This is a genomic window from Bartonella massiliensis (assembly GCF_902150025.1).
GTDB classification, from domain to species: Bacteria; Pseudomonadota; Alphaproteobacteria; order Rhizobiales; family Rhizobiaceae; genus Bartonella; species Bartonella massiliensis.
This window is the reverse complement of record NZ_CABFVS010000002.1, coordinates 115,343-199,198: the sequence shown is the minus strand read 5'-3', so window position 1 is coordinate 199,198 and position 83,856 is coordinate 115,343. Positions and strand designations below refer to the sequence as shown.

Annotated in this window: 67 protein-coding genes, 1 other RNA gene and 1 pseudogene (1 of these 69 running past the window's edge); 29 read left to right on the top strand and 40 right to left on the bottom strand. The window is 37.9% G+C overall.

The window, feature by feature from the left end:
• From FNZ60_RS01225 to guaB, 3 genes are all read left to right on the top strand, one after another.
• The coding region (locus FNZ60_RS01225; protein WP_142415941.1) for a sigma-54-dependent transcriptional regulator at positions 1 to 1,094 on the top strand (1,094 nt) is incomplete at its 5' end.
• Positions 1,095 to 1,370: 276 nt separating this feature from the next.
• A complete protein-coding gene (locus tag FNZ60_RS01220) occupies positions 1,371 to 2,942 on the top strand; it encodes a phospholipase D family protein (protein ID WP_142415940.1) in 1,572 nt (523 codons plus the stop codon).
• A 163-nt stretch (positions 2,943 to 3,105) separates the two neighbouring features.
• Positions 3,106 to 4,605, top strand: a complete 1,500-nt coding sequence (gene guaB / locus FNZ60_RS01215) for an IMP dehydrogenase (protein WP_142415939.1) — start codon at positions 3,106 to 3,108, stop codon at positions 4,603 to 4,605.
• 175 nt (positions 4,606 to 4,780) lie between these two features.
• Here guaB and FNZ60_RS09570 read toward each other — a convergent pair whose 3' ends face one another.
• The gene (locus FNZ60_RS09570) at positions 4,781 to 4,927 is read right to left on the bottom strand and encodes a hypothetical protein (RefSeq protein WP_185913392.1); all 147 of its coding nucleotides are present in this window, start codon (positions 4,925 to 4,927) and stop codon (positions 4,781 to 4,783) included.
• A gap of 531 nt (positions 4,928 to 5,458) precedes the next feature.
• Between FNZ60_RS09570 and FNZ60_RS01210 the strand changes: the two genes are divergently transcribed.
• From FNZ60_RS01210 to FNZ60_RS01180, 7 genes are all read left to right on the top strand, one after another.
• Positions 5,459 to 6,745 carry an RsmB/NOP family class I SAM-dependent RNA methyltransferase gene (locus FNZ60_RS01210; RefSeq protein ID WP_142415938.1) on the top strand — a complete coding sequence of 429 codons (1,287 nt, stop codon included), beginning with the start codon at positions 5,459 to 5,461 and terminating at the stop codon, positions 6,743 to 6,745.
• A gap of 134 nt (positions 6,746 to 6,879) precedes the next feature.
• Positions 6,880 to 8,436: a glutamine-hydrolyzing GMP synthase gene (gene guaA, locus FNZ60_RS01205; protein ID WP_142415937.1), complete on the top strand. Its 1,557-nt coding sequence runs from the start codon at positions 6,880 to 6,882 to the stop codon at positions 8,434 to 8,436.
• A gap of 200 nt (positions 8,437 to 8,636) precedes the next feature.
• Entirely contained in the window at positions 8,637 to 9,359 is a 723-nt protein-coding gene (locus FNZ60_RS01200; protein WP_142415936.1) for a glycerophosphodiester phosphodiesterase, read from the top strand.
• Positions 9,360 to 10,444: 1,085 nt separating this feature from the next.
• Positions 10,445 to 11,779, top strand: coding sequence for a sn-glycerol-3-phosphate ABC transporter substrate-binding protein UgpB (gene ugpB / locus FNZ60_RS01195; RefSeq protein ID WP_142415935.1), 1,335 nt, complete (start codon positions 10,445 to 10,447; stop codon positions 11,777 to 11,779).
• A gap of 94 nt (positions 11,780 to 11,873) precedes the next feature.
• Positions 11,874 to 12,758 (top strand): sn-glycerol-3-phosphate ABC transporter permease UgpA, encoded by an 885-nt coding sequence (gene ugpA, locus FNZ60_RS01190; RefSeq protein WP_142415934.1) that lies wholly within the window; start codon positions 11,874 to 11,876, stop codon positions 12,756 to 12,758.
• A 10-nt stretch (positions 12,759 to 12,768) separates the two neighbouring features.
• Complete coding sequence (gene ugpE, locus FNZ60_RS01185) at positions 12,769 to 13,620, top strand: sn-glycerol-3-phosphate ABC transporter permease UgpE (protein WP_142415933.1); 852 nt, start codon at positions 12,769 to 12,771, stop codon at positions 13,618 to 13,620.
• A 2-nt stretch (positions 13,621 to 13,622) separates the two neighbouring features.
• Positions 13,623 to 14,669 carry a sn-glycerol-3-phosphate import ATP-binding protein UgpC gene (locus tag FNZ60_RS01180; RefSeq protein ID WP_142415932.1) on the top strand — a complete coding sequence of 349 codons (1,047 nt, stop codon included), beginning with the start codon at positions 13,623 to 13,625 and terminating at the stop codon, positions 14,667 to 14,669.
• Between the two features lie 1,362 nt (positions 14,670 to 16,031).
• Here the strand turns inward: FNZ60_RS01180 and FNZ60_RS01175 are convergent.
• Genes FNZ60_RS01175 through FNZ60_RS01165 form a run of 3 tightly spaced genes read right to left on the bottom strand, consistent with a single transcriptional unit; the run spans position 16,032 to position 18,589 of the window.
• Positions 16,032 to 16,949 (bottom strand): metal ABC transporter solute-binding protein, Zn/Mn family, encoded by a 918-nt coding sequence (locus FNZ60_RS01175; protein WP_142415931.1) that lies wholly within the window; start codon positions 16,947 to 16,949, stop codon positions 16,032 to 16,034.
• Positions 16,950 to 16,958: 9 nt separating this feature from the next.
• A complete protein-coding gene (locus FNZ60_RS01170) occupies positions 16,959 to 17,831 on the bottom strand; it encodes a metal ABC transporter permease (RefSeq protein ID WP_142415930.1) in 873 nt (290 codons plus the stop codon).
• Between the two features lie 5 nt (positions 17,832 to 17,836).
• The gene (locus FNZ60_RS01165; protein WP_142415929.1) at positions 17,837 to 18,589 is read right to left on the bottom strand and encodes an ABC transporter ATP-binding protein; all 753 of its coding nucleotides are present in this window, start codon (positions 18,587 to 18,589) and stop codon (positions 17,837 to 17,839) included.
• 692 nt (positions 18,590 to 19,281) lie between these two features.
• On the opposite strand from FNZ60_RS01165, the gene nrdH reads away from it, so the two are divergent.
• Genes nrdH through nrdF form a run of 4 tightly spaced genes read left to right on the top strand, consistent with a single transcriptional unit; the run spans position 19,282 to position 23,022 of the window.
• Positions 19,282 to 19,506, top strand: coding sequence for a glutaredoxin-like protein NrdH (gene nrdH / locus FNZ60_RS01160; protein ID WP_142415928.1), 225 nt, complete (start codon positions 19,282 to 19,284; stop codon positions 19,504 to 19,506).
• Positions 19,506 to 19,904: a class Ib ribonucleoside-diphosphate reductase assembly flavoprotein NrdI gene (gene nrdI / locus FNZ60_RS01155; RefSeq protein WP_142415927.1), complete on the top strand. Its 399-nt coding sequence runs from the start codon at positions 19,506 to 19,508 to the stop codon at positions 19,902 to 19,904. Before nrdH ends, nrdI begins: the two co-directional genes overlap by 1 nt.
• Complete coding sequence (nrdE, locus tag FNZ60_RS01150; protein ID WP_142415926.1) at positions 19,886 to 22,036, top strand: class 1b ribonucleoside-diphosphate reductase subunit alpha; 2,151 nt, start codon at positions 19,886 to 19,888, stop codon at positions 22,034 to 22,036. The genes nrdI and nrdE overlap by 19 nt, the downstream gene beginning before the upstream one ends.
• A gap of 11 nt (positions 22,037 to 22,047) precedes the next feature.
• Positions 22,048 to 23,022 carry a class 1b ribonucleoside-diphosphate reductase subunit beta gene (gene nrdF, locus FNZ60_RS01145; protein WP_142415925.1) on the top strand — a complete coding sequence of 325 codons (975 nt, stop codon included), beginning with the start codon at positions 22,048 to 22,050 and terminating at the stop codon, positions 23,020 to 23,022.
• On the opposite strand, the gene prmC is transcribed toward nrdF, so the two are convergent.
• From prmC to secA, 4 genes are all read right to left on the bottom strand, one after another.
• The gene (gene prmC, locus FNZ60_RS01140) at positions 23,019 to 23,885 is read right to left on the bottom strand and encodes a peptide chain release factor N(5)-glutamine methyltransferase (protein ID WP_142415924.1); all 867 of its coding nucleotides are present in this window, start codon (positions 23,883 to 23,885) and stop codon (positions 23,019 to 23,021) included. The genes nrdF and prmC overlap by 4 nt on opposite strands.
• Positions 23,882 to 24,958: a peptide chain release factor 1 gene (gene prfA, locus FNZ60_RS01135; protein WP_142415923.1), complete on the bottom strand. Its 1,077-nt coding sequence runs from the start codon at positions 24,956 to 24,958 to the stop codon at positions 23,882 to 23,884. Before prfA ends, prmC begins: the two co-directional genes overlap by 4 nt.
• Positions 24,959 to 25,172: 214 nt before the next feature.
• Positions 25,173 to 25,670: a Fur family transcriptional regulator gene (locus FNZ60_RS01130; protein ID WP_142415922.1), complete on the bottom strand. Its 498-nt coding sequence runs from the start codon at positions 25,668 to 25,670 to the stop codon at positions 25,173 to 25,175.
• Entirely contained in the window at positions 25,609 to 28,326 is a 2,718-nt protein-coding gene (gene secA / locus FNZ60_RS01125) for a preprotein translocase subunit SecA (protein ID WP_142415921.1), read from the bottom strand. Before secA ends, FNZ60_RS01130 begins: the two co-directional genes overlap by 62 nt.
• A 422-nt stretch (positions 28,327 to 28,748) precedes the next feature.
• On the opposite strand from secA, the gene FNZ60_RS01120 reads away from it, so the two are divergent.
• The 3 genes from FNZ60_RS01120 (at position 28,749) to mutT (ending at position 31,602) form a co-directional block, all read left to right on the top strand.
• On the top strand, positions 28,749 to 29,702 hold the full coding sequence (locus FNZ60_RS01120) for a peptidylprolyl isomerase (RefSeq protein WP_142415920.1): 954 nt from the start codon (positions 28,749 to 28,751) through the stop codon (positions 29,700 to 29,702).
• Between the two features lie 133 nt (positions 29,703 to 29,835).
• Complete coding sequence (gene argJ, locus FNZ60_RS01115) at positions 29,836 to 31,068, top strand: bifunctional glutamate N-acetyltransferase/amino-acid acetyltransferase ArgJ (protein ID WP_142415919.1); 1,233 nt, start codon at positions 29,836 to 29,838, stop codon at positions 31,066 to 31,068.
• 120 nt (positions 31,069 to 31,188) lie between these two features.
• The gene (gene mutT / locus FNZ60_RS01110; RefSeq protein WP_142415918.1) at positions 31,189 to 31,602 is read left to right on the top strand and encodes an 8-oxo-dGTP diphosphatase MutT; all 414 of its coding nucleotides are present in this window, start codon (positions 31,189 to 31,191) and stop codon (positions 31,600 to 31,602) included.
• A gap of 1,397 nt (positions 31,603 to 32,999) precedes the next feature.
• Here the strand turns inward: mutT and FNZ60_RS01105 are convergent.
• The 4 genes from FNZ60_RS01105 to FNZ60_RS01090 form a co-directional block, all read right to left on the bottom strand.
• Positions 33,000 to 33,866 carry a C40 family peptidase gene (locus tag FNZ60_RS01105; RefSeq protein WP_142415917.1) on the bottom strand — a complete coding sequence of 289 codons (867 nt, stop codon included), beginning with the start codon at positions 33,864 to 33,866 and terminating at the stop codon, positions 33,000 to 33,002.
• Positions 33,867 to 34,009: 143 nt separating this feature from the next.
• Complete coding sequence (locus tag FNZ60_RS01100; protein ID WP_142415916.1) at positions 34,010 to 35,383, bottom strand: leucyl aminopeptidase family protein; 1,374 nt, start codon at positions 35,381 to 35,383, stop codon at positions 34,010 to 34,012.
• Positions 35,384 to 35,396: 13 nt separating this feature from the next.
• Complete coding sequence (gene coaA, locus FNZ60_RS01095) at positions 35,397 to 36,341, bottom strand: type I pantothenate kinase (RefSeq protein ID WP_246054689.1); 945 nt, start codon at positions 36,339 to 36,341, stop codon at positions 35,397 to 35,399.
• Positions 36,342 to 36,517: 176 nt separating this feature from the next.
• Positions 36,518 to 37,507, bottom strand: a complete 990-nt coding sequence (locus FNZ60_RS01090; protein ID WP_142415944.1) for an asparaginase — start codon at positions 37,505 to 37,507, stop codon at positions 36,518 to 36,520.
• A gap of 220 nt (positions 37,508 to 37,727) precedes the next feature.
• Here FNZ60_RS01090 and hslV point away from each other — a divergent pair, with 220 nt between their 5' ends.
• Positions 37,728 to 38,309 carry an ATP-dependent protease subunit HslV gene (hslV, locus tag FNZ60_RS01085; protein ID WP_142415914.1) on the top strand — a complete coding sequence of 194 codons (582 nt, stop codon included), beginning with the start codon at positions 37,728 to 37,730 and terminating at the stop codon, positions 38,307 to 38,309.
• Complete coding sequence (hslU, locus tag FNZ60_RS01080) at positions 38,310 to 39,620, top strand: ATP-dependent protease ATPase subunit HslU (protein ID WP_142415913.1); 1,311 nt, start codon at positions 38,310 to 38,312, stop codon at positions 39,618 to 39,620.
• Positions 39,621 to 39,628: 8 nt separating this feature from the next.
• Here the strand turns inward: hslU and FNZ60_RS01075 are convergent, their stop codons facing one another.
• The 3 genes from FNZ60_RS01075 to rpsO all read right to left on the bottom strand — a co-directional run bounded on the left by FNZ60_RS01075 (position 39,629) and on the right by rpsO (position 43,401).
• Positions 39,629 to 40,624: a class I SAM-dependent methyltransferase gene (locus tag FNZ60_RS01075; protein WP_142415912.1), complete on the bottom strand. Its 996-nt coding sequence runs from the start codon at positions 40,622 to 40,624 to the stop codon at positions 39,629 to 39,631.
• Between the two features lie 73 nt (positions 40,625 to 40,697).
• Positions 40,698 to 42,893 carry a polyribonucleotide nucleotidyltransferase gene (gene pnp / locus FNZ60_RS01070; protein ID WP_142415911.1) on the bottom strand — a complete coding sequence of 732 codons (2,196 nt, stop codon included), beginning with the start codon at positions 42,891 to 42,893 and terminating at the stop codon, positions 40,698 to 40,700.
• A 238-nt stretch (positions 42,894 to 43,131) separates the two neighbouring features.
• Complete coding sequence (rpsO, locus tag FNZ60_RS01065) at positions 43,132 to 43,401, bottom strand: 30S ribosomal protein S15 (RefSeq protein WP_142415910.1); 270 nt, start codon at positions 43,399 to 43,401, stop codon at positions 43,132 to 43,134.
• Between the two features lie 313 nt (positions 43,402 to 43,714).
• Between rpsO and FNZ60_RS01060 the strand changes: the two genes are divergently transcribed.
• Positions 43,715 to 45,343, top strand: coding sequence for an MFS transporter (locus tag FNZ60_RS01060; protein WP_142415909.1), 1,629 nt, complete (start codon positions 43,715 to 43,717; stop codon positions 45,341 to 45,343).
• Positions 45,344 to 46,830: 1,487 nt separating this feature from the next.
• On the opposite strand, the gene truB is transcribed toward FNZ60_RS01060, so the two are convergent.
• From truB to FNZ60_RS00940, 24 genes and pseudogenes are all read right to left on the bottom strand, one after another.
• Positions 46,831 to 47,793, bottom strand: a complete 963-nt coding sequence (gene truB, locus FNZ60_RS01055; RefSeq protein WP_142415908.1) for a tRNA pseudouridine(55) synthase TruB — start codon at positions 47,791 to 47,793, stop codon at positions 46,831 to 46,833.
• A gap of 4 nt (positions 47,794 to 47,797) precedes the next feature.
• Entirely contained in the window at positions 47,798 to 48,202 is a 405-nt protein-coding gene (gene rbfA, locus FNZ60_RS01050; protein ID WP_142415907.1) for a 30S ribosome-binding factor RbfA, read from the bottom strand.
• Between the two features lie 124 nt (positions 48,203 to 48,326).
• Positions 48,327 to 50,855, bottom strand: coding sequence for a translation initiation factor IF-2 (gene infB, locus FNZ60_RS01045; protein ID WP_142415906.1), 2,529 nt, complete (start codon positions 50,853 to 50,855; stop codon positions 48,327 to 48,329).
• Positions 50,852 to 51,487, bottom strand: a complete 636-nt coding sequence (locus tag FNZ60_RS01040; protein ID WP_142415905.1) for an RNA-binding protein — start codon at positions 51,485 to 51,487, stop codon at positions 50,852 to 50,854. Before FNZ60_RS01040 ends, infB begins: the two co-directional genes overlap by 4 nt.
• On the bottom strand, positions 51,488 to 53,119 hold the full coding sequence (nusA, locus tag FNZ60_RS01035) for a transcription termination factor NusA (protein WP_142415904.1): 1,632 nt from the start codon (positions 53,117 to 53,119) through the stop codon (positions 51,488 to 51,490). It abuts the gene before it with no gap.
• Positions 53,119 to 53,816 (bottom strand): annotated as a pseudogene (gene rimP / locus FNZ60_RS01030) (ribosome maturation factor RimP). Before rimP ends, nusA begins: the two are co-directional and overlap by 1 nt.
• Before the next feature lie 127 nt (positions 53,817 to 53,943).
• The gene (locus FNZ60_RS01025) at positions 53,944 to 54,645 is read right to left on the bottom strand and encodes a tRNA (guanine(46)-N(7))-methyltransferase TrmB (RefSeq protein ID WP_142415903.1); all 702 of its coding nucleotides are present in this window, start codon (positions 54,643 to 54,645) and stop codon (positions 53,944 to 53,946) included.
• On the bottom strand, positions 54,642 to 55,910 hold the full coding sequence (gene metK / locus FNZ60_RS01020; RefSeq protein WP_142415902.1) for a methionine adenosyltransferase: 1,269 nt from the start codon (positions 55,908 to 55,910) through the stop codon (positions 54,642 to 54,644). The genes FNZ60_RS01025 and metK overlap by 4 nt, the downstream gene beginning before the upstream one ends.
• 131 nt (positions 55,911 to 56,041) lie before the next feature.
• On the bottom strand, positions 56,042 to 56,455 hold the full coding sequence (locus FNZ60_RS01015; RefSeq protein WP_005774131.1) for a helix-turn-helix domain-containing protein: 414 nt from the start codon (positions 56,453 to 56,455) through the stop codon (positions 56,042 to 56,044).
• Between the two features lie 149 nt (positions 56,456 to 56,604).
• Positions 56,605 to 58,239 carry an apolipoprotein N-acyltransferase gene (gene lnt, locus FNZ60_RS01010; RefSeq protein WP_142415901.1) on the bottom strand — a complete coding sequence of 545 codons (1,635 nt, stop codon included), beginning with the start codon at positions 58,237 to 58,239 and terminating at the stop codon, positions 56,605 to 56,607.
• Positions 58,202 to 59,227 carry a hemolysin family protein gene (locus tag FNZ60_RS01005; protein WP_142415900.1) on the bottom strand — a complete coding sequence of 342 codons (1,026 nt, stop codon included), beginning with the start codon at positions 59,225 to 59,227 and terminating at the stop codon, positions 58,202 to 58,204. Before FNZ60_RS01005 ends, lnt begins: the two co-directional genes overlap by 38 nt.
• Before the next feature lie 85 nt (positions 59,228 to 59,312).
• Positions 59,313 to 59,804 (bottom strand): rRNA maturation RNase YbeY, encoded by a 492-nt coding sequence (gene ybeY, locus FNZ60_RS01000; RefSeq protein WP_142415899.1) that lies wholly within the window; start codon positions 59,802 to 59,804, stop codon positions 59,313 to 59,315.
• On the bottom strand, positions 59,801 to 60,904 hold the full coding sequence (locus tag FNZ60_RS00995; protein ID WP_425456821.1) for a PhoH family protein: 1,104 nt from the start codon (positions 60,902 to 60,904) through the stop codon (positions 59,801 to 59,803). Before FNZ60_RS00995 ends, ybeY begins: the two co-directional genes overlap by 4 nt.
• A gap of 162 nt (positions 60,905 to 61,066) precedes the next feature.
• On the bottom strand, positions 61,067 to 62,443 hold the full coding sequence (gene miaB / locus FNZ60_RS00990) for a tRNA (N6-isopentenyl adenosine(37)-C2)-methylthiotransferase MiaB (RefSeq protein ID WP_142415897.1): 1,377 nt from the start codon (positions 62,441 to 62,443) through the stop codon (positions 61,067 to 61,069).
• 31 nt (positions 62,444 to 62,474) lie between these two features.
• Complete coding sequence (rimI, locus tag FNZ60_RS00985) at positions 62,475 to 62,966, bottom strand: ribosomal protein S18-alanine N-acetyltransferase (RefSeq protein WP_142415896.1); 492 nt, start codon at positions 62,964 to 62,966, stop codon at positions 62,475 to 62,477.
• Positions 62,948 to 63,652, bottom strand: a complete 705-nt coding sequence (tsaB, locus tag FNZ60_RS00980; RefSeq protein ID WP_142415895.1) for a tRNA (adenosine(37)-N6)-threonylcarbamoyltransferase complex dimerization subunit type 1 TsaB — start codon at positions 63,650 to 63,652, stop codon at positions 62,948 to 62,950. The genes rimI and tsaB overlap by 19 nt, the downstream gene beginning before the upstream one ends.
• Before the next feature lie 614 nt (positions 63,653 to 64,266).
• The gene (locus FNZ60_RS00975; protein WP_142415894.1) at positions 64,267 to 65,295 is read right to left on the bottom strand and encodes a YeiH family protein; all 1,029 of its coding nucleotides are present in this window, start codon (positions 65,293 to 65,295) and stop codon (positions 64,267 to 64,269) included.
• A gap of 39 nt (positions 65,296 to 65,334) precedes the next feature.
• Positions 65,335 to 65,940, bottom strand: coding sequence for a recombination mediator RecR (gene recR, locus FNZ60_RS00970; RefSeq protein WP_142415893.1), 606 nt, complete (start codon positions 65,938 to 65,940; stop codon positions 65,335 to 65,337).
• Positions 65,941 to 65,971: 31 nt separating this feature from the next.
• Positions 65,972 to 66,295, bottom strand: coding sequence for a YbaB/EbfC family nucleoid-associated protein (locus FNZ60_RS00965; protein ID WP_142415892.1), 324 nt, complete (start codon positions 66,293 to 66,295; stop codon positions 65,972 to 65,974).
• 14 nt (positions 66,296 to 66,309) lie between these two features.
• Complete coding sequence (locus FNZ60_RS00960) at positions 66,310 to 68,223, bottom strand: DNA polymerase III subunit gamma/tau (RefSeq protein ID WP_142415891.1); 1,914 nt, start codon at positions 68,221 to 68,223, stop codon at positions 66,310 to 66,312.
• A 228-nt stretch (positions 68,224 to 68,451) separates the two neighbouring features.
• An RNA gene (gene ffs, locus FNZ60_RS00955) (signal recognition particle sRNA small type) lies at positions 68,452 to 68,549 on the bottom strand.
• 1,515 nt (positions 68,550 to 70,064) lie between these two features.
• On the bottom strand, positions 70,065 to 70,472 hold the full coding sequence (locus FNZ60_RS00950) for a hypothetical protein (protein ID WP_142415890.1): 408 nt from the start codon (positions 70,470 to 70,472) through the stop codon (positions 70,065 to 70,067).
• 572 nt (positions 70,473 to 71,044) lie between these two features.
• Positions 71,045 to 71,908 (bottom strand): prephenate dehydratase, encoded by an 864-nt coding sequence (locus FNZ60_RS00945; RefSeq protein ID WP_142415889.1) that lies wholly within the window; start codon positions 71,906 to 71,908, stop codon positions 71,045 to 71,047.
• A complete protein-coding gene (locus FNZ60_RS00940; RefSeq protein WP_142415888.1) occupies positions 71,905 to 72,636 on the bottom strand; it encodes a 3-deoxy-manno-octulosonate cytidylyltransferase in 732 nt (243 codons plus the stop codon). Before FNZ60_RS00940 ends, FNZ60_RS00945 begins: the two co-directional genes overlap by 4 nt.
• Positions 72,637 to 72,740: 104 nt before the next feature.
• Between FNZ60_RS00940 and FNZ60_RS00935 the strand changes: the two genes are divergently transcribed.
• Positions 72,741 to 73,304, top strand: a complete 564-nt coding sequence (locus FNZ60_RS00935) for a c-type cytochrome (RefSeq protein ID WP_142415887.1) — start codon at positions 72,741 to 72,743, stop codon at positions 73,302 to 73,304.
• 315 nt (positions 73,305 to 73,619) lie between these two features.
• Here FNZ60_RS00935 and FNZ60_RS00930 read toward each other — a convergent pair whose 3' ends face one another.
• Complete coding sequence (locus FNZ60_RS00930; RefSeq protein ID WP_142415886.1) at positions 73,620 to 74,396, bottom strand: molybdopterin-synthase adenylyltransferase MoeB; 777 nt, start codon at positions 74,394 to 74,396, stop codon at positions 73,620 to 73,622.
• A gap of 88 nt (positions 74,397 to 74,484) precedes the next feature.
• Here FNZ60_RS00930 and gshB point away from each other — a divergent pair, with 88 nt between their 5' ends.
• From gshB to FNZ60_RS00890, 8 genes are all read left to right on the top strand, one after another.
• Entirely contained in the window at positions 74,485 to 75,423 is a 939-nt protein-coding gene (gshB, locus tag FNZ60_RS00925) for a glutathione synthase (protein WP_142415885.1), read from the top strand.
• Between the two features lie 145 nt (positions 75,424 to 75,568).
• On the top strand, positions 75,569 to 76,615 hold the full coding sequence (locus FNZ60_RS00920; RefSeq protein WP_142415884.1) for a PstS family phosphate ABC transporter substrate-binding protein: 1,047 nt from the start codon (positions 75,569 to 75,571) through the stop codon (positions 76,613 to 76,615).
• A 77-nt stretch (positions 76,616 to 76,692) separates the two neighbouring features.
• Positions 76,693 to 78,153, top strand: a complete 1,461-nt coding sequence (gene pstC, locus FNZ60_RS00915; protein WP_142415883.1) for a phosphate ABC transporter permease subunit PstC — start codon at positions 76,693 to 76,695, stop codon at positions 78,151 to 78,153.
• Positions 78,150 to 79,439 carry a phosphate ABC transporter permease PstA gene (pstA, locus tag FNZ60_RS00910; protein WP_142415882.1) on the top strand — a complete coding sequence of 430 codons (1,290 nt, stop codon included), beginning with the start codon at positions 78,150 to 78,152 and terminating at the stop codon, positions 79,437 to 79,439. Before pstC ends, pstA begins: the two co-directional genes overlap by 4 nt.
• A gap of 51 nt (positions 79,440 to 79,490) precedes the next feature.
• On the top strand, positions 79,491 to 80,249 hold the full coding sequence (gene pstB / locus FNZ60_RS00905; protein ID WP_142415881.1) for a phosphate ABC transporter ATP-binding protein PstB: 759 nt from the start codon (positions 79,491 to 79,493) through the stop codon (positions 80,247 to 80,249).
• A gap of 21 nt (positions 80,250 to 80,270) precedes the next feature.
• Entirely contained in the window at positions 80,271 to 80,993 is a 723-nt protein-coding gene (gene phoU, locus FNZ60_RS00900; RefSeq protein WP_142415880.1) for a phosphate signaling complex protein PhoU, read from the top strand.
• Between the two features lie 604 nt (positions 80,994 to 81,597).
• Positions 81,598 to 82,434 (top strand): cell wall hydrolase, encoded by an 837-nt coding sequence (locus tag FNZ60_RS00895; RefSeq protein WP_142415879.1) that lies wholly within the window; start codon positions 81,598 to 81,600, stop codon positions 82,432 to 82,434.
• 177 nt (positions 82,435 to 82,611) lie between these two features.
• Positions 82,612 to 83,856: the 5' portion of an aminopeptidase gene (locus tag FNZ60_RS00890; protein WP_142415878.1), read on the top strand. Its footprint extends 3 nt past the window's final position; 1,245 of the gene's 1,248 nt are visible here — the first part of the coding sequence; it begins with the start codon at positions 82,612 to 82,614; its stop codon lies off the right edge, out of view.

Genomic DNA, 83,856 nt, shown 5'->3' with positions numbered 1-83,856 from the left:
CTATTGATTATTGGATTCATCCAGTAACATTATTACGCGTAAGAGTTACTTTGGATATTCTTGCTCTTATCTCTGCTTTGGAGCATGAGGTTCGAGATATTCGACGACAGAAAGAGAATCATTTAAAATTTTCTGACCTTTGTATAAAAAGTAGAGCGATGCAGATTGTTTTAGAACAATCAAGAATAGCAGCAACGACTTCACAGAATCTTTTGATAGAAGGCGAAGTTGGAACAGGCCGTGAGACATTAGCTCGGATTATTCATCATGAGGGGTTATTTTCAAAGGGCACTTTCATTCGCTTTCAATGCTCAGCGATTGTTGATCAAGAAAAAGAAAATCAGCATTGGTTTCAAGAATTCCTTCCATTGGTTTCTTCGCTTGAAAAAGGGACACTTTGCCTTTGTGATATTGATCGACTTGAACCCATACAGCAAAAACGGTTTGCTCATTACCTTAAAGAAAGACAAAACAATACAAAAGAAGAGCTTTTTCCTTTCCAGATTATTGCTATTTCAACATCGCGTTTAAAGGACTTAGTTAAAGAGAACTGTTTTTCGCATAGTTTGTTTGAACAATTTTCCCATTCGTCTATTAGTGTTCCTGCTTTACGAGAGTTAAGGGATGATTTTCCAGAGATTACCCAGCGTTTGATTAATCGCATTATCACAGAAACAGGACGATCACATGTCCATGGTTTAGCAGGATCAGCTCTTTCTTTACTTATGCAATATGATTGGCCTGGCAATAGAAATGAACTTGAAAATTTTTTATTTCGTGCGATTTTGCTCAGTGAAGGACCGTTATTAACTGTTCGAGATTTTCCGCAATTAATGGGAAATTCATTAATGAGTGTTCCAAATATCATTGAGGGTAATATGCAAGAAGATGATGAACAAGCCTCGATACAGTTTTTGAATACTGATGGGCATGTGCGTACTTTTGCAGAGATGGAACATGATATTATCGAAAAAGCGGTTAAACATTATAAGGGACATATGAGTGAGATTGCGCGCCGGCTTCATATTGGTCGCTCGACACTTTATAGAAAAATGGAAGAATTAAGAGCTATAAGAAATCAAGAACGACAGTAAAATTCATAAAAACTCTCTATTTGATAACAAGCATGAATTTCAAAAAAGTAGCGGGTATAGACTTTATTTTAATTTACATCCGTTAAATAAAAGGCCAATGTTTGTTTAAGGCTTTTTAATCTTTCTGCTAATTTTTTTGCATTATCAATATTAAATTTATACTCTCTTAAGCAAGAAGTAGCATTTTATCTGCTACACGGTTAAGATAAAATGATTGAGTATTGTGGTTTGTATCACTGGTGATACGATAGCGTAAAAATAGAAAGTTTATCCTCTTTGACTCTTTTACAGTTTGTTATTGGCTTTATCCTCTTTTTTTTTATTGCATCTGTGTTGGCAATCTACACCTATGGGCGTTTTGTGAAAAATGCTAAAGGGCAATGTTCTTATGCATTGCCTATTAAGAAAGATGAAACGAGGTTTGATCGTATTGTCGGTCAATTAGCTGAAGAAGAAAATGGATTGGGGGTTGATAAAGATGCTCTTTCCCTTATCATCAGCAATTTAGATGCGTTTTGTGTTCGTGCAATAGGTGCGGCAGAGGCTGGGCGTAGCCTTGATCTGATGTATTATATTTGGGACGATGATTTAACGGGGCGTCTCTTATTAAGTGAAATCGTTGAGGCTGCTGATCGGGGCGTTCGGGTACGGCTTCTTTTGGATGATATTAACGCTCAGGCACGTGATCCAGCTTATATTGCGCTCGATAAACACCCTCATATTGAGGTGAGAATGTTTAATCCAGGGCGATCACGTAAAGGCGGTTTGCGCCGTGGTTTAGAAATTATATTACGGGCAATTACTGTAACACGTAGAATGCATAATAAAGCTTTTATTGTTGATGGTAGGATCGCTTTTGTAGGAGGACGTAATCTTGCAGATTCTTATTTTGATGCTGGTGAAGAATCTCATTTTAGAGATTTAGATTTGATGTTAATCGGTCCCTCTGTGAAAAAGGTGGAAAGTATTTTTGATGATTTTTGGAATAGTGCTGTTGTTTTACCCATTCATACTTTGGTTGTTCCTAAAAGCGCAAGCGATCTTAGCTATTGGAAAGATAAATTACGAAAATTTCGGGATTCTAAGGTTGCAAAAGTTTATTTGGATTATATCAAAGAGCACATTAACTTTGATTGTTTTATCCAAACAGGAAAGCGTTTATTCTTAGCTGATAACGTTGTTGTTCTTTCTGATCCTCCAGAAAAAGCATTGCGTAAAAAGGCGAGCAATTGGCTTATGAAGGTTCTCTCGAAGGTCATTGGCAATGCCCAAAAAACGGTTCAGATTACATCTCCTTATTTTGTTCCGGGTAAAGTTGGTACGCAGAATTTTAGCAATTTGGTTTCAAAAGGTGTTGATGTCAAAATTTTGACGAACTCTTTGGCCGCAACCGATGTAGCATTGGTGCATGGTGGGTATGTCCCGTATCGTAAGGCACTGTTGAAAAGTGGTGTTAAGCTTTATGAATTAAAAGCGGAAGGCAACACCCATGGGTTACGATTGTTTCGATCGAGTAAGGCAAGTTTACATGCTAAAGCTTTTTTAGTTGATCGTAAAACAGCTTTTATTGGATCTTTCAATTTTGATCCCAGATCAGCAGCGCTCAATACAGAGATGGGCATTCTTTTTGAATGTGCCCCCATTACAGCAAGACTAGATTTGTTATTTTCTGAAGAAACAACCAAAGAAATGAGTTATCATCTGCGTCTTGGTGATAATAATCGTATTTATTGGGATTTTATTGAAAATGAAAAAAAATATAGCATTGATTATGAGCCAGAAAGTAATTTTTGGCGTCGCGCATTTGCAAAAATAATAAGTTGGTTACCCATTGAATCACAATTATAAATTTTTATAAACCACATTTCATAAAAAATATTTATTTTTCTTTTCATTTTGTTTGTAGCATGGCATAATTTTTTGCCAATCTATCTTGTATGAGAACCGCAGTTGTATTTTAAAGCTCCTTGCGGTGTTTTATTATAATATTTTATTATAAAGGAATTTTGCTATGGCAAAGATTGTTGAAACGGCGACAGGTGCATTGGCGCTAACTTTTGATGACGTACTTTTACAGCCCGGTCATTCTCTTGTTATGCCTAGCCAAGTGGATCTTAGGACGCGCATTGCGGCTGATATTCAGCTCAATTTGCCATTACTTTCTGCTGCTATGGATACGGTAACAGAATCGCGTTTGGCAATTGCTATGGCTCAAGCGGGTGGTCTTGGGGTTATTCACCGTAATATGTCTCCTGCAGAGCAGGCAGAAGAAGTTCGGCAGGTAAAAAAGTTTGAATCTGGTATGGTTGTTAATCCAGTTACAATTGGACCAGATGCAACACTTGAAGAAGCAAAAGCTTTGATGCGCTCTCATGGTATTTCAGGTATTCCGGTTGTTGAAAATAGCGTTAAAGGTGAGTCTGCAGGACGACTTGTTGGAATTTTGACCAATAGAGATGTTCGTTTTGCATCGGATCCAAAACAAAAAATTTATGAATTAATGACGCATGAAAATTTGATCACGGTGCGTGAAAATGTCCAACTCAATGAAGCAAAATATCTTTTACATCATCATCGTATTGAAAAATTATTGGTTGTTGATGAACAAAATCGTTGTGTCGGCCTGATAACAGTTAAAGATATTGAAAAAGCAAAATTAAATCCAAATGCGGCTAAAGATTCTCAAGGGCGCTTGCGTGCCGCAGCGGCAAGTAGTGTTGGAAATGATGGAATTGAACGTGCTGAGCGCCTTATTGACGCAGGTGTTGATGTATTGGTCATTGATACAGCGCATGGACATTCTCAGCGTGTGCTAGAAACTGTTGAACGGATAAAAAAAATGGCTTCCTCTTCAGCTGTCATTGCTGGGAATGTCGCGACAGCTCAAGCAACACAAGCATTGATTGACAGTGGTGCAGATGCGGTAAAAGTTGGTATTGGTCCTGGCTCTATTTGTACAACGCGTATTGTTGCTGGTGTCGGTGTTCCTCAACTTGCAGCTATTATGAATGCGGCAGAAGTTGCTGAAAAAGCAGGTATTCCCATCATTGCAGATGGTGGGATAAAAGCATCGGGTGATTTTGCTAAAGCTTTAGCTGGTGGGGCTTGTGCAGCAATGATCGGTTCTCTTTTAGCGGGTACAGAAGAAAGCCCTGGTGAAGTTTATCTTTATCAAGGTCGGTCTTTTAAAGCTTATCGCGGTATGGGATCTGTTGGTGCTATGGCACGAGGGTCAGCAGATCGCTATTTTCAAGATGATGTTCGTGATGAATTGAAGTTGGTTCCGGAAGGTGTAGAGGGGCAGGTGGCTTATAAAGGTCCTATAGCATCAGTTCTCCATCAGCTTGCTGGTGGACTGCGTGCGTCTATGGGGTATGTTGGGGCAAAAGATCTCGTAGAGTTTCGTGAAAAAGCAACATTTGTGCGTATTACCAATGCGGGACTCCATGAAAGCCATACGCATGATGTTTCGATCACACGGGAGAGTCCAAACTATCGGGGACCCGTTTGAAGGAATAAGAGCCAAGCAACATATCGCATAGATGTAAAATCTTCCGACAACAAAGAAGGGAAACGGCGCTTTTTTCTGTTTGTGATTTGGTATAATAAGCCAGAAAAGAATTAGAGGCTAAAGCTCTAATTCTTTCGGTTAAGACTTATATGAAGTCAATTATATAAAATTAGAATTAACTTTTTGTTGTCTTGCGTTCCGTCTTTGACGTACGTTGGCGATTGTTTGTTTGATCACTTTGGATGGATTTCTTTCCATTGTTTGAGGGCATTGTATTATGACGGCTTTTAGATGAAGTTGTTTTTCCATTGTTATAAGTCATTATTTTCTCCTTTTAAATTGTCTGGCAGTTGCCAGTACCATAAAAACGGTCATGCCAAATAGTGGTTCCAAGCATTTTCTAAAAAGTTAATTTTTTATTGAAAGAACGATGAACCCCTTTCATCTTGTTAGAAGATTTTTTTATTTTCTTGAGAGAGATAACATTTAAAAGATGAAAGATATTTGACTTTTCTTGTTGTTTAGATAAGTCGAGAAAATTTCATTTTACGCAATGGTAATAAAGAGTTTTATTTTTTAAGGCATGGTGGAAAGAAGTTCTTTATGGATGGCTAAAATATCTTTTAGCGTAAAAGAATTCTAAGTCTTTTAGAAGAATAAAAAGTCAAAGAGTAGGAGATGAAAGAAAAAATCTGGATACACTCAATTGGATCTTATAAACTTATAAAAAAGTATGCTCAGATCATTTTAAAAGTGAATGTAAATTTTTGATGGCTTAGGTTTCATTGGCAAGAAGAAGATAATACTATTTTCTAAATAGTTTAGAATTTTATGATATTAATGGGAGAAATGAATGCGATTAGGTGGGCGTTTGCAAGCAGCAATAGATGTTCTCAAAGAGATAGAAATAAGGCATCGCCCTGTCGGAGAAGTTTTAAAGGATTGGGGGCTTTCTCATCGTTTTGCTGGAGCAGGTGATCGTGCAGCGATTGGTACAATCGTTTATGATGTTTTAAGACGACGATATTCTTTACAATGGCGTATGGAAAGTGATGATATTCGGGATATTGTTTTTGCTGCCTTATTAGATACTGGACAAATGACGCTAGAGCAAATTGACAGTGCGTTAGAAGGAGACCGGTTTGCTCCACAATTATTAGAGAATAAACAGCGCAAATCGTGGCAAAGGCGGCAATTAACGGATGCACCAGACTATATTCGTGGTGATATTCCTCAATGGTGTCAAGTGCATCTTTATCCTTTATTTGGTGATAATTGGGTTGTGGAAGCGGCTGCGTTAGCAACACGTCCTCCTTTAGACTTACGGGTAAATAGCCTAAAGGCAACACCAGAAAAGGTGCTAAAAGAGTTAGCAAAAACCAAACTTCAATCTTTTGCGTGGTTTCGGCAAGCTTTAAGAATTGCTCCGATTGAAAAATTTGATCGCCATCCCAATGTTCAAGTGGAACCAGCTTTTCAAAAAGGGCACTTTGAAATACAGGATTTAGGATCTCAAATTGTTGCTCATCTTGTGGATGCACAAGAAAGCATGCAAGTATTAGATTATTGCGCAGGTGCTGGTGGCAAAACATTAGCTTTAGCTTCCGATATGAACAATCGTGGGCAAATTTATGCTTATGATTTTGATAAAGCACGCCTAGCGCCTATTTTTGATCGTCTTCGACGCGCTGGTGTCCGTAATGTACAAACACGCGCACAAAAAGAAGAATTAAAGCCATTAACAGGTCAGATGGATAGAGTTTTATTAGATGCACCTTGTAGTGGGACAGGAACATGGCGTCGTCGTCCAGATGCGAAATGGCGTTTAACATTAGAGCAGGTAAAACAACGTCAAAGAGAACAGAGAGCTATTTTGAATGAGGCGATAGATTATCTTAAGCCAAATGGACGCTTAGTCTATATTACTTGTTCTCTTTTTGCAGATGAAAATGAGGAACAAATTTCCCATTTCCTTCAACAACATTCTCATTTTTATCCAATCGATATGCAGACACTTTGGCAGAAATATTTTAGTTCTTCGCCTGTGCAACCCGTTTTTTCTAATTATGGACTGACTTTATCGCCTGCAACAACACAAACAGATGGTTTCTTTTTATCTGTGTTGCAAAAAAAACATTGATCCATATTTTTGCATTTTTTATTATAAATTTTGCGAGAATAATCTTTTTCTTAAGAAAACAGGCTTGTGAAAAGAGAAAGATTGAATCATAACTTCTCATGAAGTTCTCTTTTTCAATTGTTGATTGGTTTTCTATGAGCATATCACATCCAGACACTGTTCTTATTATTGATTTTGGTTCACAAGTTACACAACTTATTGCACGACGGATCCGAGCAATGGAAGTATACTGTGAAATTATTCCTTTTCAGTTGGCTTTAGAAGCTTTGCACCGCATCAATCCTAAAGCTATTATTTTATCCGGGAGCCCTTATTCCGTTATTGATGAAGGTTCTCCGCGTGCTCCAATGGAAATTTTTGAGGCCGGTATTCCTATTTTGGGGATTTGTTATGGGGAGCAAGTCATGTGTGTTCAGCTTGGAGGAAAGGTTGAAGCTGGACATGAGCGTGAATTTGGACGTGCTTTTTTGGAAATCCAAGAAGAAAGTGTTCTTTTTGATGGAGTATGGGAAAAAGGTTCTCGTTATCAAATATGGATGAGTCACGGTGATCGTGTGGCAGCTTTACCGGAAGGTTTTCGTGTCATAGGAACTTCTAAAGGAGCTCCCTATGCGGCCATTGCTGATGAAAAAAGGCATTTTTATGCGGTACAGTTTCATCCTGAAGTGATCCATACACCGGATGGTACAAAACTTTTGCAAAATTTTATTCATAAGATCTCCGCGATTAAAGGCAATTGGTCAATGGCTTCTTATCGCGAGCAGGCCATTGCGACAATACGACAACAAGTTGGAAAAAGTCGTGCGATTTGTGGTCTTTCAGGGGGCGTGGATTCATCCGTTGTAGCGGTGCTTCTTCATGAAGCCATAGGAGACCAACTGACATGCATTTTGGTCGACCATGGATTAATGCGTAAGAATGAGGCGGAGGAAGTTCTTACATTATTCCGCGATCACTATAACATAGAACTTATTCACGTTGATGCCGCCGATATATTTCTTAATGCTCTAAAAGGTGAGACAGATCCAGAAAAAAAGCGCAAGACAATCGGTCGCCTTTTTATTGAAGTTTTTGAAGAAGAAACTAAGAAAATAGGCGGTGCAGAGTTTTTAGCACAAGGAACACTTTATCCAGATGTTATTGAGAGTGTCTCTGCCATTGGTCAATCGGTCACCATTAAAAGCCATCATAATGTAGGTGGGCTACCAGAACAGATGAAACTAAAACTTGTAGAACCATTACGTGAGCTCTTTAAGGATGAAGTTCGCATGCTGGGACGAGAGTTAGGATTACCTGAGCCATTTATTGGTCGCCATCCTTTTCCAGGTCCCGGTCTTGCAATTCGCTGTCCAGGGGCTGTGACCCGTGAAAAATTGGAAATTCTACGTGAGGCAGATGCTATCTATCTTGAAGAAATCCGTAAAGCTGGTCTTTATGATGAAATTTGGCAAGCTTTTGCTGTCCTTCTTCCAGTTCAGACTGTTGGTGTAATGGGGGATGGTCGCACGTATGAATTTGTTTGTGCGCTTCGCGCTGTTACATCTGTCGATGGAATGACCGCTGATTTTTATCCCTATGATATGGCATTTTTAAGCAAGACAGCATCACGTATTATTAATGAAGTTAGAGGCATTAACCGTGTTGTTTATGATGTAACTTCAAAACCTCCTGGTACTATTGAATGGGAATAATTGAGATGAAGGATAAGCTTTTTAAGCATAAAATATGATTGAGAGCTGGATATTTAGAAAAATGTAGAAAAGATCTTAAGAAAATGATTGTTCTCGTTTATGAGTGTATAAGCTTTTCTGAAAATCTTTACGCTCATATCATTGAGAGCCACAGTCTTTAAAATCATTGTCATTTAAAATTGAGAAGTGTGAAATTTTGCATGTCTGAGAAAAAAATTGTTGCACACCGTGGTGGAGCCTATCTCTATCCTGAAAATACCCTTTCAGCCTTTAATAGCGCTATAGCGTTAGGTGCTGATGAGATTGAATGCGACGTTCATTTGTTGAAAAGTGGTGAAGTGGTTGTCTTTCATGATTTCCGTTTAGAGCAATTGGTTGGCAAAAAGGGATATATTCACGACGTTGATAATGAAACACGCAAACAACTCTGCGTGAAGGGGAGCTGCGAGGCACCTCCTTTGTTAGAAGAGGTTCTTGATCTTTTAGCCCCAACAAATGTTGGGTTGCATCTTGAAATCAAAACATGTGGTGAAGTGGAGCGTGAAACAATCTTATCTCAAAAAGCGCTTGCACTCATAAAAAGCCGAAATTTAACAGAGCGGGTTTCTGCCATTAGTTTTGATCCTTTGATTCTTCGTCCTTTTATTGAAGCAGGAATATCATCTGGTCCATGTGTTGATAATTTTGAAGGTGATATGGATCGTCATTTTTCTGAATGGAAACAATTAGGTTATTCTGATCTCAGTTTAGATGGCTCTATTGTTTCACAGAGTTTTATTGAAGCAGCTCTTGAAGCTGGTTTTACTGTAGGGGTATGGACAATCAATGGGAAAGCTCGGTTATCCCATTGGCTGGATATGCCTGTACATTATATTACGACAGATCAACCTGATCTTGCATTACAATTGCGTGCACAAAGATAACAATATACATTTATAAAATCCCTGTACCTTTATAAAGCCAGCGTAATGGAAGATAGTAGGAAGTGCTTTCTTCTACAAAACGATAACGCATTGATTTCTAATGGTAATTAAAATCTCTTTATATTGAAGGAGAACTCTTAATATCAAGAGATTTTCTCACGTTCAAATTTTTTTTACAATGAATCAACAAAAATCGTTTGCTTGCCCATTAAAAATGGGGGTGGTGTGTGGACAAAAACTATTGAGAAAAGAATAAAAATATTCATTTAAACGTTTTCAAATGCAAAGCTTGTTCCATCATTAGGGGCTTATTGATGGTGCTATTTTGCACTTTTACGAAGTGTAAAATGATGGCATACAAAAAGTCTTATATACTGTAGCGGAGAGACTTTTATATCCTATTTTTAGGAACTCTTAATAGATTATCGAAAGGTTTCTTAATAGCATGAAAATGCGTAATATAATGTCATTTTGTTTTGCATACAGAACATCATTCCATTGAGGGCGGAGATTATTAAAGTACTTCACAATGGCTTTTTATTTTAAGACAAAAGTCTATGCCTCTTTGTTAAATGCAGTATTAATATCGTGATTTTGGTGAGAGTATCAGAAGCTTAAGATGTCAATAACCTCTTAATAAATTTAAAAACTCTGCTTTAACAATGATATCGTAAATATAAACAATTCATCTTAAAGATTGTAAATAGGGAATTAATAGAACACAAATAAAAGAATAAACCACTCTTTTTTGAGACAAGTAAATTTAGGTATTATAATAGCTCTAGATAATAACCCCAAATAATCGCTATTGAGTGACATTGATGTGTTATATCTTTTTACAGTTTACTTTTCTTATTGAAATCTTATGATTTTTTCAGATATTGATAAGCGCATGTTTCGTTAATACATTAAGAAAGACGCTATAAGGAAAACGAATAAACTGAAACAAATTCATTTGACCTTTTGGTGGTTCCTGTTTAAATGAGACGATATATTATTTTAAATACAACAGTCACAGTATATTCATGTTTAATACGATAAATTTAGGGGTAGTTTGTATTCCATCACTTCAGAAAGGGTGAACCATGAGTCGTTTTTATCTTTCCATAGCGGCCACGGTTGCTATCATAATGTCCATTGTTGGAATAACAGCGAGTTTTGCACAGACAAAAATTAGCTTTTGGCATTCTATGAGTGGTGAACTAGGAAAGCAAACTGAGAGTCTCATTAACGATTTCAATGCAAGTCAATCTGAATATAAAGTTGTGCCTTCATTTCGCGGTGAGTATGAAGAGGGATTGATTTCACTCATTGCAGCATTTCGTGGAAAGAAACAACCCGTGCTCGCCCAAATTTATGACGTTGGTACTGGAACGATGATGGCAGCAAAAGGCGCGATCTACCCATTTTATCAACTTATGGCTGACACAAAACAAGAATTCGATCCGACAGATTATTTTCCTGCTATTAGCGGTTATTACTCCGATGAACAGGGTCATATGGTCTCTATGCCATTCAATATTTCAACACCTGTTCTTTATTATAATAAAGATATTTTTAAAAAAGCAGGACTTGATCCAGAACAGCCCCCTAAAACGTGGCAAGATATAGAAGATTTTTCCAAAAAAATTCTTGAGACTAAAGCGGCAGCATGTGGTTTTACAATGGCTTATGCAGCGCAATGGATTGGTATAGAAAACTTTTCAGCGTTGCATAATGTTCCTTTTGGAACGAAGGAAAATGGCTTTAAAGGACTTGATTCAGAACTTACATTTAATGGGCCTTTACAAGTGCGTATGTGGACAGATCTGAAAAAGTGGTCTGATCAAGGTATTTTCCGCTATGGTGGTCCTGCAGGTGCACTCGATTCAGCGCCAATGTTTATGGCACAAAGCTGTGCAATTTTTATGCAATCTTCAGGATCATATGGTGGAATTGTTTCTGAAGCTCAATTTAAAGTAGGTGTTGGTATGCTACCCTATTATAAGGATGTAGAAGGAGCGCCGCAAAATTCAGTTATTGGGGGAGCTTCTATTTGGACATTTAAGGGTCATACTCCAAAGGAATATGCTGGAGCAGCGGCTTTTCTTAAATTTCTTTCAAAAACAGAGAATCAAGCCAAATGGCATCAAAAAACAGGTTACCTTCCAACCACAAAGGCAACCTATGAATTGAGCAAAAAACAACATTTTTATGAAAAAACACCAGGGGCTGATATTGCGATCAAACAGATCAATCTTAATCCGCCAACAGTTAACTCGAAAGGAATAAGATTTGGTAATTTACCACAAATTCGTACCATTCTTGATCAAGAATTAGAAGCTGTTCTTAGTGGTTCAAAAACACCGAAAGATGGTTTAGATGAGACCGTTAAACGTGGAAATAAACTCTTACGTGAATTTGAAAAATCCAATCATTAGTTTCGTTTTTTGTTAAACATTAAAGACTCAACAAAAATAGTTGAGTCCTTTTTGTTTATCTTTTTAAAGTCTCTACATTTAAAGAGCCCTACGAATGCAAGAAAAACAAGCATATTTTAAAAATAGTTTTCTTCCTTACGGACTGCTTTTTCCTCAGCTTCTTGTGACTTTTTTGTTCTTCTTTTGGCCAGCTGCTCAAGCCATAAAATCATCTTTTGAGCGTGAAGATCCTTTTGGCTTTACAACAACCTTTATTGGTTTTGAAAATTATTTAACCGTTCTTTCTGATCCTATTTATCTGCAATCACTTCTTACAACTGCAGTATTTTCCATCTCAGTTACTGTCGCTTCAATGACAATATCCCTTCTTTTGGCTGTCTGTGTTGATCGTGTTATTTGTGCAAAACAAGCTTATACAATGCTTTTGCTCTGGCCCTATGCTGTTGCTCCAGTATTGGCAGGTATATTATGGTTGTTTATCTTTCATCCCACCATCGGGATTATCCCTTTTCTTCTCGAGAAAATAGGGGTGCTATGGAATTACCGTATTAATAGCACTCAGGCGATGCTTCTTATTGTCATTGCAGCCAGCTGGAAACAGATTTCTTACAATTTTCTCTTTTTTCTTACAGCTCTTCAATCCGTTCCGCGTTCTCAAATAGAAGCAGCAGCCATTGATGGTGCTGGTCCCTTTAAACGATTTTGGACGGTGGTCTTTCCGCAAATTTCACCAACGACATTTTTTCTTCTTATCGTCAATGTCAATTATGTTATGTTTGACACTTTTGGTATCATTGATAGCACAACTTCTGGAGGTCCTGCGCGCGCAACGAGCACTCTCGTCTATAAAGTATATGATGATGGCTTTAGAAATCAAATAATCGGAGCTTCAGCAGCACAATCAACACTCTTGATGTTGATGGTTATTGTCTTAACGTTTATCCAATTTCGCTGGATTGAGCGTCGTGTACAATATTAGGAAACACATTATGGTTGAAAATCGTCCTATTTTAAAATTTCTAACGCATATCACTCTCATTGTTGGTATTATCATTATTTGCTTTCCAGTTTATGTTGCGATCATTGCGTCAACTCATAGTTCAGCAGCATTTAACGCCGGAACAATACCTCTTTTACCTGGGGAATATGCTTTGGAAAATTATAAAACAATCTTTGGAAATGGCCTTGCACAGCGTGGTCTCCCTAACCTTTGGCCACTCTTAATGAATTCACTCATTATGGCTCTAGGGATTAGTATTGGCAAAATTATTATTTCACTTTTATCTGCTTATGCAATTGTCTACATGCGTTTTCCTTTCCGAAAAACTGCTTTTGTTCTTATTTTTGTTACATTGATGCTTCCTGTTGAAGTTCGTATTCTTCCAACTTATGAGGTTGTTGCAAAATTGGGGATGATCGACACCTATAGTGGAATGATTATTCCACTTATTGCATCTGCAACCGCTACATTTTTATTTCGGCAATTTTTTTTGACTGTTCCTGATGAACTCTTAGAGGCAGCACGTGTTGATGGAGCAGGACCATTTAAATTTTTTAAGGATATTCTTCTTCCTCTTAGTAAAAGCAATATCGCTGCTTTATTTATCATTATGTTCATTTATGGATGGATACAATATCTCTGGCCTCTTATCATCACAACGGATCAAAATCATCAAACGATTCTCGTTATTTTAAAACAGCTTATTATCGAATCCCTTCAACATGATCCTCAATGGAATATCCTCATGGCAGTATCGGTTGTTGCCATGGTACCCCCTGTCCTTGTTGTTATCTGCATGCAGCGGCTTTTTATCAAAGGCCTTATTGAAACGGAGAAGTAATTATGGCCACAATCCAGTTATCAAATATAAAAAAACAGTATGAAAACGGCATTCTGGTCATTGATGATTTAAATTTAACTGTTGCCGATAAAGAACTTCTTGTTCTTGTTGGTCCTTCAGGATGCGGAAAATCAACGTTATTACGTATTATTGCAGGACTTGAACAAGTCACTTCAGGTGACTTGTGTATTGATAACGAACGTATCAATGATCGTGAACCAGCAGAGCGCGATATTGCGATGGTTTTTCAAAACTATGCTCTTTATCCCCATATGACAGTTCGCGGAAACTTAGAATATGGTCTGAAAAATCGAAAAACCCCTAAAAAAGAAATAAAAAAGCGCATCGCACATGCTGCAAAACTTTTGGAGATAGAACCATTTCTTGATCGTAAACCACGACAATTATCAGGAGGACAACGTCAGCGTGTTGCGATGGGGCGTGTGATTGTACGTCAACCTCGTGTTTTTCTTTTTGATGAACCTCTTTCAAATCTTGATGCAAAATTACGGGCGCAAATGTGTATTGAGATAAAAACGCTACAGCGTTCATTAGGAACAACGAGCCTCTATGTTACCCATGATCAACTAGAAGCCATGACATTAGCCGATAGAATAGTCGTTTTGAATAAAGGAGCTATTGAGCAAATTGGAACACCAATGGAAATTTATGATACTCCAGAAACCACATTTGTTGCAGATTTTATTGGTTCTCCTCCTATGAATTTTCTTGAACGTCGTGTCTTAGAACAACATTTAGGGCATTCATGTTCTTACAGCGAAGAAACTGATCTTTTAGCTTTCAGACCTGAAATAATCTTATTGGGTGAACACCCCGATAAAGGACCTGTCTTTCACACACAAATTGAGTTAATTAAGCCTATCGGAACTGGTTGCCATATTTTAACGCGTTGGAATAATATCATTTTTACGATTGAAATAAAAGAACGCTTGACACACGACTATGGTCAAAACTTAAGTTTTACTGTCGCTTATCAAGATTTTCATACCTTTAATAAAAATACTGGAAAGCGGACAAAGAATAAGTAAACATCAATTGATATAACAAGACTTTTTTTATGCTGCATCGTGATAATATTGTGCTTTGACTCTCTCGATTACATTCACAAAATCTAAAGTGTAACTGATGAGATTAAAAAATGAAAAGTTTTTGTAATGAGCTATTGTCACATGACACCGAGAGTGTCGAAACACTCATATGAAGAAATTCTATCTTTTTACGATCTGTAGGAAGAATATTATCCGTACATATCATAAAGTTTTTTCATTGAAATTAATAGCGATAATAATTGATTAACCATATTTTTGCTAATTTAGAAAAGTATTTTTTCATAAAAACAGTATCTTATCATCTATTTTCTGATGAGATAATTTATATATCTTATAAAGAATGAATAAGAAAAATAAAGAGAGTAAATTATTTACGAATGCTAGCGTCAGGTATCTCATATCTTGGCTTTGATTAGTGATATAAAAGGTCAATTTTATCCATAAAAATACGATGGTGTTCAAAATAGTTTGCACAAGGATAGATACGTTCTACTGCATCACAATAGATTGGTTTATAATGATCATTCACTGTTTTGTACGGTAAGTGAGAATCCCAAATACTGAAAGACTTTCTCATTCCGAAACTGTTTTATGTTAAATCAATCCAAACCATTCGCTTGGCATTACAAGTGGGGAGAGTCGTTTGGCTAAAAAACGATTTAAAAAAACTTAAAATGCCTCTTATGAGTCGTTTCGATGCAAGAGTTGGAGCAATATTCTAGGATTGGTAAATAGTGTGATAGGGCCCACTTGCTTCTTGATCAGTGTAAAGATGGGGAGATCAATAGAATGCTTGTTATACCATTCACAAACTGCCATCGTGAAATGAGCTTGGGTACCTTAAGAGATGTCTCTTTAGCATCATCTTTTGATTGAGCATTGTCATTTTTATGCTTATACAAAGTGCAAGCGGGTGCTATCATTCTCTGCTAGTTTCTCATGTTGCGACAATCCTTGTATCGAGACGACTCATAAGAGACATTTTTCCAGTATTTTTATCTATACGCTAATCCTACTTACATATCATCAATGAGAGTTACCGTGTGGCGCAAACGCTTTAAGAAAAAAATAAAAATACTGCTTATGACTTGTTTCAAATGTTGAGAAGTATTGAAAAAAAAACATTGGAAAATAGAATAATAATGCTCGCAGTTCGGGCTCCATAAGGTAATAATTTCACTTATGATTTCATCTATCTAAGTATCTATAAGGTATAATTTTTTCTGTAAAATTAACTTTGTTTCATACCATTGTTATCAATCATAGATGTTGGATATCATTGGTAATATAATCATAATCCTATATTTTATAAAACTTTTTCTCTTCTATAAAAAAGATTTTTTAATGTTTTTTGATGGCATTAATGATGGTATTCACATTATGCTCCATCATATCGAGATAAGTTGCGGCAGGACCATTTTCGTTTGACAATGCATCAGAATAAAGGGTTCCACCAATTTTTAAACCTGTTTCTTTTGAAATTTGTTTGATGAGACGGGGGTTAGAGATATTTTCAATAAATAGTGCTGCTGCCTTATTTTCTTTAATTTGTGTGATAAGTTTAGCAACATCAGCTGCGGTTGCTTCGGCTTCTGTTGAAGCGCTTTGGGGGGCAAGGATAGTAAAGCCATATTCTTTGGCAAAATAGCCAAAAGCGTCATGAGATGTAATAATGATACGTTTATCCTTAGGGAGGGTGGCAATTTTTGTTTTTAAGGTATCTTGTGCTCTTTTAAGCTTTTGGATGTAGATTTCGGCATTTTTCTTGTAAAGAGTACAAGATTGTGAATCAATTTTACAAAAAGCAGCAGCGATATTCTTTACATAGATTTCGACATTGGGAATTGTTTGCCAGGCATGTGGATCAATAGTGCTGTGATGATGATGGGCACTATGTTCTTGATTTTCCATTTCGAGAGGATGGATGTTTGCGCTAACCTTGACGAGAAGTGCTTTTGTAGCACTTGCTGTAATGAGGCGGTCAATGAATCCTTCTAAATGAAGGCCGTTGATAAAAATAATTTCAGCATTTCTAAGAGCCTGGGCATCATGGGGTGTGGGTTCATAAGTGTGGGTATTCGCATTAGGACCTACAAAAGTGGTTATAGAGATATGGTCGCCTCCTACATTTTTTACGAGATCTGCGAGAATAGAAAAGCTTGCAACAACTTTTATTTTATTGTGTGCAGAAGCAGAAAATGAAGAAAGGGCAAGCAATAAAGCGCCAAGCAGAAAAATTTTTTGAGTAAACTTAAACATAGCTTTTCCTTAAAGTGAGGAGGAAGTATAAAAGAGGTGGGGAAACCGTGTTACGATAAAACCGCGTGGACTTATCAGGCAAGAAACAAGATAAATAAATCCCGCGGCAATGATGATGGCAGGGCCGGAGGGAAGTGAGAGATGAAAAGAAAGCAAAAGGCCACATAGACTAGAGATGATTCCAAAAAGAATGGAAAGCACACAAATAGGACCTAGCCGTGAAAACCAAAAACGAGCGGTAATCGCTGGAATCATCATAATGCCAACGGAAAGTAATGTTCCTAGTGATTGAAAGCCTCCAACCAGATTTAACACCACAAGTCCAAGCAATGAAATATGAATATATTTACTCAATGGAGAGAGTGATTTAAAAAAGAGGGGATCAAAGCTTTCTAAGACAAGTGCACGCCAGAAAATAAAAAGGCTGCAGAGTGTGATGAGCATTATGACGCTGATCAACCAAAGGGCTTGTGTATCAATTGCAAGAACCGATCCGAATAAAAGATGAAGCAGTTCAATGGTTGAATCTTTCAGTGAGATAATAATGACACCTGCTGCCAGTGCAATAAGATAAAAGACGGTCATGGATGCATCTTCTTTCTGAAAGCTATTTCGTGAAATTAAAATGGTTGCTAAAGCAACAATAATGCCAGCGAAAATACCGCCAAGTGTCATAGATATGAGGGAGAATCCGCAAATGAGAAAAGCAGTTGCAACACCAGGAAGAATGGCATGAGAAATAGCATCTCCTGTCAAACTCATTCCACGGAGCATTAAAAAAACACCGACAGGACAAGCGCTAATAGAGAGGAGAATAGAACCAATAAGAGCACTTTGCATAAAGTGGAAATCAACAAAGGGGGCAAGAAAAAATGCATACACGTAGATTATAACCTGAGACAGAGAGAATCATTGATAGGAGGGAGATCCTTTTGTGCACGAACACACGAAGAGTTGGATGTGAAAGAAGGCATAATATAGTGAATTGTGTTGTCGAGAAATTGTGTTGTTTCTCCATAAAAGGCGTTTTGTTGATTAATTTGAATCATTTGAGGAAAAAATTCTTGCACGATGAGAGGATCATGGAGTGCTGTGAGAACTGTGCGACCTTTCTGTTGCCAGTATGTAATCAGAGTAAGAAGATCTTTTTGGGTATGACGATCGATACCATTGAAAGGTTCGTCAAGCAAAATGATATCGGCATCTTGTACAATGATACGGGCAAAAAGAGCGCGTTGTAATTGCCCCCCTGATAATGTTTCAAGCGAACGGGTGGTAAGTGCTGTAAGCCCAACCATTTCAAGCGCATTTTGAATCTTAGAATCATAAGGGCGCTGGTTTTTCCACAATCCACAAAAAGACCACAGCCCTGTTTTTACAAGCGTTTTCACATCAATTGGAAATGTTTTATCGATATCACATTGCTGAGCAAGATAAGCAATGCGACTTTTTTTCGGTTTTGTAACTTTTCCCTTAAGAGGTTTAATTAAGCCGGCGATGGTTTTTAGCAGTGTTGATTTTCCAGCGCCGTTATCACCTGTTATGGCAACCAAAGAACCTGCTTTTAACTTTGCCGAAAAGTTCTTTATTGCTATTCTATTCCGATAGCCTAACGTTGCTTTATTGAAGTGCAGATCCATAATTTGTACCATCTTTTCTTAACTATTTTGGAGATTATGTAATAATATAACGGTTGTCAATAAAATGTTATATTATTACATAGTTTGAATACTGGTTATTTTAGTGGGAAGATCGTGGAAAATTCAAAATAATGGTTGAATCCTCCTTGACGAAAGAGAGAGTGTGTATACTATATATAGTATCAAAATGATTGGTGATTCTAAATAAGCACAAGAGAGGGTGTTAGTGTGTTTCGTTTGGTATCTAAGTTATTTCCAATGTTATCGTAAAGAGTTTATTGACCAAGGATATGGCAGTATTCTTTCGAAAGTATTTCTTTTGGAAGGGGTTCCTTTCATTTTTGTAATTGATGTTTGCCGTAAAAGAGTAAAATAGAACTCTTGAAAAGCGGTAGTTTAGAACATTCGTTTTTTAAACAGCAGGAGGGAATTGTTTGCCGAGCAAAAGATTGTTTTATAACTGGAGGTCTGCGCCATTTAAGTTGTAGAATAATCGCTTATTCTCATCATAGCCTTTATAGTCTTTGAAGTTATTTGATGGGGAATTTTTATGTTCAGGAAGCTGCGTGCTCTTTGAAAATAATCATATGTTTTGCGTACAATTTCTGTTTTTTGTTATTCTTGAGTACCTATAAAATTATGAGATTAACTCTTTTAGAGTTAATCGTTTGAAATTGTGAAAGTTGAAGAAAATGTCGATCACTATTTATAGCAAACCATCTTGTGTCCAATGTGATGCTACACGTCGTGCTTTTGATGCAAAAGGCATTCATTATCGCGTTATTGATATTTCTTGTGATGAACAAGCATATAATTTTGTTCAATCTCTGGGGTATCGTCAGGTTCCTGTCGTTGTTTGTGGTGAGAATCATTGGTCTGGTTTTAGGCCAGATATGATTAGTGGTCTTTGTGCTTAATGGGGCTTATTGTTTATTATTCGAGTGCAACGGGTAATACAGAATATTTTGTCTCGCAGCTTGGTCAACGACTTTTCAAAATTGATAAAAAGAAACCGTCTGCATTAGTGAGTGAACCCTATGTATTGGCTGTTCCTACATATGCGGATGGCGAAGGACGAGGGGCTGTACCGAAAGCCGTTATTCATTTTCTTAACGAAGATGGGAACCGCAAATTCATTCGTGGTGTCATTGGCGGTGGGAATCGTAATTTTGGTCGCTATTATAATTTAGCAAGTAAGATTATTGCTGAAAAATGTTGTGTACCTTGCCTTTATCGTTTTGAGCTGCGTGGAACTGATGAAGACGTTATTTGTGTAAAAAAGGGATTGGAAAGATTTTGGAAACAATTGGGATAGAACAGTCACAGAAATCCGATCAAATTACTGATTATCATGCGTTGAATGCAATGCTTAATCTTTATGATGAAAATGGTCATATCCAATTTGATATGGATCGGCTTGCTGCACGGCAATATTTCCTTCAGCATGTTAATCAAAATACAGTTTTTTTTCATAACCTGAAGGAAAAAATAGATTATTTGATAGAAGAAGGTTATTATGAAAAAGCTTTATTTGAGCTTTATGATTTTTCTTTTATTAAAAAGCTTTTTAAACGCGCTTATGCATTTAAATTTCGTTTTCCTACTTTTCTAGGCGCATTTAAATACTATACCAGCTATACGCTAAAGACTTTTGATGGGAAACGTTATCTTGAACGGTATGAGGATCGTGTTTGTCTTGTGGCTTTATATTTAGCACAAGGGAATAAATCTCTTGCTGAAAGTTTTGTAGATGAAATTATTACAGGGCGTTTTCAACCAGCAACGCCAACATTTTTAAATGCTGGAAAAAAACAACGTGGTGAATTGGTTTCATGTTTTTTGCTTCGTGTTGAAGATAATATGGAATCGATAGGCCGTGCGGTTAATTCGGCTTTGCAGCTTTCAAAACGCGGTGGCGGTGTAGCGCTTTGTTTAACCAATTTGCGGGAGGCTGGAGCGCCAATTAAGCAGATAGAAAATCAATCATCCGGTGTTTTGCCAGTGATGAAACTCTTGGAAGATTCATTTTCTTATGCCAATCAGCTTGGGGCACGCCAAGGGGCAGGAGCTGTTTATCTGCACGCACATCATTTGGATATTATGAAGTTTTTGGATACAAAGCGTGAAAATGCTGATGAAAAAGTCAGAATCAAAACGCTTTCGCTTGGTGTGGTTATTCCTGACATCACTTTTGAGCTTGCACGGAATAATGAGGATATGTATCTCTTCTCATCATATGATATTGAGCGTGTTACAGGCAAAGCCTTTAGCGATATTTCTTTAACAGAGCATTATCGCTCCTTTGTTGATAATGCAAAGATTCGTAAAAAGAAAATAAGTGCGCGCGTTTTTTTCCAGACATTGGCAGAAATTCAATTTGAGTCTGGTTATCCCTATATTTTATTTGAGGACACTGCTAATCGATCAAATCCGATCGCTGGACGTATCAGTATGAGCAATTTATGTTCAGAGATTTTGCAGGTCAGTGAAGCAAGTGAACTGGAGACAGATTTAACTTATCGCACGATAGGAAGTGATATATCCTGTAATCTTGGATCAATGAATATTGCCAAAGCAATGGAAGGTCCTGATTTCGGACAGACGGTGGAATCGGCTGTTCGTGCTCTTACGGCAGTTTCGGATATGAGCAATATCGCTTGTGTGCCTTCTATTGCGAAAGGCAATGCTGAAAGTCACGCGATTGGTTTGGGACAAATGAATTTGCATGGGTTTCTAGCACGTGAGAAAATCTATTATGGGTCTCCAGAAGCGATTGATTTTACCAATATCTATTTTTATATTGTGACCTATCACGCCATACGAGCTTCCAATTTAATTGCGCGCGAACGTCAAGAAATGTTTGCAGGATTTGAAAAATCAGCTTACGCAGATGGACATTTTTTCGAAAAATATATCGAAAAAGAATGGAAACCGCAATTCGCGCTTGTGCAAGAGCTTTTTGCACGGAATAATATTATTATTCCAGATCAAAAAGATTGGCAGGAGCTCAAAAAACGCGTTATTGAGTATGGGCTTTATAACCGCAATTTGCAGGCAGTTCCCCCTACAGGATCTATCTCCTATATTAATCATGCCACATCTTCTATTCATCCAATTGCTTCAAAAATTGAAATTCGCAAAGAGGGAAAAATTGGGCGCGTTTATTATCCCGCTCCTTATATGGATAATACGAATTTGAATTTTTACCAAGATGCTTATGAGATTGGTCCTGAAAAGATTATCGATACCTATGCTGTTGCGACACAGCATGTCGATCAAGGTCTTTCATTAACACTCTTTTTTCCTGATACCGCGACCACACGTGATATTAACCGCGCACAAATTTATGCTTGGAAAAAGGGTATAAAGAGCATTTACTACGTACGATTGCGGCAAGTCGCATTGAGTGGCACAGAGGTTGATGGCTGTGTTTCGTGCAGTTTGTAGGAGGTTATCATATGACAAAGATTACAACCAAAAATCCTATTGTGTCTGCTGTTAATTGGAATAGATTACACGATGAGAAAGACCTTGAAGTATGGAACCGCTTAACTGGAAACTTTTGGTTACCCGAGAAGGTTCCACTGTCGAATGATATTCCTTCATGGTCGAGCTTAACAGATGAAGAACGCAAGCTAACGATTCGTGTTTTTACAGGACTAACGCTTCTCGATACCATTCAAAATACCGTGGGTGCTATTTCACTTCTGGCTGATGCAATCACAGAGCATGAGGAAGCTGTTTTGACGAATATTGCCTTCATGGAAGCGGTTCATGCACGGTCTTATTCCTCTATTTTTTCAACCCTTTGTTCGACGGTAGAGGTTGATGATGCATTTAGATGGTCAGAAGAAAATATTCATTTGCAAAAAAAAGCAAGGTTAGTCCTTGAGCGTTATGAAGCCAATGATCCGCTCAAGAAAAAGATTGCTTCAACTTTGCTAGAAAGCTTTTTATTTTATTCTGGTTTTTATTTGCCTATGTATTGGGCTAGTCGCGCTAAATTAACCAATACAGCAGATCTCATTCGATTGATCATTCGTGATGAAGCCGTCCATGGTTATTATATAGGCTATAAATTTCAATTGGGCTATGCAAAGCTTGATGAAGCCAAAAGGCAAGAAATTAAAGATTTTGCTTTTAACTTGCTCTTTGATCTTTACAATATCGAGTGCAAATATACTGAAGATCTTTATGATGCTCTTGGATTGACGGAAGATGTGAAAATTTTTCTTCATTATAATGCCAATAAAGCTTTAATGAATTTGGGTTTTGAAGCTCTGTTCCCGCCGGAGGTTTGTCGTGTTAATCCTGCTATTTTGGCATCTTTATCACCAAACTCTGATGAAAATCATGACTTTTTTTCAGGGGCAGGTTCTTCCTATGTCATTGGCAAGGCGGTTGCAACCACGGATGATGATTGGGAATTTTAACGCTTGCATGTAAACAGAAGTGCGCGGGGTATATTATTGAAATCTTTGCGCATTTCTAAACATTGAAAACCATTTTTTTCAAACAAATTGCAGACTTCTTTTTCTTGATTATAACCAATTTCAACAGCAATATAGCCGTTTTCTTTTAAGTAGTTGGCGGCGCCATGGGCGAGCTTTCGATAAAAATCAAGCCCATCTTCCCCTCCGTTCAGAGCGCGCAATGGATCATGTAAGCGAACTTCTTTTGCAAGTTTTTTGATATCTTTTGCAGGAATATAGGGTGGATTGGAAACAATGAAATCAAAGCGACCTGTGACAGAATCAAACCAATCGCTAAGAAGAGGTGTGAAGCGATGGATTACTTCAGCATTTTTTGCATTTTTTGTCGCTGTTTTAAGGGCATCTTCAGAAATATCGACCACCACTGTATAGGATTGGGGAATTTGTTTAAGAATAGCAATCGCAATAGCGCCGCTTCCTGTTCCCATATCAAGGAGTGTGGTTTTTTTCGAACTTTCGACTTGTTTTTTGAGGAAAGGGAGAACAAGATCGATAAGTGTTTCTGTATCCGGACGGGGTTCTAACGTTCCTTGAGACAATGCGAAGGGTATGCCATAAAATTCTCTCATTCCTATAATGCGATAAACCGGCTCACCTGCAATACGCCGTTGTATGAGCTGTTCTATTTGTCTCATATGCTCACAAGACACATGCATATCTGGTTTAGAAATTCTTTCAGCAGCATTTGTTCCTGTTATCCATTCAACAAGTATTTTCGCATCGAGATCGGCTTCTAAAATTCCTTTTGCGCGTAATTTTTCTCGCACTTGTTGGATGATATTTTTGAAAGAATATTGGCTCAATGATTATCCATTTCCATCAGCAGTGTTGTTTGATGATCTGAAATGAGTGCATGAATAAGCTCATCAATATCTCCTTCCAAAATTCGATCAAGCTTATAAAGGGTCAGATTAATCCGGTGATCTGTGACGCGTCCTTGTGGAAAATTATAGGTACGAATACGCTCAGAGCGATCACCGGAACCAACTTGGCTTTTACGAGAAGCTGAACGCTCACTTTCCGCTTTTTGTCGTTCGGTATCAAACAAGCGTGCCCGTAAAATTTGCAGCGCCCGTGCGCGGTTTTGATGTTGTGATTTTTCTGCTTGTACGACCATAATTCCGGTTGGAATATGCGTGATACGAACAGCTGAATCCGTTGTATTGACATGCTGTCCTCCTGCTCCAGAAGCACGCATTGTATCAATACGAATATCTTCCGGACGAATATCAATATCAATTTCTGCAGCTTCTGGCAGCACGGCAACGGTAGCAGCAGATGTATGGATACGCCCACCGGTTTCTGTTTCCGGGATACGTTGCACACGATGAACACCTGATTCATATTTCAATTTAGAAAAGACACCTTTTCCTGAAATGCTTGCAATAATCTCTTTATATCCGCCAACATCCCCCTCACTGAGTGAAATAACTTCTACTTTCCAATTGTGAGCATGGGCATAGCGTTCATACATGCGGAAAAGATCACCAGAAAAAAGTGCAGCTTCTGATCCACCTGTTCCTGCTCGAATTTCAACAATAGCGCTTTTTTCATCAGCAACATCTTTGGGTAAAAGCAGAATTTGGAGTTCTTTTTCAAATTTTTCTACTTTTTTATATAAAGATGGGAGCTCCTCTTGGGCAAGATTTCGCATCTCTATATCTGTTTTTTTATCGTTGATAAGCATTTCTAATTCTGCAATCTCTCCGTAAAGAGCATTTAATGCGCGGATAGAGGAAATAACGGGTTGTAGTTCTGCGTATTCAGAAGCTAATTTGACATATATTTCAGCATTTAGATTGGTCGTCATTTGGCTTTCAATTATTTCAAAGCGCTTTTCAAGCTGTTTTATGCGATCTTGTGGCAAAGAAACCATGATAATATTAGCCTAATTTTTCATAATACAATTTTTATAATATTTTATTGCAATGCTTTTTTATTGTAACACTGACAATGAATTAGCGTATAGCATCATACAAAAAGAGGTAATAAAGCAGAAAAACTTTTTTGCCAATGAAAACTATGCTATTTTTAAGGTAATTTTTTATAAAATTCGATTTACTAGAGCTATTTCATCTCATAATATATCATTATTTCTTTAAGAGCTTTTTTCCGTAAAGTTCAAGGCGATGATGAATAATATTATAGCCAAGGGATTTTGCAATTTCCTCTTGCAGTTTTTCAATAACATCAGAATGAAACTCGATAACTTGTCCTGTTTCTATATCAATGAGATGATCATGATGTTGCCCATCTGCTTGCTCAAAACGAGAGGGGCCACCATTAAAGGTATGGCGATGAATTGTTCCATTTCCTTCTAATGTTTTCATGGTTCGATAAACCGTTGAGAGTGAAATACTCGAATCTATTTGGTTTGCGCGCTGAAAAATTTCAAAGGCATTGGGATGATCATTTGTATCAGACAAAATATCAAGGATAACACGCCGTTGACGCGTTACCCTTAACCCAGCTGCACGCAATTCTTTCTCATAGTTTTGCTTTTTATTCATCTTCATTGTTTGCTTTTCAAACAAAGGCTCCATGACAGTGTTTGTATTTTTTCTCTGAACCGCAAGGACAACGCTCATTGCGTCCAACCTTTCCCCATGTCGTTACATCGTTGGGATCACGGTCTTGTGGATTAACAAACCTATTTTCTTGTGCACGTGCCCATAAGGATGGTCCCTTTTCTGGACTTTGATCATTAAAGCCAGAAGAATCAGCATCCGCTTGCTCAGAGATAGTTGGTTCTGTGGGGTGTTGAATAACTTCAAAGCGCATAAGCTTAGACGTGACAATTCTGCGCAAATTTCTCAACATACTTTGAAAAAGTTCAAATGATTCTGTCTTATACTCATTGAGTGGATCCCGCTGCGCATAACCGCGAAAACCAACCACAGACCGCAAATGGTCTAAACTTACCAGATGTTCACGCCATAAAGTGTCAATCGTTTCGAGCAATACTGCTTTGTGAAAATAAGCCATAACCTCTGGAGTGTAGCGTTCAGTACGCTCATCTTCAAGTTTTGTCACAGCATCTGAAATACGCTCTAAAATTTGCTCCTCGGCAATTCCATCTTCCTTTGCCCATTCTTCCACTGGAAGCTCAAGATTAAAGAGTTCTTGAAGCTCTTCTTCGAGAGCTTTTACATCCCATTTTTCAGAATATGTTCCAGAGGGAATATAAATCTCTACAAGATCTTCCACGACTTCATTGCGCATTTCATGGATCATTTCTGATAAATCATCTGCGTTCATGACCTCCATACGCTGTTCAAAAATAACCTTGCGTTGATCATTCATGACATCATCATATTTTAGCAGATTTTTACGAATTTCAAAGTTCCGTGCTTCGACCTTTTTTTGCGCTTTTTCAAGGGCTTTATTAATCCATGGATGGATAATAGCTTCATTTTCTTTCAATCCAAGTTTTTGCAGCATGCTATCCATACGGTCGGAGCCGAAGATACGCATGAGATCATCTTGAAGAGAGAGAAAGAATTTTGAGCGACCAGGATCTCCCTGGCGACCAGAACGTCCACGAAGCTGATTATCAATACGGCGGCTTTCATGACGTTCAGTTGCGATAACATAAAGACCACCAGCTTCTAAAGCTTTTTCTTTAAGTTTGTTGACATCTTTTTTGATTTCTTCAATTTTAGCTGTTCGCTCTGGTCCTTCGGGGATATTCTGTAGTTCTTGTCGGATACGCATTTCAACATTACCACCAAGCTGTATATCCGTACCGCGTCCCGCCATGTTGGTTGCGATGGTAAGAGCTCCAGGAACGCCTGCTTGCGCAATGATATATGCTTCTTGCTCGTGATAACGAGCATTTAAAACTCTAAAATCAGTAATACCCTCTTTTCGCAAACGCGCTGCCAATTGTTCTGATTTTTCAATAGAGGTTGTTCCAACAAGAATAGGCTGTTTTTTTTCGTGCGCTTGACGGATATCACGCACAATTGCTCGATATTTCTCTTCTGCTGTTCGATAAATTTCATCATCTTCATCAATACGTTGTACGGGTAAATTGGTAGGAATTTCGACAACGTCAAGACCATAAATATTTCTGAATTCTTCGGCTTCTGTTGTTGCCGTTCCAGTCATTCCAGATAATTTTCTATACATACGGAAATAATTTTGGAAAGTGATGGAAGCAAGAGTCTGATTTTCTGGTTGAATAGCAACATGCTCTTTAGCCTCTAATGCTTGATGGAGTCCTTCAGAATAACGCCGTCCGGGCATCATACGACCTGTAAATTCGTCAATGATAACGATTTCATCATTGCGCACAATGTAATCTTTATCGCGAACAAACAGTTTATGGGCTTTTAGAGCATTATTAACATGATGAACGATAGCAACATTTTCTATGTCATAAAGACTTTCACCTTTAAGATATCCAGCTTGTTCGAGCATTTTTTCAATTTTTTCAGTACCAATTTCGGTAAAGGTCGTTGTTTTTTGCTTTTCATCTATTTCATAGTCCTCTGGAATTAAGGTTGGAATAAATGTATCAATAAGGTTATAAAAGTCAGTACGATCTTCTAGAGGACCAGAAATAATAAGGGGGGTACGCGCTTCATCAATGAGAATAGAATCCACTTCATCGACAATTGCGTAATGATGACCTCGTTGAACCATTTGGCTATGATCGAAAGCCATATTATCACGCAAATAATCAAAACCTAGTTCATTATTTGTCGCATAGGTGATATCACATGCATAGGCTTGTCTGCGGGCATCGCTATCAAGATCATGAAGAATAACACCTGTTGTAAGCCCTAGAAAACTAAAAATTTTTCCCATTGTTTCAGCATCACGACTGGCGAGATAATCGTTTACTGTCACAACATGAACACCTTTACCTTCCAATGCATTAAGATAAATTGGTAGGGTTGCCATTAATGTTTTACCCTCACCGGTACGCATTTCAGCGATACCACAGTCGTGAAGAACCATTCCACCAATAAGTTGTACGTCAAAAGGACGCATATCATAAACACGTTTTGCGGCTTCACGAACCGTTGCAAATGCTTCTGGTAACAGTAAATCAATACTTTCACCATCATTAAGACGTTTGCGAAAAGCATCTGTTTTTTGGCAAAGCTGCTCATCACTTAATTTTGCGAATTGTTCTTCCAAAGCATTAATTTGTGCAACTTTTTGGCGGAGTGCTTTGAGACGTCGCTCCTGAGCTGAACCAAAAAATTTACGTGCAAAAACACCTAAATTGACCATCTCTGGCCCTTTCTTTTAATTGTTGTCATTCTTGCTGGGTACTTCATATGCTCTCCCCATGCTCTACATTTTTTTTTAAGTTTTCTGATATTAAAAAATGTAGATGGTACCATTATACTTGCTGGTGTGCAATTCTTCACTTTAATTGTAAAGTAGAGATAAGAGGCGAAATATGCTATGTCAACTTTATGTATGCGGTTTAGCTGATACAATACAAAGTAATTTAAGATACAATATATCATTTTCTCTATTATCATGTGTTTTATCTGTATTAGATAGGGTTGGAGACACCGAGATAAAAGAACGACTTTATACTTTTTAAAATAAAATTACTCATTTATTTCTCTATGTTTAAAGATTAAAGTGTTATGGTAAAGAAAATTGGAATCTTGAACCTGCCTTCATTTTTAAGGAGTATATTTATGAAATTTAACTTTATCACGCTGTTTTTAGCATCAACTTTATTGGCAAGTACAAGTTTAGGGGTTAGAGCCCAAGAAAATTTGAATTCATCGTCGAATGATTTAAAGACTTTGGAGAAAGCTTCTGAAAAGGCTGTTTCTCCTTCTCATGTTATGGCTGTTATTGATGGGAAGAATATTACAGCAGGTCAATTGGATGATTTAGCGCTTGAAATAAATCCTAATTTAGCACGTTTTCCTGATGAACAACGCCGTGTGATGGTCTTAAAAGCTTATTTGGATATGCAGGCACTTGCAAAAGCAGCAAGAAGCAAAGACCTTGATAAGACAGAAGCTTACGATAAACGTATGGCAGTTATGCGTGACAATGTGCTTCAACAGCTTTATTTTAAACAGGCGATTGTTGACAAAATTTCAGATGCTGATTTGGAAGCTCTTTACAAAAAGGAAATTGCTGCTTTACCTAAAGAGGATGAAGTTAAAGCTCGTCATATTTTGGTTAAAACGAGAAAAGAAGCAGAATCTATCATTAAGCATTTAAATAAAGGCGAAAATTTTGAAGAGATTGCAAAGAAAAGTTCAACAGACGGTTCTGCTGCTGTGGGAGGCGATCTTGGTTATTTTAGCCATGGTCAAATGGTTAAGCCTTTTGAAGATGCTGCATTTGGTCTAAAAGTTGGCGAATACACAAAACAACCCGTTGAAAGTCCTTTTGGTTGGCATATTATTAAATTAGAAGATCGTCGTGTAAAACAACCTCCTGCATTTGATGACGTTAAAGAGATGTTGCGTACACAGTTGATAAAAAAGCGCTATCAAGAACTCATTGTTGATTTGCGGAGCAAGATAGATGTGAAATATCCCGATCCTAATGTTGCAAAAATTATGGAATCACTTAATCAAAATGGGACGTTGCTTCCCGATGAGACATCCGATGAAGAAGATACGGAATAATGAGAAAAAATAAGTAGATAGTCTTTTGAATAGAGAGTTTGCTAGGTTTGTTTTTTCAAAAAAAATCTTAGCAACTCTTTATAAGAGATTATTGATCTGCAATTATTTTATTTGTTTTTATAGAAAGCATATTGTGGTTTTTAAAATATCTCCTTTGGCGCCCCAAAACATCCAAGAGCTTTCCCCATTATCAGGTGTACGGATAGCAACAGCTAAAGCTGGGATTAGATATAAAGATCGTACAGATCTTCTTTTTATTATATTTGATAAACCAGTGAGTGTGGCAGGTGTTTTTACACGTTCAAAATGTCCATCTGCCCCTGTAGAGCACTGTCGTGCATCGCTTCCCCATGGGGTTGCAAGAGGTGTTGTTGTGAATTCTGGAAATGCAAATGCTTTTACAGGACGCAAGGGAAAAAATACAACCAATGAAATCATTTGTGCAGCAGCGAACACTTTAAAGGTGAGAGAAAATGAGATTTTTATAGCTTCTACGGGTGTTATTGGTGAGCCAATGGATGCATCGGGTATTGTAAATCTTTTACCTAATATGGCAGAGACAGCAGAAGAGGAAAATTGGTTGGAAGCTGCAAAAGCCATAATGACAACGGACACATTCCCAAAACTTGCTACGCGTACTTTTGATTGTGGGGGGGAGAATATTACTATTCATGGAATTGCAAAAGGTGCTGGTATGATTGCACCCGATATGGCGACAATGCTGTCGTTTGTGGTTAGTGATGCGACGATTTCTTCAGATATACTTCAATCCATGTTATCAGAGGCCGTTGAGGGGTCTTTCAATTCGATTACTGTTGATAGCGATACCTCGACTTCAGATACGCTTATGTTGTTTGCGACAGGAAAAGAACATTTTCCTCCTCTTACAAGTCAATCTGATCCGCGTTATGGGATTTTTGTGAAACAATTAAGTTCACTTCTGCATGAACTTGCACTCCAAGTTGTGTGTGATGGTGAGGGGGCGCGCCATTTAATTGAAGTGAATGTGAGGGGTGCGACAACAAACAATGCAGCGAAAACGATTGCTTTATCCATTGCAAATTCACCGCTTGTAAAAACAGCTATTGCCGGTGAAGATGCAAATTGGGGGCGAGTCGTTATGGCGGTTGGGAAGGCTGGTGTTGAAGTTGATCGTGATCTATTGACGATTTGGTTTGGTGAACATCGTGTGGCAGTAAATGGCGAACGAAATCCTGTGTATTGTGAAGAGACAGTAGGTTCTTATATGCAAGGTAAACACATCACAATTCGTGTTGATATTGGTTTGGGTGAGGGCACAGCAACGGTTTGGTCTTGCGACTTAACAAAAGAGTACGTTATGATCAATAGCGATTACAGAAGTTAACAGATGCAATCTCTAAATATTTAACGGCCTATCATTTTTTTAAGAGAATGAGATATATGAATTCTTTTTAAGGTAAGGGAATATGATAAAAAGACAGTTATATTCCCATTGGAGAGCGATATGTGTATAAAAAGTTCTCTTCTTCTTGTTGTTGCCTGCGCATTGTTAGATCAAAATAATCGTGTTTTGCTTACCAGGCGTCCTGAAGGAAAATCGCTGGCTGGTTTATGGGAGTTTCCTGGTGGAAAGGTTGAGCAAGGTGAAACTCCAGAAATCTCACTGATTCGTGAGCTAGAAGAAGAGCTTGGTGTGTATGTTCAGGCAAATAATTTACACCCTTTAACGTTTGCGAGTCATAGCTATGAAAAGTTTCACCTCTTAATGCCATTGTATCTTTGTGACCATTATGAGGGAGTTGCGCAAGGGCGAGAGGGACAGAGTTTAGAATGGGTTTTTATGAATGATCTTGATAAATATCCTATGCCTGATGCTGATAAACCATTGATTCAGATATTAAAAAATCATTTTCTTTAATGTGTTATAAGAAGGAAAGATTATTTAACTATAAGTATTGATTTATAATTTTTTATATTAAATGGGAAAATCCAATCTCGTAAAATCTATTCTATGCTCAATCAATCAAAGCCATGTCTTTTGTGCGTTCCAAGCAGAGAGAGCTACGTGGATAAACGATTTAAGAAAGACGTGAAGTCCATTCTGAAAGAACGCTCTCCAACAGTCAAAGGGTTATCATAACATTAATAATTGGCAAAATTTATAATGGTGGCGTTAAATATTCCATAAGCATAAAATAGTGGCAGATAATGGGGTTATACTTTTTCGTATATTGTTGTGAGGTGGGCTTGGGGGTACTGAGAGATATAAGGAGCGTTTATTTCATGAATATCGATAATAGGAGAAATTTCAAAAGATTCTTTAAGAAGAAGATGTTTTGAGCTTGTTATGAGAGATTATTTTATATGACCAATAACTTAAGCATCGTTGTAATACAATTTATTGTGATAACATATTGTTTTATAACAATAAATTTCTTCTCTTGATGCTTTACGATTTTTCATTCAAAAAAATTTCAATAACGTACAAAGAGTGGTGTATAATGTGAAAAACAATTTTAAAACGAATAAAATACACGACTAATGAACGATTAAATATAAAAAACTATGCAATTTTCATATTTTTAAAGATATTGTCTCTGTATATTTTTAAAAACTGTAAGGCTAAATGCAAAAGAAATGATAAAACTACGTAATAATTTCTACCTTCAGCATCTTATTCAAAATAATACGCCTTATTTCTCTATGGATTTGTAATAAAACTGTTTGAGACAGTGAAATATGATAATGTAAGAAACTCTGATTCAAATTATGTAATTCGGATTTATGATTCACTAACGGATATTTTTTTATGAAAATTATGCAGTAAGTCTATCAATAAATTTTCACACTATTTAAAATAAACGAGTATTAATAAAGGTTTCTCAATAAATATTGAATCTGAGTTTTAAAAAAAGATCAAAAGTATTCCCTTTGTTCAAGGAAGGCGCATCCTTCATATAATACAGAGCGCCATTGCTTTGATATTCGTGGGCCTGTTTTTTTAAGATACATCTCTCAACACATTTAAACCCCTTTCTCGTTGGTTCTTCGTGAAGAGCATAAGGTTAAAGCCCCTCATGGAAATAATATAAAATCTATTCAGCACTATCCCTTTACGCTTAATATTCAAAGAGCATGCCGGTGCTATTATATGCTTTGTCAGCCCCAATTTTACGACAGTCCTTATATTTAAGTCTTAGTATTCGAGAGCATTCATAAGAGTTATTCTTTTCTTAATCGTTTTTATTCACACACTACCATTGCTTGTGACGCACAAACGGATGATTTTGATGAATTGTTTTTAGAGGAGGGGTATTAAATTTCTTGAATTGGACGGCGTTTTGCGATGGGATATCGTTGATATGTTTGAGCAATACGTGTAATTACTTCCTCTAGTGGTTCGATCATAACGTCCATAGAGAAGCCATTTGCATGAATAATATTTTCATGATCAACCATAATGGCAGCATGACCTTGCCAAAAAATCAAATCACCTCGTTGAAGTTTATCACTGTCTGAGAGTTGATTTCCTATAGTTTCTCGCTGCATATCGGTATCACGTAAAACGATTTGATCAGTCATCATCATAGAGAGCTGAATGAGTCCCGAGCAATCAATTCCAAAACCGCTGACACCTCCCCAAAGATAAGGTGTACGAATAAAGGTTTCTGCTACCGTAACATAGTCTTCGTACACGCGTCCAATAGGGCTCAGATGGGTTGCAATGATTGCTTTTCCATTTTCAAGAATAGAATATAGCGTATCACGAACTTCAACTTCATCAACAACAGTCACCTTACTTCCCATGGATAAAGGATACTCCATTGGTCCACGCAAATCAGCTTGGAAATATTGAAAAGTACGTGGGACTGAAACGATATGTGTTTGCTTTACGGTTGATGTACAAAGCGCTTTCGTTGCAATATAGCCAACATAATTATCTTTGAGTGATTGTCCCCACGACATAGTCTCTCCGTGTTCAAAGATGAGAAGTTCTTCTCCAAATAAGCACTCTGTCTGCCTTTCGCTTTTTTTATTGTTTTCTTTAAACAGCCCAGCAACAGGGACATTAACACGTCTTTTTTCACCTTGTACAAAGCGCCGTGCTGTAATTTCTGTTTCAAGACGTTTGTCTGCTAGATCTTCTCTAAAAGCGTGTAATCTCGGATCTTTAGAAATCATCTTTTTGTTTTTCATCTTTAAACGAACTCATGAAAACTATATTGATAAGATTTTTATCTTCAAATAAAACCAAACACACAGTTCAAGAAGATCACAATCCTTCTTGAAACTGCAATATTGTCCATCTTTATGGATATTTTGTGTCAAACTTCATTTTTAAAAATATTATAAAGGGCACGAATAGTTTGTGCAGATCCCCCCACAGGGTATCCTGGTTTTTCTTTTGGAACCCATCCAAAAAGGTCGAAATGCGCAAAATGTTTAGCTTGTTCAACAAAAGAATTAAGAAATAAAGCAGCCGTTATAGAGCCAGCAAAGCTATTTCCAGTTACATTGTTAAGATCAGCAATGGGTGATGATAACATCTCCTGGTAAGGTTTCCAAAGGGGCATTTGCCAAAGAGGGTCAAAAACAGCGTGAGCCGATTCAGAAATTTGTTGTGCCCATATTGAATCATTACAATAAAATGCGGGAAGATCTGGTCCTAATGCGATACGCGCTGCCCCCGTTAAAGTAGCCATGCAAAGCATGAATTCTGGACTTTCTTCATCACCATAGGTAAGTGCATCAGCAAGGACAAGTCTTCCTTCAGCATCTGTATTGCCTACTTCAACATTTAAGCCTTTACGACTTTTAAGAATATCTCCTGGTCGGTAAGCATTTGCAGAAATTGCATTTTCTACGGCAGGAATCAAAACACGTAGACGGAAAGGCAATTTTGCATCCATGATAAGTTTAGCTAATCCTAAAACATTTGCTCCACCCCCCATGTCTTTTTTCATAAGCAACATGTTATTGGCTGATTTAATATCCAGTCCCCCTGTATCAAAAGTTACACCTTTGCCTACCAACGTTATTTTCGGATGATGCTCTTGTCCCCAGTGTAATTCAATCAGCCGTGGTGCGGCGCTGCCTGCGCGTCCTACGGCATGAATCATTGGAAAATTATGGGATAAGAGTTCATCTCCACAGATACTTTGGACATGAGCACCATAGATTTTTCCTAGTTTGCGTGCTTCTTCCTCGAGAGTATCAGGATTCATATCATTCGCTGGAATATTAATAAGATCACGGACGAAAAAGACAGTTTCATAAATTCGTTGGAGTTCATTAAGATCAACGGTTTCATTGACATGAATGGATAATGATTTGAAAGAAGAGTTTTGGCGATAACGATTAAATTGATAACTTCCCAGTACCAATCCAAGATAGGCATTTATTTCATCAGAGGTTTCACCTTCTAAATGCCATTGACCAGCAGGAAGTTTTTGAGCAAGCAGTCCTGTGATAAAGGGATCATTACCATTGCCAATTCCAAATAAAACTTTTTTTAAATGTCCCGTTTCGTGAGGAACAAAGAGTATTTGTCCTGCTTTTCCAGTAAAATCATTAACTTTTATCCATGCTGTTGTTGAGACATCAAGTGATAAGTTTGCAAGACTTTCTTGGTTTATCAAGATGATAGGACAACTGTTATCGCTACGTTCTGAGGTAAAATGAATGGGGTGGTGATGCATGGTTATGAGATCCTTATAGTCGTCTAAGCGCGACATACTCGACCAAGTGATTTTTTCCCTTTCGTAGAATGAGATTAGACCGTGGTCGTGTTGGCAATATATTTTCTTGTAAATTTTTTAGATTAATCGTTTGCCAAAGATCCTCAGCGATTTTTGAGGCTTCTTTTTCATTGAGTAGGGCATAACGATGAAAGTAGGATTCAGGATTTTGAAAAGCTGTTTTACACAAACGCTTAAAGCGCTCCAAATACCAGTGACGAATGACTTCAGTTTCGGCATCAACATAAATTGAAAAGTCAAAAAAATCTGATACGAAAGGAATAGCTTTTCCATCTTTAGGAAGATCACTGACCTGTAATACATTAATGCCTTCAACAATTAAAATATCAGGATGGTCAATGGTAATTGTCTGGTTTTCTAAAACATCATAGGCCATATGTGAGTAAAGTGGGGCGCGGACATTCCCAATACCTGCTTTTATAGCTGAAAGAAAGCACAGCAATTTTTTAATGTCATAGGAATCAGGAAATCCTTTACGATTCATACGATTTTTTTGCTGTAAGATCGCGTTAGGATAGAGAAAACCATCCGTTGTGATGAGATCCACTTTAAGGCTAGATGTCCAACGTTTCAACAATTCTTGAAGAATACGCGCCGTGGTTGATTTTCCGACCGCTACAGAACCAGCAATTCCAATAATAAAAGGTGTTTTTTTACTCTCTTCTTGGTGGAGAAACTGCTGTCGTTTGTGAAAAAGGTCTTGTACCGCTTCAACATGGCATGAGAGAAGACGTGATAAAGAAAGATAAATGCGTTGGACTTCTTCAAGGTCGATAGGATCATCAATAGAGCGTAAGCGCTTAATTTCGTCAAAAGTCAAAGTAAGAGGTGTGTCCGCACGAAACTCTGACCATTCTTGTGCAGTAAAAACACGATAGGGGGAATACCGGTCAGGAATGCATTTGACCAGATTATCTTCCTGATTAATTTTTTGTATCGTCGTATCAATCATTTATATTTGTCGATATTTTTTTGCCGCAGCAACCGATTAAGAACGGACAGATAGAATAACTTTGTATTCAAATAAATTTTGTTTTGCATACTCTCTTCTTTAAGATAATAGATCATTCTTTACTAGCTTATCGTCCAGTCATTCCAGTGTGCACGGATTTGTGCTAATGAGCTCCCTTGTGCCAAAAAAGCCCACAAAAGAAGACGTGCTTTTATGGCAGATAAATAACCAGACATGAGAGCACCAGAAGCAATCATATCAATTTCTGAGCCTTTATAGCCATAAGTTATACGAGTTGTTGAGCCATTACAACAACGACTAGCAATAATAATCGGTATTTTTTGTGCATATTGTTGTACAAGATCTGCTTCTTGAAAACTACAATGTCCTGCACCAAAACCAGCGATAACAAGTCCAGCATAGTCCCCACTTTCAAGACAGAGTTTCATTAATTTTGCATCAGATGATAAAGAAGAATGGAGGAGTGCAATTTGATGATCGTAATTTGAGGGAAGATCAAACGTTGTCGGGAAAAATTTTCGATCATTGAAATAAATGAGTTTTCCCTCTAAAATAGTTCCTAAAATACCTACGAGCCCTGATTGAAATGTTTCAACTTTGACGGTATGGCTTTTATAGAGCCAATAAGGCGAGTGAATTGTATCATTAATGACAACAAGAACGCCTCTATTACGGCTTTGTGGAGCTACTGCGACACGCGTTGCTGCTAAAATATTAGCGGGTCCATCAGCGCCTGCTTCATGAGGGGGGCGCATAGCACCAGTTATGATGAGTGGTTCAGTTTCCTTCCAATAAAGAGAAAGAAAAAAAGCTGTTTCTTCCAGAGTATCAGTTCCTTGCGTTAAAACAATCCCTGTTGCACCAGCCTTTATTTGCTGTTTTGCCCACTCGATTATTTCAAAAAGAATTTTAAAAGATAAAGAGCCACTTGGTATTTGCATTAATGTTTGTGCATGAATATCAGCAACACTATTTAAATCAGGAACACTTTGTATGAGGCTATCTGAAGTTAAAGTTGGCTGCATGTGACCAAAACGATCAGCTGTCATGGCAATTGTTCCACCTAAGGTTCCTATGGCTATTTTTTTCATCATTTTCCTCTAAAAGGCACAAACTGTTTATAGAAAGCTACTTAGCAGTAATTTACATTGACAACAATGGTATCATTTTTTCAATTTTAATAAATTGAGTTATGCTGAATCATTGTGTTTTGCTTTATGTGTTCTTAAATAGAACAATAGCAATTGAGTTTAATATTGTATGCAAAGCAATCAATATTAAAAATTAAAGTTAATATTAAGGAGTCTCCTTATGACAGAACATAAGCCAGACATAATGTATGGTACAACAATTATTACGGTACGAAAAGATGGCAAAGTGGTGATGGCTGGCGATGGTCAGGTTTCTCTTGGACAGACGATTATGAAAGGCAATGCACGTAAGGTCCGTCGTCTTGGGAAGAGCGGATCGGTTATTGCTGGTTTTGCAGGTGCTACGGCAGATGCCTTCACATTATTGGAAAGATTGGAAACAAAGCTTGAGCAATATCCTGATCAGCTTATGCGTGCATGTGTAGAGCTTGCAAAGGATTGGCGAACAGATCGCTATTTGCGCCGTCTTGAAGCAATGATGCTTGTGGCTGATAAGAAAGTAACTTTGGCTCTAACAGGGCTTGGTGATGTCTTAGAACCAGAAGATGGGGTTATGGCTATTGGCTCTGGAGGAAATTTTGCTCTTTCAGCAGCGCGGGCACTCATCGGCTTGGATTTGGATGCCGAAACGATTGCTCGTAAAGCGATGGCGATTGCCGCTAAAATTTGTGTTTACACCAATGATCATTTTACAATTGAAACATTGGATGCAGAATTATCTTCTTTAGAGAAAGCTATTTAAATGTGTGTTGTATTTTCCCCTCGTGAAACTGTTTCTGAACTTGATCGTTTTATTATTGGCCAAAATGATGCCAAACGTTCTGTAGCTATTGCACTGCGCAATCGGTGGCGTAGACAACAGCTTGATGAGCCGATGCGTGAAGAAGTGATGCCAAAAAATATTTTAATGATAGGGCCAACAGGTGTTGGTAAAACAGGGATTGCTCGTCGATTAGCAAAACTTTCTGGAGCACCTTTCGTGAAAGTAGAAGCGACTAAATTTACTGAAGTTGGTTATGTGGGGCGCGACGTTGAACAAATTATTCGAGACCTTGTTGAAATTTCTGTTTCCCTTGTGCGTGAAAAAAAACGCGATGAAATAAAAGAAAAAGCTCACATGAATGCTGAGGAGCGTGTTTTAGATGCCCTTGTTGGTAAAACAGCAAGTCCCGCTACCCGTGATAGTTTTCGCAAAAAATTGCGTGAAGGTGAATTAGATGAGAAAGAGATTGAAATAGAAGTCGTCGATAATAATGGCAATAGTGCTTCAACCTTTGATATTCCTGGCATGCCTGGGGCGCAAATGGGGATTATGAATTTATCCGATATTTTGGGCAAAATGGGTAGTCGTACAAAAGTCCGTAAAACGACAGTAAGGGATGCTTTTAAACCGCTCATTGATGACGAATCTGAAAAACTCCTGGATCAGGAGCAAATTATTCAAGAAGCGCTGCGTGTTGCTGAAAATGACGGTATTGTTTTTATCGACGAGATTGATAAAATTGCAACCAAAGATGGAGGCGCAAGTGCTGCAGTTTCACGTGAAGGCGTTCAACGTGACCTTTTGCCTTTGGTTGAAGGAACAACAATTGCTACAAAATATGGACAAATCAAAACAGATCATATTCTTTTTATTGCCTCTGGTGCATTTCATGTTTCCAAACCCTCTGATTTATTACCGGAGCTTCAAGGGCGTTTGCCTATCCGCGTGGAGCTGAACCCTTTAACAAGGGAAGATTTACGACGTATTCTAACAGAACCAGAAGCGAGTTTGATTAAACAATATATTGCTCTTATGGCAACAGAAGAGGTTCATTTGGAAATTACCGATGATGCAATTGATGCTTTGGCAGATATTGCTGTGGATTTAAATGCAAGGATTGAAAACATAGGAGCGCGTCGTTTACAAACGGTGATGGAGCGTGTTTTGGATGAGATTTCTTTCACGGCACCTGATAAAGCTGGAACATCGTTTAAAATTGATGCTGCTTATGTGAGAAAATCTATTGGTGAACTTGCTGCTGATATCGATCTTTCCCGTTTTATTCTTTAGAGATTTACTTATCGGCGTGCTTGGATAATTTTAAAACCATGGGCTTGTTCATGTATCAACACTGTACGGAAAATATCTTTTAATAATGTTTCATAAGGGAGATGGCGGTTTGCAACAAGAAGCAAACTGCCCCTTGGCTTTAAGCATTTTGCAGCATTTATAATAAACTGTTTTCCCAAAGAGACATCTGTCGTTTGTTGTGTGTGAAACGGTGGATTTGAAATGATAGTGTCATACAGATTTGTGATAGGCTCATGCACAAGGTCATGCCAATAAAAGTGAATTGGAAAAGGAGTTTTTATGGGATTAAGGTGCTGTTTTGCTGCTTTCAAAGCATTGTAATCGGCTTCATAGAGGTCAAGAGTTGTCAGTTTTACCTTGCTTTCAAGGGCAACGTGAGAAAGATAGCCCCAGCCAGCCCCAAAATCAGCCGTTTTCCCAGAAATAACTTTGGGCAGATAAGAAGCAAGCGCTGCAGATCCTGGATCAATACGACCGTGTGAGAACATACCAGGAGTGGTTTGAAATTTATCAAAAGAAAGTGGTGGTAAGCGCCATTGTGAAATATTCTGTTTCTCTATTTGTTGAGGAACTTGTAGCCAAAAGACGAGACCATGATTTTTAGACAACTTATTGGTAATGGGAACAATATTTTTGACCCATTTCATCATTGAAGCAGCACCAGCTGTTTTATTCCCACTGATGATAATCCATCCATTGGGTTTAACGCATTCTAATAAATCAAGAAAACAATTTTGGTTAAAACCACGATATTTGCTCAACTGTAAAAATGCTCCATCATAGAGGGAAGTTTTATCTATTTGAGGAGAGCAGTGAAATTGAGTATCGACAAATTTAAAAAAATCAGGTCGCCAAGGCGTGATAATTTTTAAATTTTGCACCCATTCTGGAGCAGGGACTTCCGTTAAACCAAAACTTAGCCAGCATTGGCTTGGATCTGGATAAGGGAGTACATGATTTTCAAAAGGTAAAAATGATAACACATGTGGTTCTTTCAAAGAAAAATGCCATTCCAATGTTGGGATGGCATTTCATAATTACGATAAGAAGAAAAGATTATTCCTCTTTTTTCTTCCGGCGGCGTTTATTTTCAGGTTGCCTTTTTTCATCCATGCATTTTTCTTCTTTTACCGATTTATCATCGGTAATTTCTTTTCCAGTTTCTTGATCAACAACCTTCATTGATAACCGAACTTTTCCACGTTCATCAAAGCCCATGAGTTTAACCCAAACTTTATCACCTTCTTTAACAACATCTGTTGTTTTGGTGACGCGTTCTGACGCCAGTTGAGAAATATGAACGAGCCCATCACGAGAACCAAAGAAGTTTATAAACGCACCAAAGTCTGCCGTTTTTACAACGGTTCCTTGGTAGATAGCACCAACTTCTGGTTCATCGACAATAGAATGGATCCAGCGTTTTGCTGCTTCAATGGTTTTAGCATCAGCAGAAGCAATTTTAATGGTACCATCATCTTCAATATTAATTTTCGCTCCAGTTTGTTCCACAATTTCTCTAATAACTTTACCACCAGAGCCGATAACATCACGGATTTTATCAACAGAAATATTCATCACTTCGATTCGTGGAGAAAATTCACTCAGTTCAGCTCGTGCGCTGGTTAAAGCTTTCCCCATTTCGTTAAGGATATGAATTCGGCCACCTTTAGCTTGTTCCAGTGCGATTTTCATAATCTCTTCGGTAATACCGTCAATTTTGATATCCATTTGCAAAGCAGTAATACCATTTTCTGTTCCTGCAACTTTAAAATCCATATCCCCAAGATGATCTTCATCGCCTAAGATATCAGACAGAACGGCAAAGCGTTCTCCTTCTTTAATCAAACCCATGGCAATACCTGCAACGGGGCGTGCTAAAGGAACACCAGCATCCATGAGAGCAAGCGATGTTCCACAAACTGTTGCCATAGAAGAAGATCCATTGGATTCAGTAATTTCTGAGACAGCGCGAATGGTATAAGGAAAAGATTCTTTTGTTGGCAACATGGGGTGAATTGCACGCCATGCCAATTTTCCATGTCCAATTTCACGACGACCAGGAGAACCAAGGCGTCCTGTTTCACCCACTGAAAATGGTGGGAAATTGTAATGGAGAAGAAATGTTTCTTTATACATTCCTGTTAAGGCATCAACATATTGTTCATCTTCACCAGTTCCCAATGTTGCAACGACAATGGCTTGAGTTTCTCCGCGGGTAAAGAGGGCTGATCCATGGGTACGGGGTAAAATACTTACTTCTGATTGGATAGGGCGCACGGTAGAAAGATTGCGTCCATCAATCCGCCTTTCTGTATCAAGAATATTTCCGCGAACAATTTTTGCTTGCAACTGTTTAAATACGGTTGCAATTTGATCGGTACTAAATTGACAGCCTTCTTCCGTTTCTGGCATAAATTTACTGATGATTTCTGTTTTTAGCGCATCAACTGCGGCATAACGTTCTTGCTTATCAGTAATAGTGTAAGCTTTCCGTATATCCTGTTCTGCCATTTCCTGCATTGCTTTTTCAAGTTCAGAAAGATCTTCCGGAATAAAATCACGAGGCTCTTTTGCAGCAACTTCAGCAAGCTTGATAATGGCATCAATGACAGGTTGAAGGCCTTTGTGACCGAACATCACAGCACCCAGCATGATATCTTCGGGCAATTCTTGAGCCTCTGATTCAACCATCAATACAGCACTTTCTGTTCCAGCAACCACAAGATCAAGTTTTGATTCAGGCATTTCATCGATATGAGGATTGAGAACATATTGTCCGTTACAATAGCCAACGCGCGCCCCCGCTATCGGTCCCATGAAAGGCACACCTGATAGGGTCAATGCGGCAGAGGATGCAATCATCGCAAGGATATCGGGATTATTTTCAAGATCATGCTGTATAACAGAAACAATGACTTGTGTATCATTTTTATAACCCTCAACGAAAAGGGGACGAATTGGACGATCAATCAAACGTGAAATCAAAGTTTCATTTTCACTTGGCCGACTTTCACGTTTTAAATAGCCACCAGGTATTCGACCAACAGCATAGGATTTTTCTTGATAATTAACGGTGAGTGGAAAAAAGTCCTGGTCTGGTTTTGGGCTTTTGGCCGATACAACGGTTGCTAAAACAATAGTTTCTCCATAGGTAGCAATCACTGCACCATCAGCTTGGCGCGCTATTTTCCCTGTTTCAAGGGTAAGCGGACGCCCAGCCCATTCAATTTCTATCTTGTGCGTTTTGAACATTTTTTATCCTTAATGACCAGTGTTTAAATCTTTGATTGTTCATATTCTGGTTTTGCATGGCATATTTCTAAGCTCTAAGGTGGACAACATACTTTCAATTTGTTGATAGAACTAAATCATATTAAATACGAAAGACGAGCAATCCTATCCCATAATAACTTGTCAGTTTTTAAAATTTTTAACTAAAAGTAACATGTTGAAAAAATGGGTGGTTTTTTAACACCACCCCATTTTTCTTTTAGCGACGCAAACCTAACTTCTTGATAAGTGTCTGATAACGATTTTGGTCAACTCCTTTAAGATAATCAAGAAGGCGCCGGCGTTGAGACACCATCTTCAAAAGACCACGACGAGAATGATTATCCTTTTTATGAGATTTAAAGTGGTTTGTTAAATTAGAAATACGTTCAGAAAGTACAGCAATCTGTACTTCTGGTGATCCTGTATCACCAACTTTGGTTGCGTATTCTGCGACAAGAGCTTGTTTACGTTCAGCTGTAATCGACATCGTATTATCCTTTCCAAAAACGAAGAAACATAAAGCCACCCATAGCCGAGATGTCGTTCAGCAAGGGTCTACGAGAAGCTAAGCAGAGTCAAAGACTCCTAGCTATTTCCGCCTTTATATAGGAAAGAAGGTTAAAATACTAGTCCTTTACAGCATTTTGAGTCTTTCTTTAAATAAAGGCTTTTGTTTTGAAATATTGATTTAAATAAAGTTTTATGAGAAATTTTTTAAAGAATTATGCATCCTTTTGATACAAAGATTATGAGCGTGTGTATGCTAACAAAAATAATAAATACCGATTTGGAGGAAAAAGATGCAGAGCATTTCAGCATTAAAACTTTTTCGTAATTCGGTATTTCGAAATTTATGGTCATCTACTCTTATTTCTAATTTAGGAGGGCTGATACAGGCTGTTGGCGCAGGGTGGTTAATGGCATTGATCAGTTCTTCGCATTCTATGGTTGGGCTTGTTCAGAGTGCGACAACATTACCACTTGTTCTGTTTTCTTTGATGGCAGGGGCATTAGCGGACAATTTTAATCGGCGTCAAATTATGTTGTGCGCACAGATTATGATGATGGTTATATCCATGAGTTTATTTGTTTTAGCCTATATGGGATTTTTAACACCTTGGCTTTTATTATGTTTTACGTTTTTGATTGGATGTGGCACAGCCTTTTATAATCCTTCTTGGCAAGCAACGATAGGAGATATTGTGAGTAGGGACAATATTCCTGCTGCTGTGAGCTTGAATAGTGTCGGCTTTAATTTGATGCGCAGTGTTGGTCCTGCTATTGGGGGCGGCGTTATTGCAACTTTGGGGGCATCTGCTGCTTTTTTGTTTAATGCTATAAGCTATATCCCTCTTATTGGGGCATTATTTTTCTGGAAATCGAATTATAAAAATAATCCATTGCCAAGAGAAAGACTTCTAGGGGCTGTCTCAGATGGTTTGCGTTATGTTGCGATGTCACCTAATCTCTTGAATATTATGGTTCGAGTGTTCTTTTTTGGTATAGGGGCTATTTCGATTTTAGCTCTTTTGCCAATTGTTGCGCATAAAGTTCTGGGAGGAAGTGCTCTTCTTTATGGTACATTACTTGGTTGTTTTGGCTTAGGAGCCATGACAGCAGGGATTACTAATGCATTTGTACGGCATCATTTTCGTCCAGAAACAATTATTGCCAGTGCATTTATTGGTTTTGCTTTTTCTTGTTTTTTATTGGGAATAAGCCGTTCACTGATTGTAAGCCATATTGCTTTATTTCCTGCAGGTTTATGTTGGGTTTTGGCATTATCATTGTTTAATACATCTGTACAACTTTCTACACCACGATGGGTTGTGGCACGTGCTTTAGCGCTTTATCAAACAGCATCTTACGGGGGAATGGCTGTTGGAAGTGCAATTTGGGGCGCTTTGGCTGATGGTTATTCTCCAACAATTGCTTTGAGTATTTGTTCTTTATTCTTGATTTTTGGTGCTCTTGCAGGGGTAAAATTTAGAATTCAAGAAATTCCGCAGATAGATCTAAATCCTCTTGATCATTTTAGAGAGCCAGAACTCTTACTCGACCTAAAAGCAAGAAGTGGCCCAATCATGATCATGATCGATTATCAAATTCATGAAAATGATCTGGAAGAGTTTCTCAAAGTGATGACGCGTCGACGCCATATTCGTTTACGTGATGGTGCGCGTCAATGGGTTCTTTTACGAGATCTTGAAAGGCCTGAATATTGGACAGAGGCTTATCATATGCCCACATGGGTAGATTATTTACGTCACAATCATCGTCGTACAAAAGCAGATGCTGAAGTTAATAAGCGTTTGCGTCATTTAAATTGTGCTCCTAACGGTATAAGGGTGCACCGCATGATTGAACGACAGACCATACCCCAAGCTAATGAAATGCTTTTAAAAGTCCCTTCTGATCATCTTCCTTAAGGTAAGAGAAGTTTTTTTGTAAAATAAATGTATTCTTTTGATCAATTGGTGAGCATAAGCACAAAAGAATGAGTTAGTTATAACAATGTCTTGTCATTTTTTTTTATGTTGCATGATTATCGCAAAAATCTGAAGCTTTTTTCATTTTAAATCTATTGATCTTATTTATATTGAAGCAATAAAAACCATCTTTTTGTACGTTACAAGTAAAGTAAGGGCGATAAACACGATAGAAAAAGAAGGACTTTTGATGAACGATGTCAAGTTCCAAGGGTTTATTGCGATTTTTTAAATCGAAAAATGGGATTATGATACCAGTTTGCACTTTTTATTAAGCGTAAAGATAGGATAATGCGCAGCGAATTTTATATACTTTAAAAACGCTGTTGTAAAATAGGCTGCCAGTACAGAGAGAATTTTTTTTAAATGTGTTAGGGAGAAGCACAACAGTTTTCTGTTTTGAGCATTTCACTTTGAATGAAGGATAACCATATTCAAAGAACGAAAGAATTAAAAGAGTGAGATAGATAATGCACAATCTTCATTATGTAGAAGGTAAAGTCGAATTAAATGCAGAATAGTAAAGATGAAAGATAGCTTACCCCTTTACGTTTTCATATTTTCTCAAATAGAGCTGTTTTTTAATATTCCGCAAACAGATATATGCCTTACACATATTGGGCATAAAAAGTTGGAACTGTTTTAAAATACTGAGCCATTTTAATTCTTATTTCAAACATGCGGTAGGATTGGACCTAAATATTGATTGACAAGCAAGAGCAAAAATGTAGTGTTATCAGCTAAATAATGTCATGAAATAAAAAATATACCAGCAATGAATTGGAGAGATATATCAGTTTTTATTCGATATAAAAAACAATGATAAGATACTAATCTTTAAAATTGCTTATTCTTTGCGAGATATTTTTACAAATCTTTTGCATAATATTTATAACGATGAGAGTGATGTCTGATTGTAAATATAATTATGCCATTTGTAGATGCTCAAAGATCAATTTTTATCCAAAAGATAGTTGGAAGACATTATCCTTGTGTTTAAGGTTTAAGGTTGGAATCTCTCTATTTTAAATAAATTCTTTTAGAAAAAAATAGATTGTGTAGGTGTATATTGTAATGATCAAAGTGTTGATTTAAAGTGATAGAAATCTTTTAAACTGAAATGTAATGAATATAATTACAACACATTGATTATATAGAATAATTTATCGTTTTTACCTATTGAATGTAAAAGTCTAGAATATCGTATGATATTTCATTTCAAGTCGGTTTCGCTTTTGAATCAGTCCAAATATTTTTTTGTACATTACGGGGGCGGGTGTGTGGGTAAAAATGATTGAAAGAGGAAAGCCTCTTATTAAATTCTTATCTAAATGAGGTGCGTTTAGAGAAATGAAAAGCACTATATTTTTCTTAATTTTATAGAGAGCAATATCTTTCAACAAAAGACAGCTATAAGAAAGAAACACTTAAATTGTGAAAATCCGCTTTGGTTTAAATAGACCTTTGTTGAGAATGCCAATAGCAAGAAGTTGTTCCTTATAGAGGAGACAAACTTCCTCTTCGTCAAGAAGTGTTTTATGAGCACACAAAGGAATAGAATGTCCTCTCATAACTCTCAGTGCTTGGGTTTCAGTAAGCGGATAATGAGGGAGACAATCTAATGCAGCTCCTGTTTCAATGAGCAGTTCATCGAGTGTTGAAAAGTCTTTTTCAAAAAAACGCTCATTTTCATCTGTGGTATTTTTATTTGGCGATATTGCTGCTTTTAGTTCATCCCATGTGATGAGATCCTCTTCATCAAAAGGTGCGACGGCAATACGTCTTAAGTCAGCAATATGCCCATAGCATCCCAAATCCCGTCCCATATCGCGCGCTAAAGAACGTACATAAGTTCCTTTTCCGCAAGTTATTTCGAAGACAGAGTACTCTTTGGTCGGTGTTTCTATTAATTTAAAAGTTTCTATTTCCACTTCACGGGGCGCAATTTCAACGATTTCTCCTTCACGTGCGAGATCATAGGCACGATTTCCAGCAATTTTGATTGCTGAAAATTGTGGAGGTGTTTGCAAAATAATACCAGTATATTGAGGAAGAAGAGCAAGTATTTCCTCTCGTGTTGGACGTTTAAGAGATGTTTTTGTTATTTCTCCTTCTAGATCATCTGTTGAACGCTCTTGCCCCCAAGCGATATGAAAACGATAAGTTTTCTTGCCTTGCATCACATAAGGAACGGTTTTGGTTGCTTCGCCTAAGGCAATGGGAAGAAGACCAGAAGCAAGAGGATCAAGTGTCCCTGCATGTCCTGCTTTTTGTGCATGAAAGAGCCATTTGATTTGTGAGACAGCTTCTGTTGATTTCATTCCTTTTGGTTTATCAAATATGATCCAGCCAGAAACAGGACGTCCCTTTTTTTTGCGTTGCCGTGCCATATCTTTAATCCTCATCTTTATCACGATGAAGATCACGCGCAACCTCAGGCGATCGGAGGAGGGCATCAATTTTTGAAAAATTATCAAAACTATTATCAAGTCTAAAACGCAGTTCTGGCATATATTTCATTTGTCGCAACGCATGACTGATTTCTCCACGGAGAAAACGACTATGCTTATTGAGGGCATCAACAACATCAGTATGGGAAGCATTTTTAAGCGTGCTAAGAGGTGATACAAAGCAAGTAGCAATTTTTAAATCTGGTGACATGCGTACTTCAGAAACAGAAATGACAATATCTTTTAAGACATCATCAAACAAAATATTACGCTGTAATATATGCGCTACTGCATGACGTACTTGCTCTGCTACTCTAAGTTGCCGTTGTGATGGCCTTGCATTTTTCATCAAAATTTTATCCCTACTCCAAGCCCTCTTTTTTGACCATCCAGATAAGGCAAAAAAGAGACACTGTGTATAGAATTCCCATAACTTTATCCATTTTAAAACAGAGTAAAGTTATGGGGTTATCTTATAATGTGCGATTAATATGTTCGATACGGAAGGTCTCAATAATGTCTCCTGCGCGCATATCTTCATAATTTTCAAAAGCTATGCCACATTCTTGACCACTTTGCACTTCATTAACTTCATCTTTAAAGCGTTTGAGTGTTTTGAGTTTTCCTTCGTGAATAACGATATTATCGCGGATAAGGCGAACACCAGCCCCTCGTTCTATTTTACCTTCTGTAACACGACATCCAGAGACTTTTCCGATTTTTGTAATGTTAAAGACTTCTAGAATTTCAGCATTACCAAGGAAAGTTTCACGCTGTTCTGGTGAGAGCAACCCAGACATGGCCGCTTTGATGTCATCAACAAGATCATAAATGATGTTATAATAACGAATTTCAATTCCTTGTGTTTTCGCAAAATCACGCGCTTGCTTATTGGCTCGAACATTAAAACCAATTACAGCTGAGTTAGAAGCTTCGGCAAGAGAAATATCACTTTCGGTAATTCCTCCAGCACCAGAATGTACAACACGCGCACGAACCTCATCATTTCCTAGTTTTTCCAATGCTGAAGCAATTGCTTCAATGGATCCTTGTACATCCCCTTTGATAATAAGAGAAAACTCCTTAATACCAGTCGTTTGTAATTTTGTCATCATCTGCTCAAGAGAACCACGCGAACCGGTTTGTCGAGCAACAGCTTTATCACGCGCTAACCGTTGACGGTATTCAGAAATTTCGCGTGCTTTTGCTTCATGCGTGACAACAGCAAAACGGTCTCCAGCTTGGGGTGTTCCTTGCATTCCTAAAATTTCAATCGGTGTAGAGGGAACGGCTTCTTTGACATGGTGACCATGGTCATCAATCAAAGCACGCACACGCCCCCATTCATTTCCAGCAACGATAATATCAGAAGGATGTAATGTACCTTTTTGCACAAGAACGGTTGCAACAGATCCGCGTCCACGATCCAATTTAGCTTCAATGACAACGCCCTCTGCTGTTCGCTGAGGATCTGCTTTCAGATCAAGCATTTCAGCTTGAAGAAGGATAGCTTCGAGAAGTTTATCAAGATTCAGACCCGTTTTAGCGGAAACTTCAACGTCTAAAGTTTCACCCCCCATCGTTTCAACAAACACTTCATGTTGTAGAAGCTCTGTACGCACTTTTTGTGCATTCGCAGCTGGTTTATCAATTTTATTGATTGCAACAATAATCGGCACACCAGCAGCTTTGGCATGATTAATTGATTCAATCGTTTGCGGCATAACACTATCATCAGCAGCGACAACAAGAACAGCAATATCGGTCACACGAGCACCACGAGCACGCATAGCTGTAAATGCTGCGTGTCCTGGTGTATCAATAAAGGTAATTTTTTGACCGTTTTGTTCTACTTGATAAGCTCCAATATGTTGGGTGATACCGCCTGCTTCACCAGAAACAACATTGGCTTTGCGAATAGCATCTAGAAGAGAAGTTTTTCCGTGGTCAACATGGCCCATAATGGTTACAACAGGGGGACGTTGCTGCATGTTTTGCGGATTATCTGTTATATTAAAGATACCTTCCTCGACGTCAGATTCTAAAACACGTTTAACCGTATGACCAAATTCAACTGCGATGAGTTCAGCAACATCTGCATCAATAACATCGCCCGGTTTCATCATTTGTCCTTGTTTCATCAAGAATTTAATGACATCAACGGAACGCTCCGTCATACGTTGTGCGAGCTCTTGAATGGTAATCGTTTCAGGAAGAACAACTTCACGAGAAATTTTTTCTCTTGGTTCTTGGTTTTGTGCACGCTTAAACTTTTCCTGTCTGCGCCGCATTGCAGCCATTGAGCGTCCACGCGCACTTCCTTCTTCGTCCAGCGCGCTATTAAGAGTGAGTTTTCCACGACGCCGCTCATCAGCTCCTTTGATAACTTTTGGTGCACGTATTTCTGATTTGCCAGGGTTAGCACGTCGGCTATAGCGTTCCTCCTCTTTATTTTCATCTATTTTGCGTTTGTCAATCACAGCTGTATTTTTAGGCGCAATAGGAATCTCTGTCTGTTCAATGAGAGGGGGCTCAGAGAGAACAGGTGGAATATGAACTGGCGGGTTTTCTTCTTCTTGTTGGTGTTGTATTTCTTTTTCTTTAATTGCTTGTTGTAAAACTTTTTCACGCTCTTTAGCACGTCTTGCTTCTTCTTCGGCTTTTTCTCGCGTTATTCTTTCTTGGATATGTGCTTCTTCTAATGCGCGAAGTCTCGCTTCCATTTCAGCCGATGAAAGATTACTTTTAGCGACAGATTCTTGAGGTTTTTTCTCCTCGAAACGCGGTTTAGAGCGCTGGGGGGCCACGTGCGGCTTTGTAATAGGCTGAAGAGTTTCAGGTTTTTCATCAGGTCGCGTAATTTTACGTCGTTTGGTTTCGACAACGACAGCCTTCGTACGGCCATGGCTAAAATTTTGTTTGACCGTGCTTGTTTCCAAGACAGACCGCTTGAGAGTTAGTGTCTTCTTGCCTGTTATTTTGTCGTTGTTATTTTCACTCATTGTACTTCCTTCACGGCTTGAGCCGTCATCTCACCGGGCTTACTATGCTTGACATCACGATAGCTGATCAATTTATATATTGTTTTGAGAAATCCTTCAGCAGCCTTTGTGTCCAATAAGGCTGCGTGCATAACAGGATTAGAGCCAAAAGCTACGCGCATTTCATCACTTGTAAATAAAGATATGGTTTTTATTGTCCGCTTTGTTTGTTGTTGTATTGTATGGATAGCTTGTGCAATTTTTCGTTTTCCATCTTCTGTTGTTTCTTTAGCATGAAGTACAAGAATAACTTGACCAGAGCGGATAGCAGCATCAACCTTCGTTGCTCCCATAGCAACAGCTCCCGCTTTTCTTGCCAAGGAAAGGCTTGAAAGAGCAGCTTTGAGTAAAAGCGTATCAACAATATGCGCAAGATTTGATGCAACCTCAACATCTGTTTTAAAATTTTTATGAAAAGCTTTTTGTTTGATCGCTTTCTCAATAACAGTGTGATGGGCAGAAATCCAAACACCGCGCCCTGGTAAATTCGCTTTAAGATCAGGAACAATTTGGTTATTGGGACCAATAACAAAACGGATCAGCGTTTGTGCTGAAGCATTTTGTCGGGTCACAATGCAAGTTCGTTCATTCATTTAAAGTGTATCCACATCCAAATCATCTGTTGTTTCTTTTTCTACAGAATGTTCATCTTCTACAGGACTTTCTGTAACAAGATCAGCTTGGTCTATCCAACCTGCTTGTACACGTGCGGCTAAAACCATAGCTTCTGCATCTGTGCGTGTAATGTCAAAAGGAGTTAAAACACCAGAAAAATTCTTTGTTTGACCTTCTTTGCGTTCTCTCCAACCAGCTAAATCATCAACGGCATAGCCAGCAAAATCTTCCATTGTTTTTACACCATCCTCACCCACAGCAACCAGCATAGCACTTGTCATTCCAGGCAGTGTGCGTAATTCGTCAGAAACGCCGAGCTTTTTGCGTTTTTCATCAAGTTCTTTTTCTTTATGATCGAGATATTCACGCGCTCGATTTTGGATTTCAGCAGCGGTATCATGGTCAAAACCATCAATAGAAGCGATTTCTTCAAGATCAATATAGGCGATTTCTTCAATAGAAGAAAAACCTTCTGATGCCATAACTTGTCCGATCATTTCGTCAACCTCTAAGGCTTCCATAAACAATTTACTGCGTTCAGTAAATTCTTTTTGACGATTTTCAGATTCTTCCTTTTCCGTTAAAATATCAATGTTCCATCCTGTTAGTTGCGAAGCTAAACGAACATTTTGTCCACGTCGTCCAATAGCAAGGCTAAGTTGGTCATCTGGTACAATAACTTCAATGCGTTCAGCATCTTCATCAAGAATGATTTTAGAAACTTCAGCAGGTTGTAGTGCATTAACAACAAATGTTGCCGCATCGGGCGACCAAGGAATAATATCAATTTTTTCGCCTTGTAACTCTGCAACAACAGCTTGTACACGGCTTCCGCGCATTCCCACACATGCACCAACAGGATCAATGGAACCATCGCGTGAAACAACGGCAATTTTGGCACGTGAACCTGGATCACGGGCAACCGATTTTATTTCTATAATACCATCATAAATTTCTGGAACTTCCATAGTAAAAAGTTTTACCATAAACTGAGGATGTGTGCGTGAAAGGAAAATTTGTGGTCCACGTGTTTCACGATGTACATCATTGACAAAGGCGCGAATACGGTCTCCATAGCGGAAGGATTCACGCGGAATTAATTCATCGCGGCGTACAATAGCTTCACCACGTCCCAGATCAACGATAACATTGCCATATTCCACACGCTTGACTGTACCAGAAATAATTTCACCAACTTTATTTTTAAATTCTTCATATTGCTGATCACGCTCTGCGTCACGTACCTTTTGTACAATAACCTGTTTTGCAGATTGTGCTGCGATACGTCCAAAATCCATAGGAGGTAAAGGATCAGCAAAAAAATCACCAATTTTTGCCTCTGCTTGGCGTTTGAGTGCATCCGACAAAGTAATTTCCGTTGTATAGTCTTCAACAACATCAACGATTTTAAGCAGGCGTTGTAATTTAATTTCACCTGTTTTGGAATTGATTTCAGCACGAATATTGGTTTCTTGACCATAACGAGAACGTGCTGCTTTTTGAATTGCATCAGCCATCGCAGAAATGACAATTTCACGGTCGATTGACTTTTCACGTGCAACAGCATCTGCAATTTGCAGAATTTCAAGCCTGTTAGCGCTTGTAGCCATCAATTTTCTCCTTCTTTGTGCCACACGACGGGTATTCCCCAGTGATATTGTTTTTTGAAATTGAGCGTCTCTATTGAGTCGGTAGGATTATCTTCGCCAATGAGTTGTTGATTCAAAACTTTATTTTTTTCAATGCATCGCGAATAAGCTCATCGGTAAGCACTAAATGCGCATTCATGATATCACAAAAGGAAATAGAGGTATACATGGCTTCTCCGTAAGCAGCTTTATCCGTATTTAAAATAAATCCATCTTGCGTGATATTGGTAAGTGTTCCACGAAATTTTCGACGCCCATCAATGGTTATTTTTGTTTCAACTTTTGCAAGATGTCCTTGCCAATGAAAAAAATCAGATTTTCTTACCAATGGACGATCAATCCCAGGGGATGAGATTTCTAAATGATATTTGCGTTCAATAACATTTTCCACATCAAGGAGGGGGGAAACAGTCCGACTAACAGTTTCACAATCTTCTACGGTCAGAGAACCATCAGCCCGTTCAACCATAATTTGAAGTGTTAAACCATTTTGTCCAAGAAGCTTCACACGAACCAAGCGAAACCCTAAAGGTTTCAGCAGTGGTACGACAAGAGCCCCAATCCGTGCTTCGATACCATCTTCTTCAAACAGGCGAGGTTCGTCAAGATTGCTTATTTTTTCCGCTTCGTTCATACATTTTATCCACGTTATTTTCATCAGTTTTATGATATTAAAAAAGAGCGGGTCCAACGGCCCACTCTTCATCATAAGACCAAGAATTTAGCTATTAATACTCTTAAATTCAAAATTTTTCAAGCTGTTTATGAGAAAAGCATTTTATCATTTATTTCTTGATAAAGGTAAGATAGGCTGGTGTTCGTCCTTCGCGTAAAGCTTTTTCTTCATAGCGGGTTCCTCTCCATAATGGATAAGGGGTTTTCCAGTCTTTGGGGCTTTCTGCTTTCCACTCAAAGTGATCATGATGTGCACAATGATAAAGGGTCCAGTTTATATAACTGTCTATATCGCTAGCAAAGCGAAAAACTTTCCCTACTTTAAGAACGCGAGCAAAACGGTTAAGATTTTTTATGTTGATGAAACGTCGTTTCCAGTGTTTCTTTTTCGGCCAAGGATCAGGATAGAAAAGATCTATTCCATCAAGTGAGTTATCAGGAAGCCAATCAAGCAGGCGTGTAGCATCATCATTATAGAGGCGAAGATGGCTTTGATAGTCTGTATGCTGTTCAAGGGACAACAATATTTTGGCCATGCCATTGATAAAGGGCTCTATGCCGATAAAACCGGTTTGCGGAAAATGTTCCATTTCATGGAGTAAATGTTCACCGCCACCAAAGCCAATTTCAAGTCGAATTTCTTTTACTTTACTCGCAAATAAGGATGTAAGATTTGAGGGAGGGGGGATATTTAAATCAATATTAAAACGAGGGAGAAGCATTTTTAGACGCGCAAGCTGACTGTTTCGTAGCTGCTTTCCTTGTCGGCGTCCAAAAAAGGCTTCACTTTTGCGTGTATTATGTTGAATCATGGGATTTTGATCATTGTTTGAAGTGTTTTCACGAGATCAGTTTTTTCCCATGAAAACGAACCATCATGCTTTGGCTTTCGCCCAAAGTGACCGTAAGCAGCTGTTTTTGTATAGATTGGTTTATTAAGGTCAAGATGTTTTCGAATTCCAGTAGGGGAAAGGTCCATTATTTTGCGAATGGCTGCTTCAATAATCTTTTCATCGACTTTTCCTGTTCCATGAAGATTAAGATAAATCGATAAAGGTTGTGCAATACCAATTGCATAGGAGAGTTGAATGGTACATCGTTCTGCTAAATGAGCAGCAACAATATTCTTAGCGAGATAGCGTGCTGCATAGGCTGCAGAACGATCAACTTTTGTCGTATCTTTTCCTGAAAATGCACCACCTCCATGGGGGGCAGCACCTCCGTAAGTATCCACGATAATTTTGCGTCCTGTTAATCCAGCATCGCTTTGAGGACCGCCAATGACAAATTTTCCTGTTGGATTAATATACCAACGGCATTGAGCTGAAATAGGGATATCATGTAAAGCTTGACGAATGTAAGGTTCAACGACTGTACGGACTTTATTGGAATCCCAACTTTCATCAAGATGCTGCGTTGAAAGAACGATGGATGTTACCTCTATTGGTTTTCCACCTTTATAGCGTATGGTGATCTGGCTTTTAGCATCCGGTCCTAATTTTCCAGTTTCGCCTTCTCCTTTATGGCGGGCTGCGGCAAGAAGTTTGAGAATCTTATGCGCATAATAAATTGGTGCAGGCATGAGGGCAGGCGTTTCACGGCAAGCATACCCAAACATGATACCTTGATCACCCGCTCCTTCTTCACCATGCCGATCTGTAGCATTATCAACGCCTCTTGCAATATCAGCGGATTGAGGGCGCAAAAGAACATCAATTTTAACAGTTTTCCAATGGAATCCCGCTTGTTCATAGCCAATGGAACGAATAGCATGGCGCGCTGCTGTACGAAAACGCGTAGGGTTAATGAGTGGAAAGCCAGTTTCATCATAGATAAATTCTTTATTTTTATCTTTTTTTAAAAGCGTATCGGGAACACGCACTTCACCGGCAATAACAACACGGTTGACACTGACCAGCGTTTCACAAGCAACACGGATTAACCACGGATCAGTATCGGTCTTTTGCGCCTCTTTATAGACCATATCAACGATTTCATCAGAAATACGATCACAAATTTTATCAGGATGCCCTTCCGATACCGATTCGCTTGTAAAAAGATAATCTTGATGCGGCATAGGAACTCCTTAAAAAAAGAAAACCAACAATTCAATTAATCGCCTACTAAAACTGCTACGGCTTTCTAATTCCACAGCAAATCGACAATGTAAATTTATATGAACAAGAGAGAAAAAATATAATTTTAATTTTATAGCTTATCTGTCAAATCTTCCTCAGAAAGTGCTTTTGCCAAGTCAATAATTTTTCGACGCACTTTAGCATCAGATATATTTGTAAAAGCCCGCATGAGCTGAATACCTTCGCTGCTAGAACAAAAATCCATAAAATTGTGATCACTTTCAGCAAAACCTTCTACTTGTTGAGAGGTAAGGCCCTTATCAAAAAAGTAAGAAACAGGAACGTCCATAATTTCTGCGATCGCTTGAAGACGACTGGCACCAATACGGTTTGTTCCTTTTTCATATTTTTGGATTTGCTGAAAAGTAATGCCTAATTTTTCACCTAGTTTTTCTTGAGTAAGTCCTAAAATATTACGACGCAAACGGATACGAGTTCCAACATAAATGTCTATAGGGTCAGGTTTTTTTCTAGTTTCGGTCATAATGTAACTCTTTAATTTCCAGCACTTTTCTTTTAAACCAACATCAGATTTATGCGAAGTTGATTTACCATATAATTAAAATAATATGTAATATTTTTTCCCAATATTACTGGTACACGCAACATAATACCGTACAAGGAGCACTTGAATCATTTAAGTTGTTTTGTAGAACCAAAACCAATACGACACAAGAGCATAAGGATGAATAAGATAAAAGTAAAGAAAGTTCTGTATTCATTGCTTCCTATAGGGGTAATGGATGATGGAACTTTTGAATCAATAATGCCCACAGCATTTTGTTGAAGAGCTACAACGATTCGTCCATAAGAATCAATAACGGCTGATATTCCATTATTGGCTGCTCGTATGAGTGGGATACCTAATTCAATGGCACGAAGCTGTGCTTGTTGAAGATGTTGATAGGGGCCTGGTGTTACACCAAACCATGCATCATTTGTAACATTAATAATTGCTTGAGGCGGTAAGCCTTTAAAAGTCATTTCATGGGGAAATATTGCTTCATAACAAATCAGGGGCAAATAAGAAAATCCGTTTGGCATTGTGACAGTTTTGCGCACATGTGCAGCACTATATCCACCAATATTATCAGCAAGAATATGCAACCCTATTTTTTTCAATAAATTTTGATAGGGAAGATACTCACCAAAAGGGACCAAATGAAGTTTATCGGAAGTGTGTAAAATATTACCTTGAGCATTAATGACGGCAATTGTATTAAAATATTGTGTTTGGGAATGAGGAGGATCATCACTAGCGCGTACCGCTCCGATAATAGCCCATTGTTTAGGTTTTAAAAGAGAGGCAATGTGCATCGTGATAGATGAGTTATCATAGAGAAGGTAAGGGACGGAAGCTTCCGGCCATACGATAAAATCGGGTTCTGGATTTTTACCAGTTATTGGTGTTGCGCTTAGATTCATATGCGCTTCCAATATGGCTTCTCGTGTATTAGCGCGCAATTTTATATTTTGTTGAATAGAAGGTTGAACAATGCGCACCCAATAATTTCTTTTTTGATCTTCAGCTGTATTTTCTATCGTATTAAGACGATAAAATCCAAAACCACTGTGAAGGAATATAAGTGATAAGCAAAGAAAAAGGGCAGCTTTCTTTTTTTCACTCGTGAGTAAAACTGTTGGAAAACTATAAGCTAAGACAGCAAGAATATTCATTCCATAAAGTCCGACGATTGCGTCAGATTGCATGAACATCGGGGTTGGCATGGCTGTATAGCCAAGAGAATTCCATGGGAATCCTGTGAATAAGAATGCACGTAACCACTCGGCCAATCCTAAGGCAAAGGCTAAAACAAAAAAGCGTGCTATTCCTTTTGCCCATAATAAACCGACAATGAAACCAGAAAAAAACCAATAAAGAGAAAGGTAGAAAGGAGGAAATAAAATAGCGAGCGGGACTGCCCAACCAAAAGAATCTGGATCTGTCAACAAAGCATTGCAGAGCCACCAAAGTCCGCAAATAAAATAACTAAAACCAAAAGTTCCACAGCTTAAAGCATAGGTAAAAAGATGTTTTTTATTTTTTGGGGAGGAACCTATTGTGTCAAGTAAAACAATAAAAATAGGAAAAGTTAAAAAGCAAAGAGGCGTTAAATAAAAAGGAGGAAGTGCAAAGGAAGTAAGAGCACCACATAGAAATATCCATGCCTGCCGCTTCCATCCGGTAACAGAGAACAAAAAAACGAGGAAATTATTTAAAGCTGCGTGACTATTCTTTAGGGATGGCATTATTTTTAAGATTCTCATTTTCTGGAATGCGAAAAATGCGCAACCGCTTAATTCGGCGTTTATCAGCTTCTAAAATACGAAATTTATAGCCAGGAACAGCTTCGACAACTTCACCTTTTGCAGGAATACGATCAAGAATGGAGACAATTAAACCGCCAATAGTATCAACCTCATCACCATATTCGCCTACGATAAAATCAGGTCCAAGAGCTTTCTCAACATCTTCTAGTTCGGTTCTTGCATCAACCAGCCATTTATTGTTGTGCTCTCGTACGATAGCATTGTCGACATTATCATGTTCATCTTCAATATCACCAACGACCAATTCAACAATATCTTCCATTGAAACTAGACCATCTGTTCCCCCATGTTCATCAATAACTAAAGCCATTTGTGTTCGTGTGGTTTGCATCCGTGTTAAGAGTTTGCTTGCAAGCATAGAACTGGGAACAAAGAGAACGGTTCGGATCAAATCCAATTCACCGATTGGGGTATGTAAATCTGTGTGGTTTAATTGAAGCAAATCGGATTTCTGTTCAGTTTCTGTAGGGTTAATAATAAAGCGAGTCATATAATTCAGAATATCGCGGATATGGATCATACCACGCGGATCATCTAAAGTTTCAGCATAAACAGGTATGCGAGAATGACCAATTTTTGCAAAACATTTAAGGGCTTCTCCAAGTGAAGTGCTTATTTCCAATGCTTCAATTTCAGAACGGGGTATCATAACATCATCCACACGTGCTTCACGCAAGCGTAAAATATTATGCAACATAGTACGTTCTTCAGGTGAGAAGAGGGTGGTATCTTTTTCATTGTTGGTCGAAAGTGCAACGGTAAGATCATCGCGCAGTGACGTAGACGCATAATTACGACCCCGTAAGAATGAAAATAAATGATTTATCAGGGAATATTTTTCTGTATGATTCGTCTGTTGAGAGGGGTCTTTTTCATTATTAGAAGATGTTTGACGACTATTTTGTGTATTTGTTTTGTTTGTCATGGTTTTGAAATCTTCTAAATTTTCTCTTTGTAATAGGTGAATGAGAGGTTTTAAAGGGTATGCTCTTAAATATTAATGTTAAAGGTTAATTTCTATCATTTATAGATAACTCAGCGTAAGGATCTTTTATAGAGAGCTTTTGAAGAATTTCTCTTTCGAGCTTTTCCATTTGATGTGCTTCATCATCAGTTTCATGGTCATAGCCAAGCAGATGCAAGATACCATGAACAATCATATGCGTTAAATGATCTTGAAATATTTTTCCTTGTTTTTCTGCTTCGAGAGCAACAGTTTCTCGTGCAATAATAATGTCACCCAGCATAGGACCGGGAGGATTGCCAGCTTTAATTGGAAAAGCAGGAAAGGATAATACATTAGTGGATTTGTTTTTACCACGCCATTGTGCATTGATTTGTGCCATATGCTCATCATCCGTAAAAAGCAGGCTAATTTCGCTTACAACATTTTCCAATGAAACACGATTCATCGTTGCCGTTAATGCTTTTTCGGTAATATTATAAAGCATTTTCTCATCATTCCACCCTGCGCTTTCAACCATTATATCAATAATAATCATGATGAATCAAATTCATTTTTTAATGTATCGCATGCGAGTGATTTTTTTTTATTTTGTATTTCAGAATCGCGATCATAGGCATGAACGATAGCAGCAACAAGCGGGTGGCGTACAACATCTTTTTCATCAAAGCGTACAATTGCAATATTGTCTACATTTGAAAGAATGCGGATGGCTTCAATAAGACCTGATTTTTGCCCTATAGGCAAATCAATTTGGCTTACATCACCGGTAACAATCATACGTGTTCCTTCTCCAAGACGTGTAAGGAACATCTTCATTTGCATCGGTGTCGTATTTTGTGCCTCATCGAGAATAACAGCGGCATGGGCAAGCGTTCGCCCGCGCATAAAAGCAAGAGGAGCAATTTCTATGACACCAGAAGCTAAAATGCGTTCTATTTTTTCAGCGGGCATCATATCATAAAGAGCATCATAAAGTGGTCGTAAATAGGGGTCGACTTTTTCTTTGAGATCACCGGGAAGAAACCCCAGATGTTCTCCAGCTTCAACAGCAGGACGTGAGAGAATAATTCTCTCAATGATACCACGTTCTAGGAGCATTGCAGCATGAGCAACAGCAAGATACGTTTTGCCTGTTCCAGCAGGTCCTACACCAAACACAAGTTCAGTATGCTCCATCGCGCGTATATAAGCATCTTGTATTGGAGTCCTTGCATGAATTATTTTTTTATGGGTGCTCAACCGTGTTGGTATACGCTTCGTTGCAGATTTGTGTGTTATTGTGGCTTCTTTCTGCTTTTGTGGTATACTCGTCATAGCAATCACTCCTTTTATGTCTGATAAAGTGAGCTCTTGATGTGTTTTGGCACGCTCATAAAGCTGCTGCAATACATATTGCGCACGCTTTATAACAGAAATATTTCCACGGATTAAGATTTCATTCCCACGTGGATGAATACTAAGTTTGAGTTTTTTTTCGATATAAGCAAGATTTTCATCAAATTTACCAAAAACTGCTTTTGCATATTTATTATTTTCGAAAATCAAAACAACTTGACTCGTATCTGAAGCATTTTCTTGTTCCAAGGAATCAGTTTTTTTAATGTCAGCATTTATCTTTTCAGTTGAAGCTTTCAGCCTATTCTCCATATCTATATAAATATTACATATTTTTTCGAGTAAACTTTATAAAAAACAAATTTTCTTTTACAAAAGCGTACGCTTTAGATGTAATCACTTCCTTTGAAAATAAAAGAGTTTTCCAGAATATTTATTATGAACAAGGTGTTAGAGTCATATTTATCTATTTGTCACTTCACCGACAAAACTGTTTGAGCTTGTATTTTTAATATGAATTTCTATCACACTCCCTGTAGAGGCTTCTGTATCCACAACAACAGGTAAAAGCCAAGGGGAACGCCCTACCATTTGTCCTGAGTGACGCCCAGTTTTTTCAATAAGAACATCCGTTTTTTGACCAACCTTAGAACGCAAAAATGCATTTTGTTGCTCAAGAAGAAGGACTTGCAAATGTTGAAGACGGGCATCTTTTACAGATTCGTCAACATGGTTTTTCATTGTGGCTCCCACGGTTCCAGGACGGGGGGAATATTTAAAAGAATAAGCTGAACTGTATTGTACTTGTTGAATAAGTTTAATGGTTTCTTCAAAGTCTTCATCTGTTTCTCCTGGAAACCCTACAATAAAATCGCCTGAAAAGGCAATATCTGGTCGTGCAGCTCGAATTTTTTCGATAATATGCAGATAATGAGCGCTTTTATGCTGGCGGTTCATGGCTTTTAAGATGCGATCTGAACCGGATTGCACAGGCAGATGCAGGTAAGGCATTAACATATCAAGATCTCGATGTGCAGCAATAAGGCTATCATCCATATCACGCGGGTGGCTGGTTGTATAACGCAAACGCTTTAAACCATCGAGTTTTGCAAGATGATAAAGAAGATCGCCAAGGCGCCAAGTTTTGCCATCAGCACTTTGTCCATGCCAACCATTAACATTTTGTCCAAGTAGCGTAATTTCTTTAACACCCGCTTCAATGAGTTGACGGGCTTCTTCGGTAATTTGTTCGACAGAGCGCGATATTTCAGCACCTCGCGTATAAGGCACAACACAAAAAGTGCAAAATTTATCGCACCCTTCCTGTACGGTTAAAAAGGCGCTAACACCCCGCTTTCTAACTGAACGTTTATTATGCGGCGGTAAATGAGCAAATTTATCTTCAACAGCATAATCCGTTTCGATAATTTTTTTGCCTTGTTTGGTTTTTTCTAACAATTCTGGCAAGCGATGATACATTTGCGGACCAATAACGAGATCCACTATTGGAGCCCGACGCAAGATTTCACTACCCTCAGCTTGAGCAACACAACCCGTTACGCCAACGGTCAAGGGTTTATCCGGTGTTCGTTCTTGACGCATAACACGCAAACGGCCCAGATCAGAATAAAGTTTTTCTGCTGCTTTTTCACGAATATGACAGGTATTAACAAGAATAAGATCGGCATCATTGGGCGTTTGTGTTGTCACATAGCCTTGTGCACTGAGACTGTCAGTCATCCGTTGGCTATCATAAACATTCATTTGACACCCATAGGTTTTGATAAAAACCTTTTTAGGAGCCACAGGAGATGTATTTTTAGGATTCACTTTATTCATGGTGTCTGTCTAAACGTTTTTTACATAAATCTCAATCTATTTGCTTAAAAGTTTTTTGCATGATGATTGCATCACCACGACTATTTTTTGACGAATAGTAGGCAAGACGTTCAGAAATTTTTTGAAATTCGAAGCGTTGATAAAGGTTTAAAGCAGAAAGATTTGTAGATTCTACTTCCAAGAATAGTTTTGTAGCACGCTTATCGCGAAGATGGCGAAGTGTTCGATCGATAAGCAAAGTGCCCATTCCTTGTTGATGATGATGAGGATGGACAGCAATTGTGATGATTTCTGCTTCATCAAGAATGAGACGGCATAGGCAAAAACCTAAAATTTGATCAGATCTCTCAATAAGAAAAACTTTGTATCCGAAGATCGAGTGATCTGTTAAAAAGGTATCAAAAGCTTGTTTTTCCCAAGCAGGCGTAAAGCAATGTTGATGAATTTTGTGAAGAGAAACACTATCACTAACTTGGAGTGGAGCAATTCCAAAATGTTTTTTTGTCAATGAAAATTCGGACATACTTTTTTTCGTGGTAAAGCAAAATCGGTTTGTTGTTTTGCATCAGCACTGCGTAGATAAAGGGGACGAGGTGAATTTTTTGGTTGTCTGTTTGCGGCAAGATAAGCATAGTTTGCAATATCCGCTGCTTCGCAAGGGATTTTTTCTAGGATAATTTTTTCGTTTATTTTATGGTTTTTAATGTGTTCCATAACGATATCAGTCGCTGGACCCGTCAGTTGGGTTTTTTTTGGTAAATCTTCGAGGATATTTTCAATTGTTTTTAATCCTGGCGCTCCTAAAGGAGTGAGATCATGATGGAAGTTTTGATGGTAGAACATGTCTCTTCCTGCTTCAATGACAACAGTAATTGCTGATGCAGTATTTTTACGGGTTGTGACTTGTGCAGCTAAAGCTTCAAGTGCACTTACTCCAACAGCTGGTATCTCAAGTGCTAATGCCAAAGCGCGTGCTGTGGCAACACCAACACGGATACCCGTAAACGATCCAGGTCCAACATTGACAGCAATACGCTCAACTTGATCAAGCGTCATATTTGCTTGTGTCATTATTTGTGTAATCTGCCCAATAAGTTTTTCAGCATGCCCTTTATTCATGCGCTCATTGATACGTGCAATAACAGATTTATGACGAATGAGCGCAACAGCACAATAAATTGAAGCAGTATCGATAGCAAGAATAAGCATAAAAATATTTTAATTGAATAAGACAATAGACAAAAGGTCTACTGTATTTTAAATTTCTTTTATCATTGTATAGTTTATTTGTAAAAAAGTTGCTAGTGCCAATAAGCAACAATATCTTTTTATGGAATAGGATGAGATGTTGATTTGATCCTTATTATTAATATATTGATTTTATACACTTCATGGGGAATAGGGGCGTAAAAGGAAGTTTATGTGTCTTGAGAGTTTTTTTATCAGCATGTGAATGAGCAACTTGCATATGCTTTATTTTATTTTGGGTGTTTTCCTTTTCGTAAGTGTTTTGACCTCATTAAAAAGTATATTCTGTCAATTTTTGATAAAAACTTTAGCTTTATGAAAGCAATAATGAAGGAAATGGTATTATTTTTATGCGCTATGTATTTTGATCTTCCTCCCTTGCAAATCATTATGAACTGAAAAGCCAGTTTGATAGTCTTCACTGGATATCTAATATCACAGTTCTTTCAATTTTTAGTATAGAATAATGAGCAATTTTTTAAGTTCTACTGTTTTATGAAAGAGCTGATTCAACATTGGTGTGTCTTTGAATTAATTATATGGTTATGCTCCGTTAAAAAAGAAATAATAATATTTTAAAATGTTATTTGGTTTAAATTAATTAATTGTATCATAATAAGGCTACAAATACCGAGAATAATGATGGAACAAGTTGAAGCCAAAATAACACGCCAGCCTGCTTTTTTTAATGAACGGATATCAACGCCTAATCCTAATGCTGCCATTGAGATGATCGTTAATACTTGAGCAGTTAATTTAATGGGGTTGATAGCTGCTTCAGAAATAAGTCCACTTGAACGGACAAGCATCATCATAACAAAACCAATAATAAACCATGGCACAAGAGTGTGCCAACGTAAGCGTGTTTGCGATGAGCGATGGTAGATGATTGAAAGAGCAAAAATAAGAGGACCTAACAACAAAACCCGCACCAATTTAACAACTGTTGCAATTTGGACACTTACAAAGGATATGGATGCTGTTGCGGCTAAAACTTGTGGTACAGCGTAAACAACCATGCCGGCAAGCACACCATATTGATTAAAGGATAAATTCAAAAATGGATGTGCAAAAGGGAGACATAAAATAATAAGAATACCCAAAAGAGCAGTAAAAGCAATTGATGCGGCGACTTCATCATGTTTTGCTTTAATGACAGGCGCAACGGCAACAATAGCTGAATTGCCACAAATAGCATTTCCATAAGCCACCAACATTGCTAAATGAGAAGAAAGCCCAAAAAATCTACCGATAAAAAAACTAATAAGAATAGTTATGAATATAACGAATATGATGCTAGCAAGCAAACTCCAGCCGGTTGAAAGAACAGCGTGAATACTAATGCTTGCTCCTAAAAGAACAATAGCAATTTCAAGAAGTGTTTTTGCACAAAAAGTTATCCCTTTTTGGAAATACGTTGGTAAAGGAAAACAACTACGGGTGATTGATCCTAAGAGAATTGCTAAAACAAGACTTTCAAGCCATGCTTCGGAGAAAAGCTGCTTCTCTGTGACTTCTAAACCGTAAGCTAAGGCTGATATAAGTAAACATGCTAGAATACCAGGACCAAAGTCGTTTAAAAGTGACAGATTTTTTTTGATCATTTTAATATTTTCCCCCATAAAAAGAGTTAAAAGAAAGTTTTAAAGATTTGTTCTTGCTTGTACGGCTGCCGCTAAAGTGCCATCATCAAGATAATCGAGCTCACCTCCTACAGGAACACCATGAGCAAGTCGTGTAATTTTAACCGAAAAATTGGAAAGCTGATCGGTGATGTAGTGAGCAGTTGTTTGTCCTTCAACAGTTGCATTGACAGCAAGAATAACTTCCGTAATTGGGTTTTGTTCAACACGTTGTATTAAGGTAGCAATGTTGAGTTCGTCAGGGCCTATTCCATCTAAGGGAGAGAGTCGTCCACCCAATACATGATAACGTGCTGCTAAAGTTTTTGCACGCTCAAGAGCCCACAGATCAGCGATATCCTCGACAACAATGATTGTTGTATCATCACGTCGCGAATCTGTACAAATTGAACAAGGATCAACAGTATCGACATTTCCACAAACAGAACAAATGCAAACTTTATCGACAGCAGCTTGTATTGCCGCTCCTAAAGGCTCCATCAAAGTTTCTTTTTTTTTAATAAGATGAAGCGCGGCACGACGCGCTGAACGCGGACCAAGACCTGGCAACCGTGCTAAAATCTGAATGAGACGCTCAATCTCAGGTCCTGCAATGTATTTAGACATATATTTTGTTCCATGGGAAAAAGCCGTTTCATTAAAATGGAAGCTTGAAACCTGATGGGAGTGGTAGCCCTGCTGTCATGTTCTTTGTTTTTTCTTCTAGTGCGTTGTCAATTTTTGTCCTTGCTTCATTATGAGCCGCCATGATGAGATCCGCAAGAATTTCAGTTTCTTCCGGTTTGAGTAATGAAGGATCAATTTGAATTGCTATTATAATATTTTTGCCATTTAAAGTGATACTGACGAGATCACCGCCTGCAGTACCGGTAGCTTGCAGATTAGCCATTTCCTCTTGAATTTGCTGCATTTTTTCTTTCATTTCTTTGGCTTTTTTCATCATACTCATCATTTCACGCATAGGAATAGGTATCCTTATTCATCATTACTATCATTTTCATTTTTCAAGAGACCGGTATTTTTAAAGGTATCATAGATTAAATCAAGATCATTTTCTTCTTTGTTGAGTCGAATATCGACAATTTTTGATTCTGGGAAATGGTTGAGGATTTTTGCAATATCAGGATTTGTCTCTGCATTGGAAAAAAGAGTTTTTTGAATCGCTACACTTTCTTCCTGTAAGGTTGGACCGCCTCCTTCATTAACAAAAGTTATCACATAGCGTTTTTCAGCCCATTGAGAGAGCTTTTTTTCGATATCATGGGTAAGAAAGCGTGGAGTATTTTCAGAAAGTCTTAATGTAATATGCCCGTCTTCAAAAGAAACAGGATGAACAAATTCTTTAATGAGGAGTTTGAAAGGAACATCATTATGTTGTTCGGCTAATTTAACAATATCGTGCAAAGAATTAATCGCTAGAGTTTTAGGTTTGGTAATCTCTTGCGTTGCTAGATGCGATGAATTTGCATTCTTTTCAGAAAGATCAACAGTTTCCATTATTGCAGGTGCGTTGGTGCTTTCAGGAGTTTGGGTCTTGATTGAGTTTTCCGGTTGTAAGGAATGATCTAATTGGTTTTCAAAAGATGGTGTTAAATCTGATTGCTCTGTTGATGTATTGGAAACGCTTGAGGAAGCATGGACATCAATTGTTGTTTCTTTTGTTGTGTTGTTGATGTTTGTGGATTCTTGATGAGGAGCATTTGTAATGAGAGTGAGAGATGTTTTTTCTTGCGTAAGCTTTTTTAAAGCTTCATCAAGAGTGGGGAGGTCAGCTGTGTGAGCAAGACGAATTAAAAGCATTTCAGCAGCTTGAAGTGGATGTGCAGTTTGATTAACTTCTTGTAAACCTTTGAGTAACATTTGCCAGTTTCGGGATAAAACAGGAACGGAAAGTTTTTTTGAAAAGTCTAAACTTCTTAAACGTTGCTCTTCAGTCAGTGAGAAATCTTCCACTATTTCTGGTGTAAAACGTAAACGTGTGACCAGATGATTAAAATCGGCTAGTTCTGTCAATATAGTAAGGGGATCAGCGCCTGCATCATATTGATTGCGTAATTCATGTAATGCGTGGACAACATTACCCTTCATGATAAATTCAAAGAGATCAATAATACGTGCTTGATCCGCTAATCCTAGCATCGTGCGAACTGCCGTGGCATTAACATTGCCATTACTATGGGCAATTGCTTGATCAAAAATGGATAATGCATCACGGACAGAGCCTTCTGCTGCACGAACAATCATAGAGAGTGCTTGATCTTCTACTTCGACCTTTTCATATTGCGCAATTTGGCGCAAATGTGCACTCAAAGCTTTTGATTCAATCCGTCGCAAATCAAAACGTTGACAACGTGAAAGGATGGTAATAGGAACTTTGCGAATTTCCGTTGTGGCAAAAATAAATTTTACATGGGATGGTGGCTCTTCAAGAGTTTTCAACAAACCATTAAAGGCCTGCGTTGAGAGCATATGAACTTCATCGATAATATAAACCTTATAGCGCGCAGACACAGGACGATAGCGTATTTGTTCAATAATTTCACGAATATCGTCAATACCTGTATGAGAAGCGGCATCCATTTCTATAACATCAATATGGCGCCCTTCAATAATTTGTGTGCAATGCTCACCAAGAGAGTCTAATACAGTTGTTGGTTGGTCAATATCTTTTGTTTTATAATTGAGCGCACGTGCCAAAATACGTGCTGTTGTCGTTTTACCTACACCACGAATCCCTGTTAACATCCATGCTTGTGCAATGCGACCTTTTTCAAAGGCATTGGTAAGAGTACGCACCATAGCTTCCTGACCAATGAGGTCAGAAAAGTTTTGAGGTCGATATTTACGAGCAAGAACACGATAGGCTGTTTCTACCGGTGCATTTTTCATGAATGTTTCCAACTTCGAAGTTCTTTATGCGTACATTTTGATCATAGACCAAGCACAGGTCAATACCGTACTCTCATATAAAAGGATTTTTTCTCAATCAATTTATTTTTTATGGGATCATTAGCTTAAAAATAACAAAGTCCCTTAATACTTGCTGCACACAAAGGCCACTCTTGAAAGAGGCGATACCTTGCTAAAAGATAGCATGAAAATAACTTCTTCAGCAAAATAGGAGGCCGGCACGATGACCCGTACCAAAACTCGTTGGGGCTGCTTCTTTCCAGACCTGACCCAGTTGGCGAGCAGTTCGTCCATCACCAACCTCCCAAGTTTATATTGTCGATCTGACATGAAAAATCAAGCTTAGAAACGAAAAATATCATAAGAACGAGAAATAATTTTCTTTTGCGTTTAATTTATGGGTATATAAACAACAAAGAGGGCAAAAATTATCAGTTTCCATAGTAGAGTAACTCTTCCTATGATATTTAGTATAAAATATTTACTTCGTTTAAGGTAATCTAGACGCATGATTACGCTCATTTGCTCAAATCTGTAAGAGTTGGATACGGACCTCTGTTCCAAAACTACGAGAAAGCATAGAAAATTTGCAATAAAAAAGGCAAATAAAGCATAGAGATCATGCATGGGTTGAAATAAGGAAGTTAGACGAAGAGTGTTGTTTTATGAATAATTATAACATATTGATTGAACGATATCATTCTCTTTATGTAAAACAGAACATCTCAAGCAGAGCTTTATGTTATCCATTTACATGTTTTTTAAGATATTTTTCTATACATCTCACGCTATTTTACAACATTACTCGTAAAGAGTATACACACTTGCTTATGAAGTACAAATTCATTGTGCACGACCATCTTTATGCTTAATATAAAGGATAAGCTGGTCCCCCCTCATATTATCTAACAGTCCCCAATATTGTGGTCTCTTGCATTTAAGAGGATTCATAAGAAGCATTTTTATGTCTTTTTTCAATCATTTTGCCTCATATACCACTTCCATTTATAATTTTTAAGGATTTAATATTAAGAAAATCAAATACTTATCACGAAAAGTTGATATCTTATAATGCTACGATATTATTTCTATAGTGAATAAGAATAACAAAGATGTAATATTTTTTCTCTTAAAATATATATTAAAGACTAAGCAGACGCTATTGCTCTTTTTTCTTGAACGCTGATTCCCTTAATTATTAATAAAATTTTTTTTGTATATTCCAAGAAGGATTAACGTATGGATTCCCTTCATTAGAGACAAGATTTCATAGCTCTTTTAAGAACTATATGTATGCAAAAAGTCGGGACAACATTAAGAGCTATAAAATAAGACGGTTCTGGTTACATAAGCGTAAAAACAGTGTTTTTATATAAGCGATATTAAAATCATGAAACGCTTCAATAATGAGAGAAAAGCAAGATAATCTGTTCCAAAAGCCTAAACGAATATGATTTAAAATGGAATTGGGTTTCTCGCGTTAATAGCACTGAAAAAATACAGTGGGGATTTTTCGTGTATAGATCTACAATAGCGTTACCATTCTTATTAACCTAAGTGATTTGTGTAAATGCGTTTTATAATGCTTTAAGATGAAGCTATTATGAAGGAAAAACTTGTTTTATTTAATTTTAAAATCAGCTTTGATAGCAAAAAATACAGAATAATTTAAATTGTTGCAAAACTTTTTTAAATATTTATTGCCTATAGCAGTAAAAAGCTCCCCACAAATCCAGCTTTAATAATTTATTATGCCAGATTTTGAAAAAACTAAAAAGCAAGATCACTTGTTGAAGCTTAGATATTGATGAGAAATATTATTAATCATAATCTCCTGTATCACAGTTTGTTCCAATAACTTTTTTCTTCGTAATATTTTTGAAAATATAATTTCCAGATGAAGGAAAGCTGATATGAAGAGATGTTATATTTTTCAATATAAAGATCTTCTTTTCCTTATCGTGGATTATTTTTTCATTATCATCAGCAACAATTCTCAATTTGTCTAAATCAGAAGGAGCTGAATACGATAAAGTAAAGGATACTTTTTTCGGTTTAAATACCTCGCAAGAATATTCAGCTCCTTGACGGACGATATCGGAGGGGACAATTGTAATACTTTCATCGGGCGCAAAATCCCATTCTCTCTCACCAAATCCAGCAAAGGCAACACTAGAGCATGTGAGAATAGTGGCAGCTAATAACCCTTTCGTGAAGCTTTTTTTCATTATCCTTTCCTTTTTTCTTAAAGTAGAATGAATTATAAATCAGTTTTTATAAATAGGAAAATTCAAACGTAATACAAAGAATATGGTTAAATAGCATCTTATAGTTCTATAAAAAGCACGTTGAAAATTATCTGAATTCAAGAAATTTGAATGGTTTGTTATCTCAAATATACGCTGATGATAAGCTGAATTGTTTTTATGAGCTAATTTAGAAGTTCGTTATTTTTATTGGAATAAATCGCTATAGAAAGTGATATGTTTTCTGAAAGATCCTTCTTTATATATGAAAAATGGAAAGTACAAGTGCTTTCATTTTCGTTTATTGTTTTTCTTTACAAGAGCTCTTTGTACGCGTCGAATTACTATTTGTCATCATGTAATTTGTCAAAAAACATTATCAAAACTATTTATATATTCTATTATCGGATATTATTACTCTTTTTCTTTTTGCTTTAGCTTCATAATGAAGGACGTTTAACATAAAAAAATGCGTTTTTCTAAGATACATTGCATTATAGGATTTTTAGGATATCCTTCGAGATTAGCAAAACATGATGGTGGTTTTGTTGCTTTTACATATGCGATGTTCGATCATTTTGTGCGGGATAAGTACCGATAATACGTAATTCAGCAGAAAAGAAAGACAATTCTTCTAAGGCAAGTTTCATCATGGGATCTTCAGGATGCCCTTCAATATCAACAAAGAATTGCGTTGCATTAAAATTTCCACCAATTTGATAGCTTTCTAATTTTGTCATATTGATACCATTCGTTGCAAATCCTCCCATGGCTTTGTAGAGAGCAGCGGGGACATTACGCACTCGAAAAAGCAGACTGGTGATAATTTTTTGGCCATTTGTAGGTTTGGGGACATGTCGTTTGGATCGTGAAAGAATGACAAAACGGGTAATATTATGAGGGTTATCTTCAACATTTCTTTCAAGAACATCAAGCCCGTAGAGCTCTGCTGCGATCAGAGGGGCTAAAGCTGCTTGTGAACGTTGAGCGCTTTTTTTAATAAATTTTGCAGCTCCAGCGGTGTCTTCAGAAACAACAGGTTTCCAACCATTATTTCGTATGATTTTTCGGCATTGTGCCAGGGCATGCGTATGGCTGTGAACGGTTTTAATTTCATCATGGGTAACGCCAGGCAAAACCATGAGTTGAAAGTGGATAGGCAAAAAATATTCATCAATAATATAAAGCGATGATTGTGGTAAGAGATGATGAATGTCTGCAACGCGTCCAGCAAGAGTATTTTCAATCGGGATCATAGCAAGATCAGCTTTCCCATTTTCCACTAAATTAAGAGCGTCTTCAAAAGTAGCAGAGGGAACAGCCTCCATATGGGGAAATATATTAGAGCAAGCAATATGGGAATTAGCACCGTATTCTCCTTGGAAAGAGATTTTATTGGTTTTTTTGAGTGTTTTCATGCTAAAATCTTACGTACTCTATCGAGATCACGTTGTGTGTCTACACCTAAGGGAATCGTATCGATTATTTCCACATCGATACGCATATTATGCTCTAATGCACGTAATTGTTCAAGTTTTTCACGCATCTCGAGTGTAGAGGGTTTGAATGATACAAATTTCTCGAGTGCTTCACGCCGATAGGCGTATAGTCCAATATGATGATAAAGAACCCCCTCTCCATAGGGAGCTGTGGCACGCGTGAAATAAAGAGCACGAAGGCGATTTTGAGAAAGCGGTGTCCCAATGATTTTGACAACATTGGGATCTCTTTTTTCATCTTCCGCAATGATTTGAGCCCCCAAGGTTGCAATATCAGTAAAGCTATTTTCTAAAGGACGTAATGCACTGATGATTTCATGAGGCATTATCGTCGGGAGATCCCCTTGTATATTCAAAATGGCATTATAGCGTTGTTTAGAATCAACACGCATCAAAGCTTCATAAATACGATCAGAGCCAGACTTATGATCATCTCGTGTTATGATACATTCATGCCCATATTCTGCAACAGCTTTGGCGATATCATGGTGATCTGTTGCAACGATTGTGCGCCCTATTGCCGCTTTTTTAGCTTGTTCCGCAACATGGACAATCATCGGCTTTCCTGCGATTTCAGCGAGGGCTTTTTGGGGAAGGCGCGTTGAGCCTATACGGGCAGGAATAAGAATAATCGGTTCAAGAGCCATTGCAAGATTCCAAATGTCGTCTATGATACATTTATAATGTTGTGTGTTATAAAGAAAAAGCTTAAACTCAAAATGGTAATGAAACCATGAATATTTGAGTTTTTATGAATTTCTCGAGGGTTATCTATTTTATTTGTGCTTGTTTATGTGTACTGGTCGTTGTTGTGGGAATTTCCACACTCAGCGATATAGTTTATGATCATTCTACATTCGTTGAAGATCATCATACTGTTGCCAAGAATAATACATTTAAAGAAGAAAAGAAAGAACCTGAAATTTTTCTATCACTCAATAGCCGCCTTCAGCAAGGAAATCTTGAAAATGGGCGTAAAATTTTTCGTCAATGTGCGATATGCCATACTTCTGGACGCAATCAAGCAGGGCGTGTTGGTCCAGTTCTTTGGGAGATTGTTAACCGTCCTTTGGCATCAACAGCAGGTTTTGCCTATTCACGGGCATTGCGTGCACATTCTGATCAAAAATGGGATTTTGTCAATTTGGATCGTTATCTACATTCTCCACGTCAAGCGTTTCCTGGAACCATTATGTCGTTCCGTGGCATTAAAAATGACCAAGATCGTGCAGATCTTTTGCTCTATTTGCGCAGTTTATCCGATAATCCTGTTCCCATACCAAGGGATAATGGTAAAGCGAATAAACCAAGCTAAAATCAGAGATACTCACTTTAGAAAAAAATGCAATGTTTTTTGTAATTTGATTCTGAAGGCTTTATCATAAGGACCTTCATTGATGTTTTGATAGGAAAAAGTCTTTCACACAAAACAGAACGCACTTCACGTCGCACATTCATCCGCTTATTTTAAAGAGATTTTTTCTACAAGAGGTCTTCAATATTTATGATAAATTTAAACGTTTCGATTGTTTACAGCATTTCGATGATTTGCTGTAAAACATCCAGTTTCAATACACATCGTAAGAGTTTTGAAAATGAGAAGGGATAAAATCATGCTTCTCAAAGCTTCTTATTCGTTTAAGGTATTTTCTTTATAATTTTTCCGTTTATAGGTAATAATATTAAATTGCGCTAATAATCCATTATAGAGAAGGATCTTTCCTACGAGTGGTTCTCCGGTGTTTGTGATTATTTTAATCGCTTCCATTGCTTGTAGGGTTCCAATAACGCCGGGTAAAACACCAATGATTCCAGCTTCAGCACATGTTGGGATAGTCCCAGGAGCAGGAGGTGTGGGGAATAAATCACGATAGTGAGGGTTATTGTCCTTATACGGCATCAGGACGGTTAATGAGCCATTAAAACGTTCTACAGCACCGCTTATTAAAGGCTTTTTGCATTGGGCTGCGTGATCAGCAAGAAGATAGCGTGTGGTAAAATTATCACTTCCATCAACAATAATATGGTAGGCATTGAGCAGTTTATCCACATTACTTTTCTCTAAGCGTAGGGTGTGTTTTTCAACCGTAACATTGGGATTTATAGCTTTTATAGTGGTTTCAGCACTGTCTGTTTTGCTTTGGTTGATTGCATCTGTCTTATGAATAATTTGACGTTGTAAATTGGAAAGTGAAACGGTATCGTTATCGACAATTCCAAGGGTTCCAATACCTGCGGCGGCTAAATAAGTTAAGACAGGCGCTCCAAGACCACCAGCACCCACAACAAGAACACGCGCTTTTTTGAGCTTTTGTTGCCCCGCTCCACCAATTTCAGGCAAAATGATGTGGCGTGCATAGCGTTCGATTTCTTCGTTGTTGAATTTTATATCTGTTTCTTGTGTCATGAATTTTCTCTTGTCATCGTTCTTTTATTGTTTACTAAGTTTATGATGTATAAACCAGTCTGCTTTTAAGCTAAGGGAGGATTTATTTATGAAAATTGCCATTCAGATGGATCATATTTCAACAGTTCGGATTCAAGGAGATACGACATTTGCACTCGCTTTAGCAGCGCAAGAACGTGGACACTCTCTCTTCCATTATACACCAGATCGTTTATCTTTGCGCGATGGTTGTGTGATTGCACAACTAGAGTCATTGACTGTCCATGATGAAGAGGGAAACCATTATCAATTAGGAAAGCCTATTCGCATGGAATTAAGAGATATGGATGTGGTTCTTTTGCGCCAAGATCCGCCTTTTGATCTCAATTATATTACCACGACTCATTTATTAGAACGCATTCATCCGAAAACACTCGTTGTGAATGATCCGGCATGGGTACGCAATAGTCCAGAAAAAATTTTTGTGACTGAATTTTCTGATTTGATGCCAGAAACATTAATTACCAAAGATATTGAAGAAATAACAGCTTTTAGAGAGACATTTGGCGATATTATTGTGAAACCACTTTATGGGAATGGCGGCGCTGGTGTTTTTTATTTAAAACAAGATGATCGCAATTTAGCATCATTGCTGGAAATGTTTTCAGACATTTATCGCGAACCTTTTATTGTTCAGCGTTATTTAGAGGCAGTACGAAAAGGCGATAAACGAATTATTTTGCTTGATGGAACGCCTGTTGGAGCCATTAATCGAATTCCGACAAAAACAGATGTGCGCTCTAACATGCATGTTGGAGGTCGCGCGGAAAATGTTGCATTAACAAAACGTGATTATGAGATTTGTGAACGCATTGGTCCAGCCTTAAAAGAGCGTGGTCTTCTTTTTGTGGGGATTGATGTGATTGGAGATTATATAACAGAAATCAATGTGACATCTCCTACGGGAATTCGTGAAATTAAGCGCTTCTGCGGTACAGATGTTGCGCATCTGTTTTGGGATGTTGTTGAGTTAAAACGTTCAAAATGATTTGTTTGACAAAGAGCCAACACATGGTTTTGTAAAAAAATGATTCATGTTGTTTTTTTATATTTGTTATGCTGCAAATGTGAACTAGAATAACCGTATGATATACGTTAAGAGGCTTTGTCCTCAATTTTTAAGGAGTTTATAGATGAGCAGGGTATTATCAATTGGAGTGGGATTGATTTTAATGTTACTGCTGTCCGTAAAGGGAGGCAACGCACGCGATCAAATACAGATTACTGGCTCATCTACAGTTTTACCTTATCAAAAGATTGTTGCTGAGACATTTGGAGAAGTTTATCCGCATTTTAAGGTTCCGGTTATCGAATCGGGTGGGACAGGAGCTGGTATTAAGGAATTTTGCCATGGTATTGGGGAGAACACTGTTGATATTGTTAATGCTTCGCGGATAATGAAGCCTAGTGAATTACAGTCTTGTTTTGATGCTGGTGTGAGAGATGTTGGAGAAATACGCATTGGGTATGATGGCATCGTTTTTGCAACGGATATTAAAGGTCCTGATTGGAAATTACAGCCGGTAGATGTTTATAAAGCCTTGGCTGCTCGAATTATTATAGATGGAAAGTTGCAACCCAATAATGTTTCGAAATGGAGTGCTGTCAATAGTTCTCTTCCTGATTGGATGATAGAAGCCTATATTCCTGGAGAAAAGCATGGAACACGGGAAGTTTTTGAGGAAAAATTACTTGCTGTGGGCTGTAAAGAGAGTGGGGCAGTTGAGGTGATGAAGTCGTCAGGAATGGATGATAAGGAGATACACGCTGCTTGTATCGCGGTCCGTAAGGATGGAAAAGCGGTTGATATTGATGGTGATTATTCTGAAACATTTGCGCGTTTAACTTCGAATAAAACTGGGGTTGGTATTTTGGGGTTGTCTTTTTATCAAAATAATGCTGATAGGCTAAAGGTTGCCGATATTAATGGTTTTTCGCCAACAGTTGAGACAATTTCTAGCGGACAATATCCAGTTTCTCGACCACTTTTTTTCTATATTAAGAAAGCCCATTTAGATATTGTTCCAGGTTTGCGAGAGTATGTTAACTTTTTTCTTTCTGATCAAATGATCGGTCCGGATAGTCCTTTGGCTGAATATGGTTTGGTTGTTGCTCCTGAAAACGAGCGTCAAGCACAGCGTTCTGATTTTTCTGCTGGTCGGGTAATGATGTTGAAATAATTTGGGGGAATAATTTATTGGGTTTCCGGAGCCAAGCGTTTTGGGTGCTATTTTTTTTATAAAAACTGAAAGATAAAATGCGCATTTCCTTCATCGTTTTTTTGTTATTGCTTTTTGGATTTTGTGGCTTTTGTATTTCTTATAGGAAAGCCCGCACTTTTGAATACAAACAACATAAAATGCATTCTCGTGCATATTATTATGGCTGGTGGACTTTTTTGATTACGGTTATTCCAGCTTTTATTTTTTTAATTTTGTGGGATGGGGGGAGTGCGATTTATTTAGAATATAATGCCTCTCAAGAGCTTAATGCATATAGTGCGCATGTAACAGAATCTGTCAATTATAATCTACTTTGGGAGGCTCTTCGAAGTCTTGTTAAAATGATTCATTACTTTGAAGGGAATCTTTCCACCGCTTCTTATAAGGAAGTGCAGGCACAATTACTGGCGAAGGGGTTTATTCTACCGCGTGAAGCATCAGATGATGTGTTCAAAATAGCACGGTCATGGATGTTTTTTTCTAAAAAGCTTCAATTTATTGGTCATGGTTTTCTTTTTGCTATTGCATCTTTTGGTTTTATCTGTGGAATGATACAAATTGCGCCTCATCAACGTGCGCGCAATAAGGTTGAGACTTTGATTATTATTGGATTGGCTTGCGCTTCTATTGTCGCAGTCTTAACGACAATTGCCATTGCACTTTCTCTGTTTTTTCAAACAATAAGCTTTTTTCAGTCTGTATCTTTTTCAAATTTCTTTTTCGGAACGGTTTGGGATCCACGTTTTGCTGCGAGTGGTTCAAACGATGAAGGTGGACAATTTGGTTTAATACCGCTCCTTGCTGGTACACTTTATATTGCATTTGTTGCGATGCTTTTTGCTGTGCCTATAGGACTGTTTTCAGCGCTTTATATGGCTGAATATGCTTCTGGACGATTGCGAGCAATTGTAAAGCCATTATTGGAGGTTCTTGCTGGAATCCCAACCATTGTTTATGGTTTTTTTGCTTTGAAGGTTGTAGGACCATTTTTACGTGATTTGTCTGCTTCTCTTTCAAATGGTGGTGGTTTTATTATGGCACAAAGTGTTTTGACCGCTGGCGTTGTGATGGGAATTATGTTGATACCTTTTGTTTCCTCTTTGTCAGATGATGTTATTACGGCTGTTCCACGCATTTTGCGTGAAGGTTCTTATGGTTTAGGAGCAACACAATCTGAAACGATAAAAAAAGTCATTATACCAGCAGCACTTCCAGGGATTATGGGAGCCATTTTGTTAACGGCATCGCGCGCAATTGGGGAAACAATGATTGTCGTTTTGGCAGCAGGTGTTGCTGCAAACTTAACACTCAATCCTTTCGAAGCAATGACCACCATGACGGTTAAGATTGTTAATCAATTAACCGGCGATTTTGAGTTTAATTCTCCGCAAACTCTGGTGGCTTTTGCCTTGGGGATGACACTCTTTGTCATGACCCTCTTGATGAACATTCTAGCTCTTTATATTGTGCGTAAATATCGGGAACAATATGAATGAATAAAGACTTTTTTCCTCGTCGCAATATTAGCCTTAAACGTCGACATTGGGCTGAACGTCGTTTTCGTGCCTATGGTTTAATTGCTATTTTTATTGGTTTGTTTTTTTTATTTGCGCTTTTATGGTCTATCCTTAGTCAAGGCTATACAGCTTTTTTTCAAAGTGAAATGGCATTATCGGTTTATTTGGATGAAAAGATTATTGATCCAAGTGGTCAACGTCAAACAAATCCACAAGTTCTCATGACAGCGAATTATCCTCTTCTTGTACGCAATGCTTTAGTAAAAAAACTTGATATCAATCAAAATGATCGAGCCTCTCTGCGGGACATTAACCGTATGTTTTCAAAAGGTATCCGTGTACAACTGCGTGAAATGGTGACAAAAAATCCAAAACTGATTGGCACAATGCAAAAAATTAAAGTTTTAGCAGCAGCGGATATTGATTCTGCTTATAAGGGGCAGATTGATCTGCATGTAGCAGAAAAAAACCGCAAAGTTTCTAACCGACAAGTAGAATGGATAAAGCGTTTAGCGCATGATGGTACGCTTTATAAGACATTTAATATTGGTTTTTTTACATTTGGTGCTTCAAGTCGTCCTGAAACTGCGGGATTAGGTGTTGCGATCATTGGTTCTCTTTATATGATAGGTATTGTTTTATTGATTTCACTTCCGATAGGTATAGCAACGGCTCTTTATTTGGAAGAATATGCACGTAAAAATAAATTTACAGATTTTATTGAAGTGAATATCAATAACCTTGCCGCTGTTCCTTCGATTGTCTTTGGTCTTTTAGGACTCGCGGTTTTTGTTAATTTTTTGGGATTACCCCGTTCAGCTTCTTTTGTTGGTGGTCTTGTTTTAGCGCTCATGACTCTTCCCACGATTATTATTGCAACACGTTCTGCTTTGCGTGCGGTTCCTCTCTCTATTCGTGCAGCAGCGTTAGGGTTGGGGGCATCAAAAACACAAATGATTTTTCATTATGTTGTTCCTTTAGCAGCACCTGGTATTTTGACAGGCACAATCATTGGAGTAGCTCAGGCTTTGGGTGAAACAGCCCCTTTGCTTTTGATTGGAATGGTTGCTTTTGTTGTTAATATTCCTACAACTCCTATGGACCCGGCAACAGCTTTGCCGGTTCAAATTTTTATGTGGGCAGGTGAAGCAGAGCGCGCTTTTATTGAAAAGACATCGGGGGCTATTATTGTATTAATGATTTTTCTTGCGATCATGAATATTTCTGCGGTTTTTTTACGTCGACGATTTGAATGCCGCCAGTAATTTTTAATAAATAATAATTTCGATAAGATTTTTGCAAGGTGAGTTTTTGTTATGAAGATTAAAATGCGTGGTCAGGATGTAAAGGTTTCTTATGGAGACAAAGAAGCTCTTCACGGTATTACTCTTGATATTCCTGAACATCAAGTCACGGCTTTGATTGGTCCATCAGGATGTGGAAAGTCGACTTTTTTGCGTTGTTTCAACCGTATGAATGATACGATTGAAGGGGCTAAAATAACGGGTCTTATTACTTTAGATGGGGAGAATATTTATGATCCGAAGATCGATGTTGTAGAATTACGTGCCCGTGTTGGAATGGTTTTTCAAAAGCCTAGTCCTTTTCCAAAATCTATATTTGAAAATGTTGCCTATGGTCCACGCATTCATGGTTTAGTAAAAACGCGTTCTGAATTGCATGATGTGGTTGAAAAGAGTTTGAGGCAAGCTGGTCTATTTGAAGAAGTAAAAGACCGTCTTCATGATCTTGGAACAAGTTTATCCGGAGGACAACAACAACGTTTGTGTATTGCGCGTGCCATTGCGGTTAGTCCTGAAGTTATTTTGATGGATGAGCCTTGTTCAGCTCTTGATCCCATTGCGACGGCACGGATTGAAGAGCTTATTGATGCGTTACGGCAAAATTATACAATTGTTATTGTAACACATTCTATGCAACAGGCAGCCCGTGTTTCTCAATATACGGCCATGTTTCATTTAGGGCATTTAGTAGAAGTTGGTGCAACGGAAATGATCTTCACCTCACCCAAAGAACAACGGACACAAGATTATATTACGGGGCGTTTTGGATAGGTGAATTGAGGAGTATAAAATATGTCTATGAACCATACTGTTCGTTCTTATGATGCAGAACTAAAATATCTAAAAGCAAGGATTATAGAAATGGGGCGCCATGCAGAAAGAATGATTGAACGTTCTGTTGCCTCGGTTGTATGTAGTGATCTTCAGCTAGCAACGGCAGTGATTGCCGATGATGTGTTTTTAGATGAAGCAGAACGTGATATTGATGAAAAAGCGGTTGCTATTATTTGCAAACGCCAGCCGATGGCTGTAGATCTGCGTGAGATCATTGGAGCCATTCGTATTTCTTCTGATCTTGAGCGCATTGGGGATATGGCCAAAAACATTGCTAAGAGGACTGTTGCCCTTTCAGAAATACGTCAATCCGCCTCCTTTTATCATGGGCTTGAAACAATTACAGCTTTAGCACTCAATCAATTAAAAGAAGTCTTAAATGCTTATACGGGTCGTCTATTAGAGCGTGTTGATGCCGTGCGTGAGCGTGATGAAAAGATCGATGCTTTGTATACCTCTCTTTTCCGTGAGCTTTTGACATATATGATGGAAGATATGCGCAATATTACAGTTTGTACGCATTTATTGTTTTGTTTAAAGAATATCGAACGAATTGGTGACCATGTTACCAATATTGCTGAAATGTTGCATTATATCATAACGGGTGATCATATGTCTTCTGATCGTCCTCGCGATGACCTTACATATAAAGTTGGCATAAGTGAGAAGAAAATAGATTAAATTTTTCTAAAAAGATCTGAAAGAAGCTTGTAGATACATTGAATCTTTTTTTACAGTGCAGCTATAGAAAGAATGTAATAACCATATTCTCAAAGAAGCATAGAGAAGCAACAAAGAGCTTTTTCAGGTTAACATAACGGGTTGTTAACCCTTGATTTGACATATTTGCATATTGAATGATATCATCGTTTGTATTGTGATCAGAGGGGATTTTTCTGTTCATTTTGTTAAACTTTATATTAAGGGGATAGCTGTATTGTTTTTATCAATATTGATGCTAAAAGTTTTGATGTTCCAATTTTTTTCGTATGTAGAATGAATGGGTCGTTTTTGAAAGTGTCTTAATTTTATTGCGATGAAAATGCGAGGGGTATTATGGGTTGTGTGTGGCTATTAGGAATGATAGTATTGGTCTATAAATTGATATTTTTTTATTATTTATTTCACACAGATAGTTTTTGATTACCGCTTGTATTAAAATTTTACTGAGCGGTGACGATTAGTTATATACTTTTTTGAGAGATACATTTAAAGCTTATTTCAAAGTTTGAAAGAGCTCAGAGATTATATATAGGCTAGAGATTATAGGAATGTTTTGCATAAGATGAAAAAAAAATGTTGGGATGTTTTTGTTACTTGTTGCGTATTGCCGTTGGTTACTGTGGGGTGTGCTGCAAATCATTTAGATGCTAGCAAAGTAAATAATAAGAGAACAAAAACAGTTTCGTATCCATTGACAGAGCGCCAATGCCTTATGCGTGCGATGTATTTTGAATCAAATCGCTCAAGTCGTGAAGGAATGATTGCTGTTGGGACGGTTGTTATGAATCGTGTTAATTCAACCGCCTATCCCAAGACGATTTGTGGTGTTGTTGGCCAATATAAGCAATTTGCTCCTGGCGTTTTAACGCGTCCTATGACGGAGAAAGCATCTGTTGCTCGTGTAAGAGAGGCCGCTGATGCTGTTTTACGGGGTGAGCGAGATAAGAAAGTGAAACACGCTAAGTTTTTCCACACCGCTGGTTTGTCTTTTCCTTATAGAAACATGCACTATGTTCATGTTGCAGGGGGCAATGCTTTTTATGAAAAACGATCACGTGATGGATCACTTCAAGTTCCTACCAATAATCGTCCTTATGATGTTGCTTATGCTTTTGCTCAAGAACGTTCTGGTCATGTTCCAAACTTTATCGATGAAGGCTTAGAAAATAAGGGAATAAAGGTAGAAAAAGGTGTATCTTCTTCGACAGAAGTAGCACAATCCAAGGCGGTAGAGCTTAAGTCTTTTGCTATGGTTCGGCTTGATAAAGTTCCCATTCCAAGCTATGCACCTCAACATTTAGTTCAGAAAGAAGAAAATAAAGCGATTATGGCATTACCTTCATCCGATCAGTTAAATGCAATTGTTGCAATGTTAGAAAAACGACGTAGAAACTGGTAATTTTTTCACGACCAAAGAAGGGGTATACAGCTATTGTGGCTTAATGCATTCAGTAAACCCTTTAGCGATAATGGCACGTATAAATATACGTAGAGAAAGTGAACGCAAAGGTTTTGAAAAAACAATTTAGAATATGACGGCGTAAGGAATATATTTATTTAAAGAAGGATATTGGTAATGTATTTTGATATTCATGAGACCATTTCTCCTGAATTGCTTAATCGTCTTGCAGAAGTTACGGTAAAAGTGGGGCTTAATTTACAAGAGGGGCAGGATCTTGTTTTGACGGCTCCAGTTTCAGCATTACCTTTTGTTCGACGTATTGCCTATCATGCTTATAAGGTTGGTGCTGGTGTCATTACACCCATTTTTAGTGATGATATGTTATCGCTTATGCGTTTTGAAAATGCCCATACGGCAAGTTTTGATTGCGCACCTTCTTGGCTTTATGAGGGAATGGCGAAGGCTTTTGAAAATGGGGCTGCACGTTTAGCGATTGTTGGTGATAATCCTTTGCTCCTTTCCAATCAAGACTTTGATAAAGTTGCGCGTTTGAATAAGGCAACTTCGTTGGCTTACCAACCTGCTCTCAAAAAAATATCAAATTTTGCTATCAATTGGTCGATTGTTGCTTACCCAACAATAGGATGGGCTGAAGCGATATTTCCTTCTTTACCACTTAATGAAGCGGTAAAAAAATTAGCCGATGCAATTTTTGCAGCTTCACGTGTTACAGGGGAAGATCCGGTGCATGCATGGATTGTCCATAATGAAACTTTGAAGAAACGATCATCTTGGCTTAATGAGCAGCGTTTTTCTGCCTTGCACTTTACAGGACCAGGGACTGATTTAACGGTTGGTTTGGCTGATGATCATGAGTGGCATGGAGGGTCATCAGTTGCTCAAAATGGTATTGTTTGCAATCCTAATATTCCAACAGAGGAAGTTTTTACAACGCCTCATGCTCATAAGGTTGAAGGATTTGTTCGCTCAACAAAGCCACTTTCCTATCAAGGAACACTCATTGATAATATTGAAGTGCGTTTTGAAGCAGGGCGTATTGTTGAGGCTTGTGCATCAGCAGGTCAGGAAGTTTTACAGCAGGTTTTGCAAAGTGATGAGGGGGCAAGCCGATTGGGTGAAGTTGCTCTTGTGCCGCATTCTTCACCCATTTCTAAGAGTGGTCTTCTTTTTTATAATACCCTATTTGATGAAAATGCAGCTTGTCATATTGCTTTAGGGCAATGTTATTCCAAATGCTTTTTAGATGGTGCATCATTGACACCAGAAGAGATTGCAGCACGTGGCGGTAATAAAAGTGTTATTCATATCGATTGGATGATTGGTTCTGGTGAAATTGATATAGATGGCATTAGGCAGGATGGTGCGAAAGTTCCTATTTTTCGTAAGGGCGAATGGGCT

Coding starts and splice junctions, on each gene's coding strand:
- guaB (WP_142415939.1), top strand. CDS start 3,106: ATGGCAAAGATTGTTGAAACGGCGACAGGTGCATTGGCGCTAACTTTT.
- FNZ60_RS09570 (WP_185913392.1), bottom strand. CDS start 4,927: ATGACTTATAACAATGGAAAAACAACTTCATCTAAAAGCCGTCATAAT.
- FNZ60_RS01210 (WP_142415938.1), top strand. CDS start 5,459: ATGCGATTAGGTGGGCGTTTGCAAGCAGCAATAGATGTTCTCAAAGAG.
- guaA (WP_142415937.1), top strand. CDS start 6,880: ATGAGCATATCACATCCAGACACTGTTCTTATTATTGATTTTGGTTCA.
- FNZ60_RS01200 (WP_142415936.1), top strand. CDS start 8,637: ATGTCTGAGAAAAAAATTGTTGCACACCGTGGTGGAGCCTATCTCTAT.
- ugpB (WP_142415935.1), top strand. CDS start 10,445: ATGAGTCGTTTTTATCTTTCCATAGCGGCCACGGTTGCTATCATAATG.
- ugpA (WP_142415934.1), top strand. CDS start 11,874: ATGCAAGAAAAACAAGCATATTTTAAAAATAGTTTTCTTCCTTACGGA.
- ugpE (WP_142415933.1), top strand. CDS start 12,769: ATGGTTGAAAATCGTCCTATTTTAAAATTTCTAACGCATATCACTCTC.
- FNZ60_RS01180 (WP_142415932.1), top strand. CDS start 13,623: ATGGCCACAATCCAGTTATCAAATATAAAAAAACAGTATGAAAACGGC.
- FNZ60_RS01175 (WP_142415931.1), bottom strand. CDS start 16,949: ATGTTTAAGTTTACTCAAAAAATTTTTCTGCTTGGCGCTTTATTGCTT.
- FNZ60_RS01165 (WP_142415929.1), bottom strand. CDS start 18,589: ATGGATCTGCACTTCAATAAAGCAACGTTAGGCTATCGGAATAGAATA.
- nrdH (WP_142415928.1), top strand. CDS start 19,282: ATGTCGATCACTATTTATAGCAAACCATCTTGTGTCCAATGTGATGCT.
- nrdI (WP_142415927.1), top strand. CDS start 19,506: ATGGGGCTTATTGTTTATTATTCGAGTGCAACGGGTAATACAGAATAT.
- nrdF (WP_142415925.1), top strand. CDS start 22,048: ATGACAAAGATTACAACCAAAAATCCTATTGTGTCTGCTGTTAATTGG.
- prfA (WP_142415923.1), bottom strand. CDS start 24,958: ATGGTTTCTTTGCCACAAGATCGCATAAAACAGCTTGAAAAGCGCTTT.
- FNZ60_RS01130 (WP_142415922.1), bottom strand. CDS start 25,670: ATGAGCGTTGTCCTTGCGGTTCAGAGAAAAAATACAAACACTGTCATG.
- secA (WP_142415921.1), bottom strand. CDS start 28,326: ATGGTCAATTTAGGTGTTTTTGCACGTAAATTTTTTGGTTCAGCTCAG.
- FNZ60_RS01120 (WP_142415920.1), top strand. CDS start 28,749: ATGAAATTTAACTTTATCACGCTGTTTTTAGCATCAACTTTATTGGCA.
- mutT (WP_142415918.1), top strand. CDS start 31,189: ATGTGTATAAAAAGTTCTCTTCTTCTTGTTGTTGCCTGCGCATTGTTA.
- FNZ60_RS01105 (WP_142415917.1), bottom strand. CDS start 33,866: ATGATTTCTAAAGATCCGAGATTACACGCTTTTAGAGAAGATCTAGCA.
- FNZ60_RS01100 (WP_142415916.1), bottom strand. CDS start 35,383: ATGCATCACCACCCCATTCATTTTACCTCAGAACGTAGCGATAACAGT.
- FNZ60_RS01090 (WP_142415944.1), bottom strand. CDS start 37,507: ATGAAAAAAATAGCCATAGGAACCTTAGGTGGAACAATTGCCATGACA.
- hslV (WP_142415914.1), top strand. CDS start 37,728: ATGACAGAACATAAGCCAGACATAATGTATGGTACAACAATTATTACG.
- hslU (WP_142415913.1), top strand. CDS start 38,310: ATGTGTGTTGTATTTTCCCCTCGTGAAACTGTTTCTGAACTTGATCGT.
- pnp (WP_142415911.1), bottom strand. CDS start 42,893: ATGTTCAAAACGCACAAGATAGAAATTGAATGGGCTGGGCGTCCGCTT.
- rpsO (WP_142415910.1), bottom strand. CDS start 43,401: ATGTCGATTACAGCTGAACGTAAACAAGCTCTTGTCGCAGAATACGCA.
- FNZ60_RS01060 (WP_142415909.1), top strand. CDS start 43,715: ATGCAGAGCATTTCAGCATTAAAACTTTTTCGTAATTCGGTATTTCGA.
- truB (WP_142415908.1), bottom strand. CDS start 47,793: ATGGCACGGCAACGCAAAAAAAAGGGACGTCCTGTTTCTGGCTGGATC.
- rbfA (WP_142415907.1), bottom strand. CDS start 48,202: ATGAAAAATGCAAGGCCATCACAACGGCAACTTAGAGTAGCAGAGCAA.
- infB (WP_142415906.1), bottom strand. CDS start 50,855: ATGAGTGAAAATAACAACGACAAAATAACAGGCAAGAAGACACTAACT.
- FNZ60_RS01040 (WP_142415905.1), bottom strand. CDS start 51,487: ATGAATGAACGAACTTGCATTGTGACCCGACAAAATGCTTCAGCACAA.
- nusA (WP_142415904.1), bottom strand. CDS start 53,119: ATGGCTACAAGCGCTAACAGGCTTGAAATTCTGCAAATTGCAGATGCT.
- FNZ60_RS01025 (WP_142415903.1), bottom strand. CDS start 54,645: ATGATTCAACATAATACACGCAAAAGTGAAGCCTTTTTTGGACGCCGA.
- metK (WP_142415902.1), bottom strand. CDS start 55,910: ATGCCGCATCAAGATTATCTTTTTACAAGCGAATCGGTATCGGAAGGG.
- FNZ60_RS01015 (WP_005774131.1), bottom strand. CDS start 56,455: ATGACCGAAACTAGAAAAAAACCTGACCCTATAGACATTTATGTTGGA.
- lnt (WP_142415901.1), bottom strand. CDS start 58,239: ATGAGAATCTTAAAAATAATGCCATCCCTAAAGAATAGTCACGCAGCT.
- FNZ60_RS01005 (WP_142415900.1), bottom strand. CDS start 59,227: ATGACAAACAAAACAAATACACAAAATAGTCGTCAAACATCTTCTAAT.
- ybeY (WP_142415899.1), bottom strand. CDS start 59,804: ATGATTATTATTGATATAATGGTTGAAAGCGCAGGGTGGAATGATGAG.
- miaB (WP_142415897.1), bottom strand. CDS start 62,443: ATGAATAAAGTGAATCCTAAAAATACATCTCCTGTGGCTCCTAAAAAG.
- rimI (WP_142415896.1), bottom strand. CDS start 62,966: ATGTCCGAATTTTCATTGACAAAAAAACATTTTGGAATTGCTCCACTC.
- tsaB (WP_142415895.1), bottom strand. CDS start 63,652: ATGCTTATTCTTGCTATCGATACTGCTTCAATTTATTGTGCTGTTGCG.
- FNZ60_RS00975 (WP_142415894.1), bottom strand. CDS start 65,295: ATGATCAAAAAAAATCTGTCACTTTTAAACGACTTTGGTCCTGGTATT.
- recR (WP_142415893.1), bottom strand. CDS start 65,940: ATGTCTAAATACATTGCAGGACCTGAGATTGAGCGTCTCATTCAGATT.
- FNZ60_RS00965 (WP_142415892.1), bottom strand. CDS start 66,295: ATGCGTGAAATGATGAGTATGATGAAAAAAGCCAAAGAAATGAAAGAA.
- FNZ60_RS00960 (WP_142415891.1), bottom strand. CDS start 68,223: ATGAAAAATGCACCGGTAGAAACAGCCTATCGTGTTCTTGCTCGTAAA.
- FNZ60_RS00950 (WP_142415890.1), bottom strand. CDS start 70,472: ATGAAAAAAAGCTTCACGAAAGGGTTATTAGCTGCCACTATTCTCACA.
- FNZ60_RS00945 (WP_142415889.1), bottom strand. CDS start 71,908: ATGAAAACACTCAAAAAAACCAATAAAATCTCTTTCCAAGGAGAATAC.
- FNZ60_RS00940 (WP_142415888.1), bottom strand. CDS start 72,636: ATGGCTCTTGAACCGATTATTCTTATTCCTGCCCGTATAGGCTCAACG.
- FNZ60_RS00935 (WP_142415887.1), top strand. CDS start 72,741: ATGAATTTCTCGAGGGTTATCTATTTTATTTGTGCTTGTTTATGTGTA.
- FNZ60_RS00930 (WP_142415886.1), bottom strand. CDS start 74,396: ATGACACAAGAAACAGATATAAAATTCAACAACGAAGAAATCGAACGC.
- gshB (WP_142415885.1), top strand. CDS start 74,485: ATGAAAATTGCCATTCAGATGGATCATATTTCAACAGTTCGGATTCAA.
- FNZ60_RS00920 (WP_142415884.1), top strand. CDS start 75,569: ATGAGCAGGGTATTATCAATTGGAGTGGGATTGATTTTAATGTTACTG.
- pstC (WP_142415883.1), top strand. CDS start 76,693: ATGCGCATTTCCTTCATCGTTTTTTTGTTATTGCTTTTTGGATTTTGT.
- pstA (WP_142415882.1), top strand. CDS start 78,150: ATGAATAAAGACTTTTTTCCTCGTCGCAATATTAGCCTTAAACGTCGA.
- pstB (WP_142415881.1), top strand. CDS start 79,491: ATGAAGATTAAAATGCGTGGTCAGGATGTAAAGGTTTCTTATGGAGAC.
- phoU (WP_142415880.1), top strand. CDS start 80,271: ATGTCTATGAACCATACTGTTCGTTCTTATGATGCAGAACTAAAATAT.
- FNZ60_RS00895 (WP_142415879.1), top strand. CDS start 81,598: ATGAAAAAAAAATGTTGGGATGTTTTTGTTACTTGTTGCGTATTGCCG.